This is a genomic window from Acidovorax soli (genome assembly GCF_014207955.1).
Lineage (GTDB): Bacteria > Pseudomonadota > Gammaproteobacteria > Burkholderiales > Burkholderiaceae_C > Acidovorax > Acidovorax soli_A.
Map to the genome: position 1 here is coordinate 728,396 of NZ_JACHLK010000002.1, position 112,227 is coordinate 840,622.

Below are 112,227 nucleotides of genomic sequence, written 5' to 3' on the forward strand. Positions count from 1 at the left end.
GCGCGGGCGCTGGACTTCTACACCGGCGTGCTGGGGCTGCAGGTGTCGGACCAGTCGGCCGGCATCATCGCCTTTTTGCACACGCCGCACGGCAGCGACCACCACCTGATCGCTTTTGCCAAGTCCAACGCGGGCGGCCTGCACCACAGCAGCTGGTGCGTGCCCTCGCTCGACGCCGTGGGCATGGGCGCGCAGCAGATGGCCGCCGCCGGCTACCCCGATGGCTGGGGCCTGGGCCGGCATGTGCTGGGCTCGAACTACTTCCGCTACGTGCGCGACCCCTGGGGCAGCTTTGCCGAGTATTCGTTCGACATCGACTACGTGGCACCCCACGCGCAGTGGCCCGCGGCCGACCATCCCCCCGAGGATTCGCTCTATGTCTGGGGCCCCCATGTGCCCGAGGACTTTATCGTCAATCACGAGCTGGCTCGGGGTTGATCACCTGCCTACATCCCTTGCGGCGGCACCTGCAGGCTGGCGACGGCTTGGCCTGCAGGCTGCTGCGGGGCACGCACCTGGGGCAGGCAATCGGGGTACTCGCGCTGGATGAAGGTCACCAGCGCCTCGCGCACGCGGCAGCGCAGGTCGAAGGCCAGGCCCGAGGAGCGGGCCGAGACCAGCACGCGGATCTGGATGGTGCGCTCGGTCACGTCGGTCAGTTGCAGCACGCTCACGCGCTTGTCCCATTCAGGCGCCGTTTCCAGCACGCGCTGGAACTCGGCGCGCAGCGGCTCCAGCGGCAAGGCGTAGTCGGCATACAGGAACACCGTGCCCAGGATCTCGGAGCTGGTGCGCGTCCAGTTCTGGAAGGGGTGCTCGATGAACCACTGCAGCGGGATGATGAGGCGGCGCTCGTCCCAGATCTTGAGCACCACATAGGTGCCCGTGATCTCCTCGACCCGCCCCCACTCGCCCTCGATGATGAGCACGTCGTCGATGCGAAAGGGCTGGGCCAGCGCGATCTGCAGGCCGGCGATCATGTTGCTGAACACCGGCCGCGCGGCGATGCCGGCGACGATGCCCACCACGCCGGCCGAGGCCAGCAGGCTCGCACCCACCTGGCGTGCGCCCGGAAAGGTCATGAGCACCATGGCCAGGCCGGCCATCACCACCGCCGTCATGGCGGTGCGCGAGAGCACGCGCGCCTGCGTGGCGATGCGCCGGGCCGTGAGGTTGTCCTCCACATCGGCCGGGTGCTTGGCGATCACGCCATCGGCCAGGCCGCCGATGGCCGCCACCAGCAGCCAGCAGGTGCCCGCGATGACGGCCAGGCCATTGAAGTGCCGCACCGTGCCGATGTGGCGCAGGTCATCGCTCGTGGCTTGCCACACCAGCTGCAGCGCGATCAGCGGCAACAGCAGGCGCACCACGGGCACACAGGCCTCGAACACCGTGCGCAGCACCAGCACAGGGCCCGTGGCACGGCGCAGCACCACGGCAGCGATGCGGTGCACGATGGCCGCCGCAATGACCGCCGCCACTGCGACGATGCCGGTGTGCGTCCAGGAGGTGGGGTCGAACCAGTCCATCATGTGCCCGCCCCCAGGGGCTGGATGGCAGGGAAGAAGGTGGGGGTCGGTCTGCTGCTGTCCGGCAAAAAGGTGGCTCCGCAAGGGTCATGGAAACACCCATTGTGGGAAATTGCTGCACAGCAACATGTCAGCGAATGCCGACAATGCGGGGGCGGCCCACCGCCGGATCAATCGAGCCGGATGTTGTTGCTCTTGATCAGCTGCACCGTGGCCCGGGCCTCGCGGTCCACCACGGCGGCGATCTGCGCCTGGGGCGTGGCCATCGGCTCGGTGCTGGTGTCATACAGCATCTGGGCCAGCGCGGGCTCGGCCGTCACGGCGCGGAACAGGCCATGCAGGCGCGCCACCAGTGCATCGGGCAGGCCGGATGGCCCCCACACGCCCACCCAGGTGCTGAATTCCAGGCCCGGCAGCGTCTCCGCCAGCGTGGGCACCTCGGGCGCGATCTTGCTGCGCACCGGCCCGGTGTAGGCCAGCACGCGCACCTTGCCGGCACGCATATGGGCAATGGCCGAGCTGGGCGGCTCGAAGCCGATGTCCACCACGCCCGCCAGCAGGTCGGTGATGAAGCTGCCCTTGTAGGGCACATGCTGCAGCTCGATGCCCGCGACGTTCTGCATCTGCTCGGTGAACATGTGCGAAGTGCTGCCCGGGCCGTGAGAGGCATAGTTCACCATGCGCGGCCTGGCCTTGGCCATGGCGATCAACTCCTTGACCGAGCCGGCCGCAAACCCCGGCCGCGCCAGCAGGAACGAACCGCCGCCGTAGAGCTGGGCAATCGGCACCAGGTCCTTCTGCGGGTTGTAGGGCAGCTTGGGAAACAGAAAGGGCGTGGTGGTAAAGGTGGCGCCCACGGTCATCAGCAAGGTCTGCCCGTTGGCGGGCGCCTTGGCCACCACGTCGGTGCCCAGCATGCCGCCCGCGCCGGGGCGGTTCTCCACGACCACCGGGGCGCCGATGCGCTTGCCCAGGTGCTCGGCATACAGGCGCGCCATGGGGTCGATGCCCACGCCGGGTGGCGTGGGGGTGACCAGGCGGATGGGTCCGTCGGGCCATTGGGCCTGGGCCCGGGCGTGCAGCACACCGGCCAGGGCGGCAGCGCCCAGGGCGCCCAAGGCGGCCCTGCGGCCGCTGGAAGATGCGCGTCGCTCGATTGCAGCATTCATGTCTTGTCTCCGTATTGTGGTTGTTTGTTGGCAACGGGCACTTCAGGCCACGTGCATGTCCCAGGGCGTCTTGCCCGGCGGCAGCGGTGGCCGCGCGGTGAGCGCCGCCAGCGGCTCGCCCGCCTCGTAGCGCGCGATCAGCGCCTCCGGGTCGAACAAAATGCCCATGAAGTTCTCTTCGTAGGCGCCCGAGGCGAAGAAGGCATCGAGGTCGGCGCTGGCAGTGAACACGTCGTACTGCAGCTCCACCCGGTTGCCGTCGGGGTCCTTGTAGTACAGGGACACGGTGGGGCCGTGGTTGATGGTCCAGTACGGCAGGATGCCTGCGGCCTTGAGACGGCGGAACGTGGCCAACAAAGCATCCAGCGTGGGATAGGTGAAGGCCAGGTGCTCCAGGCCGACGGCTCCGTCATCGGCGGCCGCCAGCTCGGGCCGCCCGATCAGGCCGATGCGGTGGTGCTCGTCGTCGTAGGTCAGAAAGCACAGCATCTCGTTGTCAAACGCAGGCCAGCCTTGCAGCACCGAGAGGTACCAGGCGCGCGAGCGCGGCAGGTCGGCCACGCGCAGCACCACATGGGCCAGCTTGGCGGGGCGGATGGGATGCGCGGCGGCATCGGGCAAGGTGCGGGGTTCCATGGGGTTTGTCTCCTGTGCTTTTGTCTTATCCCTCGGCGATGACGCGGTTCTCGATGGCGCCTATGCCTTCGATCTCCACGCGCACCACGTCGCCCACCTGCAGGTAGCGCGGCGGGTCCATCAGGCCACCCACCCCGGCCGGGCTGCCGGTGGTGAGCACGTCACCGGGCTCCAGGGTGAAGGCGGTGGTCAGCTCCACGATCATGTCTTCCACGCGGTAGGTCATCTCGCGGGTGTTGCCGTCCTGGCGCAGCTCGCCATTGACCCAGGTGCGCAGGCGCAGGGCATGCGGGTCGGGCAGCTCGTCGCGCGTCACGACCCAGGGGCCGAAGGGGCCATGCGTGTCGAACGATTTGCCCAGGGTGTGCGTGGGCGAGCGCATCTGCCAGTCGCGCACGCTCAGGTCGTTGGCCACGACGAAGCCGGCCACCATGTCCATGGCGTCCTCGCGGCGCACATGGCGACAGCGCCGGCCGATCACGACACCGAGCTCGCCTTCGTAGTCGAACTCGTGCGAGATGCGCGGCAGGTGCACCGGGTCGTAGGGGCCGTTCACGCAGCTCACCTGCTTGTTGAACCAGGCCTGGCCGGGCGTGCGCACCAGGTTGATCTTGCGCGCCTCGGCCAGGTGCGAGGGGTAGTTGCCGCCCAGGCCCAGGAACTTGCGCGGCGCGGGGATGGGCGCCAGCAACTGCACGGCGGCCAGGTCCAGGCGCGGTGCGCTGGCCGCGGTGCTGCGGGCCCAGTCCAGCCCCGGCTGGCCCAGGGCCAGCAAGGCCATCAGGTCGCGCGGGGCGCCGGCGATGGCGCCCAGGTCGGCCAGCGCGTTGCCGTCTTCAACCACGCCATAGCTGGCGCGGCCCTCGGTGGTGAAACTGGCGAGCTTCATGGTGCCACCGCCTCTTGCACAGCGAAGAGTTGGGCGATGGCAGCGCGCGCCGATGCCAGTGCGGCATCGCGCACCTCGGGGCCGCGGTTCACGCCTTCGGCACGCACCACGTCGATGTGCGTGATGCCCATGAACTGCAGCGCCGCCACCAGGTAGCGCTCCTGGAAATCCTTGTCCTGCATCTGTGGCGGGGTGCTGTAGATGTTGCCGCGCGCAGAGGCGATGACCACGCGCTTGCCGCCCGCCAGGCCGCGCGGTCCCTGCGGCGTGTACTCGAAGGTGCGGCCGGCCTGGGCCAGGGCATCGATCCAGGCCTTGAGCTGGGTGGGCACGCCGAAGTTGTACATGGGCGCGCCAATCACGATGGCGTCGGCTGCCAGGAATTCCTCGAGCAGGGTGTTGATAGAGGCCAGGTCGGCCCGGCCCTGGGCGCTGGCCGGCTCGCTGCGCAGGCGCAGCGCTGCCACGGTCTCGGGCGTGGGCTGGGGCGGCACGGTCACGGCCAGGTCGCGGTAGGTCACGCGCACGGCGGGGTCGGCCGCGCGCCAGGCGTCCACCGTTTCGCGGCTGAGCAGGCGCGAGACGGAGGCCGGGCCGGTGAGGCTCGAATCCAGGTGGAGGATGTGGAAGGCAGAGGTCATGGGGGTGGTGGCACAAGCGGTGGAGGCCCGATGATGGGCGCGCACTTCGTTCCATTCAACGGGGTCTGGTGCAACGCATCGTTCTTCTGATGGAACGAAAATGGCACGCATGATGGACGCGGGAGGTGCACCCCATGGAAGACCTGAATGACCTGATGTTCTTTGCCAAGGTCGTGGAGCACGGCGGCTTCAGCGAGGCCGGCCGGCGCCTGGGCGTGCCCAAGTCGCGCCTGAGCCGGCGCATGGCCGTGCTCGAAGAACGCATGGGCGTGCGGCTGCTGCAGCGCTCGCCGCGGCGCATCACACTGACCGGCGCGGGCCAGAGCGTCTATGAGCGCTGCCGCACGCTGGTGGAACTGGCCGAGTCCACCCACGAGCTGGCGCGCCAGGCCTCGGCCACGCCACAGGGCGAGGTGCGCATCAGCTGCCCGATCACGCTGGCGCAGGTCTGGCTTACGCCCATCCTGCCGGGCTTCATGGCGGCCTGCCCGTTGGTGCGCCTGCACGTGACGGCTACCAACCGCCGCGTGGACCCGATCGAGGAACGCATGGACGTGGTGATCCGCGTGCGCCGCCCGCCCCTGCCCGATTCGGACCAGGTGGTGCGCAAGCTGGGCGAATCGACCGACGTGCTGGTGGCCAGCGCACGCCTGTTCGAGACCATGGCGCCCCCAGAGCAGCCCGAGGACATTGCCCGCCTGCCCACCCTCTCCTGGCCCGGCCGGGGTGAGCGCGTGGGCTGGAGCCTGGCCTGCGCCGAGCGCACGCTGGAGCTGCAGCATGTACCCCGCCTGGTCACGGACGACATGTTCGCGCTGCGCGAGGCCGCGCGCGCGGGCATGGGCATTGCGCTGCTGCCCCGGCGCATCTGCCAGGCCGACATCCGCGCGGGCCGGCTCCTCCAGGTGCTGCCGCACTGGACCTCACCGCGCGCCGACGTGCTGGCCGTGTTCACCAGCCGGCGCGGCATGGTGCCGGCGGTGCGCGCCCTGCTCGACTACCTGGACCGCAACCGCGAGGACGATGCCGACGCCTGACGGCAGGCGCCTGGCGGCTACTGCGTGATGCGCGCAATCGCCACGTGCAGCATCTGCGGCGTGCAGGGCTTGGGCAGCACGTCGAAGCCCATCTGGTGGATGTGGTCCAGTTGCTCGGCGTAGCCCGTCATGAGCAGCAGCTTCTGCGCGGGCCAGGTCTGGCGGATGTGGCGCGCCAGGCCCACGCCGTCGATCTCGCCGGGCATCACCACGTCCGACAGCACGAGGTCGGGCCGCTCGCCCTCTTCAAGCAGCGCGCGCGCCTTGGCCGCGCGGTCCACACGCGTCACGCGGCAGCCCAGGGATTCGAGGATGGGCACCAGCGAGGCGGCCACCTCGTCGTTGTCCTCCACCACCAGCAGGCGCTTGTTCAGGGGCGCCAGCGGCGGCGCGGGGTTGGCATCCTCGCGCACCGCCTGCGGCCGGGCGCTCGGGAAGTACAGGCGGATGCGGGTGCCCGTGCCCAGCGTGCTCGCGATCTCCGCGCGCCCGCCCACGCGCTGGCACATGCCATACACCTGGCTCAGCCCCAGGCCCGTGCCTTCGCCCACGGCCTTGGTGGTGAAGAAGGGCTCGAACACCTTGCCCAGCAGCTCCGGCGGGATGCCGCTGCCCGTGTCGGCCACCTCGATGAGCACCATGGCGGGCATGCCCTGCCCGGCCTCGCTTTCGCTGGCATTGCGCGCACGGATCACCAGGCTGCCGCCCTGGGGCATGGCATCGCGCGCGTTGATGGACAGGTTCAAGAGCGCCAGCTCCAGCTCCGCCAGGTCCAGCACCACGGGGGCAGTGGCTGGGTCCACCTGCACCTCCAGCGGGATCTGGCTGCCCAGCACCGGCGCGATCAGGTCCTTGGTCGGGGGCAGCTTGTCCTGCAGCACCACATGCTCGGCCACCAGGGGCTGGCGGCGCGAGAAGGCCAGCAGCTGGCGCGTGAGGTTGGTGGCCGACTTGACCGCCCGTGCCATGGAGTCGATCTGCTTGCTGCCTGCCTCGGGCAGGGTGCGCCTGAGCAGGTGCAGGTTGTTGCTGATGACCATCAGCGCGTTGTTGAAGTCGTGCGCCACGCCCCCCGTGAGCCGGCCCAGGGCTTCGAGCTTCTGCGCCTGCAGCAGGGCCTCCTCGGCGCGGCGGCGCGTGGCGATCTCTTTTTCCAGGCGCTCGGTGGTCGACAGGGCCGTGCGCGCATTGCGCAGGGCCATGCGCGCCGCGATGAACAGTGCGGCCACGGGCAGCGCCCCCAGGGCAAACAGCGCCCCGAGCTGGCGCAGCACCTGGTTGCGCAGCGAGGTCAGGTTCATGCCCGTGCCCACATACAGCGGGTAGCTGCCCACCTTGCGGTAGGCGATGATGCGGTCCTGCCGGTCCACCGAGGAGATGCCGCGCATCTGCGCCGAGGCTTCGCCCTGGTGCAGCCGCCGCATCACCGGGCTGTCGGGCGCCAGTTGCTCGGGCGCCTTGTCGACCAGGGGCCAGCGGGTGTAGATGGCCCCGTCCTCGCGGAACAGGTTCACGGCCAGGCCCGGTTCGTCAGCCACCAGGTCGCTGTAGAAGTCCTGGAAATACGCGCTCAGCAGGCTGACGTTGATGACCCCGCCGAACTGGCTATTGTGGTCTTCGTAGCCGATGCTGATGTCGACGATCTTCTCCTTGGTGGTGCGCGTGACCAGCGGCCCCGAGATGTAGCGCTGGCCCGGCGGCCGCAGGCGGTGGAACTGGAAATAGTCGCGGTCCGACACGTCGAACACCGGCAGTTGCGCAAAGCGGCTGCTGGCAATGGGCTTGCCTTCCGAATCGAAAATCCAGACGGACTGGATCTGCGGCTGGTCCTTGACGCGGGCCAGCAAGGTGGCATGCAGTTCCTCGGCGTGGATGCGCAGCTCCTGCGGGCTCCTGCCGCTGACCATGGCCACGACCCGGTCCTGCAGCGCCTCGGATGCCGCCATGACCTTGGAGGCATGCTCGTGCGCCACGCGCAGCGAACGGCTCACGCGCAGCTCGGCCTCCTCGCGCGCATCCGCATAGCCCACGGCCCCGAACACCAGGTAGATGAACAGCGGCACGGCCACACTCAGCAGTACCAGCAGGCGCAGCCATTTCACCGAGGCCTGTGCTTGGGACTGGTTGTCTTCACGAGCCACTGCGGTATCCCATGTCATGGCGCCCGGCTGGGGGGCGCCCTTGGTTGTCATTCACGTTCGGTGCGAACCGGCCGGTCGGCAGGCGCCCCAAAGTATCAACCAAAAATGCACTTGCGGCTTGGCACTGCGTCCCCGGGATACCCCCTGTCCGCAGGCACGGTGGGCCACCAGGTTCTCCATGTAGGACAACCGGCCGAAAGCCGGCCGATCGCGCTGTGCGCCGGGCAGGACTGGGTACATTGCAGGGGCCGTGCATGCCTTGCGTTCAGAGCCGCAAGGCATGCAGGGTGCAAGCTCCGCCAGGCGCAAGCCTGGGGGAGTTTTGTCTTTTCGGGGGCAATGGCGGGGCCGGAATGCTCAGCGCACGGCGCTGTTCTTGAGTTCCTTGAGCAGCAGCACCACCTGGTTTGATGCGTGCCGGCAGCTGCCGTTCAGCACCTTGTGCGACTGCGCCAGATCGCCGTCCTGGAACAGGCTCACCACGAGGGCGGCCTGCTGGTGAAAATACTTGTGGCGCGCCACCAGCATCCCGAACGCCGTGTGGTGCCCGAGGCGGGCATGGCCAGCGCCATGCAGCCAGCGGCCCAAGCGGCACCGGTGGTCCAGGCAGACCAGCTCCGGGCGCATCACTTCCTGGCTGCGGCCCATGGCCATGTCCTCCAGGCGGGCGCGCCAACGCTCGTGCAGGGCCAGGCCGGCGTCGATCTCCATCTCCATGGCCAGGTGGTCGGCATACTCGGCATCGAGTACGAGTTCGCTGGCGTTGTCCTCCTGGTCCCACGGTGCCTCGGGGCCGGACCTGGCCTGCTCGCGGGTGCGCAGCAGCCGACTGAAAAATCCCATTCCATTCCTCTTGCTTTCTACCGCTGACCATCCAGCTGCGGGCGGGATCGTTGCCAATCCCTGCGCCATGCACGCCAGATGTCCTCGTCACCGGCCGCGCTGCGTGGAGCGGATACTGAAGCAAGCCGTCCTGGAAATCCATAATTCAATTGCACTAGCCGCCCGCCGACGGCAGGGCCTGCCGCTCACTGGATGAGGTTGTTCTTGAGCGCGTAGTAGGTCAGGTCGCTGTTGGAGTCGAGGTGCAGCTTTTCCATCAGGCGCGTGCGGTAGGTGCTCACCGTCTTCACGCTGAGCGACAGGTCCTCGGCGATCTCGCCCACGTTGGCACCCTGGGCCAGCTTGAGGAACACCTGGAATTCGCGTTCCGACAGGTGCTCGTGCGGCGGCCGTTCTCCGGGGCGGTTGAGCTGCTGGGCCAGCAGCTCGGCCACGGTGGGTGTGAGGTAGCGCTTGCCCAGCGCGATGACGCGGATCGCCTCCACGATCTCGGAGGGCTTGCACTCCTTGTTGAGGTAGCCGCTCGCGCCCTGGCGGATCAGGTTGATGGCGTAGTGCTCCTCGGGGTAGCCGCTCAGGATGAGGATGCCCATGTCCGGCGCCTTGGCGCGCAGCATGGACATGGCGTCCAGGCCGCTCTGCCCGGGCATGGCCAGGTCCATCACGAGCACGTCGATGTCGTGCTCGCGGATCAGGTCGATGGCCTCGCGCCCGTTGCCGGCTTCTCCTTCCACCCGCAGGTCCACATGGTCGGCCAGGAACTGGCGCAGGCCTGCACGAACGATTTTGTGGTCATCCACGATGCCGATCTTGATCATTTTTGGTTCTTTTCTAGGGTTGATGGGAAAGCTGAAAAAGGGGTGGGTTCGGTTCAGTCCTTGGCGCTATAGCCCAGCAGGCGCATGGCGCCCGACAGCGAGACAGCGGCCGCCGCGTAGCCCTGCCAGGGCGCATTGCCCTGGCGCAGGCGCTCGTCCACGGTGCGCACCGTCCAGTGCGCACCGCTGGTGAGCGTGCCCAGTTCCTTCCAGGCCACGGGCACCGAAATGCCCATGCCCGGGCGCGAGCGCGCGGACCAGGCGCTCACGGTGGTGGCCCCGCGCCCGTTGCGCAGGTAGTCCACGAAAATCTTGCCCACCCGGTTGCGCGGGCCGCTCCTGGCCACGAAGCGCGCGGGGATGGTTTCGGCCAGGTGCTGCACCACGGCCTGCGAGAAGCCCTTGACCACGGCCCAGCCCTGCAGGCGCTTGAGGGGCACCACCACGTGCAGGCCCTTGCCGCCGCTGGTCTTGAGAAAGGCCGGCAGGTGCAGCTCTGCCAGCATCACCTGCAGCAGCTGCGCGGCCTCCAGCACGGCCTCCCAGGGCACGCCCTCGCCCGGGTCGAGGTCGAAGCTCATGCGGTCGGGCCGCTCGATGCGGTCCTTGCGCGCATTCCAGGTGTGGAACTCCAGCACATTCATCTGCGCGGCCGACAGCAGGCCTTCGGGCCGCACCACTTCGAGCAGCGGCGCATGGCCCTCGTCGAGCGCCGGGTCGAGCGGGCGCACGCCCGCCAGGCTGGCCTGGTCCAGGTGCTTCTGGAAGAACAGCCCACCGCCCACGCCCTCGGGCGCGCGCACCAGCGAGACCGGCCGGCCCTGGAGGTGCTCCATCATCAGCGGGGCCACGGTGGCGTAGTAGCGCACCAGGTCGAGCTTGGTGGTGCCGCTCGCGGCATCGATCACCCGCTCGGGGTGGGAGATCTGCAGTGCCCCGGGCCATGCCGCGGAAGCCGCTTTGGCGGCCTTGCGGGGGGCCTGTCTCTTCTCGATCGCGGCCATGGCTTGGGGTTTTTCCTGCGCGATGGCCCGCACTGGCTTGTCGGTGCGCAGGCCGTGGAAGACGGAGTGGCGGATGCGCCCTTCCTTGGTCCATTCGGCAAACGACACCTCGGCCAAGAGGCGCGGCTTGACCCAGTGGGCCTTCTTGTCAACGGCCGTGCCCTCGGGGAACGGGCTCCGGGGGGTCTGCAATGCGTGGAGCCGGGTGTGCAGTTCCTTCAGGGTGCGCTCGCTGAAACCTGTGCCCACGCTGCCGGCATAGCGCAGCGCGCCATCGTCGCCATGCACGGCCAGCAGCAGCGCGCCGATGCCCGTGCGTGCGCCCTGCGGGTCGGTGTAGCCGGCGACCACGAATTCCTGCCGCTGGCCGCACTTGAGCTTGATCCAGTCGGGACTGCGCCGGGACACATAAGGGGCCGACTTGCGCTTGCCGATCACCCCCTCGAAGCCCAGGTGGCAGGCCGAGGACACCAGGTCCGAGGGCCTGGCCTCGAAGCCCTCGCTGAAGCGCACGCGATCGCTCGTGCCCTGCTCCACCACGGCCCGCAAGCGCTCGCGCCGCTGCAGCACGGGCAGGCCGCGCAGGTCATGCCCGTCGGCATAGGGAAGATCGAAAACGTAGTACACCAGGTCCCTGGCCACCTTGGCGTCGAAGGCGTTCTGCAGCGCCTGGAAGTCGGGCGTGCCATGGGCATCCACGGCCACCACTTCGCCGTCGAGCCAGCCCGAGGACAGTGGCAGCCCGCCAATGGCCTTGACCAGTTCGGGCATGCGGTGCGTCCAGTCGTTGCCGTTGCGCGTGAACAGGCGCACCGCGCCCTGGTGCACCCGGGCCAGCAGGCGGTAGCCGTCGAACTTGAGCTCCCAGAGCCACTCCGTGGTGTCGGCGGGCGCCTGGTCCACCAGGGTGGCAAGCTGGGGCGCCAGGATATCGGGCAGCGGCACCTTGGCCTGCCTGGCTGGTTGGGGCTGCAGCGCAGCGGCGCGGGCGATGCCTGCAGGCCTGGGCGCGTTCAAAGGTGGAAGCGCGCTCACGCTGTCGGGCATTTCCTCGACCACGCTGAACTCGGCCGCTGGCCGCTCGAAGCGGTCATGTTCCTTGATCAGCAGCCAGGGCGGCTGCTTTTCGCTGCCCTTGCCGTGCATGCGCACCAGCGTCCAGCGGCCCTGCAGCTTGTGGCCGTGCAACTCGAACTTGAGTTGGCCCCGGCGGTAGCCCTCGGCGGCATCGCCCACGGGCACCCAGTACCCACGGTCCCAGACGATGACCTTGCCCGCGCCGTACTGTTTGGGCGGTATCTGGCCCTCGAACGTGTTGTAGGCCATGGGGTGGTCTTCCACCTGCACGGCCATGCGCTTGTCGGCCGGGTCCAGGCTCGGGCCCTTGGGCACGGCCCAGCTTTTCATGCGGCCATCGATTTCCAGGCGCAAGTCGTAGTGCAGGCGGCTGGCCCAGTGTTTCTGTATCACGTACTGCAGCGCCCCGGCCACCGGCTCCCCGCCCTCGGCCGGCTCGGGCGTCAGGGCGAAGTTGCGCTTTCGCTGGTAGGGAGCGAGGGCGTCGGCCAGGTGCGGGTCTTTTGCCATGGTGTCAGGCGGCGCGGCGGGCGGGGGCCTTGCGGGCAGTGGTCTTCTTCGCGGCGGCTTTCTTCGCAGGAGCGGCCTTCCTGGCAGCCGCCTTCTTCGCCGTGCGCAGGGGGGTGACCGATGCGGCCTTGCCCTTCCCCTTGCCGGACGCTGCGGCGGCCGCCTTGCCGCCCAGGCTGCGCTTGAGCAGTGCGGTCAGGTCCAGCACATCGGCCCCGGCCGGGGCAGACTCCTTGCTGCGGTCCACCTTGACCACCGTGGCGGTCTCGCCCGAGGCCACCTTGGCCTGCACGAGTTGGTGGATCTCCTGCGCGAAGGAATTGCGAAAGGCGTCCGCGTCCCAGGGCTGGGTCATGTCATCGATGAGCTGCAGCGCCATGGTGAGCTCGGCCGGCTTGATGCCGGCAGCCTTGGCGTCCAGCGGCGGCAGGTTCAGCTGCTCGAACGAGCGGATCTCACCGCCCCAGCGCAGCAGGTTCAGCACCAGCGCGCGCCCGCAGGGGATCAGCACCGCCAGGTGCTGCTTGGTCTGGATGACCACCTTGGCCACGCCCACCTTGCTGCTCTGGCGCAGGGCCTCGCGCAGCAGCGCGTACACCTTCTCGCCGCGCTGCAGCGGGGCCGTGTAGTAGGGCCGCTCCAGGTAGACGAAAGGGATCTCGTCGGCATCGAGAAAGGCTTCGATTTCGATGGTCTGCGTGATCTTGGGGTAGGCGGCGGCGATCTCTTCGGGCGTGAGCACCACGTAGTGCCCGTCCTCGTACTCGATGCCCTTGACGATGTGCTCGCGGGCGATCTCCTTGCCCGTGACCTTGTTCACGCGCTTGTAGCCCACGGGCTCCATGGAGCGCTTGTCCAGCCAGTCGAAGTCGATGCCCGAATCGGCCGTGGCCGAGTACAGGCCCACAGGGATGTGCACCAGACCAAAGCTGATCGCCCCCTTCCACATCGTGCGCGTGGAGGTGGGTGCCTTGCCCGTGTCCTTGTGTGACTGGCGGCCCATCGCAATACCTCAGCAGGCGCGCACCCTGCCATGCGCGCAAAGGCGAAGGCCATGGTGGTGCCGGGGGGTCTGGTGCTTGTGGTCGCGCATGGTGCAGGTTCTTTCCTGAAAGTGTCAGGAAAGTAACATCCACGCGGGAGCGCTCTTGTAGGACAGCAACCGCTGTGCCCCCCGGCCAACTTCCCGCAACACCTGCGAGAGCGGCCCGTGGTGCGGGTTTCAGGCGATCGGCAGCCGGATGTTCAGGTGCGGGCCGGCCGTGAGGTCGAAGACATCGGCGCGGGCCAGGTCGGGGCTGTGGTGGAACTGCGCCTCCACGTACTCTGCCGTGAGTTGGCGGGCAATGGCCTCCAGCAGGGCATGGGCGCTGTCGAGCCCGCCGGCCGTGAAACCGTTGCCCTCCAGCGTGTAGCTGTAGCGCCCATGGCGGTGGCTGACCAGCGCCAGCGCGATCAGGTGCCCCTCGGTATCGCCCGCGTACACCCTGCCCCCGGGGAAGAAGAGGGTGTAGCACCGCACTTTCTGCAGCTGGTCCTGGCCGGGTGCGTGGTTGATGGCGATCTCCTTGCCGCTGCGCGGCATGACAAGGCACGGCCGGCAACGGAAGGTGCCGGTTGCGCAAATTCTGCGGCCTTGCCTGCCGGCGCGCAAGTGCTTCAGCCCTGTCGCGCAGCGCAATCCGGCCGTGTCCTACAGCAGCGGGGACACGGATTTCCTACGATGCTTACGTCCGGACACGGGTACCGGGGCCTTGCTCCAGAGGGCAAGGCCGTTGCCGCACCGTGCATGCAGTACCAGCCTCTTCCCCAACCCCATTTTTCAGAACGCCCACCTACCCACCGATGGCCCCCACCCGCACCAAGAAGAACGCCCCCACCGGAGCGCCCTCGGGCATCTCCAAATCGCCCACCGGCATCTCCGGACTCGATGAGATCACCGAGGGCGGCCTGCCCACCGGGCGCCCCACCCTGGTCTGCGGGGCCGCGGGCTGTGGCAAGACCATGCTGGCGGCGGAGTTCCTGGTCAAGGGGGCCACGCAGTTCGGCGAGCCCGGTGTCTTCATGATGTTCGAGGAGTCGGCCGATGAACTGGCCGCGAACATGCGCTCGCTGGGCTTCGACATCGACGCGCTGCAGCGCCAACGCAAGCTGGCGCTGGACTTCGTGCGCGTGGAGCGCAGCGAGATCGAGGAGACCGGCGAGTACGACCTCGAAGGCCTGTTCATCCGCCTGGGCTATGCCATCGACTCGATCGGCGCCAAGCGCGTGGTGCTCGATACTGTGGAAGCCCTGTTCGCCGGCGTGCCCAACCATGCCATCCTGCGCAGCGAACTGCGCCGCCTGTTCCGCTGGCTCAAGGACAAGGGCGTCACGGCCATCATCACCGCCGAGCGCGGCGAGAGCGCCTTCACGCGCTATGGCCTGGAGGAGTATGTGGCCGACTGCGTGATCCTGCTGGACCACCGCATCGTCGACCAGGTCTCCACGCGCCGCCTGCGCGTGGTCAAGTACCGCGGCTCGGCCCACGGCACCAACGAGTACCCCTTCCTCATCGGCAGGAGCGGCATCGTGGTGCTGCCCATCACCTCGCTGGCCCTGCGGCACCAGGCATCGAGCCAGCGCGTCTCCACCGGCACACCGGGGCTGGACGAGATGTTCGGCGGCACCGGTATTTTCCGCGGCAGCAGCCTGCTGGTCTCGGGCGCACCCGGCACCGGCAAGAGCAGCATTGCGGCCGGCTTCGCCAACGCCGCCTGCACGCGCGGCGAAAGAGCCATCCTGTTCGCCTACGAAGAATCCGAGCAGCAGCTGCTGCGCAACATGCAGTCCATCGGCATGGACCTCTCGCGCTGGGTGAAGAAGGGCCTGCTCAAAATCGAGTCGACCCGCCCCACGCTGATGGGCCTGGAGCAGCACCTGGTGCACACCTACGACCTGGTGCGCGGCTTCGCGCCCGGTGTGGTGGCCATCGACCCCATCAGCAGCCTGACCTCGCAGGGCGACGACACCGGCCTGTCGCTCACGCTGATGCGCCTGATCGACTTTCTCAAGACCGAGGGCATCACGGCCCTGTTCACCACCCTGACGGCCGACCTGCCCGGCGCGCCACTGGCCGCATCGCAGGTGGGTGTGTCGTCGCTGATGGACAGCTGGATCATGCTGGCCAATGTGGCGGGCAATGGGGAGCGCACGCGCACGGTGCAGGTGCTCAAGTCCCGCGGCATGCCGCATTCCAACCAGGTGCGCGAGTTCGTTTTCTCCAACCACGGCGTCGACCTGGTGGACGTCTACCTCTTCGGCGACCAGGTGCTGACCGGCACCGCGCGCATCGCCCACGAGGCGCAGGTGACCGCGGCCAACGACCTGCGCGGGCGCGACCACGAGCGCCGCCTGCGCGATCTGGCCAACCGCCGCAAGGCGCTGGACGCCCAGATCGCAGCACTCAATGCCGAAGCACTGGAGCGCGCCGGCGAGGTGGAGTTCGCCATCGAACGCGAGAAGATGGAGGCCCGGGGCGTGCAGGAGCGCGCCCGCAGCATCGCGGCCCGGCGCGGCAGCAACGGCAGCCGGCCTGCCAGCAAACCTGCAGCACGCAAAGGCTGATTTCCATGGCAACCCCAAGCCCCCTGCACGACCAGCCATCCGGCACCGCCATGAAGCCTGAATGGCAACTGCGGCTTTACGTGGCCGGTTCGACCCCGCGCTCCAGCGCCGCGCTGGAGAACCTCAAGCGCCTGTGCGAGACGCACCTGGCCGGGCGCTACAGCATCGAGGTGGTGGACCTGCTGGTGAACCCGCAGCTGGCGGCCGGCGACCAGATCCTGGCCGTGCCCACCCTGGTGCGCAAGTTCCCCGAGCCGATCCGCAAGATCATCGGCGACCTGTCGAACGAGGAGCGCGTGCTCGTGGGCCTCGACGTGAAGCCCCTGCGCTGACCTTTCATGGCCCGCACCGACGCCCTGAACACGCACCACGCCCCGCCCGCCGGTGCCTCGCACGAGCAGCATTTCCGGCTCTACGTGAGCACGACCTCGCCGATCTCGCTGCGCGCCATCGCCAATGCGCGCCGCATCCTGCAGGAGGCCTACCCCGGCGCGCACCGGCTCACGGTGCTCAACATCGCCGAGCATGTGGCGCTGGCACGCACCGACCAGATCATCGTCTCTCCCACGCTGCTGCGCCTGGCACCCTTGCCGCAGCGCCGCTTCATCGGCGACCTGTCGGACCTGAACCGGCTGCGCCGCGCCCTGGGCATGCAGCTGCCGCAGGAGGCCAGCCCATGACGGCCGACGACTACGACGCCGCACCCGGCCTGGGACACAGCGCCACCAGCCTGGCGGCCGAGAACGCCGAGCTGAGGCTGCGCGTGCAGGAGCTGGAAGAAACCCTGCACGCCATCCACACCGGCGACGTGGATGCGCTGGTCGTCAACGATGCCATCTACACGCTGGAAAGCGCGCACGCAGCCACCGAGAAGCTGCGCCAGGACGTGCTGGGCCAGATGGAGGATGCCGTCTTCGCCTTCGACCGCGATGGCCTGGTGATGTACATCAACGCCGCCGCCGAGCGGCTCTACGGCGTGCGCGCCTCCGACGTGCTGGGCCAGCCCCGGCAGTTCATCTTCACCGAGATGCCGGGCAGCGGCGCGCAGAGCGCGGTGCCGGCGGACCCGGGCGCCTTGTCCACCCTGGGCACGGTGCACCGCATGAACAGCGGGCGGCTGATCGACGTGGAGGCCGTGGTCTCCCCCCTGCTCGGCCCGCTGGGCCAGCCCCTGGGTTCGCTGGCCGTGGTGCGCGACGTCACCCAGCGCAGGCGCGCCGAGCACTGGCGCAACATGCTGGCCCGCCTGCCCGAACGGCTGCGCGAGGTGGGCGAGTTGCCCGCCATCGCGGCCGAAGGCGCGCGCCTGCTGGGCGAGACGCTGCGCGTGGACCGCGCCTGCTACGCGAGCATCGATGCCACGGGCGAGCTGTGCACCATCGAGCAGGACTGGAGCGCCCATGGCCTGGCCACGCTGGCAGGCACCTGGCGCCTGGGCGATCTGGCCTCTTTCTCCGACACCCTGTGGCGTGGCGAGCCCCTGGTGGTGAGCGACACCGGGGCCACGCCGGCGCACACCCCGCAGGGCACGCTTGACACCCAGGGGGTCGGTGCCCTGCTCAGCGTGCCGCTGATCGAGCAGGGCCAGCTCGTGGCCATGGCGCTGCTGCACCATGGCGGCGCGCGGGCTTGGGCGCCCGAGGAGATCGACCTCGTGCGCGAGTTTGCCGAGCGCATCCGCTCCGTCTCCGAGCGCGTGCGCAGTGCCAATGCACTGGCGCTCAGCGAGGCCCGGCTGCGCGACGTGAACGAGAACCTGGAGGCCGCCGTGGCCGCCCGCACGGGCGAGCTGATGGCGGTGGAGGAAGCGCTGCGCCAGTCGCAGAAGATGGAGGCCGTGGGCCAACTCACGGGCGGCATCGCGCACGACTTCAACAACCTGCTGGGCGCCGTGAGCGCCAGCCTGCAGGTGCTCAAGGTGCGCATGCAGCAAGGCAAGCTCGAACAGGCCGAGCGCTATATCGCCATGGGCCAGGACTCGGTGCGGCGCGCCGCGGCCCTCACCCAGCGCCTGCTGGCATTTGCCCGGCGCCAGACACTCGACCCCAAGGCCACCGACCTGAACCAGCTGGTGGCCGGGCTCGAAGAACTGGTGCGGCGCAGCGTGGGGCCGGACGTGCAGGTCGAGTGCACGCAGGCCCCGGGCCTGTGGACCACCCGGGTGGACCCCTCGCAGCTGGAGAACTCGCTGCTCAACCTGTGCATCAACGCGCGCGATGCCATGCTGCCCGGCGGGGGGCGCCTGTCCATCGCCACGGCCAACATCGCGGCCCGCGACAATGCGGTGCGCGGCCAGGGCCTGCCGGCCGCCGACTATGTGTGCCTGTCGGTCACCGACACCGGCTCGGGCATGCCGGCCGAGCTGATCGAACAGATCTTCGACCCCTTCTTCACCACCAAGCCCACCGGCCAGGGCACGGGCCTGGGCCTGTCCATGGTGTACGGTTTCGTGCGCCAGTCGGGCGGACACGTGCGCGTGCAGTCCGAGGTGGGCGCGGGCACCACCATGCGCCTGTACCTGCCGCGCCACGATGGCCAGGTGCAGGAGGATGCGGCCGAAGGCCCCGCCGACACCGTGCAGCCTGGCGAAGGCGAGACCATCCTGGTGGTGGAGGACGAGGGCACCATCCGCACCCTGACCGTGGAGGTGCTCAAGGACGCTGGCTACACCGTGGTCGAGGCCCACGACGGCCCGAGCGCCCTGCGCACGCTGGCCGCCATGCGCCGCGTGGACCTGCTGCTCACCGATGTGGGCCTGCCCGGCGGCCTCAACGGCCGCCAGGTGGCCGACGCAGCGCGGCAGGACCGGCCGGAACTCAAGGTGCTGTTCATCACCGGCTTCGCCCAGAACGCCGCCGTGGGCAACGGCCTGCTCGATGCAGGCATGGAAGTCATGACCAAGCCCTTCGAGCTCACCTCCCTGGCGCGCAAGGTGCGCGACATGATGGACGGCCAGACCGAACGCACGCGGCCTGCCGTGCCGCAATAGACCAGGGCCTGTTCAGTCCCTACTCAGAGGAGTCGGCAGACCCCACCGTTGCCAGCGCCGTGGCCGGCGCGGCCTGCGCCTGCACCCCTGGGGTCTGGGCGCGCCAGAAACCCGGCTCCATGCTGTTGGCCAGCACCAGGGCCAGCACCACCAGGGCACCCGCCACCTCCGCATACAGAAGACCGCGGCTCTCCCAGGGCGAGACGGGCTGCGGGAATTCGCCGGCAGGACGGCGGACGGAAGTGGCGGGCGGGGGTTGGGTGGTCACGGCATGCTCCTCAAGGTGGGTGCCTGAAGGTACCCGGTGGCAGGCTCCGAGCTTGTCGGACAGCACCTCCAAGCGGTGTCGTTCCCGCCAAAAAGCGAACGGTGGGCGGCGCTCCACCATTTGCACTATGGATCGGACCGCGGTCCTCCTGTACAAGCCTGGGCAGCAATCGCCCCTTTTTTGAAATCCCACAGGAGAAGACACATGGGACTGGCAGCAGACGATTTCTTCGCGGCGGCCGAGCATGTGGTCAAGCTGGTGCAGGCCGATGGGCTGGACCAGCGGCGCTACAGCGATGTGCTGGACAGCAGCGGGCACCAGTATGTCGACCTGGTGATGGAGGGCGGCGGCGTGCTGGGCATCGCCTTTGCGGGCTACATCCACGTCCTCGAGAAGGCGGGACTGCGCTTCGTGGGCCTGGGTGGCGCCTCGGCGGGCTCCATCACCGCCCTGGTGTTGGCAGCCATCGGCACGCCCGCCCAGGCCAAGGCCGAGCGGCTGGTGCAGATGCTGGCCGACATTCCCATGGTGGACTTCATGGATGGCAAGGAAGACGGCGACAAGGATGCGCAGGACTTCATCCGTGCCATGCTCAAACGGCCCGGGATCGGCAAGGGCTTCTGGACGGGCATGCAGGTGCTGGACAACCTCCAGGAAATACAGGGGCTGAACCGGGGTGACCGCTTCCACGCATGGCTGGTCTCCACCCTGGCCGAAGCCGGCATTCGCACGACCGCTGAGCTCAGGCAGCGCATGGCCACCACCCCCGAGGGCTGGCACCTGCGAGCCGGCAGCCCGCAGCGTGCATCCCAGCTGGAAAATCAGCCCGAGCTGGCACCGCTGAGCCCGTCCAGCGACTACCTGTGCATTGTGACGGCCGACATCGCCACCGAGACCAAGGTCGAGTTTCCGCGCATGGCCGACCTCTACTGGGACGCACCGGACGCGGTGAACCCGGCCGATTTCGTGCGCTGCTCGATGTCGATCCCCGTGTTCTTCAAGCCCTACAAGCTGCCGCTGCGGATCCGGAACCCGGCGCACCTCACCCTGTGGCGGGAAAAGGCGGGCATGAACGACCGCGACCTGGACCCGGGCCGCAAGCCGCCCTTCCCTCCGGCACAGGCCTGCTTCATCGATGGCGGCGTGCTGTCCAACTTTCCCATCGATGCATTCCACAACACCCGCAAGGTGCCGACACGCCCCACCTTCGGCGTGAAACTGCAGTGGGACGACCGCAGCCATGCGATCGACAAGCTGTCCAAGCTGGTCACGCAGACCTTCAACTCGGCGCGCCATTGCCTGGACTATGAGTTCCTGCGCAAGAACCCCGACTTCAAGCAACTGGTCACCTACATCGACACGGCCGACCACGACTGGTTGAATTTCGAGATGGGCCCGGCCGACAAGCACGACCTGTTCCGGCGCGGCGCCGAAGCGGCCTACAGCTTTCTCGCGAAGTTCGATTGGGACGCCTACAAGAACACCCGCGAGCACCTGGTAGGCGCCTACAAGCAGGCCTGGCCGGGCGAGACGCCGGGCCGGTAGGCGCGCGCCCACCAGGCCACCGGCGCCTGGACGGCCGCTCTGCGTCAATCCACCTGCCGCACGCCGCGGCAGGCCGGGAAGCTGGAGCAGCCCCAGAAGGCACCGCCGGCATTGCTGCCGGTGCGCGCGATGCGGCGCACCATGCCGTTGCCGCACTTGGGGCAGCCGGGTTGAGCAGGTGCAGTGGCGGGCGCAGGGGCGCCCGCCGCAGCGGGCATGGCGGGCCGGGCCGGGGCCGCTGCCGGTGCGGCGACCGGCGCGTGGTGCACCCCGCCATGGGCCGCGATGACCGCCGCCACGGCCGAGCGCGACTGCTGGGCCTGCTGCAGCATGGCCAGCAGCCGCGGCCCGTCCACCAGCTGCAGGTTGCGCCCCTGGGTGAAGAGCTTGGCCTCGTTGGTGAAGCGGCCCGAGGTCACCACGAAGCCGCCCGTGGCACCGCGTGCGGCCATCACGCCAAAGAGTTCGCGCACGGTGTCCACACCCACCTTGGATGCCCGCCACTGCCTGCACTGCACGAGGAAGGTCTCGCCCCCGCGGGTGAGCACCAGGTCCACCCCGCCATCGGGCCCGCCGCCACCGGTCTCGGTCACCTGAAAGCCCTGCAGGCGGTAGGCCTCACCCACCAGCATTTCGAACTCGCTCCAGGACATGCCCTCGATGGTGCCTGCGGCCGGGGCATGGGCCACGGCATCCACCAGGGCCCGGCGCTGGTGGCGCCGCCAGGCCGAGAGGGCAGCGCCCGCCAGGCAGACCACGGGCACCACGTACTGGCCGAGGGTGGCCAGAGCACCCAGCAGTGCGCCCTGCACCAGCGCGCCCGTCTGGCCGGGGTGGGCTACCACCGGCTGGGCCCAGGCAGCGGCCAGTTGGCTGAGCAACAGGTAGCCCAGCAGCGCCAGCCCCACGCCGGCCCACCAGGGCAACAGGGCGACGAGGTCCATCACCCCCTCCAGGGGACTGCTTCGGTTGCGCCGTGCCATGGTCGATTCCCTCGCATTTCTTGTATGAGCTGCAGGCATTATTCGAAACACGGGTGCCTTTGCCAGCTTTGAATTGCACATGGGGCGACCAGGGCTTCTGGCGGTCATTTTTCGGCGCGCCAGCCGCCGCAGCACGCGCGGCCCGGCGGAAATCCCGCACCCCTCGCCTTGGCAATAAATGTGGCGGTGTTTTGGGCGGCCCATGGTAGAAGCTGAGGCAGATATCCCCTTTCGACGGAACCGCGCGGGTTCTGTCAGCGCCGTCTTACAGCACAGGGCTTGGCAGGCGGTTATTTTCGGGGGATGGGGCGTGCGTTTCCGGGGGCGGAGGCGTGCGCCACCTGACCTGGAGGCTCACATGAAGTGCCCCCCTACCCTGCCGACCGAGGAGGCGCGGCTGCAGGCGCTGGCTGACCATGGGCTCGAAGACGAACAGGCCTTGCCCAGCCTGGACCCGGTGGTGCGCATTGCCGCCCGCATGTTCGGCATGCCCGTATCGGCCGTGAACATGATCGGCAGCGACCACGTGTTCTTTGCCGCGAGCACCGGGGTGGGCCAGGTGGACATGGGCCGCGACGTCTCCTTCTGCGCCCATGCGATCGCGCAGGATGGCGTGATGGTCGTGCCCGACACCTGGCAGGACGAGCGCTTCCACGACAACCCCCTGGTCACCGGCCCCTCCAATGTGCGCTTTTACGCCGGCGTGCCCTTGCGCTCGCCCGAGGGCCACCCCATGGGCGCGCTGTGCGTGCTCGATGACCGCCCCCACGACGACTTCGGAGAAGAAGACCAGGAACGCCTGCGCGAACTCGCGCGCATGGCCTCCGACCGGCTGGAGCTGCACCGCATCGAGACCTCGTCCGAGCGCACGCGGCCCTCGTTCGACGAGTATGCGGGCAACTCCACCACGCCGGTCGTCTGGTTCGACGAGATGCGGCGCATCGTGGCGATCAACACCGCGGCCGCCGCACTGCATGGCTACCACCCGGCCGAATGCGTAGGCCAGCCGCTGGAGCTGCTGCTGGCCGAAGAGGAGCATGCCACCTTGCGCGAAGGCATTGCGCGTGCGGTGGAGGCGGCCTCGATGCAGGACCTGAAGATCCCCACCGAGGTGTGCGGGCGGCGCAAGGACTACACGCACTTCCTGCTCGGCATCTCGCTGTTCATCTGGCGCCACAACGGCCGCCTGCGCTTCGAGGCCGTGCTCAAGGACCTCACGACCCAGCGGCGCGAAGAGGACGAACTGCGCCGCCAGGCCAGCAGTGACCCGCTGACCGGGCTGGCCAACCGCAGCTGCTTTTACCGCCGCGTGCAGGACGCCCTGCTCAGCCCCTCGCCGCAGCCTGCAGCCGCCGTGCTGATGCTCGACCTGGACGGTTTCAAGGACGTGAACGACACCCTGGGCCACGCCGTGGGCGATGGCATCCTGCAAGAGGTGGCGCGGCGCCTGGCGCGGCTGGCAGGCCATGCCCTGTTCGAGGCGCACCGCAGCCGCGGCCCCATCGCCGCCCGGCTGGGAGGCGATGAATTCGCCCTGCTGCTGCCCGGCGTGGACGATGTGGAGGCCGCCAACCAGCTGGCCCAGCGCGCCATCGGCGCCATCCACCAGCCCATTGCCATCGCCGGCCACGAGGTGCGCGTGGGCGCCAGTTGCGGGGTCTCGGTGGCGCCCTTGCAGGCGCACGAGGCGCTGGAGCTGGTGGGCAATGCCGATCTGGCGCTGTCGCAGGCCAAGGCCGAGGGGCGCGGGCGCAGCCATGTCTTCGTGCCTGCGCTGCGCATGGCGGCCGTGGCACGGCGGCTGTACGGCATGGAGCTGGACCGCGCGGTGGACAACGGCGAGCTGGTGCTCTACTACCAGCCCCAGGTGCTGCTGGAGGACGGCTCGCTCTCGGGCGCAGAGGCCCTGATCCGCTGGCAGCACCCCCAGCGCGGCCTGCTCGCGCCGGCGGCCTTTTTGCCAGCGCTCGAAGGCGGCCCCCTGGCTGCCCGGGTGGGCTCGTGGATCCTGGACGAAGCCTGTGCCCAGGCCGCCTACTGGCGCCGCCACGGCGCCCCGGGGCTGCGCATGGGCGTGAACCTCTTTGGCGCACAGTTCCGTGTGGGCGACCTGGCCACCGAGGTCATGGACATCCTGGCGCGCCATGGCCTGCCGCCCGATGCGCTGGAGCTGGAGGTCACCGAGAACATCGTGCTCGACCACGACGACGTGGTGCCCGACATGCTGCGCCGACTGCGCGAACAGGGCGTGGGCATCGCCTTCGACGACTTCGGCACGGGCTATGCCTCGCTGAGCCTGCTGACCACCTACCCGCTCACGCGCATCAAGATCGACCGCAGCTTCGTGCAAGGCATGCTGGAGTCGCGGCGCGAGGCCTCGGTGGTGCGCGCCATTCTCGACATGGTGCGCAGCTTCGATCTCCAGGCCACGGCCGAGGGCGTGGAGACCGAGGCCCAGCATGAGCGCCTGCGCAGCGAGCACTGCCACGACGGCCAGGGCTTCCTGTTTGCACGCCCCATGCCGGCGCAGCAGTTTGGCGAGACCTACGGTCTTGGCCCCCTGCGCCGGGCCACTGGCTGACCCAGGCCCGCAGGCCGCGCCATCGCCTGCGGAATTACCTATTGTTTCAAAGGCTAATGAGACACATTCTCATTTAATGCCCTATACTTCACCCATACCGCAGAACAGCACCACGCCTACCAACCAACCCAAGCCTGCACACCATGTCGACACTCGCAATGCCCCGCCCCGTCCTTCGACTGCAACGCCCCGTGGCGCAGCGCGCGTCGGCCGCTGCCGACCAGGCAACGGCAGCGGTGGTGGCCCCGGCACCGGCCGAGTCGACTGCCGCAGGCTTGCTGCGCAGCATCAACAGCGCCACCATGCTCGGCACGGCCAAGGTCGTGAACATCCTGCACAACGGCTCGGTCTACCAGCTCAAGACCACCAAGCTCGGAAAGCTGATTCTGACGAAATAGGTTTCATCGTGGGGAGACTCCCGGGACCTCGGTCTCGAAGGGTCTTTTTTTGCTAGCCACCCGTAACCCGGCAGCCATGCTTTTTTTCCCCGCGAACACCCCTGCTGCGCCCGGGGCCTGAGAGGCCCTCGCGCGCACCGCAGCCCGCCCAGACACGGCATGCGCGGCCTTCTCCTTCCTCCCATTTTTCGCCCATCCGGGCACTTACATGCGGGCTGGCACATGGCGTTACATGCCCATGCACGCACGGCCCTGCGCAGCCGTTTCCTGGCCTCTCCACGGTCCGGCCATGCGCTCTTTGCAAGCATCTGCAACCGCCGCCATGCACCACCTGTTGCAGGCCTTGCAGGTGGACCAGCGAGCCCCCGCCGCAGCTTGGCTGCTGGCGAGTTTTACCCCAGTGCGCAACCACCCGTAACAGCAGTCACAGAGGTCATGAATCGCTGTTGTCTTACACGCGGAACTGGGACACTTTGCTGAAATCAAACCACTGGCCATTGAGGCTGGTGCGGGGTCATTGAGGCCCCCACCCCGGATTGTTTTTGCCAACCAGGAGTCGTGCCATGAAGTTCCACCACCTGCCTCCCCGCATGCGTGCCGTTGCCGCATTTGTGGTGACCGTTGTGCTGGCCCTCCTGGCGGCAGCAGCCCTCCTGATGCCCGACATCATGGTGCAGTCGGTGGACTCCATGGTCCGCCTGCCCGGCGGCGTCGAGCAGATCCTCACGCAAGGTTTCCCCGAGTAAGGATGCGCGACACGGTGCACGTGCAAGGGTGCCACCACGCACCCTGGTTACCCAGGCCCCAGGCGATGGTGGCGTCGCCCACCGGTCCCGCCCTCCTGTGCAGTCGCCACAGGATGTTTCTCCCTCCACCGCCCCTGCGCCGGCCCCGTGATGGGCATGCTGCATGCCAAATCACCCCCAAAAAAGGGCGCAAACGCAACGCCCGCGCGGAACCTGCTGGCAAAAAGAGGAGCACGGGAGTACCATCTGGCCTTGCACGCCGTCCCGGCGGCGCTGCATAACCACAGGAGGAACACCGTGAACCCACGTTTCCTGAACCTTGATCGCAAGGGCCCTGGTGCCATCGCCGCCCTGGCGGCATCACTGGCTGTACTGGCCGTCGCCTGCTCCAGCCCCCGCGAAAACTCGCTCGATGAATTCGCCCGCTGGCACGACAGCGCCAAGGCGCAGGCCCAGGCCGGCGCGCTGATGTGGAGCGAGTTCTACAAGCAGAGCTTCGACCGCCTCACCGCCCTGCCCCCGTCCATCCAGCAGGACACGCGGCTGGAAAACACCGTGCTGTTGCTGTCCACCGCGCGCAAGTACGAAGCCAGCGAAATCACGGCCCTGCAGTTCAACGCCGAACGCGAAAGCATCGAGACGCAGTTGCAGGCGCGGCTGCGCTGAGCTGAACTGGCCTGATCGATGGCCCACAACCGGGCCCCGCGAAGGTGAAGCGCGGCGGCCCAGGGCATGCCGTCGCGATGCCCTTCCCCTCTCCCATCCCCCGTCCCTTACCCATGCATGTTCGAATGGCACGCCCCGTGAGCAACCTGGCGCGCTCGGTGGCGCAATACACGCAAGGCCTTGGCCTGGTGCAACTGGGCAGCTTCAAGGACCATGCGGGCTTTGACGGCACCATGCTGGGCACGCCCGGTGCAGGCTTTCACTGGGAGTTCACCGTCTGCACAAGCCACCCGGTCGTGCCAGCCCCTACGCCCGAAGACCTGCTGGTTTTCTACGTACCGGAGCCCGAGGCCTGGCAGGCACGTTGCGATGCCATGCTCGCCGCCGGCTTTGTCGAAGTGCAGCCCTTCAACCCTTACTGGGCACAGTCAGGCCGCAGCTTTGAAGACCCCGATGGCTACCGCGTGGTCATCCAGTGCGCTGCCTGGGGCGGCGGCGCTGCCGCTTAGTCTCCTGTCTCTGCAGTCAGCCGATACTGCGAGCGCTGCTCCGCGCAAAGTAAAACCATTCATTGCCTGGCAGCGCCCCAGGGTTTGGAAAGACCACAAAGCCATCGGCAGGCGCGGTCACTTCGCGGCCATCGTGCCGCAGCCCGATGACTTGCCCGGCCACCACGGGATCGAAGCTTTTCCACGGCTGGGCAAAGTGGTCATCGTTGTGCTCTCGGTCCACCACATCTTCCAGGCGCAGCACCTGGAAATCCGACTCTGGCGGCTTGAGCGCCAGCGATGTCAACCCAAGCAGGGCGAGTGTCTGCCGGATCGCTCGATAGGCGACACCGACCGCATCCGGGTCGTCATGCTGTCCGCATTCCAACGTCACGCCGTAGCCGCCACGTGAGCGCATGTACTCGGACGTGCCGATGCCATATCCAGTATCCAGCAGAGCCGCGTTGGCAGACGCTTGGGCCTGCTGGCGCCGCTGAACGCCCCGGGCATACACATCCATCCAGCCTTCCACCACCCGCCGAGGCCCGAGGTGCGCGACCAGGCGCTCCTCTTCCTGCGAATGCTGGAACGGTTCCAGGGTGCCGGTGTTGTTGGTGGGGCCCACCATGGTGAAGGGTTGCCCCGGGGTGTGAAACGAGTGCAGGTCGAGCAGCACGTCATGCGCGTCCAGCAACGGGCACAGGACGTTGGCGATCTGGTCTTCGTAATCCGTCGGCTCAGCACTGACACGCAGATTGCGGTTGAGGTTGCGATCCCCTTGCCGGGTGCGCTGCTGATAGGCGTAGGGATTCGTCACCGGCACCATCGTGAGGACGCCCCGTTCGATGCAGAAGGCCCCGGCCGCCAGCTCGTCCACGACCTGCGCAATGGCCTGGGCACCGCATCGCTCATTGCCATGGACCGCACCAAGAACCACGACCTTCGGCCCCGGCTTCAGTGCCATGAATTGGTGGACATGAAGGAATGAAGGGCGAGTCGAAGAGGTCATGGGAGCTGGCAACCTGGTGCGCAAAATGTGGTGGATGCAAATGTCTTACGTCACGACCGGCACTTTGTCAAACCCTACAGGGGGTGAAGGGTCAAGTCGGCAAACCGGTATAGGGCGGAGCCTTTTCAAGCATCACCGGCATCCTTGGTCCATCGAGCTCACGAAGCGGGAGACCCTCAGTAGGGTTTTGCATCCGCGACGCGTGGCAGGAGACTTATCTCATGGACACACAGCACTACCTCCGTCAACTGAAACGGCCCGCAAAGGCCTTTGGCAAGCCGCTTTGTCTGGCCATTGCCGCAACTCTCGTCCTGGCCTTGGTGGCTCTGTGTCTGGGGCACTCCATTGCGCTTTCTATTGCTCCCTCTACCGGCGTGCAGTTCTCCACCCAAAGCCCGACCGCAGCTACCGCGCTGACCTGGCCACCGTCGTGTTCTGCGGCGACTCCACTGGCGCAGCCAGCGCCAGCAGTGCCCCAAACGCCGCAGCCCCCAGACCCGCAGACACCCACAGCGCCCCCGCGCCCAGGCGGTCCAGGCACAGCCCAAACAGCCATGGGGACGCCGCCTGCGCAATGCGCGCCGGCACCATGAGCAGGCCCTGCCGGTGTCCGTAGCCCGCCGGCCCGAACAGCACCAGCGGCAGCGTGCCCTTGGCAATGGTCAGGATGCCGTTGCCCGCGCCGTGGAGCAGCGCGAACACCGCCGCTACCGGGGCGCCAGCCACCGCGAGCAGCCCGGCGCCCAGCGGGTGCATCAGCGCCGCCAGGCGGGCGGACAGCAGGGGGTGCACATGGCGCAGAAAACCGAACTCCAGCAGGCGCCCCGCCACCTGCGCCGGCCCCACCAGCGCGCCCACAGCCACGGCGGTGGCCAGCGTAGCGCCCCCCTCCTGCAGCAGGCGCGGCAGGTGTGAGGCCATGGCGGTGCTGGTGAACCAGGTGGCCGCGAACACGAAGGCCAGCAGCAGACTGGCGCGGCGCGCATGCGCAGGCTCGTGATCGGGGACAGGGGCCTTGGCACCGTTTGCCGGGCCAGTGAACGTGGCCTTCCCATCGGCCTCCGTCTCGGGTCGGCGTGGCGTCCAAGCGTTGAGCGGCAGGCCGACTACCAGGTGCAGCGCGGCCCAGGCCCAGCAGGCACCGCGCCAGCCCCACTGCGATTCCATCCACATCGACAGCGGCCAGCCCAGCGTGCTGGCAAAGCCGGCGATCAAGGTGATGCCGGTGATCGAGTTGCGCGCGTTCTTGCCATGCAGATGCACCAGCGAGGCAAATGCCGCCTCATACAGCCCGCTGCCCATGCCCACGCCCAGCAGTACCCAGGCGGCGAACAGGCCCCAGATACCCTGGGCCATCGCCAGCGCAGCCAGGCCCAGTGCAAAAACCAGGCTGGTGGCCATCAGCACCGGCCGGCCGCCCCAGCGGTCGATGCTGCGACCCGCGTACGGTCCCAGCAGCGCGGAAACCACCAGTGCGCAGGAGAAGGCGGCGAACACCGTTGGGATAGACACCCCCAGCTCGCGCGCCATGGGCACCGCCAGAATGGCCGGCAGGTAGTAGGTGGAGGCCCAGGCCAGGGTCTGGGCCGTGCCCAGGCTGGCAACGGTGGTTGCTGATGTCAGGCGTGGCAAGGCGATTCCTCCTGGCTATTCCATGGAGACGGCACGTATCAGCCGCAGCATGACGTCTTGGCAGGTGCCACCTGCAAGGAGACGGCCTTGGACGCAGTGGGCGCCGCAGCCGAAGTACAGCCGCATCCCCCGCTGCCCTTGGCCTTCTCTGCCTCGTCCAGCGCGCAGCAGGCCGACGTGTCTTGCACCACCGGGCCACCGCAGCAACCCGGCGCAGCGTAAGTCTGCCCTGTTGGCGGCTCGGAAAGGTCCACCGAGCACACGCCCGTTTGCGGCAGATCGAGCTGCACCTGGTCGGCCGCCACCCAGTCGCCGGCAATGGCGGCCACCACCGAGCGCGCCTGCTCATAGCCCGTGGCCATCAGAAAGTTGGGTGCACGCCCGTAGCTCTTGGCTCCGATGGCGAAGAAGCCGGGCTCTGGATGGGCCAGTTCCTTGTGACCATGGGGGCGCACGGTGCCGCAGCTGTGCAGGTTCGGATCGATCAGGTCGGCCAAGGCCTCGGTGCTTTCGATCCAGGGATCGAGCCGGGTGCGCAGCTCGCGCGCCAGCGACAGGTCGGGGCGCGAGCCTGCGGCCACAATGATTTCGTCAACTCCCTCCACGGGAGCCAAGGTCGGATCGATAGCGCGCACGGTCATGCGGCCTCCGTCCCGTTCGATGGCCTGCACCCCGAAGCCCTGGTGCAGGACGATGAGCCCGCGCTCGACGAGGTCGCGCAGCCGGGTGCCCAGGGCGCCGCGGGCCGGCAGCCCGTCGGCACTGCCACCACCGAAGATCTTGCGCAGGTCCTTGCCCCGCACCGCCCAGTGCACGCGTGTGCCCGGCTCGTCCTGCGCCAGTGCGGCCAGCGCCAGCAGGTTGCCCGCGGCCGAATGGCCCGCGCCCACCACCATCACCGAGCGGCCCGCGTAGCTGCTGCGACCAGAGCCCAGGATGTCCGGCATGCCATAGGCGATGTGCTCCTGCGCCGCAAGCTCGCCCAGGGCAAACAAGCCATGGATGCCCATGGGATTGGGTTGGCCCCAGGTGCCCGATGCGTCGATGACCGCCTGTGCCCGGACCTCTTTCACCCCCTCTGCGGTCTGCACCTGCAGCACAAAATCCGCGTGCTCGCGCCCCGCCGTCTTGAGCTTGTCGAAGCCAACGCGGGAGATGTCCAGCACACGGTAGCCGAAATGGATGTGCGGCTGCAGTGCGCTGTGCGCTGCCAAAGGCCCCAGGTAGCGCTCTACCAGTTCACCCGCGGTGGGCAGCCCTTCAGGGTCGGGCATGGCCCAGCCGGTGCCCTCCAGCAGCGCGCGCGCCGCGCTGTCCACGTTGTAGCGCCAGGGCGAGAACAGGCGTACATGGCTATAGGACTGCAAGTGGGCGGCAATGCCTGACCCCGCCTCAAAGACCTCTACCCCAAGGCCACGGCGCACCAGGTGCGCTGCGGCGGCCAGCCCAATGGGACCGGCGCCGACCACGGCTGCCGTGAATGCAGAGGGGGATGTGGAATCAACCATAGCTTGCTCCTTCGTATTTCGTAGATTAACGAATATTCATGACAAAAAGAAGAGGCCTAGGCCTCCTCACAGGGACTGGACCAGCTGCTTGAGCTCAGCGAGCCGAGCAGGGTTGATGCAATAGCAGGTGCGCTGCTCCTCGGCGGAGCCCAGGATCAGGCCCGCCTCCTTGAGCACCTTGACATGCTGCGACGTGGTGGACGGCGCCAGACCCACCACATCGGCCAGGCTGCCGAAATAGCACTGGCCATAGCTCGACAGATGGCGCAGCAACTGGATGCGCGCCGGGTGGGCCAGTGCCTTCAGCAGCATGGCCAGCTCGGCCGTACGGTCATCGTCCAGCAGGACCAGCACGTCTTCTTCGTCACCCGGGCAGCAGGACATACGGCACCTTCTTAATTCGTATTTTTACGAATAATCGATTTTTGCACGCAGCATGTCAAGCCCTGCAGCATGTCGGCAAGAACATCGACTTCAACTGGGCCCAGTAACTCGAACGCGCCGGATAGCCCGCGCTGGACGCGAACAGACCGACCCGCACGGGGTCATTGCCCGCAGGCATGTAGCGGAAGGTGCCAAAGACCTGGTCCCACAGGACGAAGGCGCTGCCGAAGTTGGAATCACCCTCGCTGCTATCCGTGGAGTGGTGCCAGCGATGCACCTCGTTGGTGCTGAACACGTAGTTGGCCCAGCCGCTGCGCAGATCCAGGTTGGCATGCTGGAGCATGAGCACCGGCTGCGAAATGGCGAGGTAGCACAGGATGGCCTCGGACGAGAAACCCAGCAGCAGCGCCGGCAGCATGGACAGGGCGAAGTTGATGGCGTGGTTCAGCGGGTGAAAGCGCAGGTTGTTCAGCGCGTAGAGGCGCTCGCTGCTGTGGTGCATGGCATGCAGCCACCACAAGGGCCTCAGCATATGGTGGAGCCGGTGCGCCCAGTATTTGCCGAACTCGATGAGCAGCGTGGCGAGAAGGACCTGCAGCGCAAAGGGCAAGCCTTGCAACCACGCCGATGTGCCGGTCGTTCCAGGCCCGCTCTGCCCATACACCGCGAGCAGCGCAAGCGTGCCCAGCAGCTTGAGCAGCGGCTCCACTACCGCGATCAGCGTGGCTGCACTGGCCCAATCCGTGGCGCGGTCTCCATGCGGCCGGTTCCAGTTTTCTCTGTAGGGAACGTAGCGCTCCAGCACGCTGACCAGCAGCAGGGCCGTAGCCGAGGCGATCAGCACCACGGGCTCCAGCGGTCCCCCGGCATCGCGGGCCACGGCGAAGGCGCCGAGGCCGGCCATGAAAACCAGGATCAAGAGGTAGCGGGACAAGAATACGGGCATGGGCGGTCCTTGTGGTTCAGGCCTGGAGTGCTTCGGCGCGCCAGGCCAGGGCATCGAATTTCTGAGGGGCTGCGGGATGGGCAGGCGACTGCAGGCTGCACTGCCACCAGCCCACGTCATGCCACTGCCCGTGCTTGAAGCCGACCTTGCGATACACGCCCAGCGCCTCGAATCCGGCCGACTCGTGCAGCGCCGCACTGGCCTGGTTGGGCAGGGCAATGCCGGCAAAGGCCTGGCAGTAACCGAGTCCGACCAGGGCATGCTTCAACTCGCTGTAAAGCCGCTTGCCGATACCCTGGCCGCGCGCGTCTTCGCGGATGTAGGCCGTGGTGTCCACGGACCACAGGTAGGCCGCACGCTCGCGGTGCTTGCTGGCATACACATAGCCATTGACCCGGCCCTGCACGTCCTCGCTGACCAGCCAGGGCAGCTCCTGCAGGGTCTTGGCGATGCGTTCACGCATCTGTTCCACGGTCGGCACCTCCAGCTCGAACGAGATGCTGGTGTGCTCCACGATGGGGGCGTAGATGGCGGTGATGGCCTCGGCGTCGGCCGGGGTGGCGGTACGGATGGTCATGGATCAGGGTCTGGTGGTGGCAGGATGGAATCGAGTCGTGCCGGTCAGCAGCACGGACTTGCATCCTTTGGTGGGCGAGGCAAGGCGCAGCAAGGCGCGGCCTGGTCCTGTCGCAGCGCCTTGAGCAGCAACTGCAGCGATTTCTCAACGGCTGCACGGTCGCGACCGCTTAGGCATTCGAGCAGCTGTGCCGCATGGGCATCCAGCGTGGTGTTCAGCTCGTGGACCTTGCGCTCCCCCTCGGCAGTCAGGGTGACCAGCCAGCTGCGGGCATCCTGCGGGTTGGGCTCCTTGGTCACCAGGCCGCGCTCGGCCATGGCCTCCACGGCGCGCGAGACCCAGCTCTTTTCCAAGCTCACACGCGCGCCCAGCTCGGACAAGGGCAAAGGGCCCGAGCGCCCCAGCTCGGTCAGCAAGTGGCACTGGGTGTTGGTGGTGCTGCTGCATTCGGCCACCACGCGCTGGGCCCGCGTGTACATGCGGGCGACTTCGCGCAGCACGGTTCCTGGATTGGTGGTAGTCATATTTGGTTGTGTATCGCACCTATATGAACGCAGGTTAGCCATCCGGCTCTTCGTTGTCAATAGCAACTACCTGCGCGAGCCGAGTAGCTGGTGGGGCGTCAGATCGACGCCTGGTTCACCCGTCGCATCAGCGCCTCGCCCGATTCCTTGCGCTCGCTGTAGCGATCCACCAGGTAAGGCGCCACATCGCGCGTGAGCAGGGTGAACTTCACGAGCTCTTCCATCACGTCCACGATGCGGTCGTAGTACGCCGAGGGCTTCATGCGGTTGTCGTCGCCGAACTCCTGGAAGGCCTTGGCCACGGACGACTGGTTGGGGATGGTGAGCATGCGCATCCAGCGCCCGAGCACACGCATCTGGTTCACGGCGTTGAAGGACTGCGAGCCGCCGCAGACCTGCATGACTGCCAGCGTCTTGCCCTGTGTGGGGCGCACCGCGCCCTGGGCCAGCGGGATCCAGTCGATCTGGGTTTTCATGATGCCGGTCATGGCACCGTGGCGCTCGGGCGAGCACCAGACCATGCCCTCGGACCAGGCGGCCAGGGCGCGCAGTTCCACCACCTTGGGGTGCGTGTCCGGTGCACCATCGGCCAACGGCAGGCCCGTGGGGTCGAAGGTCTTCACCTCGGCGCCCAGGGCTTCGAGAATGCGCGCCGCCTCTTCGCTCGCCAGGCGGCTGAAGGAACGCTCGCGCAGCGAGCCGTAGAGCATGAGGATGCGCACCGGGTGGGTGGACACCAGCGGATTCGCCAGTCGGGAGGTATCGGGCGACAGCAGCAGTTGGGGATCGATGTTGGGAACGTCAGGTTGCATGGAATGGGGCAAGGAACGGCAGCCGGGTTGTCCGAGAGGCGGAGATTGGGTGCGGATCAGCTGTGCGCGATGCGGTTGAGTTGCACCTGCAGGTCGCTGTCGCTCATGTCGGCCAGTGGCAACTCCAGCATTTGGAGCATGCGGTAGCCGATGGCCTGGCGGGTGATTTCGAAGGCCTGGCGCTTGCCTTCCTCACCGCCCTGGGCATTGGAGGGATCGGGGTAGCCCCAGTGCATCTGGATGGGCGTGCCCGGCCAGTACGGGCACACCTCGTTGGCGGCGCTATCGCAGACCGTGATGACGATGCGCATCACGGGTGCGTCGGCGCCAGAGAACTCGTTCCAGCTCTTGCTGCGAAAGGCATCGGTCTTGACGCCCACGGCGGCCAGCGCCTCCAGCGCAAACGGGTTGATGCGGCCGCTGGGCGCGCTGCCGGCGCTGAACGCCCGAACGTCCAGGCCGCGGACTTTGGCCAGGTGGTTGAGCATGCCTTCGGCCAGCACGCTGCGGGCCGAGTTGTGGGTGCACAGGATGAGGATGTTGGTGGTCATGGTCGTGGTGCAACAGACAAGGGTTCGTGGCGATGGCGCCCGCTCAGGCGGTGCGACCGATGTCCTCGACCTGGCGCTTGATGGCCAGCGTGTCGAGCTTTTGAAGGGGCAGTGTCAGCAGCAACTCGATGCGCCGCTTGAGGATCAGCGCGGTGTCTCGGAAGGCGCGCTCCACTTCTTCATCCGAACCTTCCAAGGCGGAAGGGTCGGGCACACCCCAGTGGGCGCTCATGGGCTGGCCAGGCCAGATGGGGCAGACCTCGCCTGCGGCGTTGTCGCACACGGTGAACACGAAGTCCAGCGCGGGGGCGTCGGGCGCGGCGAATTCTTCCCAGTTCTTGCTGCGTGCATCCACCGCGGGCACATGCAGGCGCCCCAGCGTGGCCAGGGCCAGCGGATTCACCGTGCCTGACGGGAAGCTGCCGGCGGAATAGCCCTTGAACCGCCCGCCGCCGAAGTGGTTCAGCAAGGCCTCGGCCAGGATGGAGCGCGCGGAGTTGTGGGTGCAGATGAACAGGACGTTGTAGATTTTTTCAGGCATGGGGACTCCAGGGAGTGGTGTGCAACGAGATCGGAGATTTATTTTCAATAATTCATTAAATATTGAAATAATGACCGCAAAGCGACAGGCTGGGGTGTAGCCACGGCGATCAAGCCGTGACGGCAGTCTTGGAGCGCTTCTTGGATACTGCAGGCACTGACGTCGCCGCCGGCGCGCAACTCGCTTTGCCAGGCAGCTCGACGCACAGGTCAGGATTGCCCGCGCAGCATTCTTCAGTCAGGTAGCCGATCAGCTCCACCATCAGCGCCAGGTTGGCCCGGTAGCGCTGGTAGCGGCCCTCCTGCTCCACGGTGAGCAAGGTGGCGTGCGTCATGCCCTTCAGGTGGAAGGACAGGTTGGTGGGCGGCACGTCCAGCGCGGCAGAGATCTCTCCGGCCACCATGCCTTCGGGCCCTTGCCGCACGAGCAGGCGGAACACGTCCAGGCGCACGGGCGAGGACAGCGATTCGAAGACGGAGGTGGCGGTTTCTTTTTGCACAGGCTGACTATACAAGAATGGTTGAAATACGGCGTGACGGCCGGGATCACACCACCCGATTGCCCTGGGCGTCGATGACCAGTTCGCCGTCTTCCTTGGCGAACGGGCCGGGCAGCGGAGGCAGCAGGTCCAGCACCGCCTCGGAGGGGCGGCACAGCCGCGTCCTACCAGGCGCCACGACGATGGGGCGATTGATCAGGATGGGGTGGGCCATCATGGCGTCCAGCAATTGCGCGTCCGACAGCTCGGGGTTCTGCAGGCCCAGCTCGTCGTAGGGCGTGCCTTTTTGCCGCAGCACCGCTCGCACCGGAGTGCCCATGGCGGCGATCAGCTCCGTGAGTTTTTCACGGCTGGGAGGCGTCTTGAGGTATTCGACAACCGTGGGCTCGATGCCCGCGTGGCGGATCATCGCGAGCACGTTGCGTGAGGTTCCACAGGCCGGGTTGTGGAAGATGGTGTAGGCGATTGAGGCTTGCATGAACTCAATAATACAACTATTATTGAAATATTCAAGTGCCGCATGCGCAGCCTGCCTTCGAGTCCTGCCGCTACCGGCCCTGTCCCTGAAACCCCTGTAGAAAGAGAGAACAGATGCTCCTGGCTCTGTCGATATTCGTTGCCACCATCGCGCTGGTCATCTGGCAGCCGCGCGGCCTGGGCATTGGCTGGAGCGCCAGCGCGGGCGCTGCCGTGGCGCTGGCCACCGGGGTCGTGCACTGGGCCGACATCGCGGTAGTCTGGCAGATCGTTTGGAACGCCACGGCCGCCTTCATCGCCATCATCATCGTGAGCCTGCTGCTCGACGAGGCAGGCTTCTTCGAGTGGGCGGCATTGCATGTGGCGCGCTGGGGGCGCGGCAGCGGCCGCATGCTGTTCACGCTCATCGTGCTGCTGGGCGCAGCAGTTGCGGCGCTGTTCGCCAACGATGGCGCGGCGCTGATCCTCACCCCCATCGTGGTCGCGATGCTCGCGGCCCTGGGCTTTGGGCCGGGCGCCACGCTGGCCTTCGTGATGGCTGCGGGCTTCATTGCCGATGCGGCCAGCCTGCCGCTGGTGGTGTCCAACCTGGTGAACATCGTCTCGGCCGACTTCTTTCGCATCGGCTTCAACGGCTATGCAACCGTCATGGTGCCGGTGAACATGGCCTCGGTCGCGGCCTCGCTGGTGGTGCTGCTGCTGTTCTTTCGCAAGGACATTCCTGCCACCTACGACCCGGCCCAACTCAAAGCGCCGGCGGCAGCCATCCGCGATGCGGCCACCTTCAAGACGGGGTGGGTGGTGCTGGCGCTGCTGCTCGTGGGCTTTTTCGGGCTGGAGCCACTGGGCGTGCCGGTGAGCGCCACGGCCGCTGCAGGCGCCCTGCTGCTGCTGGGCGTGGCTGCACGGGGCCACGTGATCAGCACGACCAAAGTGCTGCGTGGTGCGCCCTGGCAGATCGTGGTGTTCTCGCTGGGCATGTACCTGGTGGTCTATGGGCTGCGCAACCAGGGACTCACGGCCTACCTCAGCCAGTGGCTCAACGCCTTCGCGGGTTACGGCATCTGGGGCGCGGCCATGGGCACCGGGGTGTTGACGGCGCTGTTGTCGTCCCTCATGAACAACATGCCCACGGTGCTGGTGGGTGCGCTCTCCATCGATGCCTCCCAGGCCAGCGGCACGGTGAAGGAGGCCATGGTCTACGCCAACATCATCGGCAGCGACCTGGGGCCCAAGATCACGCCCATCGGCTCGCTGGCCACGCTGCTGTGGCTGCACGTGCTCTCGAGCAAGGGCATCCGCATCGGCTGGGGCACGTACTTCCGGGTGGGGGTGGTGCTCACCGTGCCCGTGCTGCTGGTCACGCTCGCGGCGCTGGCGTTGCGGCTATCACTCCAATAGACCAGCGCAAAAAAAGAAGCGGGCCGGCCCCAGGCTGGGTGCCGGCCCGCTTTGCTCACAGAGCTGGGTTCAGGCGATCAATCGCAGCAACCCAGCATGTGCAGGCAGCACTCGGCCAGCTCCGAGCAGCAGCCGGACTGGGCCATGGCCATGCCGGCCATGGACAGCAAGACTGCGGCCAGGCCGAATTTGAAAAGTGGTTTCTTCATTGGGAAACTCCTGTTGGTCTTTGGATAAAAAGGAAAAAAATCCATCCAAACCTCAATCAGGCGGTATCCATACCGAGGTGCTCCAAGACGCCCACGGTTGGCCCGCGTCAACGGGTGGGCCTGATTTCTGCGGCACGTCACTCAACCGGGCGCGCGAGGCCGCCATCAGCGGCATGCCGCAGGGCTGGCAGCCGGGCATGGTGCAGGAAGCGCCGCCATCGCCGCAGTCGGCAATGCAGCAATGGTCGTAGGCCGACACGCTGGCCGCTACCACCTGGGTCAGGAACACGCAGCCCAGCAGCAGCACGCAGATGGCAAGAAGTCTTCGCACGGCTGAACTGTACCCCAGCAGCCTATTTGCCACTGCCGCCCTGCTCCACCACGGCCACGCGCCGGCGCAGGCGGGCGGCCGCCTCCTGGTCGCCTGCCGCCTCGGCGCGCTGCACCTGCAGCAGCAGCCAGGCCAGGAGCGGGCGGCGCCAGCCTTGGGCGGAGGCGGTGTCGGTCGCCGTGGCGATGGCAGCCGGGTCGGCCCGGCCGGCCTGCAGCAGCGCACCGGCAGCCACCAGGCGCGAGAGTGGGTCTTCGATGCCGGCCAGTGCGGCGCCGCCCGCCCCGGCGCCGGCCACGGCACGCTGGGCCGGCGGCAGCAGGGCTACTTCGGGCGCGGCCAGGGGCTTGCCGGCCAGGTAGTCGGCATAGGCACGTTCGGGTGCGGCGGCATCCTGGCGCAGGGCCTCGAAGGCGGTGCAGGGCTCTCCCACCAGGCTGGCCACCTGGGCAGCGCAGCGCAGCAGTTCCAGCCGGGCCAGCAGGTCTGGCCGGCCGGTGCGCGCCACCTCGGCGCGGGCGCGCTCCCATTCGAGCTTTTCCACGCGGGCGTTGCCGCTCAGATAGGCGTCGAGCGCCTTCTGGGAGGAGCCCTGGGCATTCATCTCCCACTCGGGCTCAGGCGGCTTGCTGGCGCAGCCGGCCAGCAGCACGCCCAATGCCAGCGTGGCCCACGTCGTGGTGATGTTCTTCTTCATGGCAGCTTGATCTCCCGGTCGCGAGCAAACGGCCATTTGCGGTTGATCTCGGTGACCAGGCTGTCGATCTTGCGCAGGTTGCTTTCCACTTCGGCGCGCAGGGCGCCCAGGTCGGTGGTGGCCTCACGTGCGTTGGCGCCCACGGCCTGGGCTTCGAGCAGCACGGCGTCCACCTTCTTGAGGCTCTCGCGCGTGTCGGCCAGCAGGCCGTTGACCTGGCCCACGGCGGCACGCAGCTCGGGCACCAGGGCATCCTTGCCATTGCCGTCGGCACCGAAGACCTGGCGATCGGCGCGTGTGGCCAGGGTGTCCAGGCGCGCCAGCAGGGTGTTGGCGCGGTCCAGCGCGGTGGCGATCTTCTTCGCATCGTCCGCATTGCCCGTCAGCGCTCCCAGCATCCCGCCCGGCCCGTTCAGGCGCTCGGTCAGCTCGCGCACGTTGGCCAGCGTGCCGCCCAGCGCCGCATCCTGCGCGGTGAGGGCATTGAGGTTGCCCAGCAGCTCGCGCGCCGAAGCCATAAGCTGCGGGATCTCGGCCGTGGCATCGCCGCGCAGCACGGGGCGCACGGCGCCGTCGGGCAGCGGCGGGTCGGTCAGGATGCCGCTGTAGGCCCGGATGTTGGTGCCGCCCACGATGCCGCGCACCAGCGTGAACACGCTGGACTGGCGCAGCCAGTGCGCATCCTTGCTGGGCACCTCGACGGTGATGCGCGCGTTGCCGGCGTCGGCCAGTTCAATGCGCCGCACCCGGCCGATGGGAAAGCCCGAGAACGTCATGTCCATGCCCACCACCACGCCTTCGGAATCGTCGGCCGTGAGCACCAGGGTCTGCGTGGGCTCGAACACGCCGCGCGCATACATCAGGAACAGGCCCGAGCCGATGATGAGCGACAGCGTGAACATCAGCAGCGCCGCGGCCTTGATCTCCAGGTAGGCCACGGGGCGCAGCGTTTCCTGCGTGGAGCCGGCCTGGGTGGGCACATGCACGTGCGTGTGCGGCGGCGGTGCGGGTGGCGGGGTGCGTTCGGTCATGGTGGGTGGTGTTCTTTTTGGGGGATCAGTAGTAGTTGCCCATCAGCGAGGCCACCTCGATCAGCAGCAGCACGGCGAACATGCGCGCCAGGCCCCCCAGTTCGGAGTCGGGCTGGGTGCTGCCCTCGGCGTCGTACAGGCCCGCCGCCATGGGGATCAGCGCCACGGTGAGGCTGAAGAACACCGTCTTGAGCGCGAACAGTGTGGTCACGCTGGGCGTGAACACGCGGCCGAACATGCGCGTATAGCCCTCGGCCTCGGCCAGGTTGAAGCCGTAGACGCCCAGGTAGCCCATGACCAGGGCCACCACGCAGCTGAGTGCAGCCAGCGTGATGCTGGCGAACACGCCGGCCACCACGCGCGGCAGCAGCTCCACGCGCACCGGGTCGGAGCCCTGGGCGCGCAGCTCGTCGAAGCGGCCTGACTGGCGCAGCAGGGCCAGTTGCGTGCCGTTGGGGATGGTGGCGCGCATGGCCACGAAGAGCGCGGCCGTGAGCGGGATCAGCTCCAGCACCAGCACGCGGATCACCATCTCCATGGCATAGCGCGACAGGCCATAGCTCAGCGCCGTGACCACCACGATGCGCGTGAGCACCAGGCTGAGCAGCGCGGCCAGTACCGTGAAGCCCAGCAGCACGGGCGCAGTATCGAGGTACAGGTGGCGCGCCAGCGAGCGGCGCGTGCCGCGCCCATAGCTCGACGGCGAAAGCACCAGCACCAGCACCACCGCCCCCAGGTAGAGGATGCGCCACCACGCCACGGCCCAGCGGCGCACCGTGCTCCAGGCACGATCGGGCAGGGACAGGCCGGGCAGACGGTTGATCATGCAGAACATGATAGCTTTGGTGAGGCCTTCACCAAAGCCGATGGCCCGTGTAGTCCATCGGGCACTTGCAACGGATGCGGCTTATGCTGTATGGCTACTCAGCTATCCAATGCATAGCAGGCGATACATGCGCTCACAACACCCTGGCTACTTGCGCCCACCCTGCGGCGCCACCGGTACCCGCCCCACATAGCGCCCGCGCGGGCGGATCACCTGGGCCGTGCCCAGTTGCTCCAGCGCGTGCGCCAGCAGGCCCACGCTGCGCGCGGTGGCGAACAGGCCAAAGGCCGCATCCGCCGGCAGCCGGTGGTGCGCCACCAGAGCCGCCAGGGCCACGTCGATATTGGGTTGCAGGCCGGTCAGTTCCGTGGCCTTGCCGATGAAGCGCGCAATGCCCTCGGGCGGCTCGAACAGGGCCAGCAAGGCGGCGGCGCGCGGGTCGCCGTCGGGGTAGATGTGGTGGCCAAAGCCGGCCAGAGGCAGACCATTGGCCAGGTGGTGGGCCAGCACCTTGTCTTCACCCACGCGCTCGACCTCGCTGAACAGCGCCTGCACGCGGCCCGAGGCATCGCCGTGCAGCGGGCCCGACAGCGTGCTCAGCCCCGCCAGCACGCAGGCCGGCAGCGATGCTCCGGTGGATGCGGCGATGCGCGTGGCAAAGGCCGAGCTGGTGAGCTCGTGGTCGGCCAGCAGCACCAGGGCCGTGCGCAGCAGCTCGGCCACCGGGGCCTGCTGCTTCCAGCCCTTGGCAAAGCGCAGGTGCAGCGCCCCCTTGCCCGGCCGGGCGCCAAAGGCATTGGCCAGTTGGCCCACCAGGGCCTGCCCCTCGGCATGCAGCACACGCGTGAGCCGGCCGCTGGTGGAATGCCCGGTGGCAGCCAACCCGGCCAGCACCGTGAAGGCAGCACCACGCCCCGGCGCGGCCGCGGCCTGTGGCGCATCGCAGCCGAAGTCCACGGGCTGCTCGGCCCCCCAGAGCAACTGCGCGGCATCTTCGAGCGTGGCCGTGCAAGCCAGGGCGATGGCGTCTTCGCCGCGGTAGTGCGGGCGCTCGCGGAAGAAGGCCGTGAGCGCGGTGGGAATGCTGGGCTCGGCCCCGAACAAGGTGTTGGTGGCCAGGGTCTCGCGCTTGCTGCCGGCCTTCTTGCGCCGGGCCAGGCCGCTCAGGTCCTCGGCGCGGTACAGGCTTTTGCGCGGGTCGGCCGGGTCGGGCATGACCTCGAGCTTGCCCCGGCTCACGTAGGCATAGATGGTCTGCGCCTGCACGCCGAGCAGCTGGCAGGCCTCGGTCATCGAAATCCAGGAAGCCATGGTGCATCAGGTCCGGTTGGTGTCTATACATTGATTTTACGCGTCAAGATTGACCAGTGCATCAACACAAAACTACGATGCCTTCCATTGCAACGTACACCGCACCACGCCATGACGAAACCCCAGGTCCTGCAGCTCAACCCCATCCTCATCCCCGCGGTCAACGACACGCTGGCCGAGCGCTACACCGTGCACAAGTACTTCGAGATTGCCGACGGCCCCGCCTGGCTGGCTGCGAATGGCACGGCCATCGAGGCCGTGGTCACCGGCGGCCACACCGGCATTGCCCGCGCCATGCTGGAGCAGTTGCCTGCCTTGAAGGTGGTGGCCGTGAACGGTGTGGGGACCGATGCGGTGGACCTGGCCTATTGCCGCGCCCGCGCCCTGCCCGTCACCGCCACGCTGGGCGCGCTGACCGAGGACGTGGCAGACCTGGCCATCGGCCTGTTGATCGCGGCCTGCCGCAACATCTGCCCGGGTGACCGCTTTGTGCGCGAGGGGCAGTGGGAGCAGTTCCCCCAGCCCAGCGCCATTCCGCTGGCGCGGCGCTTCAGTGGCATGCGCGTGGGCATCGTCGGCATGGGCCGCGTGGGCCGCGCCGTGGCCACGCGTGCCGCGGCCTTCGGCTGCCCCATCGCCTACACCGACCTCTACGCCATGGACGATGTGCCGCACCGCTTCGTGCCCGCCCTGCTCGACCTGGCGCGTGCCTCCGACGCCCTGGTGCTGTGCGCCGCGGCCGACAGTGCCGAGGGCATCGTCGATGCCGCCGTGCTCGACGCGCTGGGCCCCCGGGGCTACCTGGTCAACGTGGCGCGCGGGCGCCTGGTCAACGAGGCCGACCTGGCCGCCGCCATCAGCGCGGGCCAGATCGCGGGCGCCGGGCTGGACGTGTTCGTGGACGAACCGCGCGTGCCCCTGGCCCTGCGCCAGAGCGAACGCACCGTGCTGCAGGCCCACCGCGCCAGCGCCACCTGGGAGACGCGCGCGGCCATGGGCCAGATGGTGCTGGACAGCATTGCCCAGGCCCTGGCCGGCGAGCGCCCGGCCATGAGCCTGACCACATGACCTGACAGCGGCGCCAACGCCGCGCCGCATTCCCTTCGATTGATTCCAGAACCACAACGGAGACAAGACACCATGACGTCCACACGACGCACCGCCCTCACGCTGGCCATTGCCCTGGGCACCACCGCACTGGCGGGCCCGGTACTCGCACAGTCCTTTCCCAACCGGCCCGTCACCTTGGTCGTGCCCTTTCCGCCCGGGGGCGGCTCCGACACCGGCGGCCGTGTCATCGCCGAGCAACTCGCCCGGCGCTGGGGCCAGCCCGTGGTGGTGGAGAACAAGGGCGGCGCGGCCGGGCAGATCGGGGCCGACTTCGTGGCCAAGTCCAAGGGCGACGGCTACACCCTGCTCTTGGGCAACATCGGCACGCAGGCCATCAACCCGTCCCTCTACGCCAAGCTGCCCTACGACGCGGACAAGGCCTTCGCCCCGGTCTCGCTGATCGCCGAGCTGCCGCTGGCCATGATGGTCAACCCCGCGGTGCCTGCGAAGACGCCCGCCGAGTTCATCGCCCTGGCCAAGGCGCAGCCGGGCAAGCTGAGCTACAGCAGCTCGGGTGCGGGCGGTGCGCCGCATCTGGCGGCCGAGATGTTCAAGGACCAGACGGGCAGCTTCATCCTGCATGTGCCCTACCGGGGCGGCGGCCCGGCCATTGCCGACCTGCTGGCCGGCCATGTGCAACTCTCGTTCATGACGGCGCTGGAAGCCTCGGGCCACATCAAGGCCGGCAAGCTGCGCGCCCTGGCCATGACGGGCGACAAGCGCCTGCCCGCCTTTCCCGACGTGCCCACGCTGGGTGAAGGCGCGCTGCCAGGCTTCAACGCCATCTCGTGGATCGGCCTGCTGGCACCCGCCGGCACACCGCCCGAAGTGGTGGACAAGATCTCGGCCGACGTGCGCGCCGTGCTGGCGGACGAAGCGGTGAAGGCCCGCTTTGCCGGCCTGGGCGGTGTACCGCGCGCCACCTCGCCGGCAGAGTTCGGCAAGCTGATCGCCACCGACAAGGCGCGCTACGCGCAGATCATCAAGAACCGCAAGATCACCGTGGAGTGAGCCGCCGTGGTGGACTTCACTTTTCCCCCGCCAGCCCCGGTCACCCTGCCCGTGGCGGGCAGCAGCGCCCGCTTTCCCGTGGGCCGGGTGTTCTGCATAGGCCGCAACTACCGCTGGCAGCCCGATGAGCCACCGCCCACCGAGATGCCCGCCTGGTTCATGAAGCCCGCCAGCGCCGTGGTGCCTGCCGAGGGCACGCTGCCCTGCCCGCCCGGCACCGCCGACTTCTGCCACGAAGTGGAGCTGGTGGTGGCCATAGGCCAGGGCGGGCGCGACATCGCCCCCGGTGCCGTGGAAGCGCAGCACATCTGGGGCTATGCCGTGGGGCTGGACATGACGCGGCGCGACCTGCAGCAACAGGCCAAGCGCGCCGGCGGCCCGTGGGAGCCCGCCAAGGCCTTCGACCATGCGGCCCCCTGCACACCCATTGTGCCCGTGGCGCAGTGCGGCCACCCGCGCCAGGGCGCCATCTGGCTCACGGTGAACGGGCAGGAGCGCCAGCGTGCCGACCTGTCCGGACTGCTCTGGCCCGTGGCTGAACTGGTAGCCCTGCTGTCGCGCTCGGTGGCGCTGGCACCGGGCGACCTCATCTACACCGGCACACCGGCGGGCGTGGGCCCGCTGCAGCCGGGCGATGCCATCCATGCCGGCGTGCAGGGCGTCGGCGAACTGCGCATGGCCGTGGGCCCGCGCCCCACCAATGAATCCCACTGAAGGAGACACCGTTTGAACACCGAAAACCGACCACCCCATGCCCGCATCGCCCTGGTCACCGGCGCGGGCAGCGGCATCGGCCGCACCACCGCCCTGGGCCTGCTGCACGACGGCTGGACCGTGGTGCTGGCCGGCCGCCGCGCCGAGCCGCTGCAGGCCCTGGCGCAGGAGGCCGCCGCACGTGGCCAGACCGCGCTGGCCGTGCCCACCGACGTGACCGACCCGGCCAGCGTGCAGGCGCTGTTCGACACCATAGAAAAACGCTTCGGCCGGCTGGACCTGCTGTTCAACAACGCCGGGGTGAACGCACCCGCCGTGCCCATGGACGAATTGCCGCTGGACAAGTGGTTCCAGCTGCTCAACACCAATGTGAGCGGCATGTTCCTGTGCGCCCGCGCGGCCTTCAGCCTCATGCGCCGCCAGGCACCGCAGGGCGGGCGCATCGTCAACAACGGCTCCATCTCGGCGCACACGCCGCGGCCTTTCACCGCGCCCTACACCATGAGCAAGCACGCCGTGACCGGCCTGACCAAGGCGCTCGCGCTGGACGGCCGGGCCTACGGCATCGTGGCCAGCCAGATCGACGTGGGCAATGCGCTCACCGAACTCTCGGAGCGCATGACCCGCGGCGTGCTGCAGGCCAACGGCACGGTGGCGCCCGAACCCATGATGGATGCCACCCATGTGGCCGATGCGGTGCGCCACATCGCGGCCTTGCCGCTCTCCGCCAACGTGCTCACCATGACCTTCATGGCCAGCGCCATGCCCTATGTGGGCCGGGGCTGATGGCCCATTGATTCCATCGACGAACAACGACCAACGGAGACAAGACACCATGCACACACCATCCCTGCTCACCCGGCTGGCCCGTGCCGCCGCCATCGCATCGCTGGCCGCCGCGCCGCTGCTGGCCGCGGCCCAGGCCGCCTACCCCACGCGCGCCATCAAGATCATCGTGCCCGCGCCGCCGGGCGGCGCCATCGACACCATTGCCCGCGTGGTGGGCGACAAGCTGGCCGCCGCGCTGGGCCAGGCGGTGGTGGTGGACAACCGCCCCGGCGCCTCCAACAACCTGGGCACCGACGTGCTGGCCAAGGCACCGCCCGACGGCTACACCATCGGCATCGTGGGCGGCAGCCACAACATCAACAAGTATTTGTTCAAGAACCTGGGCTGGGACCCGGAAAAGAGCTTCGAGCCCATCGTCTACACGCACGAGGTGCCGCTGGTCTTCGCCATGTACCCGCAGATCCCCGCCAAGACCCTGCCCGAATTCATCGCCTGGATGAAGGCCCATCCCGACCAGGCCAAGATCGCCACCTCGGGCCGCGGCAGCGCGCAGGAGATGGCGGCCGAGATGTTCCGCATGGCCAGCGGCACGCAGATGCTGCTGGTGCCCTACAAGGGCTCGTCGGCCGCGCACCCGGACCTGCTGGCCGGGCGCACCGCGCTGTACATCGACACCATCAGCGCCATCCAGGCCCAGGTCAAGGGCGGCAATGTGCGCGCCATCGCGGTCTCCACCCGCAAGCGCACCGCTGCCCTGCCCGACGTGCCCACGGCCGAAGAGCAAGGCCTCAAAGGCTACGACGCCAACACCAACGGCGGCTTCCTGGCCCCGGCCGGCACGCCCAAGGCCATCGTCGCCCGTCTGAACACCGAGATCAACGCGGCCCTGAAGTTGCCCGAGGTGCGCGCCAAGCTCGAAGCCGCAGGCATCGAGATCCAGGGCGGCACACCGCAGGAGTATGCGGCGCTGATCAAGTCCGACCTTGCCAAGTGGGGCAAGGTGGTCAAAGAAGCGGGGATTCAGCCGGAATAGACCGAGCGGAACTTGCCACGAGTGTCGCCTGAGCGCTGCTGTACCGGCACACCGGCAGCGCCCCCTCTTCGACCCCGCGCAGCTCTCCACGTTCAGGGCATACTTGCACAAAAACACACGGGGGGATTGCATTGAGCGTTGGGTTGCCGATCAAGAAAGCAGTACACCGGCTGGTGCTGGGAGATGGCGCATATGTCTCTGCCACCATGCGCAATGATTCGCTGTATGTGCTGTACACGACGAAGTCCGAAGGTGAGGGCTCGAACTTCCTGCGTGAGTTCAAGCTCAACGAATTCGACGGCAAGGAGAGCGAGGTTCCGCAGCTCTATGCGCTGAAGGCCAGGACGTCGTTCCGCGCCCATTTCCATGCGAACAACCGGCTCTACATGTCGGGCGAGCGTCCCGAAATCCTGGACCTGGCGACCAACGAGGTGCTGTACAGCGAATTCGTGGCGCGCGCCAATCCCGAGTGGTCCGAGGCCAGCTTCGTCTTCACCTACGGTGGGGCGGTGTACCGGCCGGTGGATATTGACGACCGCAGCAAGGGCGTGGACGTGGTGCGGGACTACCAGGTGGTGGCCCACCTGCCGCTGGACATAGACTTTTACCTGCCGTTCACCGACCACTATTTCTACGGCTTCGGCACTGCGCGCGATGTGTTCACCGTCTACTCCCTTAAGACCAACACCCTGCTGCTGGAGTTGGACCTGGCGCCCTACCGCATTGGCGAATGGCGCCTCAAGAAGCACGTGGACCGGCATGGCAACCGGCTGTTCGTGCTGGCCGGCAATTCGGTGCTGCTCATCGACCTGGAGTCGAGTGCCCTGGTGGGCCAGTTCAATTATGTGGAGCAGCCGGCCTTCCAGGCCCTGCTGGCCAGCGAGCACCTCACCGGCAACGCCTACGCCTACCAGATCAGCGCGGCGCACGATGGCTTCGTCATCTCCAACGCCAGTTCGCGATCGTTCATGATGTATGTCACCGTCTCCGAAGCGGGCGACATGCAGGCTGCCTGGGTGGTGCACACCCGGCGCGAGATCACCGTCACCAACACCGAGGGCGACCTGCTGCTGGGCATGGAAGACTACCGCCCCAAGGCCTGGGACAAGTTCACCGGCCAGGAGATCTGGCAAGCCTCCGCAGGCACGATGGCCAGCGGCATCGAGCTGGGCGACCACTGGGTGGTCTACACCCACATGGCCGGGGACCTGCAGTGCTTTCGGTGGAAGAAGCCCTATGCCTCGCCCCACCGGCCCGGCTGAGCGGTGTTTTGGCCAAGGACCTTCCAGGCGGAGCCGACCCTGTACGCGGAGATCACAAAAAAACCGCTTTGAGCCCGAAGCAGCTTACGCGCACTTTTTTGCGGGACAGTAAGACTAGCCCCGTGCCCGCACGATCTCCTCCTCCACCTCGCGCAGCCGGTCCTTGCCGAAGAACATCTCGTCCCCTACGAAGAAGATGGGCGAGCCGAAGGCGCCGCGGGCAAAGGCGTCCTGGGTGCTGAGCAACAGGGCGTTCTTCACCTCGGGCTCCTGGCTGGTGGCCAGCAGCGCTGCGGGGTCGAGCCCGGCCGCGTGCAGCTCGGCGGCGATCACCTGCGGGTCGTCCATCTTCTGGCCACGCTCCCACATGCTGGCGTAGACGGCATCGACATACGGCTCGAAGCAGCCCAGCCTGCGCGCGGCCACCGCACCGCGCATCAGCGCCAAGGTATTCACCGGAAAGTGCGGGTTGTGCGCAAACTTCGAGAGGCCATGCTTGTGCACAAAGCGGTCCATCTCGCGTTGCTCATACGCCCGCTTGGTGGGGATGCCGGCATTGCTCTCGGCCGGCGAGCGGTTGTTCGCCAGCTTGAACAGCCCCCCCAGCAGCACGGGCACGTACTCGAATCGCACGCCCGTACGGGCCTCGATGCCGGGCAGCACCTTGTGGCTGAGGTAGGCGTTCGGGCTGCCGAAGTCGAACAGGAATTGCACGGTCACATCGCTCATGGTTCTTGTCTCCTTGGGTTGTTTTAGTGATAGGGGCGGTCACCAGGTCTCCATCCACGGGCGAATCTCCGTCTCGTGGGTCCAGGCGTCGCGGGGCTGCTTGTGCAACTGCCAGTACGCCTCGGCAATGCTCTCGGGGCTGACGATGCCGCCCTGCTCCTTGGTGGCGTAGCGCTCGGGGAAGTTGCTGCGGATGAACTCGGTATCGATCGCACCATCGATCACGGGGTGTGCGACATGGATGCCCTGGGGCCACAGCTCCCGCGCCATGCTCTGGGCCAGTGCGCGCAGTGCGTGCTTGGCGCCCGCAAACGCCGCAAACCCCTCACGGCCGCGCAGGCTGGCCGTGGCCCCGGTGAAGAGAATGGTGCCCCGCCCGCGCGGCAGCATCACCTTGGCCGCCTCGCGCCCCATGAGGAAGCCGGCAAAGCAGGCCATCTCCCACACCTTGAAGTACACGCGCGAGGTGGTCTCGGTGATGCCGAAGCGCACATTGGCCCCGATGTTGAACACCGCGACCTCGATGGGCGCGATCTCGGCCTCGATCCTGGCGATCAGCGCCACCATCTCTTCCTCCTTGCGCGCATCGGAGCCAAAGCCGTGCGCCTCGCCGCCCGCGGCACGGATCTGGTCCACCAGGGGCTGCAGCTTGTCCGCGCCGCGCCGGGTCACGCAGGCGATATAGCCCTCGCGCGCGAAGCGCTGGGCAATGGCGCCGCCCGTGGCATCGCCTGCGCCGATGACCAGTATTGCCTTCTTCTTGCCGTCTGCCATGGGGTCTCCTCAAGTTGCAAAAAGATGGGAGCCGGCATTGCGCCTGCTCCTTGTAGGTTTTATTTTTGAACTGACTGCACGATAAGTTTGAAAATTGAACTCGTCAAGGGTAGAGTTGCGGACATGAAGTGGAACGACCTGGAACAGGAAGCATGCTCGGTGGCCCGCACCGTCTCGGTGATCGGCGACCGCTGGACCCTGCTGGTGCTGCGCGACTGCTTTCTCGGCGTGCGCCGGTTCGATGAGTTCCAGCAGCGACTGGGCATCTCGCGCCCCATGCTGGCAGACCGCCTGGCCAAGCTGGTGGAGGCCGGCGTGCTGCGCAAGGCGGCCTACCAGGAATCTCCCGCCCGGTATGAATACCGCCTGACCCCCAAGGGCCTGGACCTGCACCCCGTCATCATGGCCATCGTGCACTGGGGCGACGTGCACATGGCCGGCAAGGCCGGCCGCCCCCTTCTGCACCGGCACACCGGCTGCGGCCACCTGTTCGACCCGGTCACCACCTGCTCGGAATGCCAGGCGGAATTGCGCGCCAGGGATGTGACGGTGGAGAGAGGGCCTGGGGCGTTTCCGATGGTGTGAGGGCTGGGGTCTTGGCGCGCCCGCGGTCGGCGAGAGGCGGGCCGTTCGGGATATCCATGCCCACACAATCTCCTGCCGCCTGGCCCATCCCTGTAGCAAACAGTTGCTACGTGGGGAACGGCCAACACACTCCAAAGCCAGGCGGATGCGATAGCCTTTGCGCACCACAAGAATGACCCCGGGAGGTTGAAGATGCCTTTGCAGATAACCGGCGCACACGCCACCGTCAGCATGCTGAGCCGTTTGCTCTTGGAACAGCCGCTGTGGTATGGGCCGCATTCGTATGGCTACCACGTGGCCGCGGTCGAAGCGAAGGGGCCCGAGGCGGTGGCACGGGAGTTCGGCAAGGGCTATGGCGATTCCCCCTGGTCCGAAGCCTATCTGTCGACCATGCTGCTGGAGAAGATGGGCCTGTTGCCCAACCCCGCCCTTGCAAAACGAACTGGCGAATTACCTGACCGCGGTGGGCAAGACCAATCTGGGCATCGTCGCGCTGCAGCTGGGGCAAATCCTTTCGGGCCTGGAGGGCGCCACGGGCGACCTGGCCATCTACGCGGCTGCGGCGGTGCGCTGGAACGACAAGATCGAGGCGGCGCACGCGTACTCCACCAACCCGGCCAACAGTGGCTATCTAACGTTCGACAGCCACTCCAGCGGCCCGGGGGTTACGCTGGAGTTGACCAGCCGCGCCGACACGCTGGCAGGCACCCCATACGACGACGTCTTCCTGGCCATGACGCCCGGCCAGTTGGGCTCGACAGACGTCATCCGGGCCGGCGGCCGGGGAGAGAAGGGCAACATCCTCAAGGCCACGCTGGCGGCCGGCGAGGTAGTAGCGCCCACCTTGTACCTCATGGACTATGTCTACATCACCGCGGGCACGGGGGCGCAGTTCGATGCCGAGAAGTCGTACGAGACCGGGATACTGTGGCTCGACGCGGCCCCGGGTGGTAACGTCACATTCACCGGCGTGGACAGCACAACGCTGGTAGGCATCCAGAACTCACTGGCCGGCACGGCGCTGACGGTGCTCTTCAAGCCCCCTTCCGACAGGAATGAGCCGGTCAAGCTCGCGCTGTTCGATGCGACCGGGACGGACGAGATCATCGTGCCCAATGCGATCACCCTGCGCATCGCCAGCATGCCCGGCAGCGTGGCCACCACCACGGTCAACAGCGCAAAGATCACCGCGGGCGCGGCCGAGGAGATCAGGCTCTACGGAGAACAGGCCCTCACCACCACCATCACCGGCGCCCATGTGGAAGTGATCCATGCCGCCTATCTCCAGGCGCCGCTGGACCTCACGTTCGCCACCACGGGCGCCACGCCCATCGGCATCATCGGCGGCATTGCAGCAGACCGCATCACCGTGAACGACGCATCCGGCGGGCGCGCGGCCATCGATGCGGGCGACGGGGCAGACACCGTCACCATCGGCGCCCGCAACGCCCACAGCATCACCCTGGGCGCGGGCGCCGACGTGCTCGCCCTCACCGGCCTGACCGGCCCCGGGTCGTGGGCCCTGGGCCTCGGCAGTTCTGCCCAATTGGCCCGCTCGACCATCGAGGTGACCGATTTCGCAAGCGGCATCGACCAGTTGCGCCTGGCCGCCGCCACGCCCACCGCCAAGGCCGCACCCAGCACTGCGCAACTGGCCAGCATCGCCGCCTCCGCCTCGCTGCTGGACGCCGCCACCCTGGCCGCCAACACGGCCGGCGCGATCAAGGCCATTGCCTTTCGCTACGGTGCCGACACCTACCTCCTGGTGAACGACGCCACAGCGGCGCTGGGCAGCCATGACAGCCTGGTCCGGCTGATCGGGGTGTCTGCGGTGGTGGATGGGGATTGGACGGCGGTGTAGGGAGCGCTGCAACATGCAGACCGCATCCGTGCAGTACATCACGCTCCCCCGGGCTGCCGATCGTCCAGATGGCGCTTCTGGGCATAGCATGGCCGCAGTTGAAACATTTGCAACAGGTGCCGGCATGAACACCCCTTGGCCTCCCAACATCGAGCTTCAGGGTTCCATCTACATGGTGAGGCCCGTCACGCTGCGCAAACACGCGCCGGTACCCCACAGCATCTTCATCTTCGACGAAGACGGCGCCCCGGTGCTCACCGTGCACGGGCCCTGGGCCAGCTACCCCGAGGCGCTGGAGGTTGCCGACGGCCAGCTGCGGCAGCATGTGTCCCCACCGCCTGTCGACGTGTTCGGCGGCCATTGATCCGGCACTGAATAAAAGAGGGCAAACTCGCCGCATCTACAGCATCGATGCCTGGGAGTGGCGATGGGTTACCGAGTTTCTTGGATCAGCGTGGCAGCCAAGGCCGGCGCGGAGGTTCTTGCCGAGCTGGGTTTGGTCGACAGTGCACAGCCTGTACAGCCGGGTACCGTGCCCATGGCGGGCGCACACCTGGCGAACGGCACCTACGTCATCGTGTTTGACGAGTTCTTTCATTCAGTGATCGATCCGATGCTGATGAAGGTGTTGTCACTGAACTGCATCGTCATCGGCTGCGCCGAGGACGAGAACACCAACGCCTCGATGGCTTTTCTTTGCCGCGATGGGGCAATGGTCTGGAGGGTCTCCCATGTACTTGCGGAGGGCGGCGATCACCTCCATATCGAAGGCGTTGCGCCCAAGGTGGTGAAGCCGTTGCTGCAATCTGCGCTTCAGGCGCGTTCGCAGCACGGTCACGATGCCGTCTTCGGCGTTCCTGCCGCCCTCGCTGAAGAAGTATGCGGTTTTCGGCACGGTGGCCGACCCGGCGAGCCGGCCCTCTCCTTCACCCGGCTCGACCGGAAATTCGCGGACATTGATGCCTCGCTGGGCGAGCTCGTGCGCGCTGGGGCGGAGGTGCTGCAGGCCGCAGGCTATGTACAGGAGGACGCCAGCCGCCCCGGTCTTTTCACCAAGACCACCGAGCATGACCGGATCAAGGTGTACCTGCGCCACTCGACGACGCCGGCAATAGGCGTCATGTACTTCGACGTGTGCGCCGAAGTGTGCAACCGGTATGTGGACGGACTGATGCACCAGGCCGTGCCGCAGCTGCACGCCACGCAGACGGCGGTGCTGCGCTGGTCCGGCACCCTGGATGGGGACAGCGCGCTGACCACCCCCGCCGAAGTGGCCGCATGCCGATCACAAATCCAGAGCGCGTTCTCGCCATGGCTGGCCCGGCTGCACGACCTGGTGGCGCTGGATGCGCTGGTCAACGGCCCGCCGGCCCCTGGCAGCGCGGTGGGAGAGGCCAGGGAGTGCCATTTTGATGGCGACACCGGCTACTCCCGGCTGATCCTGGCGTACCTTGCATCCAATCCGCGCTTCGAGGACATGGTGGCTCAAACCGAGCACGTCCTGTCGCGTGGCAAGCCTGACCCGAAAAGTGACCTGAACAAGGTCTGCAAGCACTTGAGAGCGTACGCCAAGCCCGTTTCACGGGCTACTGCACGCTGATTCAGCCCCCCGCCGTCTCTTCACACATGCCGCTTGGCCGGCGCCGGCCCCGGCGGCGCCACAGGCTCGGCATCGGCGCGCTCGTGCAGTGCCTCGATCACATGGCAATGCCCATCGGTGCCATCGCAGCGCCGGCGCAGGGCGATCAGGTCGCGCTCCAGGGTCTTCAATTCCTGCAGGCGGATGCGCACGTGGCTCAGGTGCTCGTCCAGCGTGTCGCAGGCCGTGTGGTCGGCGGCGGCGCTGTCGCGGTCCAGCGCCAGCAGGATGCGCACCTCGTCGAGCGACATGTCCATGGCCCGGCACAGGCGGATGAAGCGCAGCTGGTGGATGTCGGCATCGCTGTACAGGCGGTAGCTGCTTTCGCTGCGCGGGCCGGCTGCGAGCAGGGCTTCCTTTTCGTAGTAGCGGATGCTGGCGGTGGAGACCCCGGAGCGCTGGGCGGCCTCGCCGATGCGAAACCTGGCTGCGTCTGTTGGCATGCGCTTGACCTTCAAGTGACTTCAAGGATTCCAATCATGGCATGGCGGATCGCAACCCGCCCCCGCAAAGGAAAAGACCATGACAACCGAGTCGAGCCGAAGCCCCCATCCGCAAGGCCCACCCGCGCCATCCACCCCCGTGGCGGTGGCCCTGCCCGTGCCCAAGGCGTCATCGGCTGCGCGCCGCGCGCCGCAGATCAATGTCTCCTGCTGCGCCCCCGGCAGCAGTTGCTCGGCCGATGCGCCATCTGCCAAGGCAGCGGCCACACCGCATGCACACGCACATGGTACCGAGGGCCACGACCAGCAGGACCACGATGGCCATGGCCATGGCGCTGAAGACGGCCATGAAGGCCACGACCACAGCGCCTTGCCCGGCTGGGGCCGTATAGGAGCATCGCTGGCGGCGGCCTTGGCGGCCGAGCTGGCGCACCTGCTGGGGCCCGACACGCCCCTATGGCACTACGCCGGCATGGGGCTGGCGGCGGTGGCCATCCTGCTGGCAGGCCTGGGCATCTACAAGGCGGGCCTGAAATCGCTGCTGCGCGGGCAGTTGGGCATCAACACGCTGATGGCCGTGGCCGTCACCGGGGCCTTCGCCATCGGCCAGTGGCCCGAGGCGGCCATGGTGATGGCCCTGTACGCCCTGGCCGAGCGCATCGAGGAAGGGGCGGTGGGCCGGGCGCGCAACGCCATCGGCGCTCTTTTGGCATTGAGCCCGGACCAGGCCGAGGTACAGCAGCCCGGCGGCCAGTGGCAGACCCTGCCCGCCGCCGAGGTGGCCGTGGGCGCCACGGTACGCGTGCGCCCGGGCGGCCGGGTGCCGCTGGACGGCACGGTGGCCACCGGGCGCAGCGCGGTGGACGAATCCAGCGTCACCGGCGAAAGCCTGGCCGTGGACAAGGTGCCCGGCGACAAGCTCTACGCCGGCACGCTGAACGCCCAGGCCGAGCTGACCATGCAGGTGACCGCAGCGGCGGGCCACACCACGCTGGACCGCATCATCCGCGCGGTGGAAGAAGCCCAGGCCAGCCGCGCGCCCACGCAGCGCTTTGTGGACCGCTTTGCGGCCGTCTATACGCCTGCCGTGTTCGTGCTGGCCGTGGTGGTGGCCGTGGGTGCGCCGCTGGTGCTGGGCTGGGCCTGGCTCGATGCCATCTACCGCGCGCTGGTGCTGCTGGTGATCGCCTGCCCCTGCGCGCTGGTGATCTCCACGCCCGTCACCGTGGTCAGTGGGCTGGCCGCGGCGGCGCGGCGCGGCATTCTGGTCAAGGGCGGGGCTTGGCTGGAGCAGGCGCGCGGCCTGCGCGCCGTGGCCTTCGACAAGACCGGTACCATCACCGCGGGCAAACCCGTGCTGGTGGGCCAGGCGCAGTTGGGTGATGATGCCGCCACCGATGTGGCGCGTGCGCTGGCCGGCCGTTCGGACCACCCGGTATCGAAGGCCATCGCGGCCGGGCTGGGGGACGGCGCTGGCGCCGACCTGCCTGCAGTGGAGGACTTCACCGCCCTGGCCGGGCGCGGCGTGCAGGGCCGCATTGCCGGCACCACCTGGCAACTGGGCAACCGCCGCCTGATGCAGGAGCGCAACCTGTGGACCGACGCGGTCGAGGCCGCCGCCGCAGCGCATGAAGCGCAGGGCCGCAGCGTCACGCTGCTGGCCGACGCCGATGCCGTGCGCGCCCTGTTCGCTGTGGCCGACACCCTGCGCCCGCAGGCTGTGCAGGCCGTGGCCGACCTCAAGGCCCTGGGCGTGGTGCCCGTGATGCTGACCGGCGACCATGCCGCCGCTGCCCAGGCCGCCGCCAAAGAGGCCGGCATCGACCAGGTGCAGGCCAGCCTGCTGCCCGAGCACAAGCTGGCCGCCATCGCCGCCCTGCAGCAACAGCACGGCATGACCGCGATGGCGGGCGACGGCATCAACGATGCCCCTGCATTGGCCCGGGCCGACATCGGCTTTGCCATGGGCGCGGCCGGCACCGACGTGGCCATGGAAACGGCCGATGTGGTGATCATGAACGACGACCTGCGCCGCGTGGCCGAGACGGTGCGCCTGTCGCGCCGCACCCACCGCGTGCTGGTGCAGAACATCACGCTGGCGCTGGGCATCAAGGCCGTGTTCTTCGGCCTGGCGCTGGCGGGCCAGGCCACCATGTGGATGGCGGTGTTCGCCGACATGGGCGCCAGCCTGCTGGTGGTGGCCAACGGCCTGCGCATGCTGCGCACCGAAGGCAACCCTGTTCCATCCAACAATCAGGCAGACGCATGAACCACCACCCCACCGACCCGCAAGCCGCCGTGGCCGCCGCCCTGGGCACCAGCGAGATGGGCCCACCCGCCTCCACCCTGCCGCGCCCGCCCGGCAGCCTGCGCATCTGCCTGACCACCACCCTGCCCGCCCCGGCCGCATGGGTGGCCGCCCAGTTGCAGACCACGGCGCTGTTCCGTCACATCACAGCGCCGCTGCTGCGCTTTGGCACGGTGCAGGGCGCCTGGCCCGCGCATTGGCCGATGGGCGACACCGAGCTGCGCTTTGCCCTCTTCGGCCTGCTGCCCATGGGCCGGCAGACCGCGCGCATCAGCGTGCATGCGCCCGACATCCCGGGCGCCTGGCCGCTGCTGCGCGACAACGGCACGGGCCAGCTCATGCGCGTGTGGGACCACCGCATCACCGTGCACAGCCTGCCCGGCACGCCAGGCATGCCCGAGCGCACCTGCTACACCGATGAGGTCTTTGTGCGGGCGCGCTACCTGCCCTGGCTGATGACACCGCTGAGCGCGGCCTTTGCCTGGGTGTTCTACCGCCACCGGCAGCGGCGCTGGGTGCAATGGGCACGCGAGCGCGCAGGGGCTGTGGCATGAGCGCCCTGCTGCCCGCCCCACCCGCACCCATGCTGCAGCCCCAGGCGTTCGCGCACCTGCTGGCGCGCTTCGAGGCCAGCGCCGGCGAGCCACCGGCCGCGCGCTGGCCCTGGCTGGAGGCCGCCCACGTGCTGGGCCAGACCACGCTGGGCCTGCACTGGCGCTCGCACACCGCCATGCTGCGCTACGCGCTGCAACTGCGCGACGGGCGCGAAGTGGCAGGCCAACTGCTGCGCCTGGCCCTGGTACCGCTTGGGCATTTGCTGCAGCGCCTGCCCATCGGCAACATCGGGCGCGCGCATGTGCCGGCGCTGCGGCCCATGGTGCCGCATGCGGACATCACCGCGCGCATCCACGCGGCCCTGCGGGCCGTGGACACCAGCGCCGCCGCCCGCCCCGGTTGAGGCACAGCGCAGCCCTGCCCGACGCGCGGATGGGCCGCTCTCCGACAGCCAGGCGCCCGCGGTGGGCCCATTCTTGGGGTGCCGCATGTTTGGCGGTGCCAACCAAGGAGAGCGAACCATGAACAAGGACCAAATCGCAGGACGTGCGACTGACATCAAGGGCCAGGTGAAGGAAGCCGCGGGCAAGCTCGTGGACAGCCCCAAGCTGCAGGGCGAGGGCCTGGCCGACCAGGCGGTGGGCAAGACCCAGGCCAAGGTGGGCGATGCCAAGGAGGCCGTGAAGAAGGCCATCGACAAGATCTGAGGGCCGCTACGCGGCACCCAGCAAGCGGCCCGCAGGCCGCTTTCGTTTTTGCGCGATCACCTTGCACCGCCCGAGGGGCCATCGTCGTAACGCGTGAACACATCCGCCGCCCAATCTGAGAACGCGCGGATCTTTGCGCTCAGTTGCCTGCTGCTGGGGTAGACGAGACGGATGGTGTGGGCGGGGCGGGACCAATCGGTCAACACCTCCTTGAGTGTTCCATCGGACAAATACTTGGCTGCGGCGAAGCGAAAGGTCTGGCCGATGCCCAGCCCATGCACCAGCACGTTGAGATGGGCCGTGCTTTCGTTGACGGAGGCGGCCTCGCCGGCCTTGACGAGCAGCCGTTCGCCACCCCGGTGGAATTCCAGGGGAAAGGCGCGACCGCTCAGGGACGAGAAATAGCCCGCCAGTGTATGCACCGGGCGCCCATTCACTGGGTGCAGGGCCAGCAGGTCATCGGGATGCCGGGGCTCTCCGTGCGCCGCCAGGTATTCCTTCGAGGCGCATGTCACCCAGGCCAGATCGGCCAGGCGCCGCGCCACCAGGGTGGAGTCGGGCAGGTCTCCGCCGCGGACCACGCAGTCCACACCCTCGCTGATCATGTCCGCCGGGCGGTCGCTCACGCCCAGTTCCAGCTGCAGGCCCGGATACCGCGCCCGGAACTGCGCCAGCGCAGGAATCAAGATGCGGTTGGCCAGCACGGAGCCCACGTCCACCCGCAAGCGCCCCCGCAGTTGGGAACTTGCGCCCCTGGCCAACTGGTCCATGTCCTCCAGCTCGGCAATGAGCCTCTTGGCGCGCTCGTAATAGGCCACGCCATCGGCCGTCATGCTGACCCTCCGGGTCGTGCGCTGCAGCAGCCGGGTACCGAGGTGCTGCTCCAGATCCTGCACGAGCTTGGTCACGCTGGGACGGGGAATGTTCATCGAATCGGCGGCGCGCGAGAAGCCGCCGTTTTCGGCGATCCGCACGAATACCTTCAAGGCAAGCAGCTGGTCCATGGCTTCGATTATTCACCACCATGAATTGTATTGAATAGATTTCACCATTTATTCCATTAAACGAACTATTTACGCTTGAGGCTTCTACCAACCCATCACGGAGAAATCTCATGGTCCAGAAACTCGCAGGCAAGGTGGCTGTTGTCACCGGTGCAACCACCGGCATCGGTTTGGCCGCCGCCAAGGCCTTTGCCGCCGAAGGCGCGACGGTCTACATCACGGGGCGCCGCAAAGCCGAACTCGATGCGGCCGTGGCCGCCATAGGTCCCCAGGCCCGCGGCGTGCAAGCCGATTCCACGAAGCTGGCGGACCTGGATCGGCTCTATGACCAGGTGCAAGCCGAGCACGGCCGCCTGGATGTCCTCTATGCCAACGCGGGCGGCGGCAGCATGCTCCCGCTGGGCAGCATCACCGAGGCGCATTACGACGACACCTTTGACCGCAACGTCAAGGGCGTGGTGTTCACGGTGCAGAAGGCGCTGCCCCTGCTGGACGCGGCCACGGCCGGCGCCTCCGTCATCCTGGCGGGCTCGACGACCAGCGTGCTCGGCACCGCCAACTTCAGCATCTACAGCGCCACCAAGGCGGCCGTGCGCAACCTGGCGCGCAGCTGGATCCTGGACCTCCAGGGCCGCGCCATCCGCATCAACACCTTGTCGCCCGGCCCCATCCACACGCCGGGTCTCGTGGAACTCGCAGGCCCGGACGCCGCGCAGCAGCAAGGCCTGCTCGACTACCTGACCACCCAGGTGCCGCTCGGCCGCATGGGCCAGCCGGAAGACATCGCCAAGGCTGCCGTGTTCCTCGCCAGCGACGACTCGGCTTTCGTCAACGGCATCGAGCTGTTCGCCGATGGCGGCCAGGCCCAGGTGTGAGGACGCCATGAACCAGGAGCCCACCCTGCCAACCGCCCCGGAACTGCTGCGCGCCTACCTGGCCGCCATACGCACGCCCGAGGCCGCCGCCAGCCTGTTTGCCGAAGACGGCGTGCTCGAACTGCCCTGGATCCAGGTCCGCGCCGAAGGGCGCGACGCCATCGGCCGGCTCATTGCAGGCCTGCTGGCGAAGGTGCCGGACTTTGGCTTTGGCGACATCCAGTTCTGGATCGAAACGCCGGAGAGGGCGTTTGCCGAATACGCGGTGGACGCCAAGGTCGCTGCGTCCGGGCGGCCATACCGGCAGACCTATGCAGGCCTGCTCATCGCGGAAGGCGGAAAGATCAAGCGGCTGAGAGAAGCCCTCAACACAGCCGCCGCAGCCGAAGCATTCCGGCCGGCGTGACCAGAGAGAGGCCGGGGGGCATGGCGCAGGACTTCGGCCGGGCCCTCACGGCGGGTGTTCGGCAAAGGGTTTTGCAGGTGCTTTTCGGATCGGTCCAGAAGGGTTGCGACACCTCTTGTAGGAGGCGACCCCATCGCCCACACCCACCGCAGCAGGCGCCGCCCCTCGGGTGGCTCCAGGGGCTGTAGGAGGACAGCGCGACCCCGTTTCGCCCCTTCCATTTCGGGCCACCGTTTGGGTAGAGTGAAGCATCGACCGTTGGAAAGAAAGGCAAGAAAATGAAAGCGCTTTGTTTTGCCATGGCGTGCCTTGCCGTCGCAGGCTGCAGTGGCACCGGGCCGGCACCGGTACAGCGCACGGCGGCGGAAGACCCCACGGCCGCCTGCCTGGCCGGCCTCGACAAGCATGCCGCACTCTCGGTGCTCAAGCCCCGGCTGGCCAGTGTTGCCGACGCCGAAGCCGCGCCCCCCGCCCTGCGCACCAGCATGGCAACGCCCACGCCCGATGAAAGGCGGGCCATCCAGGCCTGGGCCGGCCTGCGCAAGGACTGTGTGAACGCGGGGGCGGAGTTCCGCCTGCGCAATGCACCGCCCGCGTACGCCGACCTCGTGGAGGAGGAAAACTCCCGCACCACCGTGCTGCTGTCACGGCTCTATGTGGGCCAGATCGGCTATGGCGAGTTCATCAACGAGCGCATTGCGCTGGGCAGCGAGATGAAGGGCCGCCGCCTCAATGCGCGCGAGCCGCACCAGCGCGCCAACGCCCCCATACGCCAGGAAGAGGCGGCGCAGCGCAAGGCCGAGCTCAGCGCGGCCCTGGTGCTGTTGCAGCTGCCGCAATGAACCTGCCGGTGCACCACGGCATTCAGCGGCTTACGACTCGGCCGTAAAGCCGATGGCTTTGACGATGGGGCCCCAGCGCTCGCCATCGGCCTTGAGCAGCGCCGCCAGCTCGGCCGGTGTGGACGAGCGCGCCTCCAGCCCCATGGCGGCCAACCCGGCGACCACATCCTTGTCGGCCAGCGCCGTGCGGATGGCGGCGTTGGCCTTCTGTACCAGCTCGGCCGGCGCCTTGCCCGGCAGGAAGAAGCCGAACCATTCGTTGTAGGCCATGTCCTTGTAGCCCTGCTCGATCAGCGTGCTCACGTTGGGCATGAACTTGTTGCGCGTGGCGCCCGAGGTGGCCAGCACGCGGATCTTGCCGCCCTGCAGGTGCGGCAAGAACTCGCCCACGGGCGCCGAGACGGCCGCGATCTGCCCGCCCAGCAGGTCCAGAATGGCCGGCTGCGAGCCGCGAAAGCCCACGTGGCGCATGTCCACCTTGCCGGCGCGGCTGATCAGTTCGCCCACGAAGTGCGGCACCGAGCCCGGCGCGGGCGAGCCGAAGTTGGCGCCCGTGGGGTTGGCCTTGCACCAGTCGAGGAACTCGGGCACGGTCTTGACCGATGCGGGCACCTGCGGGCCCACGGCAAAACCCATGTCGAACACCACGCCCAGCGAGACCGGGGTCACGTCGGCCACGGGGTCGTAGGGCAGCTTCTTGTAGGTATGGGGGTAGATGCCCAGCATGGACATGGGCGTGGCCAGCAGCGTGGCGCCGTCGGCCGGGGCGGCCTTGAGCGTGGTGATGGCGATCTGCCCGCCCGCGCCGGTCTTGTTCTCCACCACAGCCGACTTGGCGTAGCCGCCCGTGATCTGGGTGGCCACGCGGCGCGCCAGGGTGTCCACCGTGCCGCCGGCGGCAAAGCCGGCCAGGATCTTCACGGTGTCGATGGCCTGGGCCTGGGCCATGAAGGGCAGCGTGCCTGCGGCACCGGCCAGGGTCCATTGCAGGATGTCGCGGCGCGACAGGGATGTGGATGCGGTCATGGTCGGTCTCCTCATTGTTTGTAATGGAACGGATCGAAACTGCGTTGGCCCGGATCTCAAAGCCTCTTCAAAGGCCCCGGAGTTTATGCCGGCGCCTGCACCAGGTCATAGAGGGTCAGCCCTGCCCTGCGCACCGCGGCCCAGAACAGCTTGGCGTACAGGTCGTTGTCCGGGTCGGTCAGGCCCACGTCGCGCGACGAGACCGCGAGCGCCTGGGCGGCAATCGGCACATTGGAGCCGGCCATGGAGTCGGCCAGCACCTGCACCTCGCAGGCGCGCTGCAGCACGTAATTGAAGTAGAAGGCTTCGGGTACATTGCGGCCCGTCACCAGCAGGCCATGGTTGCGCAGAATCAGGCAGTTGCTGCTGCCCAGACTCTGCACCAGGCGGTCCTGCTCGCCTGGGTGCACGGTGATGCCCTCGAAGTCGTGGTAGGCCACGTTGCCGCTGAGGAAGGCCGAGTAGAAGTTGTTGAACTTCAGCCCCTCTTCCTTGCACGACACGGCCACGCCCGCTGTGTTGTGGGTGTGCATGATGCAGTGCGCGTCGGCCCGCGCGCCGTGGATCGCGCTGTGGATCACGAAGCCGGCGCGGTTGACCGGGTAGCCGGCCTCCCCCACCGGATTGCCCTGCAGGTCGATTTTGACGAGGTTGTTCGCCGTCACCTCGCCATAGTGCAGACCGAACGGGTTGATGAGGTAGTGGGCCGCGTGCGAAGGCACGCTCAGCGTGATGTGGTTGAAGATCTCCTCGCTCCAGCCGCGCTCGTGGAACACGCGGTAGCACGCCGCCAGTTGCACGCGCAGGCGCCACTCTTCGCTCTCCATGCCTGCCGGGCGGGTGGCCGCCAAATCCCGTTCATCGAACATCGCCATTTCCTTTGTACGTCAGACGCTCTCAAGCGTGATTGTCTTGCGCGTGCCGGCCGCAATGCGCTTTTGCCACTCCGCCGGCCCCGTGATGTGGGCGCTGGTGCCGCCGGCATCCACGGCCACCGTCACCGGCATGTCCACCACGTCGAATTCGTAGATGGCTTCCATGCCCAGGTCGGCAAAACCGAGCACCTTGGCCTTCTTGATGGCCTTGCTCACCAGGTAGGCGGCGCCGCCCACGGCCATCAGGTAGGCGCTCTGGTGCTTCTTGATCGCCTCGATGGCCACCGGGCCGCGCTCGGACTTGCCGATCATGGCGATCAGGCCGGTTTCGGCCAGCATCATCTCGGTGAAGCCGTCCATGCGCGTCGCGGTGGTCGGGCCGGCCGGGCCCACGGCCTCGTCCTTGACCGGGTCCACCGGGCCCACGTAGTAGATCACGCGGTTGGTGAAGTCCACGGGCAGCTTTTCGCCCTTGGCCAGCATGTCCTGGATGCGCTTGTGCGCGGCGTCGCGCCCGGTCAGCATCTTGCCGTTGAGCAACAGGGTGTCGCCGGGCTTCCAGCTGGCCACTTCTTCCTTGGTCAGGGTATCGAGGTTGACCTTCTTGCTCTTGTTGTAATCGGGCGCCCAGTTCACGTTGGGCCACAGGTCCAGCGAGGGCGGGGTGATGTACACCGGGCCCGAGCCGTCCATCACGAAGTGGGCGTGGCGCGTGGCCGCGCAGTTGGGGATCATGGCCACGGGCTTGCTGGCCGCGTGCGTGGGGTACATCTTGATCTTCACGTCCAGCACCGTGGTCAGACCGCCCAGGCCCTGGGCGCCGATGCCCAGGGCATTGACCTTCTCGTACAGTTCCAGGCGCATTTCCTCGACCTTGTCGAGCTTTTCGCCGCGCGAGGACTTGGCCTGCAGCTCGTACATGTTCAGGTCGTCCATCAGGCTTTCCTTGGCCATGACCATCGACTTCTCGGCACTGCCGCCGATGCCGATCCCGAGCATGCCCGGAGGGCACCATCCCGCGCCCATGGTGGGGACCGCCTTGAGAACCCAGTCCACCACGCTGTCGCCAGGATTGAGCATGGCGAACTGGCTTTTGTTCTCGCTTCCTCCCCCCTTGGCGGCGATGAACACTTCCAAGGTGTTGCCAGGAACGATCTCGGCAAAGATCACCGCGGGCGTATTGTCCCTGGTGTTCTTGCGCTCGAACTGGGGGTCTGCCACGACGGACGCCCGGAGCGGATTGGCGGGATCGGTGTAGGCGCGCCGCACACCGGCATTGATGGCATCGTCCAGGGTCCCCTCAAACCCCGCCCACCGGACATCCATCCCCACTTTCAGGAACACGTTCACGACGCCCGTGTCCTGGCATACGGGGCGCCGCCCGATGGCGCTCATCTTGCTGCTCGCCAGGATCTGCGCCATCGCATCCTTCGCGGCCCGGCTTTGCTCCCTCTCATAGGCCCTCGCCAGGTGGGCAATGTAGTCCGGTGGATGGTAGTAGCTGATGTACTGCAGCGCAGCAGCAACGGACTCGACGAGATCGTCGTATCGGATCGCAGTGGAAGTCACGGGCACCTCAATCGACCTTGATGCCGCGCTCGCGGATCAGCTTGCCCCAGCGCTCGCGCTCGGTCGCCACGTAGCTGGCCATCTGCTGCGCGGTGCCGGGCGTGGGCTCCACGCCCATGGCGAGCAGCTTGGCCTGCACCGCCTCGGACTGCAGGGCCGCGACCAGGGCGGCGTTGAAGCGCTTCACGTCGTCGGCCGCGGTGGCCGTGGGCACCGTGAGGCCCTGCCACGAATAGGCGTCGAACCCGGCCAGCCCCTGCTCGGCCAGGGTGGGCAGTTGGGGCAGCACGCGGGTGCGCTGCTCGGTGGTGACCCCCAGCGCGCGCAGCTTGCCGCCCGCGATGTGCGGCAGCCCGCTGGCCGAGTCGATGAGCATGAAATCGACCTGGTTGCCCAGCAGGTCCTGCACCGCAGGCGCAGCGCCTCGGTAGGGCACGTGCACGAGGTTCAGGCCCGTGCGCTCGCGCAGCAGCTCGGTGGCCAGGTGGTGGGCCGTGCCGGCGCCGGGCGAGGCATAGGTCACGCCCTGCGGGTGGGCCTTGGCCCAGGCCAGGAACTCCTTGAAGTTGCCGGCCTGCACACGGGGTGCGACCACCAGGATCAGCGGAAAACGCGCCATCATGCCCACCGGCGCAAGGTCTTTGGCCGCGTCGTAGCTGAGCTTTTCGAACAGCGCGGGGTTGGCCGCCAGCGTCGCGAAGTCGCCGCTGAACAGCATGCGGCCGCGTTCGCGCGAACGCGCCACATAGTCGGCAGCAATGTTGGTCGCCGCGCCGGGCTTGTTGACGATGACGATGGCCTGCCCCAGTGACTTGCCCATGGACTCTGCCAGCAACCGGGCCACCACATCGGAGCCGCCGCCGGCGGCATAGCCCACCACCCATTCGATGGGCCGGGTGTCGGCGCCGTTGGCGCGCGCCAGACGGGACAGGGGCAGCAGGCAGGCCGCTGCGAGCAGGGAGCGTCGTGCGGACATTGCAAACGCGGGGGTGGGTTTCATCGGAGGTCTCCTTGGTGGTTTTTTCTCAGCGGGCGTCGGCCTGGCTGGCGGGCTGGGCGCGCTGGAATGCGGGCAGCGCCATGCAGGCCTGTTCGATGTGGCGCACACGGGCATAGGGCTGCAGGTCGAGCTCGAAACGCCGCGCGTTGAACAGCTGCGGGATCAGAAAGCAGTCGACGATGGAGGGCGACGCCCCCAGCGCATAGTCGCCGCTGGCGGGCACGCGGTTCAGCTCGGTCTCCATGCGCGCCAGGCCTTCGGCGCACCAGTGGCGGTACCAGGTGCCGACCTCGGCCTCGGGCAGGCCCAGGGTGCCGCGCAGGTACTGGAGCACGCGCAGGTTGTTGAGCGGGTGGATCTCGCAGGCCACGAGCTGGGCCAGCGCGCGCGCCCGGGCCTTCTCAGGCTCAGCCGCGGGCAACAACGGCACGGCCGGAAAGCGCGCATCGAGGTATTCGATGATGGGCATGGACTGCTGCAGGCGCAGCCCGTCGATTTCGAGCAGCGGCACCAGGCCGAAGCTCGCGATCTCGCGGTAGGCCTCGCCGCAGTGCGCGCCGGCCGCGAGCTGCCAGGGAACGGGCTCCCAGGCCAGGCCCTTGAGCTCCAGCGCAATGCGCACCCGGAACGCCGCTGAGCTGCGAAAGTAGGTGTGCAGGCGCAGGCCCTGCCCTGCACTCATGCCGCCACCCCTGTGCGCACGGTCTGCGTGATGGCGCCGAACAGGCTGTGCCCATCGGGGTCGCGCATCTCGATGCGCACCCGGTCGCCGCTGCGCAGAAAGGGGGTGAGCGCGCTCGCGCCGCCCAGTTGCTCGCGCACCCGGCGCTCGGCCAGGCAGCTCACGCCCGCGGCCGGGTCGCGGTTGGACACGGTGCCGCTGCCCACGATGGTGCCGGCCACCAGGCGGCGCGTGCGCGCGGCATGGGCGATCAGCCGCCCGAAGTCGAAGTCCATGTCCACGCCGGCATCGGGCGCACCCAGGCGTTCGCCATTGAGCTCGGAGAGCAGCGGCAGGTGCAGCTTGCCGGCGCGCCAGTGCGGGCCCAGCTCGTCGGGCGTGGCGAGCACCGGCGACAACGCCGTGGCGGGCTTGGACTGCAGAAAGCCGAAGCCCTTGGCGATTTCGGGCGGCACCAGGTGGCGCAGCGTGACGTCGTTGGCCAGGCCCACCAGGCGCACGCGGCCCAGCGCGGCCTCGGCACTGCAGCCAATGGGCACATCGCCCGTAATGACGATGACCTCGGCCTCCAGGTCGATGCCGAAGGCCTCGTCGGCGGCCTCGATGGGGTCGTGGGCGCCCAGGAAGTCGTCCGACCCGCCCTGGTACATCAGCGGCTCGCGGCGCAGCTCTTCGGGCATGTCGGCACCGCGCGCGCGCCGCACCAGCTCCACGTGGTTGAGGTAGGCCGATGCATCGAGCCACTGGTAGGCGCGCGGCAGCGGCGCGGCGCAGGCCTCGGGGCGAAAGGCCTCGAAGGGCCCCTGCCCGGCCGCAAGTTCGTCGGCAACACGCTGCAGCACGGGCGCCATGGCGTCCCACTGGTCCAGGGCGGCCTGCAGGGTGGCGCATTCGGGCACGGCGCGCATGCGCTGCAGGTCGCGGCTGACGACCACGAGCTGCCCGTCGCGGTGGTGGTTTCGGAGGGTGGCGAGTTTCATGGGGAGGTGGCTGGGAAATCGTTGGCGTCGGGACTGTTGTTCAGGACTGGATGGCGGCCCACATCTCGCGGTCGCGCACGTCGGTCCAGATGCGCGGGTTGGCGATGCCCCGGGCTTCGTCGTAGGCGCGCGAGACATCGAAGGGAATGCAGTGCTCGTAGATGAAGACCTGGCCGAACACCGGGTCCATCACGCGCCGCGTGTCGGCATAGACCTGCTGCAGCGTGTGGCCTGCGGCCACCCCATCGCGTGCGCACTGCAGCAAGGTCTGCACCCAATCTCGCGTGTAGGCGATGGCGCTCAGGCTGTCGGCCGGCGTGCGCAGCGCCGGGCCACGGCCCGGTACGAGCTGCTGGGGCTGCAGGGCGGCCAGCCGGTCCAGCGTGTCCGGCCAGGCGGCCAGGTGGGCGTCGCCGGTATAGACGCCGGCATTGAACTCCACCAGGTCGCCCGAGAACACGATGCCCTGCGAGGGGATCCAGGCGATGCTGTCGCCGCTGGTATGGCCGGCGCCCAGGTGCAGCAGGCGCACTTCGAGGCTGCCCAGGTGCAGGGTCAGCTCCTTCTCGAACACCAGGGTGGGCCAGGTCAGGCCGGGAATGCTTTCCTGGGCCTGGAACAGGCGCGGAAAGCGCCCGATCTCCGAGGCCATGTCTTCGGCTCCGCGCTCCACGATGAGGTCGCGCGTGGCCCGGCTGGCGATCACGTTGACCGCGCCTTCGGGCACGAAGCCCGCGGCGCCGAGCACGCGCACGGCGTGGTAGTGCGTGAGCACCACGTGGCGGATGGGCAGGTCCGTCACCTCGCGGATGCGGCGCACCAGCGCGGCGGCCATCACGGGGGTGGCGGTGGCGTCGATGACCATCACGCTGTCGTCGCCGACGATCACGCCCGAGTTGGGGTCGCCCTCGGCGGTGTAGGCCCAGGCGTTGGCGGACAGCTGGGTGAAGCTGGTCTTCTTCTCGGCCAGGTCGGCCTGCGAAGCGAATGCGGTGGAATGGCTCATCGTGCTTTCTTTCGATTCAAAAGGGGAATTCAAGGCAGTGTGGGTTGCAGGCTGCGGCCGGCGGAGCGGGCCACGCTGGCGATGGCGGCCTGCAGCCGCGCGGCGTCGTCCACCTCGGCCGCGAGCGCCAGCACCAGGCGGGCCAGCAGGTCGCTCTGCACGGCGGGGGTGGCGGCATCGGTGAGCGCGATCAGGGACTCCAGTACGTCGTCAAGCTGTTGTTGCGTGCAGGTCATGGGCAGGGGTGGTTGGTGGATCGGTGGGAACGGGTGCCAGGGCGGCAGCCAGCAGGGCCGGCACCAGCGCGGGCTGCAGGTGGGCCCGGCGCGTGGCGACATGCTGGTCGGGCCGCACCAGCCAGCACTCGCCGCTGTCCGACCCCACCCCCAGCTGGCGCAGCAGCGCCGCACGGGCCGGCTTGTCGCAGGCCGGGGACAGCAGCACCACGGTGAGCAGCGGGTGCTGCACGGCGGCCAGCGCACGCGGCAGCCGGTCGGCAAACACCAGCAGCGTGAACCAGGGGCCCAGCAGGCGGTGCAGGCTGGTGGGGCCCAGGCGCACATCGGGCAGTGCTGCGCCCTCCCCTGCGGCGTCGGCACCGTCGGCCAGCAGCGGCGAACCGGTGTAGCGGCACGGGGCCGAGAGCCGGCCGGTGTTGATGCTGCGCGCGGCCCAGGGCAGTTGGGGCGCCATGGCAATGATGGCCTCGCGCCAGAGCCGGGCCGAGGCCTGGCCCTGCGGGTGCACGAAGCGCGAGGAGCGGCGCGCCTGGCGGATGTTCTCGAAGGCGCCCTGCTTGCGCTCGGTGGAATAGCTGCCGAGCAGCGCCTCGTCGGCGCCGTGGTTCAGCACCAGGGCCAGCTTCCAGGCCAGGTTGTCGGCGTCCTGCACGCCGCCGTTGCCGCCGCGCGCGCCGAAAGGGGCGACCAGGTGGGCGGCATCGCCGGCAAACAGCACGCGGCCAGCGCGCAGGTCGGCTAGGCATTCGTGCCGGTAGGCCCAGACGCCGGACCAGGCGATCTCGAACACCAGGCCGTCACCGAACAGCGCGTGCACGCGCCGGCGCATGGCCTCGGGCGTGGCGGCGGCCACGGCGTCCTCGTCCTCGCGCAGCTGGAAATCGAGCCGCCAGGTGTCGTCGGCCATCTTGTGGCGCCAGACCGCGCGCCCGCCGTTGGCCGAGGCGTCCAGCCAGGTCCAGCGCTCCTGGGCCCAGTCGCAGCCGGGCACCATGATGTCGATGATGATCCAGCGGTCTTCGGTGCGGTCGTGCACCACGGGCGCCAGGCCCAGTGCGGCGCGGCAGGGGCTGGACGCGCCGTCGCAGGCCACGGCCCACTGCGCGTCCAGTTCATAGGTCCCATCGGGGGTGCCCACGGTGAGGCGCACGCCCTGGCCGGTCTGTGTGAGGCCCTCCACCTTGTTGAGCCAGCGCACTTCGGCCAGCGGCTCGGCCTGCAGCGCCTCCACCAGGTACTGCTCCACATAGTACTGCTGCAGGTTGGCAAAGCCGTTGTGGCGCAGGTCGGGCTGGTCCTGCAGCGTGTAGGAGGTGACGGGCTGGTCCTTGGCCAGCACGCGCGCCACATTCCAGGCCACGCCCTTGGCCGTGATGCGGCCGGCCACGCCCAGGCGCTCGAAGATGTCCAGCGTGCGCTGGGCCCAGCACATGCCGCGCGAGGCCAGGCCGCGCACGCCCACGGTGTCGTCGTCGTCCAGCACCAGCACGGGCACGCCGCGGCGCGCCAGGTCCAGCGCCAGGGCCAGGCCGGTCAGCCCGCCGCCGATGACCACGACTGGGCGTGGATCCGAAGGAGAAAGCCCATCCAGTTCAGGTGGGCGGCGAAAGGGGTAGCGGGGCAGGACGTGCATGGCATCGGAGGGCGTTGACTGGAGGGGAATTCTCGAAGTCAACGCGCCCGCCGTCTGTCCTCTCGCGAGGGGACATGCGGGCCGCCATGGTCTGTGGCATCATTTCAGGAACAAGCGCCAGCGCCCCCATGACGGACGACAGAGCGCACAGGAGACAAGACAATGGATTGCACACCCGCGCTGGCCACGCGCGACGCCTGGCTGGGGCAATGCGTGGCGGACATCGGCAGGCCGCGCTTTCATGCCCGGCTGCTCGAGGGCATCCACACGGTGCTGGGCGCCGACCACTTCAGCCACCTGAGCTACGACCCCGAGGGGCGCATCCGCCATGCGGCGGCGGCCAGCGTGTGCAACCAGCCGCTGATCGACTCCACCACCGACATCTACGTCAAGCACCTGTACCGGCGCGACCCCAACTACCCGCTGGTGCGCGAGGGCGGCCGCAGCACCACGCCCCAGGCGCCCGCGCACGGCGGCGCCGACCTGCGCCTGCTGGGCATGTCGCCCACGGGCATTGGCGATTCGGAATACCGGCGCGTGCTGTTCGATGAGCCCGGCTTCACGGGCAAGGTGTCGCTGCTGGGCCTGCAGGACGGCCACCGCTGCTACCTGAACTTCTATTTTTCACGCGTGCCGCTCGACATGGGGCGTGCCACCACCCTGCTGGGCCAGTACGGCAGCACGCTCATGGGCCTGGCCTGCCGGCACAACGAGCTGGCCTTCCCCAAGGACGGGGATGAGGACCAAGGTGTTCAGGCGCCGCACACGGCCTGGGGCACGCTGTCCCCGCGCGAGCGGGCCACGGCCGAGCTGCTGATGGACGGCTGCACCGCCAAGGAGATCGGCCGCCAGATGGCCTTGTCACCCGCGACCGTGGTCACCTACAAGGAGCGCGTGTTCACCAAGCTGGGCGTGGCCAACCTGCGCGAGTTTCTGGCACTGGGCCGGGCCCGGCCCAGTTGAGTGTCTTGGCCGGGCCCGGCCCAGCTGATCCCGCCTACGCCACCGCCGTCCCGTACGCCACCCCGTCGCGCCCCGGGTCGGCCCCGCCGTGCAGCGTGCCGTCGGCCCCGATCTGCACGCCGTGCACCCAGCCGATGGTGTAGTTGTATGGGTTGCGCAACACCTCGTAGCCCTGGGCCTCAAGCTCGCGCGCCACATAGCGCGGAATGCGGTTGCACACGTCGATGGAGTTGCTGGTGGACGAAAAGCGCGGGGCCGACACGGCCTCCTGCATGCCCATGCGGTGGTCGATGAGGTTGAGCAGCACCTGCAGCACGCCCATGGCGATCTGCGTGCCGCCGGGGGCACCGAGCACCACCTCGGGTCGGCCGTCCTTGAACACGATGCTGGGGCACGACGAAGTGAAACGGCTCTTGCCCGGCTGGATGCTGCCGGCACGGCCGGGGCGCGGGTCGAACACGCCCATGGCACCGTTGTAGAAGAAGCCCATCCCCGGCGTGATCACGCCCGAGGGCATGGCCAGCGAATGGGTCAGGGAGACGCAGCCGCCCTCCCCGTCCACCACGCTGATGTGGGTGGTGTCCTTGGGCACGGGCGCGCCCTGGTTCACCCGCTCCACGCTGTGGCGCTTGCCGGCGCGGATGTCGGCGGCCACACGGGCCGCTTTCTCCTTCGAAAGAAGCTGGTCCAGCGGCACCTCGACGAAGGCCGGGTCGCCGATGTGGCGGTCCTTGTCGGTGGTGGCTTTTTTCATCACCTCGCTCAGGGTGCGCAGGTACTCGGGGCCGTTGTGCTCCATGCCCGCCAGGTCGAACTCTTCAAGGATGGTGAGCATCTGCAGCAGCATGGCGCCGCCGCCCGGCGGCTGGTTGGTCGTCACCACCCGGTCGCGGTAGCGGCCCACCAGGGGCTGGGTGCGGCGCACCTGGTAGTTCTTCAGGTCGTCCATGCCGAGCAGCCCACCCAGCGATTGCACGTGCTCCACCATGCGGCGGGCCAGTTCTCCCTCATAGAAGGGGGCGATGCCCTCCTGGGCCACCTGGTCGAGCACGCGCGCGAAGTTCTCGTTGACGATGGGCGTGCCGATGGGCTTGGCGCTGCCGTCGGGGCGGCAGTAGAGGGCGCGGCCCTCGTCGCTGAAGTGCAGGCGGTCCATGTTGCTGGCGCGGCCGGCCAGGGTCTGGTCGATCCAGAACGAGTACATGCCGGGCCGCACGAAGTAGCCGTTGCGCGCCCAGGCGATGGCGGGCGCCACCACCTCTTTCCACGGCAGGCGGCCGTGAGCGGCGTGCATGGCGGCCAGGCCCTTGAGGGTGGCCGGGGTGGCGATGGACTGCGCACCGATGTCGTTGACCCGGCCTTTGAGGATGAAGCCGAAGCCGTCCTTGGTTTCGCCTTCGAGCAGCGCGGCCCACATGTCCTCGCGCGCGGCCAGCGGCGCGGGTGCGTGGAAGTCGAAGTACTCATGAGCCGCCGTACCCGTTTTGCCCGGCAGGTAGACGGCTGCCGTGCCGAAGCCCGCGATGCCGCACATCAGCGGATCCACCACGGTCTGCGACAAGGCCACGGCCACGGCTGCGTCCACCGCATTGCCGCCCGCGCGCAGGACCTCGATGCCGGACTCCGCCGCCTCGGGCTGCGGGCAGGACACCATTGCTTGTTTTTTCATGGAGAGACTCAGAAAAAGAAAGGGGAGAAAACACAAAGCGCCGGCCACCAGAGGCAGCGGGCGCAGGGGATCAATGCAGGGGCGGGGTCACTTGGGATTCAGGTTCAGCGCTTCGAGCGTGGGCCCCCAGGCCTTGGTGTCGCGGCGCGTCACCTCCATCAGCTGGCTGGCCGGGCCGGGCATGGCAATCGCGTTCATGCCCTTGAGCTTGGCCTGCACCTCGGCGCTGGCGTGGAAGGCGCGCGTGCCTTCGTGCAGCTTGGCGATGATGGCGGGCGGCGTGCCGGCCTTGGCGACGATGCCGCTCCAGCCCATGGTGTCGAAGTCCTTCACGCCCAGCTCGTTGGCGGCCGGCACGTCGGGCAGATCGGCCAGGCGCGAGGGGGCCAGCACCACCAGGGGCACGACCTTGCCGTTCTTGATGTGCGGCAGCGCCGAGCCGCCCACGGGCGCCATCACCTGCGTCTGGCCGCCGATGGTGGCCATGAGCCCGTCGGGCTCGCCCTTGAAGGGCACGTGCACCATGGTGATGTCGAGCTTCTTCTGCAGCAGCTCCACCGCGAGCTGGGTGGAATTGCCCAGGCCCGAGGACGCGAAGTTGAGCTTGCCCGGGTTGGCCTTGGCGTACTTGACCAGGTCGTCGAGCGACTTGAAGCCCGAGGCCGGGTTGGCCACCAGGATGAAGGGCACGGTGCTGAGCATGCCCACGCCCACGAAGTCCTTCTCGGGGTCGTAGGGCAGCGGCTTGTAGACGAACTTGTTGAGCACCATCTGCGAGACGCCGCCGAACATCAGCGTGTAGCCGTCGGCCGGCTGGCCCAGCACCTGCTGCGCAGCGATGATGCCGCCCGCGCCGGGCTTGTTCTCCACCGTGATGGTGGCATTGATGGCCTTGCCCGCATGCTCGGCCCACAGGCGCGCCACGGTGTCGGAGCTGCCGCCCGCCTGCTGCGAGACCACCAGGCGGATCGGGCGGTTGGGGTAGTTGCTGGCGTCCTGCGCGTGCACGGCAGTCACCGCGGCCAGCGACGACAGGGCGAGCGCCACGGCCTTGGCGGCGAGGCAGAAAGATTTCTTCATATCGGCAGATCTCCAGGGTAAGCGGCGGGAATGTGGCAGCCGCATGAAAAAACCGGCTGCATGCCAACGATTATTCGGCGCCCTCGCCCTGGGGACCAGTGAATTCGCACGATGGATCCATTAGCATTCACTCATGACTGCATACGACCAAGTGGCCTGGGCGCGCCGGCTCAAGGTCAAACATCTGGAATCCTTCATGGTGCTGGACGAAGCCGGCACCCTGACCGAAGCCGCCGCCCGCCTGCACATGACGCAGTCGGCCATGTCGCACTGGCTGGCCGACCTGGAAGAGCTGGTGGGCACGCCCCTGGTCACGCGCGGGCGGCGCGTGCAGCTCACGCCGGCCGGCATCATCATGAAGCGCCTGGCCATCAGCGTGCTGGGCGACATCACCCGCACCCAGGCCGAACTGGGCGCCCTGGCCCAGGGGCGCACCGCGCGCCTGCACATCGGCAGCGTGTGGGCCGGCGTGGCGCGCGGCATACCGCAGGCGCTGGTGGAGTTCCAGGCGATGTACCCGTACATCTCGGTCACGGTGTCGGAAAGCCCGCTCACCCAGCTGCTGGAGGGCATCGACAACAAGCAGCTGGACCTGGTGGTCTGCTCGCTCGACGCCCGCGCCTACAAGGACGGGCTGGAACACCGCGAGCTGTTCGACGACAACGTCTGCCTGGTGGTGGGCCGCGCCAGCCGCCACTGGAACGCCCAGGGCCCCATCCGTTTGATCGACCTGGTGCAGGACAACTGGATCATGCCGCCCCCGGGCACCCTCACCCGCTCACAGCTCGACGCCGCCCTGCTCGACGCCGGCGCCTCGTGGCTGCGCCCCAAGGTGGAAACCCCCGCCATCACCACCCTGCAGGCCCTGGTGCACCAGGGCGACTACATCGGCGTGTGCTCCGAGGCCATGGCCCAGTACCAGGTGGCGCTGGGCAATATGCGCATCCTGCCGCTGGACCGGACCATCCGCTTCGGGCCCGTGGGGGTGATCTGGGCGAAGGACAACACGGCGGAGGCGGTGAAGCTGTTTGTGGAGCATATTGCGGAGGTGGTGGGGCAGAGCACTCAAAGACCGTGACACCGTCACTTAGGCCGGTGAAAGCAAATTTCACTCGTAAAGTCGAGCTTTTTTTACCGCGCTGAGATAAGCTATGTCCCATGAATTCGACGATCAAAGGCAATGCACTAGAGGATTCGATTTTTAGTTATTTTCACAACCTTATTGAAAGTGGAAATTTTTTTGGAGGGATGAAATCCTGCAAAATTTTTCAAAAAAAGGGGTACTATTCAAGAGATCGAGAGGCGGAAATAATTTTTGACGTTTCCGTCGAGGCCTATCTTTCCGAGGCGAGCAATTACTCATTTCTTTTTCTTATCGAGTGCAAAAACTACGGCCACCCGGTACCAGTTAACGATGTAGAAGAGTTTTTCGCCAAGGTTCAACAAGTTGGCGCTGCAAACTCCAAAGCAATACTAATATCATCAAACTCTATTCAATCGGGTGGATTAGCCTTTGCAAAGTCAAAAGGAATGGGCATTGCCCGATACTACGGACCTGAAAATCTAAAATGGCAGCTTGATCGGTCAAACTCGTACAGCCTTCAAGGGAAAATTTCAAGCAACAGCTCCAGCATCATTTCTTCGTTAACTCAAGAAGATAAAAAAATCAGCATTTTTGATTTCCATCTACAAACAGCAAAAAGGTATACAAACTCAATTGATGAATTTTTCGAGGATTTGTGCAAAGACTTCAATACAGAGGAGCCATCAGCAGATTTCCGGGTAGCTATCGAGCAACTACCTTGCCTGGTTCCGTTTCTGAGCAAGAACGAGTTGGAGCAGCAAGCGACAGCGGCTCTTGAATGCATAGAATACAAACAGGGATACGTCGATCTTCAGGAAATCAGTCGCAATCATCCGGCGATGACCAACCTGAAGATAAAGCATACAAAAATAGATTCAACGACCAGCGCCGGAGCGCCTTTAGGAAGAATAGAATTCAAACCCCTTGTAATTGAACTTTTTATCTATGCCGATAATAATATTGGGCGCGATCGATTTACTTTTGCTCACGAGCTAGCACATCTTCTGCTGGGGCATGGACGATTCCTGCGTAGCGAGTATACGGAAGAAGCAGATTTCAAGCCTCAAAAATCACTGCAGCATGGCGAATCAGATATTTTTCGAATGGAATATCAAGCCAACTATTTTGCAGCATGTTTATTAATGCCTCGTCAGAGCTTTTTTGAACATTTCATGAAAATCCTGCGACATTTGAATTTACATGACAAAGGCTTTGGCCCTCTCTTTGTTGACGCTCAGGATTGCAATATTAAAAATTATTTAATTGTGACTACTGCCCTCATGCGAATCTATGGAACCTCTCGCATGGCTGTGACGTTCCGAGCGGAAGAATTGGGACTACTGCGCGATGATAGAAATTCGTTCTCCAACGTAGCGCGACTTATTGAGTCAGAAGAGGGGCTTCCATGGCTAGGAAAGGAGGTCGAGTGAGGTGAAGCTCTTTGGCAGTCAGCGTGTGGTTTTCAGCGCATGTAGGGCTCAAACGCACCTGAACCTCATTCAGGGCCCGTCATTGACACACGGCAAGGCGGCTACGGAGCTTGCATGTTCCAATCCACGCCCCTCCCCTCCTTCACCCTCGCCATGACTAGCCCCGCCGCAACCGCCCCCCACACCCCCACCGAAGACGCCGTCGCCATCTTCAACGGCGTCCTCCTGATCTCCGTGGGCGTGGCCTTCTTCACCAGTGCCGGGCTGCTCACGGGCGGCACGGCGGGGCTGGCGTTTCTGGCGCACTACGCCACGGGCATTGGCTTTGGCAAGCTGTTCTTCGTGCTCAACCTGCCGTTCTACTGGCTGGCGCTGCGCAAGCTGGGGCGGGCGTTCACCGTCAAGACCTTCATTGCGGTGCTGCTGCTGTCGGGGCTGACGGAGCTGCAGTCGCACTTTTTGCAGTTCGCGCAGCTGCAGCCGCTGTATGCGGCGATTGCGGGCGGCACCATCACGGGCGCGGGCTTTCTGGTGCTGTTTCGCCACCGCTGCAGCCTGGGCGGCGTGGGCATTGCCGCGCTGTACCTGCAGGACCGCTATGGCTGGCGCGCGGGCAAGATCCAGATGGCGGTGGACTGCTGCATTGTGCTGCTGGCGCTGTTCACGGTGGAGCCGCTGCGCGTGCTGTGGTCGATTGCGGGCGCGGTGGCGCTCAACCTGGTGCTGGCCATGAACCACCGGCCGGGGCGGTACATGGGGACGTGACCCTCAGCGCGGGGCTGTGGGCTTGTTGATCGGCTTTTCGATGACCACGTACTTCACGCGCAGATCGCGAGCCTGGGCCAGGCGCTCCAGTTCGGCATCCGGCAGCACCACGGTGGCCCGGCCGAAGGACTCCTCCCACTGCGGCGTTCCGCTCACCGCATAGGGCGCGAGCACATCCTCCAGCACGCGCCGGTAGGTGGACTTGCGGGTTGCCAGCGCGACGCCCCAATCTTCCACCGGGGTTTTCAGGAACACAACCGCCCGCGACTGCCCGGCACCGGGCTCGGGCTGGGTCGCATAGCCCTGCGGGAGCACCAGCGGCGCGAGCATGGGCCTGTACCCGGGGGCCTTCAGCGCGATGGCCCAGTTGTTCCAGGCCAGCTCCGCCAGCCCGCGCTCGTTGGTGCGCAGCAGCACGGTGCCATTGCGGGTCACGCCCGATACGTCGAGCACGGTGATGACGCCGCCTGCCGTGCTGGCCGGCAGGCCCGACGAGGTGGGCACGCCCAGGCGCCTGAACAACAGCATCGCAGCGTCCACCGCCGCGCTGTGCTGCGCCGGCGATATCAGCACGACAGAACCCTCCCCGGTATGGCGATCGATGTCGAATTCGGCCCCCGGCACGGCGAGCGTGGCCTCCACGTCCACCCACCCGCTGGCACTCGCCTTCAGCCGGCGGTCCAGTTCGTCGAGGTGGCCATCCGACTGCGGCAGCAGGCTCCCATGGCGCCACTCGTTGAGGAATAGCGCGCGCGAGGCCACGGTGCTGTTGCGCACGATCTCCAGGCCCGGCTCCGTCACCCACACGGTGAGGATGCCCAGGCTGTTCACCAGCCGGCCACCGGGCAGTGCCTCACTCCCCAATTCGGTCAGCAGGCGGTCGACACGTACCTGCAGTTCGGCCGCCCGGGCATCGGCATCGGGGATGGAAAGGGCGTTGAGCAGCAACACCGAGACCGGCGCCGAGCCGCTCTGCTTGATCCGGTCGCGGATCCGCTCGTACTCGGAAGGGTGGATCTCTGCCGCCTGGCCCACCGGCAGGAAGATCCCTGCCAGCGACAACGACAACGCCAGGGTGGCGAAAGCTCTGCGAAACAGCATGGAACTCCAGTGGCTCGAAAGTGACAGGATGGCGACGCCACACCTGGAACGTGCAGGCCGCATAGGCTGCCGCCCGGCGCGGTGCATGGACATGGGGTCAGGGTGATGCCGTGGGCCTGTTGGTCGGCTTCTCGATGACAACGTAGCCCAGCCGCAGATCGCGGGTCTGCACCAGCCGTTCCAGCTCGGCGTCGGACAGCACGACGGTGGCACTGCGGAAGTCCGCCGACCATTGCGGCGTGCCCAGGAAGGCATAGGGCCTGAGCGCATCTTCCAGCAGACGCCGGTTCACGGCAACGCGGGTGGCATACGCCAGGCCTCGCCAGTTGATGAACGGGTACGGAAGGCTGACCACGGCGCGGAACTGCCCTGGACCCAGGGCAGGCAGGGATCCGTACGGCTGCGAGCCAACCGCAACACTGGTTCGGGCCGCATACCCTGCGGCCTTCATCGCAACGGCCCAATCGTTCCAGGCGAGCTCGGCCAGCCCGCGCTCGTTGGTGCGCAGCAGCAGGGTGCCGTTGCGGGTCACACCCGACACATCGAGCACGGTGATGACGCCGCCCACCGTGCTGGCTGGCAGCCCGGACGACAGCGGCACGCCCAGGCGGGTGAGCAGCAGCAGCGCTGCGTCGATCGCTGCCTGGTGCTGTTCGGGCGTCTTGAGCACGAGAAACGCTTCCCCGGTATCTCGGTCGATGTCGAACTCGCCGCCAGCCACCTCCAGTGTGACCTCCACGTCCACCTTCCCGTCCGGGGCCGCCCGCAGGCGGCGGTCCAGTTCGTCGAAATGGCCGTCCGATTGCGGCATCAGGGTGTGGTAGCGCCATTCGGTGTAGTAGTTCACGTTCATGGCCAGGCGGCTGGTGCGCAGTATCTCCAGACCTGGCTCCGTCACCCACATCATGAGGCCGCCCAGCCCATTGATGTGCCGGCCACCGGGCAGTACCTCGCTGCCCAGTTCGGCCACCATTCTCTGGACCCGTGCCTGCAGCTCTGCCGCCCGGGCAGTGGCGTCCGGAATGCTGAAGGGATCGAGCAACCACACCGATACCGGCGCAGAACCGCCCTGCTTGATCCGGTCACGGATGCGCTCGTACTCGTAGGGGGTGATCTCCCCTGCGTCGGCGCCCGCCAGGGGTGCCAGCGCCAGAAGGAATACCAGGGAGGCAAAAGCTCTGCGAAACAGCATGGAACTCCAGTGGCTCGAAAGTGACACGGTGGCGATACCGCCCTGGCGGGGCGTGGGTTCCGCCGACCACGGTCCATCGTGACGCAGGGGCGCCGGTCCGGCAAGGCCAGGATTGCCCGTCGCGGCCAATCTGCCACAAGCGCAGCGGCCCGGCGGCAGAAAAAGCAAAACATTGCTCCATGAGCGTGGTCATCATGGCCTTCAAGATTCCCTCGCGCTACGGCTTCGCCACGCGCGACAACTTGCAGCTCACGCAGGCGCGGTACACGCTGGCATCGCTGCTGCTGGGCCGGCCTACACCGTTCAGGCGATTGCCAAAAACCTCTCGGGCGGCTAACGCATCACTGTGGGCGAGTACCTGGCCACGCCCGCCGCGCAGCACGCCGGCCAGCAGCGGTGCACCGCGGGGCCGTGCCTGGCCAGGCCGGCCGGGGGCATTGACCACCCCTACCCATTGGCCGCATAGCGCTGCGCCATCAGCTGCTCGAAGTTCTCCAGCGGCACGGGCCGGCTGAACAGATAGCCCTGCCACAGGCTGCAGCCGTGCTGCGCCAGGAACTCGCGCTGCGCCGTGGTCTCCACCCCTTCGGCGATGACGTCGATGCCCAGGCTCTGCGCCATGCCGATGATGGTCTGCACGATGAGCGCATCGGTCTCCTGGATGCCGATGTTGCGCACGAAGCTCTGGTCGATCTTGAGCTGGTCCAGCGGCAGCCGCGTGAGGTAGGACAGCGAGGACTGCCCGGTGCCGAAGTCGTCCATCGAGAAGCCCACGCCCAGCGCACGCAGCGCGTTCATCTTGGTGATGGTCTGCTGTACGTTGTCCAGCGCCATGCTCTCGGTGAGCTCCAGCTTGAGCCGGTCGGCGCGGGCGCCGGTTTCGTTCAGCACGGCAAACACCTGGTCCACGAAGTCGCCCTGGCGGAACTGGCGCGCGCTCACGTTCACAGCCAGTTGCAGGTGGGCGCGCGCGGGGTCGTCTTCCCAATGGCGCAGCTGCAGGCAGGCGGTGCGCAGCACCCACAGGCCGATGGCAAGAATCTGCCCGGTCTCTTCGGCCAGGGGAATGAACTCGCCCGGCATGACCAGGCCGCGCTCGGGGTGCTGCCAGCGGATCAGCACCTCGGCCCCGATGGCCTGCCCGCCCTGCCCCACCTGCACCTGGTAGTACAGGCGGAACTGGTCTTCAGCCAGGGCCTTGCGCAGGTCGTTCTCCATCGCGGCGCGGGCCGTCACGGCGGCCTGCATGCGCGGGTCGAAGAAGCGCACGGCGTTGCGCCCGGCGGTCTTGGCGGCATACATGGCCAGGTCGGCGCGCTTCATGAGCTCGTCCACCGACTGCGCCTGCCCGGTGAACAGCACGGCACCGATGCTGGGCGTGCTGTGCACGTTGTGCAGGGCCAGCTGGTAGGGCTGGTTGAGCGCGGCCAGCACCTTGTTGCCCACGTGCTGGGTGTGCTCGGCCGCCTCGGTGGGCTCGCTGCTCATGCCCTTGAGCAGCAGCAGGAACTCGTCGCCGCCCAGGCGGGCCACGGTATCGCCCTCGCGCACGCAGGCCTTCAGGCGCTGGGCCACCTGCTGCAGCAGCACGTCGCCCATGTCGTGGCCCAGGGTGTCGTTGAGGTTTTTGAAGTGGTCCAGGTCCAGGCACAGCAGCGCACCGTACTGGCCTGAGCGGGCGCTGCTGGCGAAGGCCTGCTGCAGCCGGTCCATCATCAGGCGGCGGTTGGGCAGGTGGGTGAGCGGGTCGTAGAAGGCCAGGTGCTCGATCTCGCGGGCGGCGGCGGCCTTCTGGGTGATGTCGCTCAGCGAAGCCACGTAGTGCGTGAGCCGGCCCTCGGCATCCTTGACCGCCGTGATGCTCATCTGGTGCAGGTTCACCTGCCCGTCCTTGCAGCGGTTCCAGATCTCGCCGCTCCACTCGCCCACGCCGTCCAGCGTCCTGCGCATGCCGGTGAAGAAAGCCTCGTCGTGCTGGCCCGAGGCGAGAAACCCGGCGCGCCGGCCCACGGCGTCGGCACTGTCGTAGCCGGTGATCTTGGTGAAGGCGCGGTTGGTGCGCAGGATCACGGTGTCGGCGTCGGTGACCAGCATGCCCTCCTGCGACTCGAAGGCGATGGCGGCGATGCGCAGCTCGCGCTCGGCGGTCTTGCGCGCGGTGATGTTGTTGCCGATGCCGCGGTAGCCCAGGAAGACGCCGTCCGCGTCGAACATGGGCGAACCGCTGACGGAGACCCACTCCACCGCGCCGGCCGTGGACTGGCGCGGGTACTCGAAGTCGCGGAACTCGCGGTGCTCGCGCAGGGTCTGCTCGTGCTGCGCCCAGTCCACCGCCTGGCCCTCCAGCGCCGCCACGGCGCCGCCATCGTCGGTGGCCACCTCGTGGCGGGTCTTGCCCACATGCCACTGGGGCCCCGGCAGGGTGCGCTTGGCGGCCTCGCCTTCGAGCGTCACGAAGCGCAGCTCGGCGTTCTGCTCCCAGTACCAGTCGGACGACAGCATGGTGAGGGTGCGAAAGCGCGCCTCGTTGTCCTCGAGCTGGCGGCGCACACGGTAGGACTCGGTGACATCGCTGAACACCAGCACCACGCCGGTGATGGCACCCGCGGCATTGCGGATGGGCGCGGCGCTGTCGGCGATCTGGTACTCGGTGCCGCTGCGGGCGATCAAGGTGGTGTGGTTGGACAGCTCCACCACCCGGCCGCTGGCCATGACCAGCTGCACAGGGTCTTTCGACGGCTCGCGGGTGCGCGCGTTGACGATGCGAAAGATCTCCGTGAGGGGACGCTCCCGCGCCTCGCGCAGCGACCAGCCGGTCATCTGCTCGGCCACGCCGTTCATGCGCACCACATGGCCCGCGGCGTCGGTGACCACCACCGCATCGCCGATGGAGTGCAGGGTGATGGCCAGGTTCTCCTCGCTCTGGCGCAGCTCGCCCTCGGCCTGCTGGCGCGCCTGCGCCATGTGGTTGAAGCGCTGCGCCAGCTGGGCCAGCTCGCGCGCCCCGGTCTCGGGCACCGGCACCACCTGCTGGCCCTGGGCGAGCTGGTCGGTGGCGCGCAGCAGCCGGGCCAGGGGCTTGCCCACGCCGCGGCGCACGCCTTCGTGCGCCAGCACGAACGAGGCCAGCAGGCCCAGCAGCAGAAAGCCGATGTCGCGCCACATCTGCTGCGTGATGCGCGCGTGCAGCGCATCGAGCGGCACCGACAGGCGCATGCTGGCCACGGGCCGGCCCTGCGCTTCGAGCAGGGGGCGCACCACCTCCATGTGGCGTCCACCGCCCTCGGTTTCCAGCACGTGGGCGCCCGCCTGCAGGGCCTGGGCACCCGAGCCCGGCAAGGGCAGGTCGCTCTGCATGCCCAGCTCCCGCGGGTCGGGCGGAAAGCGCGCGATCACCCGGCCATCGGGGCCGAGCACGCGCGCCACGGCGCCGTCGGGCAGGCCCAGGTCGTGCAGGCGCCGGCTCCACCAGTCCAGCGACACCACGGCCACGGCCGCGCCCAGCACCGCACGGGTCTCGGGGTCGACCAGCGGCTGGGCGAAGCTCACGCTGGCCAGGCCGATCGCCGGGTCGACCTGGAAGCTGCCCACCGAGAACTCGCGCGCCACGATGGCGCGCAGGAAATGGGGCTGGTCGGTCATGTTCACCGGCGTGGCGGGCGGCACGGCGCTGCAGCGCAGGTCCCCGTCGGCCCGGGGCAGGCCGATGTTGATATAGCTGCCATTGAGTGCCAGCACCTCGGCCAGGTACTGCGAGCAATCGGGGGCATCGAGCTGCTGCGCCCGGCGCGTCATGGCCAGTTGCTGCAGGAAGGTGCGGGTGGTGTCGATCAAGCGCTGCTGGCTGTAGGCCATGCTGCGGGTGAGCAGCAGCGCGTTCTCGCGCGCGGCGGCCACCGACTCCTCGCGGTTGGCCTGCGCCTGCAAGGCCACCAGCACCAGCGCAGGCAGCGTCGCCACCAGGATCAGCAGCCGGATCCTGGCGGACAGGGAGCCCGTGGCCAACTGCCGGAGCGTGCGCATGGGGCCTTTCGCGAAAACATCTGGATACATCGTACCCGCGGATGCCCTCGCGCGACAGGTCTGCACGTAAACCCTGCACGACACCGGCGCTTGCGGAACTCCTGCCCCAAAGCCCGTATCATTAGGGGATGCGTCGCGGCCCCCTGTTTTATCTGCTGATGGTGGTGCTGGTCCTTCGGGGCCTGGTAGGCACTGCCATGGCCGCAGGCATGGGGCCCATGCAGCACCCTGCGCCCGCCCCTGTGGCGCAGACCGCGCTGGCGGACCACCACGGGCAGCATGGCAGCCATGCCGCGGCAGCCGATGCCGGTGCCCATGCCGACCACGGAGCCGCCGACGCTCCGCTGCAGGCCTGCGATGGCAGCGCGCCCGGCAATGCCGGCTGCGCCACGCACAGCCAGCATGCCAACTGCACGGCCTGCGAGATCTGCCACACCGCGCTGATGGAGCCACCCGCCCTGCCGGCCGGCCTTCCGCGCCTGGCTGCCGGCACCGCCCCTGCAGCCGCCACCCCGTTCGACAGCGCCACCGCCGCGCTGGCCATCAAGCCCCCCATCGCCTGAGGCGGCTTCTCCCCGGGCCTGTTCGGGCCTGGGCAGGAGCGCCTGGCACACCCCCACTGCATCCAACGGCGCCACTTGTGCGCGCCGCTGCCGTAGCGCAGGGGTCCGCTTTGCGCACCTGCCCCGTCGCCTGAACCGTGCCCTTCCGGGCCCGCCCACGCCTGCCTGCGCACGCAGGTGACGGCGCCGCTCCCTTCCCGTCTTTTCTTCAGGAGACCGCAGCATGCGCGACCTCTTTGTTCTTGCTTCCGGCCGGTTCTGGCTGCGCCCCCTGGCGTGGCTGGCCTGCCTTCTTCTCCCCACCCTGGCCGGGGCGCAGCAGCCCGCCGCTGCCGAACCGGCCCCTGCAGCCCCGGCGGCCGCTCTCCAGGCGGCCACGGCCCCCTTGGCCCATGCACCCATGCCGGCGCACCCGTGGCGCAGCGATGAGGCCCCCACCGACTGGCGCGCCGCCCACCAAGCCGTGGGCGCCTTCCCGCGCGGCCATGCCGACATCGTGCGCTGGGAGGCGCGCCAGGGCACGGCCCCGGCCGCAGCCACGCCGGCCGCAGCGCACCAGGGGCACAAGCCATGAAGCGGACCGCACAACGGCACCAACTGCCCCGCTGGTCCGCACTGGCCCTGGCCGCCCTGGCCTCCATGTTGGCCGGCTGCGCCAGCGTCTCGCCCGACGGCCTGCGCGGCGACGTGCAGGCCCTGGCGCAGCCACGCACCGGTGTGGCCGATGCCACCCTGCCCGCGGCCGACCCGGCCGCACGCGCGCAGGCACGCCAGGCCATCACCGGCTGGCTGGCCCAGCCACTCACGCAGGACGCTGCCGTGCGCACCGCCCTGCTCAACCACCCCGGCCTGCAGGCCCGGCTGGCGGCGCTGGGCTTGGCCGACGCCGATCGCGTGCAGGCCCTCACCCTGCCCAACCCGCAGTTCTCCATTGCACGGCTCACCAACCCCCATGAGCGCGAGATCGAGCGCACGCTGGCCTTCAGCCTGCTGGACCTGGTGACCCTGCCCTGGCGCAGCGCGCGCCAGGCCGGGCGCCTGCAGGTCGCCACCCTGCAGGCCGCGCAGGAGGTGGTGGCCCAGGCCGCCGACACGCGCCGCGCCTGGCTGCGCGCCGTGGCCGCCGAGCAGGTGGCTGCCACGCATGAGCGCATGGTCGAGGCCGCCGAGGCCGGCGCCGAGCTGGCCCGGCGCATGGCCCGCGTGGGCAACTTCAGCCGCCTGCAGCATGCACGCGAGCAGGCCGTGCTGCAGGAGGCCACGGCCCAGCGCGCCCGCGCCCGCCTGGCCGCCGCCACGGCGCGCGAGCAGCTGGCGCGCAGCATGGGGCTGTGGGGGCCAGAGGCGCAGCAGTTCACCCTGCCCACGCAGCTGCCGGCCCTGCCCGCCACGCCCCTGCCGGCCGATGGCATCGAGGCCACGGCGCTGCGCGAGCGCCTGGACGTGCAGACCGCGCGCCGGGAGCTCGACACCGAGGCGCGCCAGCAAGGCTGGGCGCGCGCGGGTGCCGTGTTCGGCGACATCGGCATCGCCTACCAGCGCAACACCGCCACCGAGCGCGAAAGCGGCCACCGCGATACCACACGCGGCTGGGAGCTCGACGTGCCGTTGCCCCTGTTCGACTGGGGCGGTGCTGCGCGCACGCGGGCCCAGGCGCGCGTGGAGCAGAGCGCTGCCACGCTGCAGGACACGGCCGTGCGCGCGCGCAGCGAAGTGCGCAGCGCCTGGCTCACCTACCGCACCGCGCTCGACCTGGCGCGCCAGCAGCGCGACGAGGTCGTGCCGCTGCGCCAATTCATCAGCGAAGAGACCACGCTGCGCTACAACGGCATGCTCGCCAGCGTCTGGGAGCTGCTGGCCGAGGCACGCGCCAGCACGCAGTCGGTGGCCGGCGCCATCGAGGCGCAGCGCGACTTCTGGCTGGCCGAGACCGACCTGCAACTGGCCCTCACGGGCACCTCGCCCGGGGCCCTGCAAGGCTTGGCTTCGGGCGCCGCCACCCCCTCCACCCCACAAGGCCACTGACCCACCATGCAAAGACGCCATTTCTTCACGGCAGGCGCCGCCACGGCCATGGCTGCCACCGCTGTCAGCCGCGTGGCCCTGGCCGCGCTGCCCGAGCCCGTGCAGCAGGCCAGCGCCGACACCGCGCCGCCGCTGCACCCGCAGAGCGGCCGGCCCTACAACCCCGTGGTCACGCTCAACGGCTGGACCGCGCCCTGGCGCATGAACGCCGGGGTCAAGGAGTTCCACCTGGTGGCCGAGCCCGTGGTGCGCGAGGTCGCGCCCGGCTTCGTGGTCAACATGTGGGGCTACAACGGGCAAAGCCCGGGCCCCACCATCGAGGTGGTGGAGGGCGACCGCGTGCGCATCTTCGTCACCAACCGCCTGCCCGAGGCCACCACCATCCACTGGCACGGCCAGCGCCTGCCCAACGGCATGGACGGCGTGGGCGGGCTCAACCAGCCGGGCATTGCACCGGGCAAGACCTTTGTCTACGAGTTCGTGGCGCGCCGGCCCGGCACCTTCATGTACCACCCGCATGCCGACGAAATGGTGCAGATGGCCATGGGCATGATGGGCCTGTGGATCACCCACCCCAAGGCCGCGCACCCGCACATCGCCACGGTGCAGCGCGACTACGTCTTTTTGCTCAACGCCTTCGACGTGGAGCCCGGCGCGCGCACGCCCAAGGTCAACACCATGCTGGACCACAACATCTGGTGCTGGAACAGCCGGGTCTTCCCGGCCATCAGCCCGCTGGTGGCGCGCCAGGGCGAGCGCGTGCGCATCCGCGTGGGCAACCTCACCATGACCAACCACCCCATCCACATCCACGGCCATGAGTTCGAGGTGACGGGCACCGATGGCGGGCCCGTGCCCAAGAGCGCGCGCTGGCCCGAGGTGACCACCGACGTGGCCGTGGGCCAGATGAGGCAGGTGGAGTTCATCGCCGACGAGCCCGGGGACTGGGCCTTCCACTGCCACAAGAGCCACCACACCATGGGCGCCATGGGGCACGACGTGCCCACCATGATCGGCGTGGACCACAAGGGCCTGGTGGGCAAGATCCAGAAGATCGTGCCCGACTACATGGTGATGGGCGAGCGCGGCATGGCCGACATGGGTGCCATGGAGATGCCCCTGCCCGACAACACCTTCCCCATGATGGCTGGCACCGGGCCCTATGGCCCGCTGGAGATGGGCGGCATGTTCACCACCTTCAAGGTGCGCGCCCACCAGGCGGCGGGCGACTACCGCGACCCGGGCCACTACGCCCAGCCGCCCGGCACCCAGGCCTACGAGTGGCAGGGCGCGCCCGCAGCCACGCCGGCCCCGCCGCGCACCACCACGCCTGGCACCGCGCCCGGTGCCGCCAGTGCACGCAAGCCTGCCGCCCACAGCGGCGGCCACCAGCATTGATTCATTGATTGATTCACGACCCCCATTTTCTGGAGCAGACCATGAACACCCTGTCCACATCCCGCCGCCTTGCCCTGCAGTTGGCCGCCAGCGCCGCCCTGCTGGGCGCCACCGGTGCCGCCTGGGCCCACGGCGACGCCCCCCACGGCAGCACCGCCAAGGCAGCCCTGCCTGCCCAGCAGCAGGACTGGGGCATTGCCGGCAACCCCAAGGCCGTGCAGCGCACCATCACCCTGCGCATGGGCGACGACATGCGCTTTGCCCCCGCCCACATCGAGGTGCGCGAAGGCGAGACCGTGCGCTTGGTGGTGCAGAACAAGGGCCAGATCCTGCACGAGATCGTGCTCGGCACCCAGGCCTCGCTGGCCCAGCATGCCGAGATGATGCTCAAGCACCCCGGCATGGAACACGACGAGCCCTACATGGCCCATGTGAAGGCCGGCAACCAGGGCGACCTGGTGTGGACCTTCAACCGCCCCGGCCGCTTCGACTTTGCCTGCCTGATCCCCGGCCACTACCAGGCCGGCATGGTGGGCACCATCAACGTCGTGCCGCGCAAGGGCTGACCCAGGACAAGAAAGGACATCCCATGACCCACACACCAACCGCCAGCACCCGCCGCGCCTGGCTGGCCCTGCTCGCAGCCAGCGCCTTGCCTTGGGCTGCCGGCGCGGCCGCCCCCACACCGGTGGAAGTCTGGAAAGACCCGAACTGCGGCTGCTGCCAGGACTGGGTGGACCACATGCAGGCCAACGGTTTTGCCGTGAAGGTGCACGACACCGGCAACAACGCCGTGCGCGCGCGCCTGGGCCTGCCGCAAAAGCTGGGCTCCTGCCACACCGCCCTGGTGGGCGGCTACCTGGTCGAAGGCCATGTGCCCGCCAGCGACGTGCGCGCCCTGCTGCAGCAAAAGCCCGACGCGCTGGGCCTGGCCGTGCCCGGCATGCCCATCGGCTCGCCCGGCATGGACGGGCCGGCCTATGGCGGCCGCAAGGACAGCTATGCCGTGCTGCTGGTCGCACGCAACGGCAGCACCCGTGTTTTCAAGAACTACCCCGGCAATGCCGGCAAGAAGGAATCGACATGAACCCCACCATCACCCACCCACTGCGCTCCACCCTGCTCGCCGCCACGCTCCTGTTCGGTGCTGCGGCCGCCTTTGCGGGCGACGACCACGACCATGGCGAAGCCCATGGCAGCCAGGCAGCGGCCACCACGGACCTGAGCGAGGGCGAGGTCGTGCGCTGGGACGCCGCCAGCGCCAAGGTCACGCTGCGCCACGGCCCCATCCGCAACCTGGACATGCCACCCATGACCATGGTGTTCCGTGTCACCGACCCAACCCAGGCCGCGCAGGTCAAGCCGGGCGCCAAAGTGCGCTTTCGCGCCGAGCAGCAGGCGGGGGCCTACGTGGTGACGCGCATCGAGCCGGCCACGCCCTGAGCTGCCGCCGTCCCTACAATCTCCGCGTCGCAAACCCCAACGGTCCTCCCCATGCCCCAGCCCCTCTGCCCGCACCCGGCCGCCGCCGCAGGCATCCACCCCTGCCTGAAGGTGGGCGACAGTGTGGTGGCCGAGGTGGTGCTGGATGGCATGGCTGTCGCGCAGCTGGAGCACCAGGCCGCACAGCCCGGGTTGCAAAGGCAGCCCGCGCTGCTGGTACACCTGCCTCCCGGGCTGCAGCAACTGCAGCTGAGAGGCACGGTGACCCTGGCCGGCAAGCCCCCCGCGCCCCTGGACAGGACCTGGACCGTACGCGACTTGGCCCCCACCTCTGCCCCGCTGTACGACCCATGCCTGCCCTGGGCCGAGCGCATCCGCGCGCTGGCAGTGCAGGCCCCGCGCATCCAGATCGGGCCCGCCCCGTCCCACGCGGGCCAGGCCTCTCCACAAGCGGCGCTGCGGGCGCTGGAACAGCGTCTGGGCACCCCCGTGCCCACCCTGCTGCACCTGCTGGCGGACTGGGACATCGGCATCAGCGATTCCTACTTCGTGGGCGCCCGCGGCCTGGGCACCGTGGGCGAGATGCTGGTGAACCAATGGGACTACGCACGCACCGGCGAAGAGGGGCTGCAGGACCTGCTGCCCCCCGATGTGCTGGCCCGCTATGACCGCAGCCTGGCCGTGTACGTGGACGTGGGTGACGGCCTGGGCGCCCTGGCCTGGGACCCCGAGGGCGCCCCCGGCGAAGGCCAGTGGTACTGGCTGCACCAGGACGAGCTGGATGAACCCGCCTTGCTGCAGGACCACGCGAGTGGCCATCCGCACACCGCAGAGGCCGTCTTCACCCAGGTCTTCCAGCGTTTTGCGCTGTCGCGCCTGGCTTGCGCACAGACCGACGATGAACTCGTGGTGGACACGGCCCTGCCGCGCCCCAACATGCTGCAACTGCAGTTCGACAAGCGACGCCACCCCAGGCTATGGCTGTGCAGCTACGAGCACCCCTACGGGCTGTATTGACCTGTGCGGATTTGACTTCGACCGCCCTGTAACCTGTTCCAACGCCGTGGGTTCGCCTGGCCGTCCCAGGAGTCCGCGGCCTCCTGCCTCTGGCGCCCGCCGCCCCTACAATCGCGCCCCATCTGCAAAGAAAGGGATTCGATGACAGGGACCACCCGGCGCAGCACGCTGGCCACGCTGGGCGCCTTGCCCGTGGCGCTGCTGGCACAAACACCTGCGGCGGCCGGCATGCAGGTCGGCCTGCACCCCTGGCTGGAAGCCGGGGACAGCGTGGTGGCCGAACTGCTGGCCGATGGCCAGGTGGTGGGGCAGCTGGAGCACCGCTCCGCCAAGGCCGGCCTGCCCCGGCTGCCGGCCGCCACCGTGGCACTGCCTGCGGGCGTGCGGCGCCTGCAGTTGCGCGGCACGGTGACCGTGGCGGGCAAGGCCGGCCGCTTCACGCGGACCTGGACGGTGCGTGACCTGGCCAGCGCATCGGCACCGCTGTACGACCAGCGCCGGCCCTGGCCCGAGCGCGTGCGCGCGCTGGTACAGGCGATCCCGGTCGCCGAGGACGAAGACGCCCCGCTCACCCTGGCCCCCGCCCAGCCGGCGAACAGCGCCACCTGGGAGGCCCTGGCAAAGCGCCTGGGTGCCCCCGTGCCCCCGGCGCTGGCGCAGTTGCTGGCGGCCCTGGACATCCGCATGGGGCTATCGCACTTTGTGCGCCCGGCCGCGATGGGCACCCTGCTCGACCTGATGCACGGCGATTTCGGCTACCCGAGCACAGGCAAGGATGCCCCAGGCAACTTTCTCTCACCCGGCGTGCACGAGCGCTATGCCCGCAGCCTGGCGGTGTTCGTCACGGTCGGCGACGGCATGGGCGCCCTGGCCTGGGACCCCCGAGGCCTCACGCCCGAAGACCACGCCCGGCTGGGCAGCAGCCCGGGCCCCGCCACGGGCAGTGAAGGCCTGTGGTACTGGATGCACCAGGGAATGGCGGTCAAGCCCTCGCTGCTGCTGGACAAGGACCACCGCCCCCTGGGCACCGACCTGGCCCTGGCCAGCGTGTTCGAGCGCTACGCGCTCGCAGACCTGTACCAGCCCCTGGCCGACGATGAACTGGTGCTGGACAGCGCCACCCCGCTGGGCAACCTGCTGCTGTTGCATTTCAACGGGGCGCGCGTTCCGCAACTGCGCCTGAACAGCTACAACGGCCACTACGGGCACCACACCCAATATTGAAAGAGAGAGGGAGATCCATGAGCACGACACGGCGAAGCATTCTTGCCACCCTGGGCGCACTGCCCTGCGGCCTGCTGCAGGCACAGCCCCAGGCCGTTGCACAAGGCCCCCGGGCCGGCATCCACCCCTGGCTGGAGGTGGGCGACGCCGTCGTGGCCGATGTGCTGGCCAATGGCAAGGTGGCGGCACAGCTGAACCACCAGGCCACCCAGCCCGGCTTGCTGCGGCGGCCGGCGCTGGTCTGGGCCCTGCCCAAAGGCCTGCAGCGCGTGCAGTTGCGCGGCAACCTCACCCGCGCCGGCAAAACCACGCCCTTCAACAAGACCTGGACGGTGCGCGACATGGCCAGCGTCTCGGCCCCGCTGTACGACCAGGGCAAGCCCTGGATCGAGCGCGTGCGCGGCCTGGCCAAGCGCCTGGAGGAAGGCACGGTCACGGTCGAGCGGGCCAAGCTCCCGGCCGGCAAGCCGCCCGCCGCCACCGCGCTGCCGCAGTTGGAAAAGCGCCTGGGCGCCCCACTGCCCGCCATGGTCAGGCTGCTGGCCGACTGGCGCGTCGAGGTGGGCGACTCGTCCTTTGTGCACCCCTCGGCCATGACCACCGTGACCGACATGCTGCGGCGCCAATGGGACTATGCGCTCAGCGGCAAGGACGGGCTGGACCAGTTGCTGTCACCCAGCGTGCGCGCACGCTACGACCGCAGCCTGGCCGTGTTCGTGCACGTGGGCGACGGCATGGGCGCCCTGGCCTGGGACCCTGCCGGCGTGACCGCGGGCGAACCCACCCACACCTGGGGCGACCAGGGCAACCCCGGCGCCCAGCCCGGCACGGCCAACGAGGGCGTGTGGTACTGGCTGCACCAGGAGTACCTGCGCAAGCCCTCGCTGCTGCTCGACGAGGACTACCGCCCGCGCAATGCCGAGGCTGCCTTCACCCATGTGCTGCAGCGCCTGGCCTTCAGCGAGGTGGAAGAGGCCGCCAACGACAAGGAGCTGGTGGTGGACAGCGCCCTGCCACGCGCCAACCTGCTGCAGCTTCACTTCGACGAGGAGTCGCGGCAACCCAGCCTTTGGCTGCGCAGCTACGACAGCTACTACACGCTGTTCTGAGCGATGGGCACGGGCGTCTGCCCGCTTGCACGGCCGGGGTTCTCAACGCGCAGCAGCCCCTCAAAAGTCTGACGGCAGGACCATGCCGCTCGCGTCGGGCCCCAGTTCCAGCACCTCGCGAAAGCGCCTGGCCGCCAGCATCTCGTCGACATCGCGCCCGTAGCCGATGTACAGGCGCAGGCCGGTGATGTCGGAGCCCTGCTGCAGTTGCTGGGGCCGCAGACTCAGCGGCAGGGCCTCGGCCTCGCTGCCCAGCTGGGCGTTGCTGGCCACGGCAGGCACGGGCCAGCGCAACGGGCTCCAGGCGCCCTGCGCATCGAGCTGCATCCAGACACCCGGGCCCAGGGGCCCGGCAGAGGCCAGGGCGTACACATGGGCGTCTGGCGGGGTGCCGGCGCTGCCGAACACCTCGCCCGTGAGCGACAGGCTGCGCAGATTGCCCGCCAGCTGCGTCTTCACCCGGAACGGAGGGCGGTTCACCGCCGCCGCCACATTCGGCACCGCGGGGGCCAGGTCCAGGTCGCCGGTGCCGGCTTCGTTGACCACGGGGATGGGCTCTGCCGAGCTGGCGTAGGCACCGGATCCCAGTTGTCCCTGGCGGCCCAGGCCCATGGCCCATACCGTGCCATCGGCCAGGCGCAGGTGGACCGTGCCGCCGCGCCGGGCAGTCGCCGTGGTGTCGGCGCGGTCCTCGTCCACCCCCATCGATATCTCCTGGATGGGCGCATGCAACTGCAGGCGCCGGCCCCGGTGCTCGTTGAACAGCTTGCCGTAGCACTGCGCCGAGCCATCCTGCAGCACGGCACAGACATTGAAGTCTCCCGCGTGGATGGAGACAGCCTTGTGCGGCAGCGGCAGCACGATGGGGGTGCGCACGAGCCACGTTCCCCGGTTGAGCGCCGCACTGTCCTGCCCGGCGATCCCGTACAGGGGTTGCGCACCCCAGAACCAGACGGTGCCGGATGCGTCCAGCGCGTACGCAGCGCCGTAGCTCCCATCGGCCGTCGCCACCTGCGTGATGGTATGGGGCAGCCCCCCCACCTTGCTGGGTACCGACGATGCGACCAGGGACGCATGGACGTCGGAGCCCTGGAAGGGAGGGAAGATTTCGCGGCTTCCGCCAATGGTCCAGACCGAGCCGTCCACACCGAGGATGGCGCCATGCCCGTTGCCCCCCACGGACACACTGCGCGCCAGCGGCAGGCCCGTGGATCCCCCCACCACGGCAGGGCGGCCGTGGGGGACCGGATCGGTCCCCCAGCCCCCCGAGCTCCAGACCTTGCCATCGGCATCCACCGCCAGCCACTGGCCCTGCGCCGCCGCGAGCCGCTTGATGGGCGCCCCCAGCGGAATGTGCGTGGGCGTCTGCACAAAGCTGCGGCCCAGGAAGCTGGCCTGCCCGTCGTACTGCACGGCGCCCAGGCCCCAGCGGAAGATCCGCCCATCGGCCAGCAGCGCGTGGCTGCCCGCCTCGCTCGCGTGCACGCTGAGCGCGGCGGCCGGCAGCGAGAGCTTGCGCGGGCTCGCGACCGATTCGGCCCCACCGGCCGCATCGGCAGCCACCGCCAGATGCAGGCTGGTGTTGGAACCCATGGCGTGGAGCTTGCCGTCGCGCGTGATGTACATCAACACCGGCAACACGCCCCTCAAAGAGGTGTTGTGGCCGCTGGCATCGACCACGCCAGTGGCGACACGCTCCACCGCCATGTGCGGGCCGCCGGGAATCTCCACCGTGGGGACATACCGCCAGCGCCACAGATCGCCCTGCGCTGTCCACCCCAGGGAGCCTGCGCCACCGTGCACCACCTTGTACAGCTTCACGCCGGCCTTCTCCATGTCCGGGTGGATGCTGTCGCGGATGGCGAAGGGGTCGTAGCCCTGTGCCCAGCGCTCGGCCGGGCAATAGGTGAACCCTGGGGACGGCAATCCGTCCGGAATGCGGAGGGGATCGGTGCCCCACACCCACAGGCGGCCATCGGCATCCCTGGCCGTGACGCGTGCGACGGGGCCCCTTGCCGGGATGGCCGGAGACTGGTAGTTGATCGGCCCCTGGGCCTCGAAGATGAAATCCACGATGGGCGGCACGCCGCGCATGGCCCTCGGCGCCGAGGCCGCTGCGCTGCTGTCCGCGCAGGCCGCATCTTCGCCCCAGGTCCACACCACGCCCTGCTCGTCGAGCGCCACGGTGGCGCGCAGCTGGTGCTCGATGCGCACCAGCCGCGCAGGCACCTGCGCGGCGCGCTCAGGCACGGCGGCATCCACGCCCGACGGCAACGGTCCCCACCACCAAGGCTGGCCGTCCTTGTCGATCACAAAGGAGGGAGCGGAATCGCCCCCGTTGGCGATGTGCACCGCGCCGCGAAACACCACCTGGGGCGTGGCCCGGTCGGCCCGCGTTCCGTCCCCGAGCTGCCCCCGGGCATTGGTGCCCCAGCTCCAGACATTGCCCTCTTCGTCCAGCACCAGCGCACTGGTCCTGCTGGTGCGCACGGCTGCGGCCTTGGCCGGCAGGGGAATCTCGATCGCCGTGCTGGCGTAGACCGTCTTGCCCTGGCCCAGCTGGGCCAGGCGGTTGTCGCCCCAGGCCAGCACGCTGCCATCGGCCTGCAGTGCCATGCCATGGCGCGCGCCGGTGGCAATGGTCTGGGCCAGCGCGGCGCCCGATGGCCCCAGGCCCGCCAGCAGCGCCGGCAACAGCCAGCCCGCGGCCCGGCGCCATGGTGGTGGTGTCGTCATCGTGATCTTCCCTTCCTCTCTTGGGTCTGTCGCAAGGCGCGTCGGCAAATCAGGCCACACGCCACGGTGCCGTCACACGCCGTGGCGGCATGTGCGGAGAGAACCATCCTAGGCCGCGCTGCCCGGCTGCGCCCCACCCCACCGGGATGGGCCAGGCAGTGCTGCTGCCGTCAGCGATAAGCCGGGGTGCACAGGTTCTCGGGGCACGGGTCTGCAACCAGGTCCAGCACAGCGCGAAAGCGGCGGGCGGCCATCATCTCCTGCGCATCGCTCCCATAGCCGACGTAGACGCGCAGCCCTTCAAGCCCTGTGCCCGGGAGTTGCCGCAAGATGTTGGCCAGTGCAAGCGATTGGGCCTCGCCGGTCAGTTGCGCGTTGCTGGCCACGGCGGGCACCGGCCAGCGCAGCGGCCCCCACAGGCCCTGGGCATCGAGCTGCACCCAGACGCCCGGCGCCCCGCTGGCGGGGGCGGCCATGGCGTAGACATTGCTCCCGGCAGGCGCCCCTGCGCTGCCGAAGACCTCGCTGCGCAATGACAGCGCACGCAGGTTGCCCGAGAGCTGTGTCTTCACGCGGAACGGCGGGCGGGCCGTTGCCGCCGCGTCGGGCGTTCCCGGGTCCAGGTCCAGGTCGGCGGTGCCGGATTCGCTGACCAGCGGCACGGGGTCGAAGGCGTGCGCATGGGTGCCGGCACCCAGCTGACCCCACTGCCCATGGCCCCAGGCCCAGACAGCACCACCCGACAGGCGGAAATGCACCGTGCCGCCCTGCGTGCCATCGGCACCGATGGACACCTCGCGGATCGGCGCGTGCAGCGTGAAGCGCATGCCCAGGTGCTCGTTGAAGATCTTGCCGTAGCACTGGGCCGACCCGTCCTCCAGCACGGCGCAGAAGCTGCCGCCGCCGGCATGCACCGAGACGGCCTTGCCGGGCAGGGGCCGCACGAAGGGGGCCGGCACATCCAGGCCCGTGGTGGTGCCGGTGTCCACGGCACCACTCAGGCCGAATGACTCCCGTCCCCGAAACCACACCTGCCCCTGTGCGTCGAGCGCGAAGTGGGCCTCGCCGTAGCGCCCCAGCACCATCGCCACCTGCCTTACCTTCGGCAGGCCGCCATATTGAAAGGGCAGGAACACTGGAGGCCGCGTCTCGGCGTGGGGATAGGGCACCGCCTGCGCGGGCACGTTCCACAGCGTGCCGTCCACTCCCAGGATGGCGCCTCCCGCGCCGCCCACCACGAGGTCCTTTGCTGCAGGCAGGCCGGAGGCCCGCGTGACGAGCAGGCGCTGGAACCAGACAGGCTCCTTGTACTCGTTGCCGACGGCGGTGACATCGGTGCTCCAGACATCGCCGTTCGCAGCCAGGGCCATCCAGCGGCGCTCCCCTACCGCCAGTTTCACCGCGGGCGCAGGAAGGTCCAACTCCACCGGTGCCTGCGGCACGGCATAGCGGTTGAGGCTGGCGAAGGGCTTGTACTGCGCCGTGCCGTAGCCCCAGTGGAAGACCCGTCCGTCCTTGAGCAGCACATAGCTGCCGCTGGCGTTGGCGTGCACGCTCACGGCCGGCCCGGGCAACTGCACCTTCTGCGGCCCCGACACTGAATCGACCTCGCCGCTGGCGATGGCCAGGTGCAGGAACAGGTTGGAGCCCTTGGCGTAGACCTTGCCGCTCCTGGTGACGTAGACCAGCCCCAGCGTTCCGTGGCGGTCTCCAGCGGAATAGTTGCTTGCATCCACCACGTCCAGGGCTTCGCGGTGGATCTTGGTGCCAGGGCCCTGGCTGTCCCAATGCCAGAGCTCTCCGTCCTGCGTCAACCCGAGCGTGGAGCTGTTCTGCGACGCCACGGCCCGCTCGATGTTCATGCCGAGCACACGGGTGATGGCGACACCGGCGCTCACGAGCTCGGCGGGGATGTACGGTGGCACCAGCGGCATCGGCAACGTCCAGTCGGCTGCGTCCGGCGTGCGCACCGCAGGGCAGTACCGGCGTATTTCGGCCGGTCCATAGCCCATGAAACCATAGGAGGCCTCGGAGCCCCACTTCCAGACGTTGCCATCGCGGTCCACGGCGTTCACGATGGTCAGGGGCGTGCCGTCCGCGGGCGTGCCGGCGGCGCGCAGCGCGGAATAGGAGATCCAGAAATCCCTGATGGGCGGCAGGCCGCGCATGGCCACCGGGCCGGTCTTGCCTGGTGAATCGGCGCAGGCCACGCCTTCGCCCCAGGACCACACCACGCCCTGCTCGTCCAGCGCGGAGACCGTTCGGCCCCGAGGCTCCACCTTCACCAGCCGCACGGGCACCTGGGCGGACCGGGTGGGGGCCAGCAGCTCGCCGCCGCCGGGCACGGGCCCCCATTGCCAGGGCTGGCCGTCCTTGTCGAGCACGAAGGTGGGCGACGAAGCCCCGCCGTTGATCGCGATCTGCGCCGCGTTGCGGAACACGATCTGCGGCGTGGCCCGGTCGGCGCGCGTGCCATCCCCCAGCTCGCCGCGGCGGTTGGTGCCCCAGCTCCAGATGTTGCCCTGTTCGTCCAGCACCAGCGCGTTGGTGGCGCTGGCCTGCACGGCCACGGCCTTGGCGGGCAAGGGGATCTCGCGCGCCGTCTCGGCATACAGTGTGCGGCCCTGGCCCAGTTGTCCCAGGCGGTTGTCGCCCCAGGCCAGCACGCTGCCGTCGGCTTGCAGCGCCAGACCATGGCGCGCGCCGGTGGCGATGGTCTGGGACTGCGCGGCGGTGGCCAGGGCCAGCAGCACCAGGAGTGCGATGAACCGGCTCGCCAGCCCCGTGGGATTTCTTCGCTGCATCATTGCCCCCCCAGCAAGGTCGGTCCGCACGGAGTGAGCGTGCAGTCCTCATGGACCAGTTCGAGCACTTCGCGAAAGCGCTTGGCCGCGAGCATTTCGTCCACATCGCGGCCATGGCCGACGTACACGCGCAGCCCCTCCAGGCCCGTACCGGTGAACCGCTGCAGGATGTTTTCCAGCGTGATGGACTGGGCTTCGCTCGCCAGCGCTGCGCCGCTGGCAATGGCAGGTATGGGCCAGCGCAGCGGGCCCCAGTGCCCCTGCGCGTCAAGCTGCACCCAGGTGCCACCGCCCGGTGCGCCGGAACTGGCCAGGGCATACACATTGCTCGCTGTTGGAGCGCCAGCGCTCCCGAACACGTCGCCACCGAGCGACAGGGAACGCAGGTTGCCGGTCAGTCGCATCTTCACCCTGAACGGGGGTCGCACGGCCGCCCCCGGCGCTACAGAGGGGCCCAGAATCAGGTCTGCAGTTGCGGCCCCGTTGACCACCGGCATGGGCTCTGCCGCATTGGCATAGGTGCCGTTGCCCAACTGGCCATGGAGCCCTTGCCCCTGGGCCCAGACCGAGCCATCGGCAAGCTGCAGATGCACGGTGGTTCCCTGGGTCCCGTTGGAAGCATGCGTGCCGAAGGAGATCTCCCGGATCGGGGCATGCAAGCGAAACCGCACGCCCCGGTGCTCGTTGAACAGCCAGCCATAGCACTGTGCCGATCCATCGGCGAGGATGGCGCAGAAACTCGACTGGCCGGCGCGTATGGCAACCGCTTTCTGGGGCAGTGGAAGCGGTATGGGCGTCTGCACCTCGCGGTCGCCGGCAGACAACTGGTCGCTGTCGTGCCCCGTCAAGCCGAACCGGGAGCGGCTGCCCCAGAACCAGACCCCGCCCTCGGCGTCCAGCGCATACAGTGCAGCAGACACGGGGGTGGCCGAAGCCACCTGCACGATGGATGGGGGCAGCCCCTGCACCTGGTGCGGCGTGGCCAGCACATCCAGTACGCCGTAGATATCGGGAACCACCCCGGGCACGATGGGCGCAAGGGGCCCCACGGGTGCAAGACCCGCGCGGGTGCCCATGGTCCATACCGAACCATCCACGCCGAGGACCATTCCGATGGTCTTGCCGGACACGGCAATGTCCCGGGCCAGGGGCAGGCCCGTATCACGGATCAGCATTGCGGGCAGGTACGACTTCAGCGGTTCGCGCACCGTGGGCCGGCTGCCCCAGCCGTCGGAACTCCAGACCCGGCCATCGGCGTCCAGGGCCAGCCACTGGTCTTGCGCCACCGCCAGCTTGGCGATGGGTGCGCCCAGGGGAATGTGCGTTGGCACCTGGGGGTACAGCCGTTGCTCGAAATTGGCCTGCGGGTCGTAGCGCGTGGCGCCCAGGCCCCAGCCATAGACCCGGCCATCGCTGAGCAGGGCGTAGCTGCCAAAGGGCTGCGCGTGCACACTGCGCGCAGGCCCGGGCAGCGCCATCGTGCCAGGGGTGGACATGGAATCCACCCCGTCAGACGCCGTGGCCAGATGCAGGCTGAGGTTGGTGCCCAGCCCATGGAGCCTGCCGTCGCGCGTGATGTACAGGATGCCGGATACCAGGGGTTCGCCCTCGCTGGTGTGGGAGCTGGCATCCACCACGCCAGTGGCCACGCGGTGCAAGGTGACGCGGTAGCCTGCAGGCTCCGCCTCCACCGGTGGCATCCACTGCCAGAGATCCCCTTCAGCCGTCCAGCCCAGGTAACCGGCGCCGCCGACTCCAGCGTACTGGGCGATCTTCACCCCCTGTGCTGCCATGCCGGGGTGGACCCTGCGCTCGTAGGCCCATGGATCCTCCTGCGTTGCAACCGGTGGGCAGTAGGTCTGTCGCGGCGGGGGAATCGGGCCCCAGCTCGAAACCCGGGGGTCCGTGCCCCATTTCCAGAGGGCGCCATTGGCATCCCGCGCAATGATCCGGGAGGCCGGGACCTCGCCTGCGCGCTCGTCCGAGCTGCCGCGCGCAGGGGCCGAGGCGGCCAACCGCAGCTCCTGGATGCGCGGCAGCCCCTTCATGGCCACCGGCCCGGTGTACGCCGCCGTGCCCGCGCAGGCAGCGCCCTCGCCCCAGGACCAGACCACGCCCTGGTCGTCGATTGCCGCCGTGCTGCGTGCCTGGTGCTCGATCTGCACCAGGCGCGCGGGTACGCGCGCCGCGCGCTCGGGCACCGCCACGTTGGTGCCGGACGGCAACGGCCCCCACCACCAGGGCTGCCCGTCCCGGTCGATCAGGAACGACGGTCCCTTGTCCCCGCCGTTGACGATGCCGCTCGCCCCCCGGAAGATGAGCTGTGGCGTGGGCCTGTCCGTGCGCGTGCCATCGCCCAGCTGGCCTTTGCGGTTGGTCCCCCAACTCCACACGTTGCCCTGCTCGTCCAGAACCAGGACGCCGGTATTGCTGGTGCGCACGGCTGCGGCCTTGGCCGGCAGCGGGATTTCGCGCGCCGTGCTGGCGTGGACGGTTTTGCCGCCACCCAGCTGCGCCTGGCGGTTGTCACCCCAGGCGAGCACGCTGCCGTCGGCTTGCAGCGCAAGGCCGTGGCGCGCGCCGGTGGCGATGGATTGGGACTGCGCGGCAGTGGTGCCCAGGGCCAGGGCCAGCAGGCCGGCCAGGGAGCGAAGAAGCGGATGGTGCATGCAAGAGGCCTCGGAACAGGTGCCTGGCGGCAACGTGAATCGCTTGGTCGGCTGGCTGGTTGATGGGCCATCAGTCTTCGGGCGCCAGTTCCAGCACCTCGCGGAAGCGCCGCGCCTGCAGCATCTCCTGCGCATCGCGCCCCTGGCCCACGAACACCCGCACGCCGGCCAGGCCCGTGCCTATGAACTGCGGCAAGATGTTGAGCGGCACCGATTGCGCCTCGGTGGCAAGCGGCACATTGCTTGCCGCGGCAGGCACGGGCGAGCGCAGCAGGCTCCACTGGCCTTCCCCGTCCAACTGTATCCAGGTGCGCAGGTCGGCTGTGGCGAAGGCGTAGAGGTTGGTGGTGCCGTTGCCAGTACCACCACCCGTTGCAGCGCCGAACACATCCGCGTTGAACGACAGCGTACGCAGGTTGCCCTCCAGGCGCGTCTTCACGCGGAATGGAGGACGGTTGGCCGTGGGCACATTGGGCGTGGTGGGGTCCAGGTCCAGATCGCCGGTTCCGGCTTCGTTGTTGACAGGGACGGGTTCTGCGGTGTTGGCGTGGATGCCCGCGCCCAACTGCCCATAACGGCCCTGGCCCCAGGCCCAGACGGTACCGTCGGCCAGACGGAAGTGGACGGTGTTTTCACGCCTGTCGGTCGTGCGGCCCATGGCCTGTTCGGCCCCGCCGACCGCCAGTTCCTTGATGGGCGCGTGCAGTCGAAAATGCATCCCGGCATGTTCGTTGAACATCTTGCCGTAGCACTGGGCAGAGCCATCTTCCAAAATGGCACAGAAACCGTAGTCGTAGGCATTGGTGTGGATCGAAACAGCCTTCTGCCTCAAGGGCAGCACATAGGGCACATTGACGATCAGATCTCCCCCTACTGCGGCAACCGAGCGCCCGCCGATACCGTAGGCATGCTGGCCCCAGAACCAGACGGACCCCGAGGCATCGAGCGCATACGCAGCGGCCCCAATGTACCCGCCAATCGCGGCCACCTGCACGATGGACGAAGGAAGTGCCAGAACTTTCTTGGGTGTCCACAGGTGCGACAACACATCGTCAAAATTCTGCAAAGGCGGGCTGGGAGGGGGCGACACCCCGGCAAAGGCACCGATGGTCCAGACCGATCCGTCCACGCCCAAAATGGCAGCCATGGCCGTGGCCCCTGCGCTACCACCCAGCGCAATGTCCCGTGCAGGTGGCAGACCGTTGGCACGGCTCACCATGGTCGGGCGCAAAAGGCCCGAGCCTTTCACGCCCGAGCCCCACTCATCCGAGCTCCAGACGTTGCCGCTTGAATCCAGCGCCAGCCAGCGGCCTTCCGTCACCGCAAGTTTTGCAATGGAGGCCGGTATCCCGATCTGTGAGGGCCCTGGCCGGGGCACATACCAGTTGAGATTGGCACTGGGATCGTATTGCGCGGCTCCAAGGCCCCAATTGAACACCCGCCCATCCTTCAAGACCGCATACCCGCCATCGGGCATCACATGAACGCTGGCAGCGCCTGCGGGCAGCGGAACTCTCTGAGGTCCGGCGACCGAATCGATCTGATTGCTGGACAGGGCAAGATGCAGATTGGCGTTGGAGCCCTTGGCCAGCACCCTGCCGTCGCGGGTGATGTAGATCAGCCCCTGGGTTCCCTCGCGAAGTTCGGTGGAGTAGCTGCTGGCATCCAACACCCCCGAAGCCTCATGGCTCAAGGTAACCGGGGGGGCCGTCCCGGGCGGCCCGGACTGGACTTGCCGCCACAGCCACAGGTCCCCGTTTTCAGTCAATCCAGCGGTAGTCCATTGGTTTGAGGGGATGACCCGTTTGATGACCGTTCCGGCCTTTACCAGATCGGCGTGGATCCGGGGTTGGTAGCCCAGCATAGCGCTTGCGTCCAGCGACTGGACAGGAGGGCAGGTGGACTGGAGCCTGGCCATTCCGCTGGAATACACCACCTCTGCGCCCCATTTCCAATACTTCCCGTCGCGGTCAACTGCATAGATACGCGAGATATACTGCGGCGCCACCGGGTCAGGAAATTCGCGGCGATCGGGATTGAAGGTGTCGCCGACAACGACAAAGTCCTTGATGGGCGGAACGTCACGCATCGCAAACGCCTCGCCGGCTGCTTGGGTTGCGCCAGCACATGCGGCACCCACACCCCAGGACCACACCACCCCCTGGTCATCCAGTGCGGCCATTGCCCGCCCACTGGACAGTACCCGCACCAGCCGGGCAGGCACCCGGGCTGCTTGTGCTGGCTGAGTCAGTTCTCCGCCTGAAGGCAAGGGTCCCCACCACCAGGGCTGTCCATCTCTGTCGAGCACCCATGACGGACGTTGATCGCCGCCGTTGTCAACGAGTTGGGCCGCGTTGCGAAAAACGATCCTGGGCGTGGCCCGGTCGGTGCGCGTGCCATCGCCGAGTTGCCCCCGGCGGTTGGTGCCCCAGCTCCACACATTGCCCTGGTCGTCGAGCACCAGCGCGTTGGTGGAGCTGGCACGTACGGCCACTGCTTTTGCCGACAAGGGGATCTCGCGCGCAGCCTCGGCATACAGCGTGCGTCCTTGTCCCAGTTGTCCCTGCCGATTGTCTCCCCAGGCCAGCACGCTGCCGTCGGGCTGCAGCGCCAGCCCATGGCGCGCGCCCGTCGCAATGCTCTGCGCCTGCACGGCACCCGATGAACCCAGCCCCACGAGCAACGCGGGCAGCAGGCAGGCCAGAGCCCGACGCCACAATGGTGTCGCCATATCGATCCTTCCTCTCTTGTCTAATCTTGTCGTTCCATTGTGGTGCACCGTGCTGGCATGACAGGTGATACCCGTCACCTTCCAATGCGCTTACAACACACCGTTACAACGCGGCCGAAAACGGGTCGACCCCGCCGCGTCCGCCCCGCGCATTTGCACCGCCCATAATCACTGACCATGACGCACACAACGACAACAACGACCTTCCTCTCCCCTGTCACCCACGGCGATTCCCACGACGCCGGCAGCATCACCCGCGTGCCCGGCATCGAGGTCGGCCACTTCACCGACCCACGGCGGCCCACGGGCTGCACGGTCATCCTTGCGCGCGAAGGCGCAGTGGGCGGTGTGGACGTGCGCGGCGCGGCGCCCGGCACGCGCGAGACGGACCTGCTGGACCCATCGAACCTGGTGGAAAAGGTGCACGGCATCATGCTGGCGGGCGGCAGCTCCTGGGGGCTGGATGCGGCCGGCGGCGCGGTGCGCTGGCTGGAGGAGCATGGCATCGGCTTCGACGTGGTGGTGGGCCGCCTGCCCCTGGTGCCCGGCGCCGTGCTGTTCGACCTGCTGGTGGGGGACATGCGCATCCGCCCCGATGCCGCTGCCGGCTATGCCGCGTGCGAGGCCGCCTCGCGCGCCGACCCGGCCGAGGGCAATGTGGGCGCGGGCACGGGCGCGGCCGTGGGCAAGATCTTCGGCATCCAGAACGCGATGAAGGGCGGCATCGGCACGGCGTCGATCACGGTGGGTGGCGTCACCGTGGGCGCCCTCATCGCCTGCAATGCCCTGGGCGATGTGGTCGATCCCGACACCGCCCAGGTGATCGCCGGCGCCCGCACCGATGATGGCAAACAACTGCGCGACACGCGCCGCGCCCTGCTGCGCGGCGAGCTGCCCAAACCCCTCCTGGCCGGCACCAACACCACCATCGGCGTCATCGCGACCGACGCCACCATCACCAAGGCCCAGGCCCACCGCCTGGCCGTGACCGCGCACGATGGCCTGGCGCGCAGCATCAACCCGGTGCACACCATGTCCGATGGCGACACGCTTTTCGCCCTGGGCACGGGGGTGTCGGGCCAAAACCCGGGGATGATGGTGCTGTCCACCATGGCCGCCGAGGTGACGGCCATCGCCACGGCCCGGGCCGTGCGCGCGGCGCGCTCGATCACGACGGCGCAGGGGCTGTACCTGCCATCGGCGCAGGACCTGGGCTAAGGCGCCCGCGCCCGCTTGCACCACATGACCGCCCGCCTCCACGATCTGCAGCGCGTGCGCGAGGCGTCGGGAGCGCCAGTTTCTGCCTGCCGGGCCGCACTGGATGCCGCAGCGGGCCATGTGGCCGACGCCATCGATCTGCTGGCCCGCCAAAGCAAGGCCGCAAGTGATGTGGCGCATCCCTTCGACGGCACGGACTGGTTCACCGGCCCTCCGCTGACGCGCACGGCGCTGCACGCGGCACAGCAGGCGCTGGGTTTTCGGTTTCCGGCGGCGTACACCGACCTGCTGCTCATCAGGAATGGAGGCAGCACTCGGCACGGTTGCTTTGCCGTGAGCCGCCCCACGTCCTGGGCCCCTGACCACATTGCGATCACCGGTATACGCGGCATCGGTGGCAAGCACGGGATCGACATCGCAACTGAACGTGCGATCCACGCGGATTGGGGCTACCCCTCTTGGGGCTTTGTGTTCGCAGAAACACCGACCGCGGGGCACACCGTGGTCATGTTCGACTACCGCGCATGCGGCCCGGAAGGCGAGCCCTGCGTGGTCTGGGTAGACACTTATGGCGATGCACCCGAGGTGCTACCGCTCGCCCAGGATTTCACGGCGTTTGTGGCCGGCCTGTGCGATGCCGAGGCTTTCGACGGCCGGGGATAGCGCCACCCGCCGGCCCCTCGGCCCGTCACACCGTTTCAATCCGGTTGCGCCCATTCCTCTTGGCCGCATACAGCTGCTGGTCCACCGCCGCGATGAAGTCCGAAGGGCTGGCATAGTCGGCCGGCGTGGCCGTGCCCACGCCGATGCTCAGGGTCACGCGCTGCTCGTGCGGCGACTGGGCGTGGGCGATGCCCTGCTTCTGGATCAGGCGCTGGCAGCGCTCGGCCACCTTGAGGGCGGCATGCGCATCGGCGCCGGGCAGCAGGATGATGAACTCCTCGCCACCAAAGCGCGCCACCAGGTCGCGTGGGTTCTCGAGCGCCAGGCTCAGCGTGCGAGCGATGGCGATCAGGCAGTCGTCGCCCTGGACATGGCCGTACAGGTCGTTGTACTGCTTGAAGAAGTCGATGTCGAGCATGAGCACCGACACGGGCGTGCCACTGGCGCCACCGCCATTGCGCGCACTCTCCCACTCCAGTTCGATGGCGGCATTGAAGCGCCGCCGGTTGGCGATGTTGGTCAGGCCGTCCTTGAACGACAGGGCCTCGAGCTCCTTTTGCAGGACGAGCAGCTTCTCTTCGGTCTTCTTGCGCTCGGTGATGTCGAACATGAAACCGATCAGCGCCTCGACCTCGCCGTCGGGCTTGCGCACCACGTGGACCACATCGCGGATCCACACGTAGCCGTTGTCCTTGGTAAGGGCACGGTAGTCGGCCTCGTGGTCCACGCCGGCCTTGGATTGGGCCACGCAGAAGTTGACCACGTAGTCGCGGTCCTCGGGGTGCATGCGGCTGGCCCAGTCGTCCACGGTGAGCCAGCTGTCCTGGCTCCAGCCCAGCAGCGGCTCGATCTGCGGACCGATGTAGGCGAACTTCATCGTCGCCCAGTCGATCTTCCAGGGGATGGCGCGCGTGGATTCAAGCAGGGTCTTGTAGACCACACTGTCACTGTCGCTACCGCTGAGTTCCTTCACATCGGCCATGTCCATCTTTAGGCTCTCCCTGTCCGCAGTATCAGTTATCCCTTGCGCTGTGCTCCACCCACTACGCATGAGACTGGCGCGGCCCAAGCCAGTGCCTCCGCGCAAGGGCCGCCCCGCCGCGAAGGCGGCGTATCCAGCGACTGCGCTGGAGGCCTCCCCCTCCCGACTCGCGCAGCGAGTCGAGAGAGGGGTGAAGGCGCGAAGCGACTCAGGGGGTGTTTCACTTCAGCCAATGGCAAGAGGCCGGCTGTGCACGGTGGCGATCGCGTTCCAGTACCAGTAGAAATACCCGCCTTCGGTCTGCAGCAGTGTGTGGGTCTTGATGCTGTTCTGGTGGATGTCGCCCCAGCAGGCGCGCGCCGAGTTGCGGTTGTTGTGCAGATCGACCACGGCCGCCGGGTCGCTGCTGGCCGGCTTGGGCGGTACATACAGCGCGCTGCCGCGTGGCACCCACAGGTCGGCCAGGCGGATCTTGCCCAGTTCCGGCCAGTAGCGCCCTACCGAGATCACCAGCGGCTGGGTGGGGTCGGTGGAGGCGAACACATGCGGAAAATCATGGTGCTCCAGGTCGGTGCAGACCACGCTGAGCAAGGCGTCGCCCGTGCCCTGGTAGGGCGACCAGTGGCCGGCGAACACGCCGTACTCGTACTCGACCTGCTGCAGCTCGGTCACCGGGCTTGCGATCTGCACCACCTGCCCCGGCTCCACCAGCGTGATGCCGAACGCCGCCGCAATGCTGCGCGTGGCCCACAGGGGTGCGAACACCACCTCCTCGGCCGCAAAGCCCAGCCGCGTTTCCACACCGTAGGGCGGCATGGACTTCACACCCAGCACATCGGCCACCAGGTACTCGGTGCCCACGGCCAGCGCCGAGTCGGTGGCTGCGGGCGTGAGCGGGGTGAGGCCCTCGGGCGGCTCGGTCAGGTAGACCGGCATGCCGCCATCGTTGAAGAAGAACGGGGTCTTGGCGGTATCGACCTGGGTCTCGTAGATGTCCTTGATGAAGATCGGGGCGTCGAGGTGGGGTCCGGGCATCGGTGGGGCGTTCCTTCGTTCGAGACACTGGGTTCTGTCGGTCCTTGCGCAAGAACCATGCCCTTGCACTATAGCGGCCCCGGATGACAGCCCCGGGTCATCGGGCTCCCATGGCGGCGCCCTCAGCGCGGCTCGCGCCAGTACCAGAACAGGGCCACCTCCCGCGTCCCCGGCTGCAGGGCCCGGTACAGGCCCGCATCGAAGCCCTCCAGCGTGAACCCACAGGCCGCATACAGTGTGCAGGCCGCCACATTGTTGCTCTGCGTCTCCAGTACCACGCCGGCCAGTTGCTGTGCACGCGACCAGGCGATGGCATGCTCCACCAGCGCCCGGGCCACGCCCCTGCGCCGAAAGGCCTGGCCGACCACCAGGTCGTCGATGCTGGCGCAGCCATTCCAGTGGCGCGACAAGCGGACCTCGCCCGCGGGCTCGCCGCCGAGCCAGGCCACGAAGGAATGGCCGTCGTCCTCACCCTCGCCAGCTTCCGATGCGCCCTGCGGCCCCTCATCGGCATAGGTCTTCACATACGGCGCCACGCGGGCCACTTCGTAGCCCAGCCGGCCATCGGCAAGGCGCAGCACCAGCTCGCTCTCGACGGCAAAGCTGCGGTCATGCGCCGACCATGCGGGCGCCTGGCCGGGCGGGCTCTCGGCAATGTGCAGCCCGCCCACATGGGCCCGAGCCCGGTTCTCATCTTTTGCCACCATCGCGCTCCCTCAAGAACACAAACGCAACACACTTGCATTAACAACACGGAGGCGACAGAATACCCGACGCGCAGATGCCTGCCCTTTCAAAGCCCCTGTGGCGCCCCGGCATTCCCCTGCCACAACAAGCACAGCACCATGTTGATCGACCCCCTCTCCTACGCCACCTTTGTCGCCGCCAGCGCAGCACTGATCCTGGTGCCCGGCCCGGCCCAGGCCCTGGTGCTGGCCAACACGCTCACGGGCGGGCGCCGCGCGGGCGCATTCACGGCGGTGGGCCTCAATGTGGGCACCCTCATCCATGCGGCTGCCGCGGCACTGGGCCTGTCGGCGCTGCTGGCCACCTCGGCGCTGGCCTTTGCGCTGGTGAAGTACGCCGGCGCGGCCTACCTGATCTACCTGGGCATCCAGGCGCTGCGCGCCAAGGCGGGCCCGCAGCCGCAACTGCAATCCGCCACAACGGCCGCCCCGACAAGCAACAAAGCCCCGCTCACGCAGGCCATTCTGGCCGGCACGCTCAACCCCAAGGTGGCGCTGTTCTTTCTGGCCTTTCTGCCCCAGTTCGTGGACCCGGCGCGGGGGTCTGTGGTGGCACAGATGCTCATCCTGGGCGCCACCATGGCGGTGATGGATACGCTGTACGAGCTGGCCCTGGTCTCCGTGCTCTACCGCATGCGCGACCGGCTGGTGGGCAACCAGCGCTTCATGGCCTGGCAGTCGCGCATCTCGGGGGTGATCCTGATCGGGCTGGGCCTGCGGCTGGCCGCGCAGGAGCGGTAGCGCCCCGTCACTCAAATGTACCGCTGGATGTAGGCATCAGGAATACGATGCACAATACGCACACGCTACTTCAGAGCATCCCAAGTTTGCACAGACCATTAGAATCCGTTAAACCAATACACAATACAAACACATGATTGAAGAAATAAAAATAGAAAATTATAAATCCATTGAGGAAATAAAAATACCTCTTGGACTAGTTAATGTATTTATTGGAGAAAACGGAGCTGGAAAAAGCAATATACTTGAGGTAATTGCATTAGCAGGCGCAGCTGCAGCTGAGAAGCTTGATAATGAATTTCTAAGCTCCCGTGGAATTCGAGTGACCAATCCAGAAGGTATGCGCCCAGGATTTAATGGGTGCGACATAAATGCTCCGATCAAAATAACAGTAAAAAACAACAAAAAAGACACCGCCAAGTTTGAATTAAACAACGACAATCTACCATATTCAAAATGGACATGCACCCAAAGCAGCAACGAGAGCTTTGATCTCCAGTATCAAGAATTTGAATCTCTTCTCAAAGATTTTCAAGAGCTCGCATCTTCAAAATCCACCGAAGATAACAAACAAAAAACCGAGGCTATTGGTGATTTTTTTCTTGCATTCGCAAAACACCTTGAATCAGTTGATTCAAAAAAATTTCGCGAAACAGGGAAAATTCATTTCAACTACGAGATAGCAGACGAAAAAAAAGGAAAAATAATAACCAACAGGATATTTAAAAACTCTAGCTTCGCTCAGTATCTTGGCAATTTTGTGGTTTATTCCCCCGAAAATTCCGCACTACGAATGCTGCAAAAGGAAGGTCAAATTGAACCCCTTGGAATTAATGGCGAAGGTGTTTTTCGACTGCTATCCGTAATTGAAAAAAACAATCCCGAGCAATTTGAAAAAATCAAATCCTCACTACGATTGCTTGGATGGTTTGAGGATTTTAGATTAAAAGAAGATTCAGGAAATGGAACTTTAGAAGTTAAAGACCGCTACCTCAGCGATTCTTCGAAATATCTCGACAGCATTAGCACGAACGAAGGCTTCCTCTTTTTGCTATTTTATTTTTTATTATTTTCAAGTCACCTTACCCCATCATTTTTTGCCGTTGACAATATCGACGCGTCCCTTAATCCAAAGCTATGCGAAAAATTGATGAGGGAGTTAGTGAAAATTGCCAAAACAACAAAAAAACAGGCCATATTTACGACACACAACCCCTCCATTCTTGACGGAATAAATCTTGATGATGACAATCAAAGACTCTTTGTAGTCTCACGCGGTCGAACCGGGAAAACAAAGATTCAGAGAATATTAAAACCGGCATACGAAAACCATCCACGCCGTTTATCCGAACTCTTTATCAATGGAGTTCTAGGCGGTTTACCCAAAGCATTCTAATGACAAGATTTGCACTAATAACAGAAGGAATAACCGACCAAGTTGTTATAGACAATATTTTGGGAGGCCACTACGATGAAGACGTTGACGTTCAAATAATTCAGCCGGCGAGGGATGCGACCGACCAAGCGCGACAAGGAGAAGAAGGCGGATTCGAGAGGGTACTGGAGTTTTGCCAACTACCAAGCTTTTCCGATATATTTTTATATAATGAATTTTTAATTATTCACATTGACACCGACATTGCATCCCATCCCAATATCAACATAAACCCCTTCGACAAAGGCAGAAAAAAGAGTGCCAAGCAGATTGTAGAAGATTTTTCCAAACTTATTCAATCAAAAATAGCCCCTGATTTATTTAATCAGTTTGGCAGGAAAATAGTTATGGCAATCCCAGTAGATTCAATAGAGTGCTGGATATTACCGATTTACGAAAAATCCGACAAAACCCGAAAAAAAGATACGGGATGCGAGAATGCTCTACAAAGAGCCCTAAACAAATCCAACACAACTTACTCCAAAGATTACAACTGCTATCAGACCATTTCAAAACCATTACTAAAAAGAAAAGTCTTGGAGGAATGTGCAAGCAATCAAGCCAGTTTAAAAATATTTTTAGACTCTCTTCCACCCATTGAAAACACTCAGCCCGAATAGCCACCTCTGCAAAACCACTTGCAGCAAAACAACGCGAAGCTCCTTAAAAACCTCAAGACGTCAACTGTATTATTTATTCCAAGGGGAACCTCTCAAAACCCCGCCATTCCACACTGAGCCCTTCGCTCCCGTATTGACCCCCGCATGATCACCCCCGGCAGCGCACTGAAGTTCGACCTGTTTGCCGAAGCCTCGCGCAAGCGCAAGATCGACGAGGCGGGCGACCCGCTGCAGACCATCGCCCAGCACATCGACTTCGCCGAGCTGGCAGTGTTGGTCGATGGGATTGTGGGGAGGGCAGACGCGCGCAAGGGCGGACGCCCCGCCTACCCCACCGAAGTGATGGTGCGCGTGCTGGTCTTGAAGCGCCTGTACAACCTCTCGGACGAGCAGATGGAATACCAACTGCTGGATCGCCTGAGCTACCAGCGCTTTTGTCTGCTGCAAGACGCCATGAACATCCCGGACCGCAACACCATCTGGCGCTTTGCCCAGCGCATTGGTGTAGATGGCGCCACTGCCTTGTTCCAGGGCGTGGATGCCCAGCTGCAACGCCATGGCTACATCGCCCGGGGCGGACAGGCCATCGATGCCACCCTGGTGCCGGCACCACGCCAGCACATCGGCAAGGAGGACAAGGAACGCCTGGCCCAAGGCAAGACCTCTGACTGGAACGAGGCAAAGCGCAGGCAAAAGGACTTGGATGCCACCCACACCAAGAAACACGGCAAGAGCCACTTCGGCTACAAGCTCAGCGTGAGCGTGGACATCAAGCACCGCTTCATCCGCAAGATCGCCACCGGCACAGCCAGCGAACGCGACGGGCACCACTTCGATGCTGTGCTGGACGAGGACAATACCGGACGGGATGTCTACGCCGACAAGGCCTATCCCTCAAAGTGCAGACAAGAGATGCTCAAGGCATTGGGCTGGCGCGATGGCATGCAGCGCAGGGCCAGCAAAGACAAACCCTTGAGCGAATGCCAAAAGAGGCGCAACCGCAAGATTGCCAGCAAACGGGCCAAGGTGGAACACGTGTTCGCCGGCATCCGGCACCTGGGAGGAAAGTTCATCCGCACCATCGGGCAGGCGCGGGCGGATGTAGCGATGACGCTGATGGCCGCCTGCTACAACATCAAGCGGCTGGCGATGTTCCTGCACAAGGGCGTGGATCCATTCTATAAGAACACCACAGCGTAGGCGCGGGGGCCTCAACGGGGCCATCGAGTGTCAAAAGCCATGCACGAGAGGATCAAAGCAGCCTCAATCGAGCAGCGCCAGACCCCTTGAATGGGCTTGCAGAGCGTAAACGCGTGCCTGGATCGGCCTGCGCTCGTATCGCGAGTGCCGCTTGATCCGGATCTGATGAAAGCCGGGTATTGAGAGGTTCCCCAAGGCAGATGTCCTGGCCCAGCACAACGACCACACGCACCCTGATGCGTCGGACTCGGCCTCGCGCAACCAAATGCCCGCCAGGCGGCTGCGCGGGTCTTCGATGCGGGCACTCTGTGCGTCGTCGCAAGCGCACAGGAACAGTGACGATAGCAAGGCCAAGGCGAGCACGGATGTCTTCATAGGCTCGGCATCATAGACAGATGCGTACTGCCAGCCGGAACGCAGGCAACGCCTGCCCAGAATGACCGGCAGCGGCTACCGATGGGGGTGCTCCGCGAACTGCGGGGCACCGTCACAGATGCCCACCCAGTGCGGCTTCTCCTTGACGAATTCGTGGAACTGGTTGGCCAACATAAGCTCGTCATCGAAGCAATTGGCCGCGACGGGAAAGGCCTTGTCACCCGACGTGACCTCGCCCAGCGAGGTGCCGCAGCGCGCGCAGAAGCAGCGTTTGTACTGGTAGGGTGCCGGCGGCTCGTAGGTGGTGATGCAGTCGGCCCCCGCAAGCAGCGTGAAGGCCTCGCGCTCGGCGAACACAAAGGTGCTGGCACCGAGCTTGCGGCAGCGCGTGCAATGGCAGGTGCCCATCATGGTGGGCGGGCGGGACAGCGTGAACCGGACGGATCCGCAGCAGCAGCTACCGTGGAGCATGGTGGGCCTTTCCTTTCGTTGGAAATCGATACTGTATTTAAATACAGTATCGATGGCAAGAGGCCCCTTGCCTGCCCCGCCCTTCCCCCTCGGCTCAGCGGCCGAGCTTGGCGCGGATCCGGTCCAGCCCCTGGCGCGCCAGTTGGCCCGTGCGCCGCGCGCCGGCCTGCACCTGTTCGGCACTGGGCAGCGCCTCCTGCGCGGCCTGGCTGGCCGTGCGCAGGCCGT

Annotated in this window: 108 protein-coding genes (2 of these 108 only partly in view); 50 read left to right on the top strand and 58 right to left on the bottom strand. The window is 67.5% G+C overall.

The window, feature by feature from the left end; translation table 11 throughout:
- Nucleotides 1-438, top strand: the end of a protein-coding gene (locus HNP48_RS07800; protein ID WP_311773814.1) for a VOC family protein. It extends 510 nt beyond the left edge of the window; the window shows 438 of its 948 coding nt (coding positions 511-948); its start codon lies beyond the left edge, outside the window; it ends in the stop codon at nt 436-438.
- Nucleotides 439-446: 8 nt separating this feature from the next.
- On the opposite strand, the gene HNP48_RS07805 is transcribed toward HNP48_RS07800, so the two are convergent.
- The 5 genes from HNP48_RS07805 to HNP48_RS07825 all read right to left on the bottom strand — a co-directional run bounded on the left by HNP48_RS07805 (nt 447) and on the right by HNP48_RS07825 (nt 4,864).
- Nucleotides 447-1,532, bottom strand: coding sequence for a mechanosensitive ion channel family protein (locus HNP48_RS07805; RefSeq protein WP_409362538.1), 1,086 nt, complete (start codon nt 1,530-1,532; stop codon nt 447-449).
- Between the two features lie 167 nt (nt 1,533-1,699).
- The gene (locus tag HNP48_RS07810; protein ID WP_184856314.1) at nt 1,700-2,698 is read right to left on the bottom strand and encodes a tripartite tricarboxylate transporter substrate binding protein; all 999 of its coding nucleotides are present in this window, start codon (nt 2,696-2,698) and stop codon (nt 1,700-1,702) included.
- Nucleotides 2,699-2,740: 42 nt separating this feature from the next.
- The gene (locus HNP48_RS07815; RefSeq protein WP_184856315.1) at nt 2,741-3,334 is read right to left on the bottom strand and encodes a VOC family protein; all 594 of its coding nucleotides are present in this window, start codon (nt 3,332-3,334) and stop codon (nt 2,741-2,743) included.
- A 25-nt stretch (nt 3,335-3,359) separates the two neighbouring features.
- Nucleotides 3,360-4,223, bottom strand: coding sequence for a fumarylacetoacetate hydrolase family protein (locus HNP48_RS07820; protein ID WP_184856316.1), 864 nt, complete (start codon nt 4,221-4,223; stop codon nt 3,360-3,362).
- Entirely contained in the window at nt 4,220-4,864 is a 645-nt protein-coding gene (locus tag HNP48_RS07825; protein WP_184856317.1) for an FMN-dependent NADH-azoreductase, read from the bottom strand. Before HNP48_RS07825 ends, HNP48_RS07820 begins: the two co-directional genes overlap by 4 nt.
- 134 nt (nt 4,865-4,998) lie before the next feature.
- On the opposite strand from HNP48_RS07825, the gene HNP48_RS07830 reads away from it, so the two are divergent.
- Nucleotides 4,999-5,901 (top strand): LysR family transcriptional regulator, encoded by a 903-nt coding sequence (locus HNP48_RS07830; RefSeq protein ID WP_184856318.1) that lies wholly within the window; start codon nt 4,999-5,001, stop codon nt 5,899-5,901.
- A gap of 17 nt (nt 5,902-5,918) precedes the next feature.
- On the opposite strand, the gene HNP48_RS07835 is transcribed toward HNP48_RS07830, so the two are convergent.
- The 6 genes from HNP48_RS07835 to HNP48_RS07860 all read right to left on the bottom strand — a co-directional run bounded on the left by HNP48_RS07835 (nt 5,919) and on the right by HNP48_RS07860 (nt 13,879).
- The gene (locus tag HNP48_RS07835; RefSeq protein ID WP_221480115.1) at nt 5,919-8,060 is read right to left on the bottom strand and encodes a hybrid sensor histidine kinase/response regulator; all 2,142 of its coding nucleotides are present in this window, start codon (nt 8,058-8,060) and stop codon (nt 5,919-5,921) included.
- Between the two features lie 339 nt (nt 8,061-8,399).
- Nucleotides 8,400-8,885 carry a CZB domain-containing protein gene (locus HNP48_RS07840; protein WP_184856319.1) on the bottom strand — a complete coding sequence of 162 codons (486 nt, stop codon included), beginning with the start codon at nt 8,883-8,885 and terminating at the stop codon, nt 8,400-8,402.
- A 185-nt stretch (nt 8,886-9,070) separates the two neighbouring features.
- Complete coding sequence (locus HNP48_RS07845) at nt 9,071-9,703, bottom strand: response regulator transcription factor (RefSeq protein ID WP_184856320.1); 633 nt, start codon at nt 9,701-9,703, stop codon at nt 9,071-9,073.
- A gap of 53 nt (nt 9,704-9,756) precedes the next feature.
- Entirely contained in the window at nt 9,757-12,294 is a 2,538-nt protein-coding gene (ligD, locus tag HNP48_RS07850) for a DNA ligase D (RefSeq protein WP_184856321.1), read from the bottom strand.
- Between the two features lie 4 nt (nt 12,295-12,298).
- Complete coding sequence (locus tag HNP48_RS07855) at nt 12,299-13,297, bottom strand: Ku protein (protein WP_184856322.1); 999 nt, start codon at nt 13,295-13,297, stop codon at nt 12,299-12,301.
- 219 nt (nt 13,298-13,516) lie between these two features.
- Complete coding sequence (locus HNP48_RS07860) at nt 13,517-13,879, bottom strand: hypothetical protein (protein ID WP_184856323.1); 363 nt, start codon at nt 13,877-13,879, stop codon at nt 13,517-13,519.
- A gap of 260 nt (nt 13,880-14,139) precedes the next feature.
- On the opposite strand from HNP48_RS07860, the gene kaiC reads away from it, so the two are divergent.
- Genes kaiC through HNP48_RS07880 form a run of 4 tightly spaced genes read left to right on the top strand, consistent with a single transcriptional unit; the run spans nt 14,140 to nt 18,889 of the window.
- Entirely contained in the window at nt 14,140-15,900 is a 1,761-nt protein-coding gene (gene kaiC / locus HNP48_RS07865) for a circadian clock protein KaiC (RefSeq protein ID WP_184856324.1), read from the top strand.
- 5 nt (nt 15,901-15,905) lie between these two features.
- On the top strand, nt 15,906-16,232 hold the full coding sequence (locus HNP48_RS07870) for a circadian clock KaiB family protein (protein ID WP_184856325.1): 327 nt from the start codon (nt 15,906-15,908) through the stop codon (nt 16,230-16,232).
- 6 nt (nt 16,233-16,238) lie between these two features.
- Nucleotides 16,239-16,580 carry a circadian clock KaiB family protein gene (locus HNP48_RS07875; protein ID WP_184856326.1) on the top strand — a complete coding sequence of 114 codons (342 nt, stop codon included), beginning with the start codon at nt 16,239-16,241 and terminating at the stop codon, nt 16,578-16,580.
- The gene (locus HNP48_RS07880; RefSeq protein ID WP_184856327.1) at nt 16,577-18,889 is read left to right on the top strand and encodes an ATP-binding protein; all 2,313 of its coding nucleotides are present in this window, start codon (nt 16,577-16,579) and stop codon (nt 18,887-18,889) included. The genes HNP48_RS07875 and HNP48_RS07880 overlap by 4 nt, the downstream gene beginning before the upstream one ends.
- Before the next feature lie 19 nt (nt 18,890-18,908).
- Here the strand turns inward: HNP48_RS07880 and HNP48_RS07885 are convergent, their stop codons facing one another.
- Nucleotides 18,909-19,157 carry a hypothetical protein gene (locus HNP48_RS07885; RefSeq protein ID WP_184856328.1) on the bottom strand — a complete coding sequence of 83 codons (249 nt, stop codon included), beginning with the start codon at nt 19,155-19,157 and terminating at the stop codon, nt 18,909-18,911.
- 204 nt (nt 19,158-19,361) lie between these two features.
- Here HNP48_RS07885 and HNP48_RS07890 point away from each other — a divergent pair, with 204 nt between their 5' ends.
- Entirely contained in the window at nt 19,362-20,702 is a 1,341-nt protein-coding gene (locus HNP48_RS07890; protein WP_221480116.1) for a patatin-like phospholipase family protein, read from the top strand.
- A gap of 44 nt (nt 20,703-20,746) precedes the next feature.
- Here the strand turns inward: HNP48_RS07890 and HNP48_RS07895 are convergent, their stop codons facing one another.
- Nucleotides 20,747-21,685 carry a restriction endonuclease gene (locus HNP48_RS07895; RefSeq protein ID WP_184856329.1) on the bottom strand — a complete coding sequence of 313 codons (939 nt, stop codon included), beginning with the start codon at nt 21,683-21,685 and terminating at the stop codon, nt 20,747-20,749.
- A 358-nt stretch (nt 21,686-22,043) separates the two neighbouring features.
- Here HNP48_RS07895 and HNP48_RS07900 point away from each other — a divergent pair, with 358 nt between their 5' ends.
- From HNP48_RS07900 to HNP48_RS07920, 5 genes are all read left to right on the top strand, one after another.
- Nucleotides 22,044-24,266 (top strand): bifunctional diguanylate cyclase/phosphodiesterase, encoded by a 2,223-nt coding sequence (locus tag HNP48_RS07900; RefSeq protein ID WP_184856330.1) that lies wholly within the window; start codon nt 22,044-22,046, stop codon nt 24,264-24,266.
- Nucleotides 24,267-24,409: 143 nt separating this feature from the next.
- Entirely contained in the window at nt 24,410-24,664 is a 255-nt protein-coding gene (gene hemP / locus HNP48_RS07905) for a hemin uptake protein HemP (protein WP_260420133.1), read from the top strand.
- Between the two features lie 563 nt (nt 24,665-25,227).
- Nucleotides 25,228-25,410, top strand: a complete 183-nt coding sequence (locus HNP48_RS07910) for a hypothetical protein (protein ID WP_184856331.1) — start codon at nt 25,228-25,230, stop codon at nt 25,408-25,410.
- Nucleotides 25,411-25,707: 297 nt separating this feature from the next.
- The gene (locus HNP48_RS07915; RefSeq protein ID WP_311773815.1) at nt 25,708-26,076 is read left to right on the top strand and encodes a hypothetical protein; all 369 of its coding nucleotides are present in this window, start codon (nt 25,708-25,710) and stop codon (nt 26,074-26,076) included.
- 113 nt (nt 26,077-26,189) lie between these two features.
- The gene (locus HNP48_RS07920; RefSeq protein WP_184856332.1) at nt 26,190-26,585 is read left to right on the top strand and encodes a VOC family protein; all 396 of its coding nucleotides are present in this window, start codon (nt 26,190-26,192) and stop codon (nt 26,583-26,585) included.
- Between the two features lie 16 nt (nt 26,586-26,601).
- On the opposite strand, the gene HNP48_RS07925 is transcribed toward HNP48_RS07920, so the two are convergent.
- The 12 genes from HNP48_RS07925 to arsC form a co-directional block, all read right to left on the bottom strand.
- Complete coding sequence (locus tag HNP48_RS07925) at nt 26,602-27,528, bottom strand: succinylglutamate desuccinylase/aspartoacylase family protein (RefSeq protein WP_260420134.1); 927 nt, start codon at nt 27,526-27,528, stop codon at nt 26,602-26,604.
- 450 nt (nt 27,529-27,978) lie between these two features.
- A complete protein-coding gene (locus HNP48_RS07930; protein WP_184856334.1) occupies nt 27,979-29,205 on the bottom strand; it encodes an MFS transporter in 1,227 nt (408 codons plus the stop codon).
- Nucleotides 29,206-29,243: 38 nt separating this feature from the next.
- Nucleotides 29,244-30,713, bottom strand: a complete 1,470-nt coding sequence (locus tag HNP48_RS07935; RefSeq protein WP_184856335.1) for an NAD(P)-binding domain-containing protein — start codon at nt 30,711-30,713, stop codon at nt 29,244-29,246.
- 66 nt (nt 30,714-30,779) lie between these two features.
- Complete coding sequence (locus HNP48_RS07940; RefSeq protein ID WP_184856336.1) at nt 30,780-31,097, bottom strand: helix-turn-helix transcriptional regulator; 318 nt, start codon at nt 31,095-31,097, stop codon at nt 30,780-30,782.
- A 55-nt stretch (nt 31,098-31,152) separates the two neighbouring features.
- Nucleotides 31,153-32,043 carry a sterol desaturase family protein gene (locus tag HNP48_RS07945; protein ID WP_184856337.1) on the bottom strand — a complete coding sequence of 297 codons (891 nt, stop codon included), beginning with the start codon at nt 32,041-32,043 and terminating at the stop codon, nt 31,153-31,155.
- Nucleotides 32,044-32,059: 16 nt separating this feature from the next.
- Nucleotides 32,060-32,620 carry an arsinothricin resistance N-acetyltransferase ArsN1 family B gene (locus HNP48_RS07950; RefSeq protein WP_184856338.1) on the bottom strand — a complete coding sequence of 187 codons (561 nt, stop codon included), beginning with the start codon at nt 32,618-32,620 and terminating at the stop codon, nt 32,060-32,062.
- Nucleotides 32,621-32,664: 44 nt separating this feature from the next.
- Nucleotides 32,665-33,144: a MarR family winged helix-turn-helix transcriptional regulator gene (locus HNP48_RS07955; protein ID WP_184856339.1), complete on the bottom strand. Its 480-nt coding sequence runs from the start codon at nt 33,142-33,144 to the stop codon at nt 32,665-32,667.
- 98 nt (nt 33,145-33,242) lie between these two features.
- Nucleotides 33,243-33,956 (bottom strand): arsenical resistance protein ArsH, encoded by a 714-nt coding sequence (gene arsH / locus HNP48_RS07960; RefSeq protein ID WP_184856340.1) that lies wholly within the window; start codon nt 33,954-33,956, stop codon nt 33,243-33,245.
- A 56-nt stretch (nt 33,957-34,012) separates the two neighbouring features.
- The gene (locus tag HNP48_RS07965) at nt 34,013-34,507 is read right to left on the bottom strand and encodes an arsenate reductase ArsC (protein ID WP_184856341.1); all 495 of its coding nucleotides are present in this window, start codon (nt 34,505-34,507) and stop codon (nt 34,013-34,015) included.
- 43 nt (nt 34,508-34,550) lie between these two features.
- Entirely contained in the window at nt 34,551-35,048 is a 498-nt protein-coding gene (locus tag HNP48_RS07970) for an arsenate reductase ArsC (RefSeq protein ID WP_184856342.1), read from the bottom strand.
- A gap of 109 nt (nt 35,049-35,157) precedes the next feature.
- Entirely contained in the window at nt 35,158-35,547 is a 390-nt protein-coding gene (locus HNP48_RS07975; protein ID WP_184856343.1) for a helix-turn-helix transcriptional regulator, read from the bottom strand.
- A 46-nt stretch (nt 35,548-35,593) separates the two neighbouring features.
- The gene (gene arsC / locus HNP48_RS07980) at nt 35,594-36,025 is read right to left on the bottom strand and encodes an arsenate reductase (glutaredoxin) (protein WP_184856344.1); all 432 of its coding nucleotides are present in this window, start codon (nt 36,023-36,025) and stop codon (nt 35,594-35,596) included.
- A gap of 113 nt (nt 36,026-36,138) precedes the next feature.
- On the opposite strand from arsC, the gene HNP48_RS07985 reads away from it, so the two are divergent.
- Nucleotides 36,139-37,425 (top strand): arsenic transporter, encoded by a 1,287-nt coding sequence (locus HNP48_RS07985; protein WP_184856345.1) that lies wholly within the window; start codon nt 36,139-36,141, stop codon nt 37,423-37,425.
- A 77-nt stretch (nt 37,426-37,502) separates the two neighbouring features.
- Here HNP48_RS07985 and HNP48_RS35325 read toward each other — a convergent pair whose 3' ends face one another.
- The 6 genes from HNP48_RS35325 to HNP48_RS08010 all read right to left on the bottom strand — a co-directional run bounded on the left by HNP48_RS35325 (nt 37,503) and on the right by HNP48_RS08010 (nt 41,830).
- On the bottom strand, nt 37,503-37,634 hold the full coding sequence (locus HNP48_RS35325) for a hypothetical protein (RefSeq protein ID WP_260420135.1): 132 nt from the start codon (nt 37,632-37,634) through the stop codon (nt 37,503-37,505).
- A 52-nt stretch (nt 37,635-37,686) separates the two neighbouring features.
- Nucleotides 37,687-37,965, bottom strand: coding sequence for a hypothetical protein (locus HNP48_RS07990; protein ID WP_184856346.1), 279 nt, complete (start codon nt 37,963-37,965; stop codon nt 37,687-37,689).
- A 22-nt stretch (nt 37,966-37,987) separates the two neighbouring features.
- Entirely contained in the window at nt 37,988-38,662 is a 675-nt protein-coding gene (locus HNP48_RS07995) for a hypothetical protein (RefSeq protein WP_184856347.1), read from the bottom strand.
- A complete protein-coding gene (locus HNP48_RS08000; protein WP_184856348.1) occupies nt 38,659-39,693 on the bottom strand; it encodes an MlaD family protein in 1,035 nt (344 codons plus the stop codon). The genes HNP48_RS07995 and HNP48_RS08000 overlap by 4 nt, the downstream gene beginning before the upstream one ends.
- 25 nt (nt 39,694-39,718) lie before the next feature.
- Nucleotides 39,719-40,519: an ABC transporter permease gene (locus tag HNP48_RS08005; protein WP_184856349.1), complete on the bottom strand. Its 801-nt coding sequence runs from the start codon at nt 40,517-40,519 to the stop codon at nt 39,719-39,721.
- Nucleotides 40,520-40,666: 147 nt separating this feature from the next.
- On the bottom strand, nt 40,667-41,830 hold the full coding sequence (locus HNP48_RS08010) for a citrate synthase family protein (protein WP_184856350.1): 1,164 nt from the start codon (nt 41,828-41,830) through the stop codon (nt 40,667-40,669).
- 111 nt (nt 41,831-41,941) lie between these two features.
- On the opposite strand from HNP48_RS08010, the gene HNP48_RS08015 reads away from it, so the two are divergent.
- The 6 genes from HNP48_RS08015 (at nt 41,942) to HNP48_RS08040 (ending at nt 47,749) form a co-directional block, all read left to right on the top strand.
- Nucleotides 41,942-42,898 carry a 2-hydroxyacid dehydrogenase gene (locus HNP48_RS08015; protein WP_184856351.1) on the top strand — a complete coding sequence of 319 codons (957 nt, stop codon included), beginning with the start codon at nt 41,942-41,944 and terminating at the stop codon, nt 42,896-42,898.
- 72 nt (nt 42,899-42,970) lie between these two features.
- The gene (locus HNP48_RS08020; protein ID WP_184856352.1) at nt 42,971-43,951 is read left to right on the top strand and encodes a tripartite tricarboxylate transporter substrate binding protein; all 981 of its coding nucleotides are present in this window, start codon (nt 42,971-42,973) and stop codon (nt 43,949-43,951) included.
- Between the two features lie 6 nt (nt 43,952-43,957).
- Nucleotides 43,958-44,665: a fumarylacetoacetate hydrolase family protein gene (locus tag HNP48_RS08025; RefSeq protein ID WP_184856353.1), complete on the top strand. Its 708-nt coding sequence runs from the start codon at nt 43,958-43,960 to the stop codon at nt 44,663-44,665.
- A 12-nt stretch (nt 44,666-44,677) separates the two neighbouring features.
- Nucleotides 44,678-45,451 carry an SDR family oxidoreductase gene (locus HNP48_RS08030; RefSeq protein WP_184856354.1) on the top strand — a complete coding sequence of 258 codons (774 nt, stop codon included), beginning with the start codon at nt 44,678-44,680 and terminating at the stop codon, nt 45,449-45,451.
- Nucleotides 45,452-45,500: 49 nt separating this feature from the next.
- Nucleotides 45,501-46,487, top strand: a complete 987-nt coding sequence (locus tag HNP48_RS08035) for a tripartite tricarboxylate transporter substrate binding protein (protein WP_184856355.1) — start codon at nt 45,501-45,503, stop codon at nt 46,485-46,487.
- Between the two features lie 206 nt (nt 46,488-46,693).
- Complete coding sequence (locus tag HNP48_RS08040; protein ID WP_184856356.1) at nt 46,694-47,749, top strand: hypothetical protein; 1,056 nt, start codon at nt 46,694-46,696, stop codon at nt 47,747-47,749.
- A 114-nt stretch (nt 47,750-47,863) separates the two neighbouring features.
- Here HNP48_RS08040 and HNP48_RS08045 read toward each other — a convergent pair whose 3' ends face one another.
- Nucleotides 47,864-48,478 carry a 2-hydroxychromene-2-carboxylate isomerase gene (locus tag HNP48_RS08045; protein ID WP_184856357.1) on the bottom strand — a complete coding sequence of 205 codons (615 nt, stop codon included), beginning with the start codon at nt 48,476-48,478 and terminating at the stop codon, nt 47,864-47,866.
- A gap of 39 nt (nt 48,479-48,517) precedes the next feature.
- Nucleotides 48,518-49,252, bottom strand: a complete 735-nt coding sequence (locus HNP48_RS08050) for an SDR family oxidoreductase (RefSeq protein ID WP_184856358.1) — start codon at nt 49,250-49,252, stop codon at nt 48,518-48,520.
- 123 nt (nt 49,253-49,375) lie between these two features.
- Here HNP48_RS08050 and HNP48_RS08055 point away from each other — a divergent pair, with 123 nt between their 5' ends.
- The 4 genes from HNP48_RS08055 to HNP48_RS08070 all read left to right on the top strand — a co-directional run bounded on the left by HNP48_RS08055 (nt 49,376) and on the right by HNP48_RS08070 (nt 53,298).
- Nucleotides 49,376-49,837, top strand: coding sequence for a helix-turn-helix domain-containing protein (locus HNP48_RS08055; protein WP_184856359.1), 462 nt, complete (start codon nt 49,376-49,378; stop codon nt 49,835-49,837).
- Between the two features lie 430 nt (nt 49,838-50,267).
- Nucleotides 50,268-51,698, top strand: coding sequence for a bluetail domain-containing putative surface protein (locus tag HNP48_RS08060; RefSeq protein WP_260420136.1), 1,431 nt, complete (start codon nt 50,268-50,270; stop codon nt 51,696-51,698).
- A gap of 124 nt (nt 51,699-51,822) precedes the next feature.
- On the top strand, nt 51,823-52,062 hold the full coding sequence (locus HNP48_RS08065; protein WP_184856360.1) for a hypothetical protein: 240 nt from the start codon (nt 51,823-51,825) through the stop codon (nt 52,060-52,062).
- Nucleotides 52,063-52,152: 90 nt separating this feature from the next.
- A complete protein-coding gene (locus HNP48_RS08070) occupies nt 52,153-53,298 on the top strand; it encodes a hypothetical protein (protein WP_184856361.1) in 1,146 nt (381 codons plus the stop codon).
- Between the two features lie 20 nt (nt 53,299-53,318).
- On the opposite strand, the gene HNP48_RS08075 is transcribed toward HNP48_RS08070, so the two are convergent.
- Nucleotides 53,319-53,780 (bottom strand): MerR family transcriptional regulator, encoded by a 462-nt coding sequence (locus HNP48_RS08075; RefSeq protein WP_184856362.1) that lies wholly within the window; start codon nt 53,778-53,780, stop codon nt 53,319-53,321.
- 79 nt (nt 53,781-53,859) lie between these two features.
- Between HNP48_RS08075 and HNP48_RS08080 the strand changes: the two genes are divergently transcribed.
- The 4 genes from HNP48_RS08080 (at nt 53,860) to HNP48_RS08095 (ending at nt 57,350) form a co-directional block, all read left to right on the top strand.
- The gene (locus HNP48_RS08080) at nt 53,860-56,049 is read left to right on the top strand and encodes a heavy metal translocating P-type ATPase (RefSeq protein WP_184856363.1); all 2,190 of its coding nucleotides are present in this window, start codon (nt 53,860-53,862) and stop codon (nt 56,047-56,049) included.
- Complete coding sequence (locus HNP48_RS08085) at nt 56,046-56,642, top strand: hypothetical protein (protein WP_184856364.1); 597 nt, start codon at nt 56,046-56,048, stop codon at nt 56,640-56,642. Before HNP48_RS08080 ends, HNP48_RS08085 begins: the two co-directional genes overlap by 4 nt.
- Nucleotides 56,639-57,046 (top strand): DUF3703 domain-containing protein, encoded by a 408-nt coding sequence (locus HNP48_RS08090; RefSeq protein ID WP_260420137.1) that lies wholly within the window; start codon nt 56,639-56,641, stop codon nt 57,044-57,046. Before HNP48_RS08085 ends, HNP48_RS08090 begins: the two co-directional genes overlap by 4 nt.
- A 118-nt stretch (nt 57,047-57,164) precedes the next feature.
- Nucleotides 57,165-57,350 (top strand): CsbD family protein, encoded by a 186-nt coding sequence (locus tag HNP48_RS08095; protein ID WP_184856365.1) that lies wholly within the window; start codon nt 57,165-57,167, stop codon nt 57,348-57,350.
- Between the two features lie 56 nt (nt 57,351-57,406).
- Here HNP48_RS08095 and HNP48_RS08100 read toward each other — a convergent pair whose 3' ends face one another.
- Entirely contained in the window at nt 57,407-58,354 is a 948-nt protein-coding gene (locus HNP48_RS08100; RefSeq protein WP_184856366.1) for a LysR family transcriptional regulator, read from the bottom strand.
- A gap of 110 nt (nt 58,355-58,464) precedes the next feature.
- On the opposite strand from HNP48_RS08100, the gene HNP48_RS08105 reads away from it, so the two are divergent.
- From HNP48_RS08105 to HNP48_RS08115, 3 genes are all read left to right on the top strand, one after another.
- Entirely contained in the window at nt 58,465-59,229 is a 765-nt protein-coding gene (locus tag HNP48_RS08105) for an SDR family oxidoreductase (protein WP_184856367.1), read from the top strand.
- Nucleotides 59,230-59,236: 7 nt separating this feature from the next.
- On the top strand, nt 59,237-59,635 hold the full coding sequence (locus tag HNP48_RS08110) for a nuclear transport factor 2 family protein (protein WP_260420138.1): 399 nt from the start codon (nt 59,237-59,239) through the stop codon (nt 59,633-59,635).
- A 299-nt stretch (nt 59,636-59,934) separates the two neighbouring features.
- The gene (locus HNP48_RS08115; protein WP_184856368.1) at nt 59,935-60,477 is read left to right on the top strand and encodes a hypothetical protein; all 543 of its coding nucleotides are present in this window, start codon (nt 59,935-59,937) and stop codon (nt 60,475-60,477) included.
- Between the two features lie 30 nt (nt 60,478-60,507).
- On the opposite strand, the gene HNP48_RS08120 is transcribed toward HNP48_RS08115, so the two are convergent.
- The 9 genes from HNP48_RS08120 to HNP48_RS08160 form a co-directional block, all read right to left on the bottom strand.
- Nucleotides 60,508-61,503 (bottom strand): Bug family tripartite tricarboxylate transporter substrate binding protein, encoded by a 996-nt coding sequence (locus HNP48_RS08120; RefSeq protein ID WP_184856369.1) that lies wholly within the window; start codon nt 61,501-61,503, stop codon nt 60,508-60,510.
- Nucleotides 61,504-61,586: 83 nt separating this feature from the next.
- Nucleotides 61,587-62,372, bottom strand: coding sequence for a class II aldolase/adducin family protein (locus HNP48_RS08125; protein ID WP_184856370.1), 786 nt, complete (start codon nt 62,370-62,372; stop codon nt 61,587-61,589).
- Nucleotides 62,373-62,390: 18 nt separating this feature from the next.
- The gene (locus HNP48_RS08130) at nt 62,391-63,947 is read right to left on the bottom strand and encodes a fumarate hydratase (protein ID WP_184856371.1); all 1,557 of its coding nucleotides are present in this window, start codon (nt 63,945-63,947) and stop codon (nt 62,391-62,393) included.
- 7 nt (nt 63,948-63,954) lie between these two features.
- Nucleotides 63,955-64,947, bottom strand: a complete 993-nt coding sequence (locus HNP48_RS08135) for a tripartite tricarboxylate transporter substrate binding protein (RefSeq protein ID WP_184856372.1) — start codon at nt 64,945-64,947, stop codon at nt 63,955-63,957.
- A 25-nt stretch (nt 64,948-64,972) separates the two neighbouring features.
- Nucleotides 64,973-65,629 carry a maleylacetoacetate isomerase gene (gene maiA / locus HNP48_RS08140; protein WP_184856373.1) on the bottom strand — a complete coding sequence of 219 codons (657 nt, stop codon included), beginning with the start codon at nt 65,627-65,629 and terminating at the stop codon, nt 64,973-64,975.
- On the bottom strand, nt 65,626-66,609 hold the full coding sequence (locus HNP48_RS08145) for a fumarylacetoacetate hydrolase family protein (protein WP_184856374.1): 984 nt from the start codon (nt 66,607-66,609) through the stop codon (nt 65,626-65,628). The genes maiA and HNP48_RS08145 overlap by 4 nt, the downstream gene beginning before the upstream one ends.
- 40 nt (nt 66,610-66,649) lie before the next feature.
- Nucleotides 66,650-67,615 carry an MBL fold metallo-hydrolase gene (locus HNP48_RS08150; protein WP_184856375.1) on the bottom strand — a complete coding sequence of 322 codons (966 nt, stop codon included), beginning with the start codon at nt 67,613-67,615 and terminating at the stop codon, nt 66,650-66,652.
- A gap of 29 nt (nt 67,616-67,644) precedes the next feature.
- A complete protein-coding gene (locus HNP48_RS08155) occupies nt 67,645-67,851 on the bottom strand; it encodes a DUF2783 domain-containing protein (RefSeq protein ID WP_184856376.1) in 207 nt (68 codons plus the stop codon).
- Complete coding sequence (locus HNP48_RS08160) at nt 67,826-69,487, bottom strand: FAD-dependent oxidoreductase (RefSeq protein WP_184856377.1); 1,662 nt, start codon at nt 69,485-69,487, stop codon at nt 67,826-67,828. Before HNP48_RS08160 ends, HNP48_RS08155 begins: the two co-directional genes overlap by 26 nt.
- 162 nt (nt 69,488-69,649) lie before the next feature.
- On the opposite strand from HNP48_RS08160, the gene HNP48_RS08165 reads away from it, so the two are divergent.
- On the top strand, nt 69,650-70,450 hold the full coding sequence (locus HNP48_RS08165) for a helix-turn-helix transcriptional regulator (RefSeq protein WP_184856378.1): 801 nt from the start codon (nt 69,650-69,652) through the stop codon (nt 70,448-70,450).
- A gap of 34 nt (nt 70,451-70,484) precedes the next feature.
- Here the strand turns inward: HNP48_RS08165 and ggt are convergent, their stop codons facing one another.
- Together ggt and HNP48_RS08175 are read right to left on the bottom strand one after the other, a co-directional pair.
- Entirely contained in the window at nt 70,485-72,119 is a 1,635-nt protein-coding gene (gene ggt / locus HNP48_RS08170; protein ID WP_184856379.1) for a gamma-glutamyltransferase, read from the bottom strand.
- An 87-nt stretch (nt 72,120-72,206) separates the two neighbouring features.
- Entirely contained in the window at nt 72,207-73,199 is a 993-nt protein-coding gene (locus tag HNP48_RS08175) for a tripartite tricarboxylate transporter substrate binding protein (protein ID WP_184856380.1), read from the bottom strand.
- 133 nt (nt 73,200-73,332) lie between these two features.
- On the opposite strand from HNP48_RS08175, the gene HNP48_RS08180 reads away from it, so the two are divergent.
- From HNP48_RS08180 to HNP48_RS08190, 3 genes are all read left to right on the top strand, one after another.
- A complete protein-coding gene (locus tag HNP48_RS08180) occupies nt 73,333-74,277 on the top strand; it encodes a LysR family transcriptional regulator (RefSeq protein ID WP_184856381.1) in 945 nt (314 codons plus the stop codon).
- 80 nt (nt 74,278-74,357) lie between these two features.
- The gene (locus tag HNP48_RS08185; RefSeq protein WP_184856382.1) at nt 74,358-75,713 is read left to right on the top strand and encodes an ImmA/IrrE family metallo-endopeptidase; all 1,356 of its coding nucleotides are present in this window, start codon (nt 74,358-74,360) and stop codon (nt 75,711-75,713) included.
- A gap of 153 nt (nt 75,714-75,866) precedes the next feature.
- Entirely contained in the window at nt 75,867-76,478 is a 612-nt protein-coding gene (locus HNP48_RS08190; RefSeq protein ID WP_184856383.1) for a YitT family protein, read from the top strand.
- A gap of 3 nt (nt 76,479-76,481) precedes the next feature.
- Here HNP48_RS08190 and HNP48_RS08195 read toward each other — a convergent pair whose 3' ends face one another.
- From HNP48_RS08195 to HNP48_RS08205, 3 genes are all read right to left on the bottom strand, one after another.
- The gene (locus tag HNP48_RS08195) at nt 76,482-77,579 is read right to left on the bottom strand and encodes a hypothetical protein (RefSeq protein ID WP_184856384.1); all 1,098 of its coding nucleotides are present in this window, start codon (nt 77,577-77,579) and stop codon (nt 76,482-76,484) included.
- A 97-nt stretch (nt 77,580-77,676) separates the two neighbouring features.
- Nucleotides 77,677-78,771: a hypothetical protein gene (locus HNP48_RS08200; protein WP_184856385.1), complete on the bottom strand. Its 1,095-nt coding sequence runs from the start codon at nt 78,769-78,771 to the stop codon at nt 77,677-77,679.
- A 447-nt stretch (nt 78,772-79,218) separates the two neighbouring features.
- The gene (locus HNP48_RS08205) at nt 79,219-82,794 is read right to left on the bottom strand and encodes an EAL domain-containing protein (RefSeq protein ID WP_184856386.1); all 3,576 of its coding nucleotides are present in this window, start codon (nt 82,792-82,794) and stop codon (nt 79,219-79,221) included.
- A gap of 128 nt (nt 82,795-82,922) precedes the next feature.
- Here HNP48_RS08205 and HNP48_RS08210 point away from each other — a divergent pair, with 128 nt between their 5' ends.
- The 10 genes from HNP48_RS08210 (at nt 82,923) to HNP48_RS08255 (ending at nt 91,573) form a co-directional block, all read left to right on the top strand.
- The gene (locus HNP48_RS08210; protein ID WP_184856387.1) at nt 82,923-83,357 is read left to right on the top strand and encodes a hypothetical protein; all 435 of its coding nucleotides are present in this window, start codon (nt 82,923-82,925) and stop codon (nt 83,355-83,357) included.
- A gap of 223 nt (nt 83,358-83,580) precedes the next feature.
- Complete coding sequence (locus tag HNP48_RS08215) at nt 83,581-83,931, top strand: hypothetical protein (protein WP_184856388.1); 351 nt, start codon at nt 83,581-83,583, stop codon at nt 83,929-83,931.
- A complete protein-coding gene (locus HNP48_RS08220) occupies nt 83,928-85,382 on the top strand; it encodes a TolC family protein (RefSeq protein WP_184856389.1) in 1,455 nt (484 codons plus the stop codon). The genes HNP48_RS08215 and HNP48_RS08220 overlap by 4 nt, the downstream gene beginning before the upstream one ends.
- A gap of 6 nt (nt 85,383-85,388) precedes the next feature.
- Nucleotides 85,389-86,780 carry a multicopper oxidase family protein gene (locus HNP48_RS08225; protein ID WP_184856390.1) on the top strand — a complete coding sequence of 464 codons (1,392 nt, stop codon included), beginning with the start codon at nt 85,389-85,391 and terminating at the stop codon, nt 86,778-86,780.
- A gap of 41 nt (nt 86,781-86,821) precedes the next feature.
- Nucleotides 86,822-87,346 carry a plastocyanin/azurin family copper-binding protein gene (locus tag HNP48_RS08230; protein WP_184856391.1) on the top strand — a complete coding sequence of 175 codons (525 nt, stop codon included), beginning with the start codon at nt 86,822-86,824 and terminating at the stop codon, nt 87,344-87,346.
- Between the two features lie 23 nt (nt 87,347-87,369).
- Nucleotides 87,370-87,867: a DUF411 domain-containing protein gene (locus tag HNP48_RS08235; protein WP_184856392.1), complete on the top strand. Its 498-nt coding sequence runs from the start codon at nt 87,370-87,372 to the stop codon at nt 87,865-87,867.
- Nucleotides 87,864-88,223 (top strand): copper-binding protein, encoded by a 360-nt coding sequence (locus HNP48_RS08240; RefSeq protein ID WP_184856393.1) that lies wholly within the window; start codon nt 87,864-87,866, stop codon nt 88,221-88,223. Before HNP48_RS08235 ends, HNP48_RS08240 begins: the two co-directional genes overlap by 4 nt.
- A gap of 51 nt (nt 88,224-88,274) precedes the next feature.
- A complete protein-coding gene (locus tag HNP48_RS08245) occupies nt 88,275-89,240 on the top strand; it encodes a hypothetical protein (protein ID WP_260420139.1) in 966 nt (321 codons plus the stop codon).
- A gap of 141 nt (nt 89,241-89,381) precedes the next feature.
- Nucleotides 89,382-90,464, top strand: coding sequence for a hypothetical protein (locus HNP48_RS08250; protein ID WP_184856394.1), 1,083 nt, complete (start codon nt 89,382-89,384; stop codon nt 90,462-90,464).
- 17 nt (nt 90,465-90,481) lie between these two features.
- Nucleotides 90,482-91,573, top strand: coding sequence for a hypothetical protein (locus tag HNP48_RS08255; protein WP_260420140.1), 1,092 nt, complete (start codon nt 90,482-90,484; stop codon nt 91,571-91,573).
- 60 nt (nt 91,574-91,633) lie between these two features.
- Here HNP48_RS08255 and HNP48_RS08260 read toward each other — a convergent pair whose 3' ends face one another.
- From HNP48_RS08260 to HNP48_RS08275, 4 genes are all read right to left on the bottom strand, one after another.
- Entirely contained in the window at nt 91,634-94,309 is a 2,676-nt protein-coding gene (locus tag HNP48_RS08260; RefSeq protein ID WP_184856395.1) for a hypothetical protein, read from the bottom strand.
- A 170-nt stretch (nt 94,310-94,479) separates the two neighbouring features.
- Complete coding sequence (locus HNP48_RS08265; RefSeq protein ID WP_221480119.1) at nt 94,480-97,116, bottom strand: hypothetical protein; 2,637 nt, start codon at nt 97,114-97,116, stop codon at nt 94,480-94,482.
- Nucleotides 97,113-99,782, bottom strand: a complete 2,670-nt coding sequence (locus HNP48_RS08270) for an RCC1 domain-containing protein (RefSeq protein WP_184856397.1) — start codon at nt 99,780-99,782, stop codon at nt 97,113-97,115. Before HNP48_RS08270 ends, HNP48_RS08265 begins: the two co-directional genes overlap by 4 nt.
- A gap of 70 nt (nt 99,783-99,852) precedes the next feature.
- The gene (locus tag HNP48_RS08275; RefSeq protein WP_184856398.1) at nt 99,853-102,513 is read right to left on the bottom strand and encodes a hypothetical protein; all 2,661 of its coding nucleotides are present in this window, start codon (nt 102,511-102,513) and stop codon (nt 99,853-99,855) included.
- 177 nt (nt 102,514-102,690) lie between these two features.
- Between HNP48_RS08275 and HNP48_RS08280 the strand changes: the two genes are divergently transcribed.
- Together HNP48_RS08280 and HNP48_RS08285 are read left to right on the top strand one after the other, a co-directional pair.
- Nucleotides 102,691-103,731: a P1 family peptidase gene (locus HNP48_RS08280; protein ID WP_184856399.1), complete on the top strand. Its 1,041-nt coding sequence runs from the start codon at nt 102,691-102,693 to the stop codon at nt 103,729-103,731.
- Nucleotides 103,732-103,755: 24 nt separating this feature from the next.
- The gene (locus HNP48_RS08285; RefSeq protein WP_260420165.1) at nt 103,756-104,394 is read left to right on the top strand and encodes an SMI1/KNR4 family protein; all 639 of its coding nucleotides are present in this window, start codon (nt 103,756-103,758) and stop codon (nt 104,392-104,394) included.
- Nucleotides 104,395-104,419: 25 nt separating this feature from the next.
- On the opposite strand, the gene HNP48_RS08290 is transcribed toward HNP48_RS08285, so the two are convergent.
- The 3 genes from HNP48_RS08290 to HNP48_RS08300 all read right to left on the bottom strand — a co-directional run bounded on the left by HNP48_RS08290 (nt 104,420) and on the right by HNP48_RS08300 (nt 107,118).
- Entirely contained in the window at nt 104,420-105,376 is a 957-nt protein-coding gene (locus HNP48_RS08290) for a sensor domain-containing diguanylate cyclase (protein ID WP_184856538.1), read from the bottom strand.
- Nucleotides 105,377-105,601: 225 nt separating this feature from the next.
- Complete coding sequence (locus HNP48_RS08295; RefSeq protein ID WP_184856401.1) at nt 105,602-106,411, bottom strand: hypothetical protein; 810 nt, start codon at nt 106,409-106,411, stop codon at nt 105,602-105,604.
- Between the two features lie 122 nt (nt 106,412-106,533).
- Nucleotides 106,534-107,118 carry a GNAT family N-acetyltransferase gene (locus HNP48_RS08300; protein WP_184856402.1) on the bottom strand — a complete coding sequence of 195 codons (585 nt, stop codon included), beginning with the start codon at nt 107,116-107,118 and terminating at the stop codon, nt 106,534-106,536.
- Between the two features lie 138 nt (nt 107,119-107,256).
- Here HNP48_RS08300 and HNP48_RS08305 point away from each other — a divergent pair, with 138 nt between their 5' ends.
- From HNP48_RS08305 to HNP48_RS08320, 4 genes are all read left to right on the top strand, one after another.
- Complete coding sequence (locus HNP48_RS08305; RefSeq protein WP_184856403.1) at nt 107,257-107,898, top strand: LysE family translocator; 642 nt, start codon at nt 107,257-107,259, stop codon at nt 107,896-107,898.
- Nucleotides 107,899-108,031: 133 nt separating this feature from the next.
- Complete coding sequence (locus HNP48_RS08310; RefSeq protein ID WP_184856404.1) at nt 108,032-109,294, top strand: AAA family ATPase; 1,263 nt, start codon at nt 108,032-108,034, stop codon at nt 109,292-109,294.
- Complete coding sequence (locus HNP48_RS08315) at nt 109,294-109,953, top strand: phage tail protein (RefSeq protein ID WP_184856405.1); 660 nt, start codon at nt 109,294-109,296, stop codon at nt 109,951-109,953. The genes HNP48_RS08310 and HNP48_RS08315 overlap by 1 nt, the downstream gene beginning before the upstream one ends.
- Nucleotides 109,954-110,100: 147 nt before the next feature.
- The gene (locus tag HNP48_RS08320) at nt 110,101-111,153 is read left to right on the top strand and encodes an IS5 family transposase (RefSeq protein WP_184856539.1); all 1,053 of its coding nucleotides are present in this window, start codon (nt 110,101-110,103) and stop codon (nt 111,151-111,153) included.
- A 450-nt stretch (nt 111,154-111,603) separates the two neighbouring features.
- Here HNP48_RS08320 and HNP48_RS08325 read toward each other — a convergent pair whose 3' ends face one another.
- Together HNP48_RS08325 and HNP48_RS08330 are read right to left on the bottom strand one after the other, a co-directional pair.
- Nucleotides 111,604-111,999: a GFA family protein gene (locus tag HNP48_RS08325; RefSeq protein ID WP_184856406.1), complete on the bottom strand. Its 396-nt coding sequence runs from the start codon at nt 111,997-111,999 to the stop codon at nt 111,604-111,606.
- A gap of 94 nt (nt 112,000-112,093) precedes the next feature.
- Nucleotides 112,094-112,227, bottom strand: partial view of a hypothetical protein gene (locus HNP48_RS08330; RefSeq protein WP_184856407.1) — the final stretch only. Its footprint extends 1,066 nt past the window's final position; only the last 134 of its 1,200 coding nucleotides appear in the window; the start codon falls outside the window, past its right edge; the stop codon is at nt 112,094-112,096.

Coding starts and splice junctions, on each gene's coding strand:
- HNP48_RS07805 (WP_409362538.1), bottom strand. CDS start 1,532: ATGATGGACTGGTTCGACCCCACCTCCTGGACGCACACCGGCATCGTC.
- HNP48_RS07810 (WP_184856314.1), bottom strand. CDS start 2,698: ATGAATGCTGCAATCGAGCGACGCGCATCTTCCAGCGGCCGCAGGGCC.
- HNP48_RS07815 (WP_184856315.1), bottom strand. CDS start 3,334: ATGGAACCCCGCACCTTGCCCGATGCCGCCGCGCATCCCATCCGCCCC.
- HNP48_RS07820 (WP_184856316.1), bottom strand. CDS start 4,223: ATGAAGCTCGCCAGTTTCACCACCGAGGGCCGCGCCAGCTATGGCGTG.
- HNP48_RS07825 (WP_184856317.1), bottom strand. CDS start 4,864: ATGACCTCTGCCTTCCACATCCTCCACCTGGATTCGAGCCTCACCGGC.
- HNP48_RS07830 (WP_184856318.1), top strand. CDS start 4,999: ATGGAAGACCTGAATGACCTGATGTTCTTTGCCAAGGTCGTGGAGCAC.
- HNP48_RS07835 (WP_221480115.1), bottom strand. CDS start 8,060: ATGACATGGGATACCGCAGTGGCTCGTGAAGACAACCAGTCCCAAGCA.
- HNP48_RS07840 (WP_184856319.1), bottom strand. CDS start 8,885: ATGGGATTTTTCAGTCGGCTGCTGCGCACCCGCGAGCAGGCCAGGTCC.
- HNP48_RS07845 (WP_184856320.1), bottom strand. CDS start 9,703: ATGATCAAGATCGGCATCGTGGATGACCACAAAATCGTTCGTGCAGGC.
- ligD (WP_184856321.1), bottom strand. CDS start 12,294: ATGGCAAAAGACCCGCACCTGGCCGACGCCCTCGCTCCCTACCAGCGA.
- HNP48_RS07855 (WP_184856322.1), bottom strand. CDS start 13,297: ATGGGCCGCCAGTCACACAAGGACACGGGCAAGGCACCCACCTCCACG.
- HNP48_RS07860 (WP_184856323.1), bottom strand. CDS start 13,879: ATGCCGCGCAGCGGCAAGGAGATCGCCATCAACCACGCACCCGGCCAG.
- kaiC (WP_184856324.1), top strand. CDS start 14,140: ATGGCCCCCACCCGCACCAAGAAGAACGCCCCCACCGGAGCGCCCTCG.
- HNP48_RS07870 (WP_184856325.1), top strand. CDS start 15,906: ATGGCAACCCCAAGCCCCCTGCACGACCAGCCATCCGGCACCGCCATG.
- HNP48_RS07875 (WP_184856326.1), top strand. CDS start 16,239: ATGGCCCGCACCGACGCCCTGAACACGCACCACGCCCCGCCCGCCGGT.
- HNP48_RS07880 (WP_184856327.1), top strand. CDS start 16,577: ATGACGGCCGACGACTACGACGCCGCACCCGGCCTGGGACACAGCGCC.
- HNP48_RS07890 (WP_221480116.1), top strand. CDS start 19,362: ATGGGACTGGCAGCAGACGATTTCTTCGCGGCGGCCGAGCATGTGGTC.
- HNP48_RS07895 (WP_184856329.1), bottom strand. CDS start 21,685: ATGGCACGGCGCAACCGAAGCAGTCCCCTGGAGGGGGTGATGGACCTC.
- HNP48_RS07900 (WP_184856330.1), top strand. CDS start 22,044: ATGAAGTGCCCCCCTACCCTGCCGACCGAGGAGGCGCGGCTGCAGGCG.
- hemP (WP_260420133.1), top strand. CDS start 24,410: ATGTCGACACTCGCAATGCCCCGCCCCGTCCTTCGACTGCAACGCCCC.
- HNP48_RS07910 (WP_184856331.1), top strand. CDS start 25,228: ATGAAGTTCCACCACCTGCCTCCCCGCATGCGTGCCGTTGCCGCATTT.
- HNP48_RS07920 (WP_184856332.1), top strand. CDS start 26,190: ATGCATGTTCGAATGGCACGCCCCGTGAGCAACCTGGCGCGCTCGGTG.
- HNP48_RS07925 (WP_260420134.1), bottom strand. CDS start 27,528: ATGGCACTGAAGCCGGGGCCGAAGGTCGTGGTTCTTGGTGCGGTCCAT.
- HNP48_RS07935 (WP_184856335.1), bottom strand. CDS start 30,713: ATGGTTGATTCCACATCCCCCTCTGCATTCACGGCAGCCGTGGTCGGC.
- HNP48_RS07940 (WP_184856336.1), bottom strand. CDS start 31,097: ATGTCCTGCTGCCCGGGTGACGAAGAAGACGTGCTGGTCCTGCTGGAC.
- HNP48_RS07945 (WP_184856337.1), bottom strand. CDS start 32,043: ATGCCCGTATTCTTGTCCCGCTACCTCTTGATCCTGGTTTTCATGGCC.
- HNP48_RS07950 (WP_184856338.1), bottom strand. CDS start 32,620: ATGACCATCCGTACCGCCACCCCGGCCGACGCCGAGGCCATCACCGCC.
- HNP48_RS07955 (WP_184856339.1), bottom strand. CDS start 33,144: ATGACTACCACCAATCCAGGAACCGTGCTGCGCGAAGTCGCCCGCATG.
- arsH (WP_184856340.1), bottom strand. CDS start 33,956: ATGCAACCTGACGTTCCCAACATCGATCCCCAACTGCTGCTGTCGCCC.
- HNP48_RS07965 (WP_184856341.1), bottom strand. CDS start 34,507: ATGACCACCAACATCCTCATCCTGTGCACCCACAACTCGGCCCGCAGC.
- HNP48_RS07970 (WP_184856342.1), bottom strand. CDS start 35,048: ATGCCTGAAAAAATCTACAACGTCCTGTTCATCTGCACCCACAACTCC.
- arsC (WP_184856344.1), bottom strand. CDS start 36,025: ATGCAAGCCTCAATCGCCTACACCATCTTCCACAACCCGGCCTGTGGA.
- HNP48_RS07985 (WP_184856345.1), top strand. CDS start 36,139: ATGCTCCTGGCTCTGTCGATATTCGTTGCCACCATCGCGCTGGTCATC.
- HNP48_RS35325 (WP_260420135.1), bottom strand. CDS start 37,634: ATGAAGAAACCACTTTTCAAATTCGGCCTGGCCGCAGTCTTGCTGTCC.
- HNP48_RS07995 (WP_184856347.1), bottom strand. CDS start 38,662: ATGAAGAAGAACATCACCACGACGTGGGCCACGCTGGCATTGGGCGTG.
- HNP48_RS08000 (WP_184856348.1), bottom strand. CDS start 39,693: ATGACCGAACGCACCCCGCCACCCGCACCGCCGCCGCACACGCACGTG.
- HNP48_RS08005 (WP_184856349.1), bottom strand. CDS start 40,519: ATGATCAACCGTCTGCCCGGCCTGTCCCTGCCCGATCGTGCCTGGAGC.
- HNP48_RS08010 (WP_184856350.1), bottom strand. CDS start 41,830: ATGGCTTCCTGGATTTCGATGACCGAGGCCTGCCAGCTGCTCGGCGTG.
- HNP48_RS08015 (WP_184856351.1), top strand. CDS start 41,942: ATGACGAAACCCCAGGTCCTGCAGCTCAACCCCATCCTCATCCCCGCG.
- HNP48_RS08020 (WP_184856352.1), top strand. CDS start 42,971: ATGACGTCCACACGACGCACCGCCCTCACGCTGGCCATTGCCCTGGGC.
- HNP48_RS08035 (WP_184856355.1), top strand. CDS start 45,501: ATGCACACACCATCCCTGCTCACCCGGCTGGCCCGTGCCGCCGCCATC.
- HNP48_RS08040 (WP_184856356.1), top strand. CDS start 46,694: ATGCGCAATGATTCGCTGTATGTGCTGTACACGACGAAGTCCGAAGGT.
- HNP48_RS08045 (WP_184856357.1), bottom strand. CDS start 48,478: ATGAGCGATGTGACCGTGCAATTCCTGTTCGACTTCGGCAGCCCGAAC.
- HNP48_RS08050 (WP_184856358.1), bottom strand. CDS start 49,252: ATGGCAGACGGCAAGAAGAAGGCAATACTGGTCATCGGCGCAGGCGAT.
- HNP48_RS08055 (WP_184856359.1), top strand. CDS start 49,376: ATGAAGTGGAACGACCTGGAACAGGAAGCATGCTCGGTGGCCCGCACC.
- HNP48_RS08065 (WP_184856360.1), top strand. CDS start 51,823: ATGAACACCCCTTGGCCTCCCAACATCGAGCTTCAGGGTTCCATCTAC.
- HNP48_RS08075 (WP_184856362.1), bottom strand. CDS start 53,780: ATGCCAACAGACGCAGCCAGGTTTCGCATCGGCGAGGCCGCCCAGCGC.
- HNP48_RS08080 (WP_184856363.1), top strand. CDS start 53,860: ATGACAACCGAGTCGAGCCGAAGCCCCCATCCGCAAGGCCCACCCGCG.
- HNP48_RS08085 (WP_184856364.1), top strand. CDS start 56,046: ATGAACCACCACCCCACCGACCCGCAAGCCGCCGTGGCCGCCGCCCTG.
- HNP48_RS08090 (WP_260420137.1), top strand. CDS start 56,639: ATGAGCGCCCTGCTGCCCGCCCCACCCGCACCCATGCTGCAGCCCCAG.
- HNP48_RS08095 (WP_184856365.1), top strand. CDS start 57,165: ATGAACAAGGACCAAATCGCAGGACGTGCGACTGACATCAAGGGCCAG.
- HNP48_RS08100 (WP_184856366.1), bottom strand. CDS start 58,354: ATGGACCAGCTGCTTGCCTTGAAGGTATTCGTGCGGATCGCCGAAAAC.
- HNP48_RS08105 (WP_184856367.1), top strand. CDS start 58,465: ATGGTCCAGAAACTCGCAGGCAAGGTGGCTGTTGTCACCGGTGCAACC.
- HNP48_RS08110 (WP_260420138.1), top strand. CDS start 59,237: ATGAACCAGGAGCCCACCCTGCCAACCGCCCCGGAACTGCTGCGCGCC.
- HNP48_RS08115 (WP_184856368.1), top strand. CDS start 59,935: ATGGCGTGCCTTGCCGTCGCAGGCTGCAGTGGCACCGGGCCGGCACCG.
- HNP48_RS08120 (WP_184856369.1), bottom strand. CDS start 61,503: ATGACCGCATCCACATCCCTGTCGCGCCGCGACATCCTGCAATGGACC.
- HNP48_RS08125 (WP_184856370.1), bottom strand. CDS start 62,372: ATGTTCGATGAACGGGATTTGGCGGCCACCCGCCCGGCAGGCATGGAG.
- HNP48_RS08135 (WP_184856372.1), bottom strand. CDS start 64,947: ATGAAACCCACCCCCGCGTTTGCAATGTCCGCACGACGCTCCCTGCTC.
- maiA (WP_184856373.1), bottom strand. CDS start 65,629: ATGAGTGCAGGGCAGGGCCTGCGCCTGCACACCTACTTTCGCAGCTCA.
- HNP48_RS08145 (WP_184856374.1), bottom strand. CDS start 66,609: ATGAAACTCGCCACCCTCCGAAACCACCACCGCGACGGGCAGCTCGTG.
- HNP48_RS08150 (WP_184856375.1), bottom strand. CDS start 67,615: ATGAGCCATTCCACCGCATTCGCTTCGCAGGCCGACCTGGCCGAGAAG.
- HNP48_RS08155 (WP_184856376.1), bottom strand. CDS start 67,851: ATGACCTGCACGCAACAACAGCTTGACGACGTACTGGAGTCCCTGATC.
- HNP48_RS08160 (WP_184856377.1), bottom strand. CDS start 69,487: ATGCACGTCCTGCCCCGCTACCCCTTTCGCCGCCCACCTGAACTGGAT.
- HNP48_RS08165 (WP_184856378.1), top strand. CDS start 69,650: ATGGATTGCACACCCGCGCTGGCCACGCGCGACGCCTGGCTGGGGCAA.
- ggt (WP_184856379.1), bottom strand. CDS start 72,119: ATGAAAAAACAAGCAATGGTGTCCTGCCCGCAGCCCGAGGCGGCGGAG.
- HNP48_RS08175 (WP_184856380.1), bottom strand. CDS start 73,199: ATGAAGAAATCTTTCTGCCTCGCCGCCAAGGCCGTGGCGCTCGCCCTG.
- HNP48_RS08180 (WP_184856381.1), top strand. CDS start 73,333: ATGACTGCATACGACCAAGTGGCCTGGGCGCGCCGGCTCAAGGTCAAA.
- HNP48_RS08185 (WP_184856382.1), top strand. CDS start 74,358: ATGAATTCGACGATCAAAGGCAATGCACTAGAGGATTCGATTTTTAGT.
- HNP48_RS08190 (WP_184856383.1), top strand. CDS start 75,867: ATGACTAGCCCCGCCGCAACCGCCCCCCACACCCCCACCGAAGACGCC.
- HNP48_RS08195 (WP_184856384.1), bottom strand. CDS start 77,579: ATGCTGTTTCGCAGAGCTTTCGCCACCCTGGCGTTGTCGTTGTCGCTG.
- HNP48_RS08200 (WP_184856385.1), bottom strand. CDS start 78,771: ATGCTGTTTCGCAGAGCTTTTGCCTCCCTGGTATTCCTTCTGGCGCTG.
- HNP48_RS08205 (WP_184856386.1), bottom strand. CDS start 82,794: ATGCGCACGCTCCGGCAGTTGGCCACGGGCTCCCTGTCCGCCAGGATC.
- HNP48_RS08210 (WP_184856387.1), top strand. CDS start 82,923: ATGCGTCGCGGCCCCCTGTTTTATCTGCTGATGGTGGTGCTGGTCCTT.
- HNP48_RS08215 (WP_184856388.1), top strand. CDS start 83,581: ATGCGCGACCTCTTTGTTCTTGCTTCCGGCCGGTTCTGGCTGCGCCCC.
- HNP48_RS08220 (WP_184856389.1), top strand. CDS start 83,928: ATGAAGCGGACCGCACAACGGCACCAACTGCCCCGCTGGTCCGCACTG.
- HNP48_RS08225 (WP_184856390.1), top strand. CDS start 85,389: ATGCAAAGACGCCATTTCTTCACGGCAGGCGCCGCCACGGCCATGGCT.
- HNP48_RS08230 (WP_184856391.1), top strand. CDS start 86,822: ATGAACACCCTGTCCACATCCCGCCGCCTTGCCCTGCAGTTGGCCGCC.
- HNP48_RS08235 (WP_184856392.1), top strand. CDS start 87,370: ATGACCCACACACCAACCGCCAGCACCCGCCGCGCCTGGCTGGCCCTG.
- HNP48_RS08240 (WP_184856393.1), top strand. CDS start 87,864: ATGAACCCCACCATCACCCACCCACTGCGCTCCACCCTGCTCGCCGCC.
- HNP48_RS08245 (WP_260420139.1), top strand. CDS start 88,275: ATGCCCCAGCCCCTCTGCCCGCACCCGGCCGCCGCCGCAGGCATCCAC.
- HNP48_RS08250 (WP_184856394.1), top strand. CDS start 89,382: ATGACAGGGACCACCCGGCGCAGCACGCTGGCCACGCTGGGCGCCTTG.
- HNP48_RS08255 (WP_260420140.1), top strand. CDS start 90,482: ATGAGCACGACACGGCGAAGCATTCTTGCCACCCTGGGCGCACTGCCC.
- HNP48_RS08260 (WP_184856395.1), bottom strand. CDS start 94,309: ATGACGACACCACCACCATGGCGCCGGGCCGCGGGCTGGCTGTTGCCG.
- HNP48_RS08265 (WP_221480119.1), bottom strand. CDS start 97,116: ATGATGCAGCGAAGAAATCCCACGGGGCTGGCGAGCCGGTTCATCGCA.
- HNP48_RS08270 (WP_184856397.1), bottom strand. CDS start 99,782: ATGCACCATCCGCTTCTTCGCTCCCTGGCCGGCCTGCTGGCCCTGGCC.
- HNP48_RS08275 (WP_184856398.1), bottom strand. CDS start 102,513: ATGGCGACACCATTGTGGCGTCGGGCTCTGGCCTGCCTGCTGCCCGCG.
- HNP48_RS08280 (WP_184856399.1), top strand. CDS start 102,691: ATGACGCACACAACGACAACAACGACCTTCCTCTCCCCTGTCACCCAC.
- HNP48_RS08285 (WP_260420165.1), top strand. CDS start 103,756: ATGACCGCCCGCCTCCACGATCTGCAGCGCGTGCGCGAGGCGTCGGGA.
- HNP48_RS08290 (WP_184856538.1), bottom strand. CDS start 105,376: ATGGCCGATGTGAAGGAACTCAGCGGTAGCGACAGTGACAGTGTGGTC.
- HNP48_RS08295 (WP_184856401.1), bottom strand. CDS start 106,411: ATGCCCGGACCCCACCTCGACGCCCCGATCTTCATCAAGGACATCTAC.
- HNP48_RS08300 (WP_184856402.1), bottom strand. CDS start 107,118: ATGGTGGCAAAAGATGAGAACCGGGCTCGGGCCCATGTGGGCGGGCTG.
- HNP48_RS08305 (WP_184856403.1), top strand. CDS start 107,257: ATGTTGATCGACCCCCTCTCCTACGCCACCTTTGTCGCCGCCAGCGCA.
- HNP48_RS08310 (WP_184856404.1), top strand. CDS start 108,032: ATGATTGAAGAAATAAAAATAGAAAATTATAAATCCATTGAGGAAATA.
- HNP48_RS08315 (WP_184856405.1), top strand. CDS start 109,294: ATGACAAGATTTGCACTAATAACAGAAGGAATAACCGACCAAGTTGTT.
- HNP48_RS08325 (WP_184856406.1), bottom strand. CDS start 111,999: ATGCTCCACGGTAGCTGCTGCTGCGGATCCGTCCGGTTCACGCTGTCC.